Genomic DNA, 114,239 nt, shown 5'->3' on the forward strand with positions numbered 1-114,239 from the left:
GTTCTATTTTCTCCAACCTCTTGCAACTGGCACTCGTCGCCACCGAAGCACGCGGGATTGTCGCTAGCCCTCTCGTAAAACGCTTCGAGTTCTACAAGTTGAGGCGGAAAGGGCCAGTGAGACATGAGAGCTAACGTTTGGTATGAACGGTGGGACTGCCGTGGTAGGTCCGCTCGATGGATGCGTTAGGCATTTACGGCAAACCCAAGGCGGCTAGATTCACTTTCAAACCACGCAATGTACTGATTGATGGTAGCAAGAACTTCCTTTAAAGGGGCACAGGCAGCAATGCCACGTCCGGGCTGGAAAGAGCGATTCAAGACACATACGACGTCACCCGGTTTGCACACAATGAATGACTTCCCTCCAATGTCAAATTGTTCGCCCCAATTCGTCAAGAAGTTGTATCCGCCCCACTTCTCCGCATCCCTTTCGCATTGCTCAAGAGTTCGATCGTCCTGTAGTTCTACGTCCCCGTGATAGCCATACAGCAGGCCATCCAAGTGGTTCCACAACTGAATGTCGGTCAAGCCGTTTAACTCAGTGCACCACAAGTGCGAAAGCGAACTTGCGAGTTGCTTGAATCCGCAGTAGCTTGGATACAGTGCGCAGAACCCCTCGTCGTAGTCGCCGATTCTTTCTCCTTCGCACCAGATCCGCATTCGTCCCCAGACAGCGGACGGCGCCTGAAGTGCAGGCTCTGACATGGTTTCTATCGCGAAGGCCTCTTTCACTCCAAAGAACATGGCTTCTGATGCTTAATGTTATAGCCAACCGGCGTGCTTTAGCGCGCCTGAGTTGAGCACAGTGTTAGGGGATAAGCCTGCATTACGGTAAAAGCTGTCAACGAACTGCGCCAATGGATCGTCCTGTACCGTTTTTGACAAAAGCTTGTCTATGGCCAATTGATGTGTACGGCGAGAGCTGGTTTTCTCTTCTGGGAGCATCTTGAACGTGCGTTCTTTACCAATCACCAAGACCTTGGGGCGAATGTGGCCGGCGCTGTCACGCTTGGGATAGGGCCCGCGCGACTGCATTGGGTTCCTCATGTGACCTAAGGTGCTCGCTCAGCGGGTGGCGAACCCGCCTTCTGCGGCGAAGGTTTTCGGAGCATTGGAGTCGGTATTCCAGCCGTTGTTGAGTTGTACGAATTTCGCCGTTGCCGGCTGACGTCATGTACCCCGCAGACCCAGCGAGACAAGTTGGGTGTTGCGGATACTCTTGACACAGATTCCGCATGCAAGAGGCGTGCTCTCTGATCGCGAAATAGACACTTCACGGCAGCGGCGTTAGACATCAAACATTCAACTTCAAACTGCTGACTTCGACTTCATGCGTCGTGACTCATTGATTGCTAAATCTTTTGGTGGTCGAGATGGGATTTCCGTGAGAGGTCCAATTGTCGACGCGGCCAATTCAATGGCCCATATCCTGGATTGCTTTTTCCAGCCCGACTTATTGGGGTGAATTTCATTGGCCCAGTCCTCCCGGCTGCCTGAGGTTCCTGGTTTTGCGGGAGTCAGGATGCCGGTGGTTGGTACAGCATAGACCCCGATGCGGCCAATGCACCAGCCCTGGATCGTCCGTTGTATCTCTTTGAAGAGTCCTTCGGTCAGCGACGGCCACAGTCTCTCATGTATGTGGTTTTTTTGGTAAGCGGCATACAACCACGGGCCGGAGATGCCCCGGAGGGCGGGCGCGTTGCGTGCCGTCGGCGTGTCGTAGCTATTCAGAAAAATAGGTGTTGAGGCGTTGCGGGAACTACTGCGGACTGCCTTATAAATCGTGTCGAAGTTGGGGTTCAGGTACTCATCAATTAGTGCGGCAACGGCCTGGTGGTTCACACAGTCATAGCCATCGGTTGGGAGCGGCAGGCCTGACATGTTTCGCAGAACTCCTTGGCCCGGACCTGGGTCTAGCGCAGCATCGATGAAGTCATTGCCGCCTGCACTGAAGAGAATGCCGGTGTAGGCGAATTCCCGGAGCCACCATGCGAATTCTCCTTGCATCACGTCGGTGATGCGACGCAAGGTGTGTCCTGCGCGGGAAATATTGATAGTGAGAGTGGGTCGCTCTCGCCGCCCCATCTCCCGTGCCAGATACTCAGGCAGTGAGCCGGACACGGGTGTGCTTCTGTCCATCCACGAATCACCTTCGGCTAGGTATCTGTATGTGAACGGGCCTTGCCCTTCCACATCAGTGGGATTGCGAAGGTAGTCCCCTCCGGTCACGGTGATGGATGCCATTGCTAACCTCTGTGAGTTGCGGCGTTTTGCTAGTGTAAGGTTACATCGATTCTCCTCTCCAACTTACTCGTCGTAGCGTTGTTTCCGTTGGTTTGGGCGGACCGTTTGACCCGCCACTGGAACCGTGATCAGACCTGCGGCACCATCGCTTGTATCTCTGAGTCAATGAGTTGAACGGTGACAGCCAGATACTGAATAAGCACTTGCCGTGGGGAGGGAGGCCTTAGGGAGTAGCGGCAGATATCATCCTTGAAGCAACATTCGACCAGTTCCAGGACCGGGAATTGGCCCTGCCACTCCTCACGACAACGGTTATTTCGTCATCAGCATTCGCGGGCGTGGTTGGTCGATTGACGCCTACGGACGCTGTTTTGGGAAACTCTGCAAAACCCTCGTAACCCCGGCTACTTGAGTCTGGCCGGATAGTGGAGGATCGAGAGATGACTCAAACGCGGATACCGCTGGAGCCACTGCCCAAGAAACCACGCAAGGAAGTCTTTCTTGAAGAGATGGCCCAGGTTGTTCTGTGGGTTGCGCTGATTCTGCCGAGATAGCACGAAGGGCAAACAGGATCCTCGCTTATTTCCCCCTGATACCCAGCAGCTCCACCTCGAAGTTCAAGGTCGCATTGGGCGGAATCGTGCTGCCTGCGCCCCGTGCGCCATAGGCAATCGCGGGCGGGCAGGTCAGTTTGGCTTTGCCGCCGACCTTCATCATCTGCACACCCTCGGTCCAGCAGAGAATTACCCCTTGCAGTGGAAACTCAATCGGCTCACCACGCTTGTAGGAGCTGTCGAATTCCTTGCCGCTGTCAGGGAAGGTACCTTTGTAGTGCACCTTGACGGTGTCGCTGGCCTTGGGATTGGCACCGGTGCCTTCCTTGACGCTCTCATACACCAGGCCGCTCTTGGTGGTGACGGGCTTGCTTTGCGCCTGCGCGAAGCCGGCAGCCAAGGCGAGAGCCGCGCACACGGCGCTGGCGGTCAATGCTTTCATAGGAATTTCCACTTTCAGATAAAAACTACATTCTGCACTCGTTTGCGTACCGGGCCGGAGCTCGCCCCCCAGGGCGGCTGTTCGTACACGATGGCTGCCAGTCCGTCGTCCGCTTGGAATTGATTCCCAACCCCAGCAGCAAATTTGATGGCGGTCAGCCCTCGAGTTGACCAAAAACAATGGCATAATCCTCAGTTCCGGAGCGATGACCGAGTGGCCGAAGGTGCTCCCCTGCTAAGGGAGTATGGGGTGTAGAGCCTCATCGAGGGTTCGAATCCCTCTCACTCCGCCAAGATAAAGCCTAAGTGATTTTTAATCACTTAGGCTTTTTTCTTGCGCTTTCCGCCCCCCGCCTTCCGCCTTGATTAGCCAGGACACCGGGGCGCACAGGCGGTGGAGAAAATCGGGACATCTGAGATAGACGTCGGGAATGGCGCGACAAGAAAGGATTGGATCCGTTTGTATTCAACTCGTTTGTATGACGTGCGTGTTCTCCTCGCGTCCCCTGATGCTCCGGCCTTATGGGATTATTCGATCTGGAAACGTCTGGTGCCGAGCCTGACGCCGCTTCTTTCGTCTGAGCGCGGGCGGACATCGCTACGGATGACGCAAACCGACACGCAGCAATCCGGCTCTCCCAACCAGGCACGTGTACGGTTTGGCCCCATCGGTTGGAATGAGAAGGCCCATCGGAAATGGACGCACCGGTCGCCTGATACGGTGGACGAATCCGACCATTGGGATTTTTACAGCTTCTCGGCATGGTCGCCAGGGCCAGGTAAGTGCGCAGAGTGCCCACCAGACGGCTTCATGGCGGTGGTCAATGAGATCAGCGCCGATAGCGGGCTGAAACGCGGAGACTGCCAGTTCGCCTATAGCGTTCTAGTTGCACTGGCGTGTGACGTTCCGAATGCAGAATCCACCATGGACACGGCTTTTTCGACTCTCAGTGCAGAAATTTCGTCCGTGCTCAAGGCTCGGACGCGGCGCGCATGGAGTCCGACCTCACCTTGCGTGCGAACTGGACAGCATATCCAATCCCTTACCGATATGGATGCCTTCGGCGCTCCTTTTGTCCTCGGCCCCACGCAAAAGTCAGCACCATCCTTGAGTATGCTCTTGGGCGAATGGGAGGCTGTGTCGTAACTCATGGCATACGATCGAATAGATTGGCACTCTGGCGGAGATTTCCCCAAAGATGTGCCGGAGACGAACGGCGGAATTCATATCGGGATGTTCCTGGCCTGGATGATTAGCCAGAACCTGGTGAGCGACTTCCATCGCGAGGAATCAGCGGACGAAATTCGGCGTCTGAAAGGCCGAGAAATCACAGGCCTTCAGTTTCTGACAGCAGCTTGCGATGGCAAATTTTGGGAGGATGATCTTAACGATCAGGGTAATGCGTTTTCGGTCGATTACTACGACGCGAAATCAGCATTCGCCAAACAGCATGGCAGTTTCATTGAGGATTATTGCGACGTCTTCGACCGTTATGCAGAGGCGAATGGTTTCGAATACCCAAGTGCCTACCATGTCGAAAATACGTGGGAAAATTTCGACCGCTTGAAACCGACGCTTGATCAGCGTTTTAGCGAGTGGCTGGCTTGGTCAGCCGACCCGGCCAACCGGCAGCTTGATCCCAAAACCCAATTCCTGCACGCCTGCCAGGAGATCGGCAAATTCATCACGCCACATGGCTTCAAATCTAACAAGGCTGGAACTGTATGGAAGAAGACAGCGGCTGATAAAGACACTGTCTTCGAGATTTGCTTCGAGCCTGAGCGATACAACTCCCGCAGCGATGTGCGCCTAACGGTTGCCCTTTTCATCGCTAGCAAAACACTCAGAAAATGGCACGCGGAAACCATAAGCCTGCCACGCGACGATGGCTTGGTCTTATGCGGCAAACTCTGCCGACCGGACAAGTACTCCCGGCCCATCATCTGGCAGGTTGCCGGCTTAAATGCGCATGCCTCCATTGGCGAAATATGCCGATTACTCGACGAGCGCGCGCTGCCACTGTTTGCCCTATTTGCTGACCGCCCCCGGGCTCTGGAGCATCTGGCTGAGCACGGCAGTGGCTTCTCCGGTATCTGTGATCCAGAGGTGACTCCGCTAGCGTTCCTGTTGTGTTTTGGAACGCGAGATCAGGCACAACGGTTTTTTACAGGCTACGTCAACAGCCGCCCATCTCCATGGCGGCGTAACATCATCAAAACTTTTGAGAAGCTCTCGGCAGGTGAGGTCTGGGACTATTCGTCCTATTCTCACGAAAGCGATGTAAAGCTGGCCTATCAAAGTGGGCTGATATTGCCGCAATCATCCTAATTGCCGCTAAGCCACCTGGAGACGATTGATCTCAGTGTTCCGCGCACGCTCCTGGCCTTCGCTTTCAAGCACGAGCGTGTCTCGCCCGGTTTGCGACTACCAGTCCCGCCATTCCAACGTCACGTCGAACCCATCCTCAAACTGCAAGCCGGTGTCACGCAAAATCATCTGAAGGTACGGCACCAGTTCCTCACGCTCAGTCGTTTCGATGAAATGCCCGTTTCGGCGGTTGAGGCGGTTCAGATTTTTGACTGTCTTTTTGAGGGCGTTGATGATCTGCTTGGGAGACCGCTTTTCCACGGCCTGCCCAACAGACGCAAACAACGCATTGATCTCATCAGCTGTCAGTTGGAGATTCGCATCGCTGAAGGCACTATCGCCCTCTGCCATGCGTTGCCGCCAATGATGAAGAGGGCTAGCGCTTCGCCATTGTTCAATGCTGGCGTCCAAGACCGGAACGAGGTTGGCCTTCTGGGCATCCAGCCCATCATAAAAGCGTAGCCGGGCCATATCCGCGGGATCGACAGCTTCAATTTTTAGAAAAGAGAGATGGTTAGATGGCTCATCGAAAACTACCGTAACCGAGAGGTCATCATGGAAAAATGATCGCGAATGCGAAATGGCGCCATCATAGGTAAGCTTGCTCTTGTCGAGCAATCGCCCGATCTTGAAGCCTCTTATATCTGTGCCCATTTCCAAGCCATAAGGAAGTGGCCCCGGATATCCCGCTCGCACAATGATATGGGCCACGTACAGCGGGCCGCCACGCTGTCGAACCTTGGCGTGAAGATCGACGATCCATTTCACAGGGTCGAGTACGTAGAACACGCTGATCGGTCCGCCGAACAATTCGAGGTTCCGGGTATGGGCTTCCTCAAAAAATTCGCCAGGGCATTGAGCTTCCCAAGACCGTCTGGCCTCCTCAGTCTCTTCGTAATCGATCAGACTGTAGCGCCGGATGAATTCCTGAACCAATGGGTCATCAATGCAGCGGCCAACGAGGTCAGGCAGGTTGATATTTTCTTCCGTCAATCTGATCTGTCCTTGCTTGCAGGATTAGCCATTGGCTCCGATTTCACGAATGGCCTCTATAACTGCCTCTGGGAGCCCTTCATCGAACCTCTCAAGATCGTCAAAGACGACGGCTTCTCCATCGGTAGCTTGATACATGAGTTCGGAAACGGCTCGCTGCACGGGACCCAGTCTTTCATATTCGCCGGGCGGTACACAGCTGGTCCACGGATCGAATTTCAGCGTTGTCGCTTGATAGAAACCCTCTCTCACGCGCCGCTCGATTGTCCAGATCAAGGCATTAGAACCTCTCTGAAAGTCGCGAACTTCTTCTTCCGACACTCGAAGAAAATAATCCGCCCCCAGCATCCAAAATATCAGGACTGCCGTCGCCTGATCAGTTTTCGGATCGGCGACCAAAAATTCCAATGCGCGTCTATTGCCATCGTAATTAGACTGAGCTGCATAGATATGCCTTTGCGACGAGGTGGCTTCGGCAAGATACTGGCGCAGCACATCCCAAGCATGTTCTTCGCGCTCACTCTTCAGCCGGGCCATTGTTTCGCGCTGCTGGTTTGCCTCCGCCCTGTACTGATTCCTGAGTTGCTTACGCCGTGACCGGTCTCCATCCAATATTTTTTCCATAGGCGCCTCAATCATTGAGCGCTACTATTTTCGCAAAAATTCCCGACTTCTGAACCGGTCTTTTCGCCTTGCATTCCATAGCAAGCCGCCTGCCCCGATCCACATTAGCAGCTTGCCTATCGATTTATGCAGAGGGCCCCCAGGTCTTCTCGCTCAGCCGTGAAACCAACTGGCAGGTACTGTTACGAGTTGCGGGAACAGCACCATCAGGAACATGACTGCGAATTCGGCCAGCATGAAGGGCATGACGCCACGAGTGACGTCGTCCATCTTCATCTTGCCCACCCCAGCCACTACGTTTAGAACGACCCCTACGGGCGGGGTGATGAGCCCAATGGAATTGTTAATGATGAACATCACGCCGAAGTAAACGGGGTCTATCCCGGCGGCTTTGATCACTGGCATCAGCACCGGTGTCAGGATCAGAATCGTGGGTGTCATGTCCATGGCTGTACCCACGGCCATGACCAACAGCATGATCATGATCATCAGCAAGATCTTGTTGTCCAGGAACGGCTGGAGCAGGCCCACCACCTTGGAGGGAAGGTCAGCCACCGTAATAAGCCAGGCGCTGACCATGGCTGCAGCGATCAGGAACATCACCACCGCGCTGGTTTTCGCTGCGCCCACGAAAACCTTATACAGCTCCGCAAAGCTCAGTTCGCGGTAGACGAACGTGGCGACGCAGAAAGCATATACAGCGGCCACCACGGCTGCCTCGGTAGGCGTAAACACGCCCATGCGCAGACCTACGAGGATGATTATCGGAAGCATTAAGGCCCACGCTGCCTCGCGCGCGGCAGCCCAGATTTCACCGACTGATTTACGCGGAGGTGGTTCGATCTTTTCGCGCCGCACCAGCCAGGCCCAGGTAATCCAGAGCGCACCGCCGATCATCAGGCCTGGAACGATCGCCGCCATGAAGAGCTTGGAGATCGATACGTTGGCCGCCACACCAAAGATCACCAACCCAATGCTGGGCGGGATGACCGGTCCGATGACTCCCGTGGCTGCAATCAAACCTCCGGCGCGTGCTTTGTCGTGCCCGGCTCTGACCATCATAGGCAGCAGAAGGGCAGTGAGGGCTGCTGCATCCGCAACTGCCGAACCAGACAGAGCTGAAAGCAAACAGCCAGCCATGATGGTCACGTAGCCGAGGCCGCCGCGTACGTGCCCAACCAGCGCCAGCGCCAGATTGACAATGCGCTTGGACAAACCACCGGCATTCATGATCTCGCCGGCCAGCATGAAAAATGGCACCGCGAGCAGGGGGAAGCTGTCTGCGCCGCCGATCAGGTTTTGTGTGAGGATCTGGGCATCAAACAAATCAAGCTGCCACATGAGCGCTACGCCGCTGGCCAGCAAGGCGAAGGCAATGGGCATGCCGATGGCCATGGCCAAAAGCAGGGAGCCGATGAAGACGATGATGGTCATGGCTGGGGCCTCTTGTGCTGGCCATCAAGGCCGTCTGATGTGTTCTGAGGCGCGAGCACTTGTGCGAGCACACCCGCTTCTTCGGATTCCTGAATCGTCACGAGCTGATCTTCGGAAAGCTGGCCGGTCAGCAGGCGATACAGCTCCAGCAACAATAGAAACCCCCCGCATACCGCGAATACGATGCCTGATACATAGACCACGGCCATGGATAGGCCCGTGACCGGCGCTTGCACATCCCAATTGATGCGAGTCTGCGTGACGCTGCCTTGGTAGAGCAGCCACAGCATGTAGAGCATCAGAAGATGGCTGATCAAATAGCAAGCTTTCTTGCCCCAGGCGGGCAGGCGGTTCACCACCATGTCAACGCCAAGGTGAGCATGCTCCTTGAGCGCCACGATGGCGCCCAGGAAGGTGATCCAGATGAAGAGCCAGCGCGAGACTTCTTCGGACATCGTGATGCCCGAATTAAAGCCGTAGCGCAGGACCACATTGCCGAACACCAGCACTACCATCACTGCCAGCATCAGCGCGATTAACGCCTCCACTACGTGGCAGACGCCATCAATCCATCTATTCATCTTCGTGCTCCAAACGCCAACTGCGCTCACAGGCGAGCGCAGTCATGTCTTCAGTGGATCATTCAGCCCTTAAGCCGCCGCTCGGTTGATCTCCACCAGCGAGCGCAGTGCCGCCAGGTAAGACTGCGGACCCAGCCCCTGTATGGTTCCTCGCACTGCAGGCGAAATGATGGAATGGGTACGCCAAGCCTCACGTGCGGCGATGTTGGACATATGCACCTCAATCACCGGAAAAGGCATGGCCTTGATAGCGTCATGCAGCGATACGCCATGCTGAGTGAGCCCCGCAGGGTTCACCATCGCACCCTGTGCGTTGTCGATGTGCAGATGCAGAAAATCGACCAGTGAGCCTTCGTGGTTCGACTGGATGGTTTCTACCTCCACACCCAACTCCTCAGCCAGCGTGGCGATCCGAGCATCAATCTGCGCAAGCGTGGTGGTGCCGTAGATATGTGGCTCTCGGCGCCCAAACAGGTTCAGGTTGGGGCCGTGCAGTACAAGCAGTTTCATGAGTCTTTTTCCTGCGGCTTTACTTACGGATGCGGGCCAGTTCGCTGTTGTAGAGCTTGACCAAAGCTGGGTCATACTGCGCAGCGAATTTTTCTATGACGGGTTGGGCGATCTGGCGCATGCGTGTTTGTTCGGCCGGGCTCACCACGTTGAATTGCGCGCCCTTGGCTTGCAGCTCGCCGACGGATTTCTGAGCAGCGGCGCGGCTGACTTGGCGCTGGTAGGAGCGAGATTCGTTAGCAGCTTCCTGCATCCATTTCTGTTCAGCTGGTGTGAGCGTGTCCCAGAATTTCTTGCTGACAAGGATGATGTTGGCTGCATAGACGTGGTTGGTTGCACTCACGAACTTCTGAACTTCGTAGAACTTGTTTGACAAGATCACGGCGAAGGGATTTTCCTGGCCGTCTACGGCTTTGGATTCGAGCGCACCGTACAACTCAGCAAAGGGCATGGGCACGGGGTTGGCTTTGAATGCCTTGAAGGTGTCCAGGAAAACAGGATTGGGAATTACGCGGATCTTCAGGCCCGCCAAGTCTTCGGGTTTGTTGATGGGGTGCTTGCTATTGGTGACATTGCGAAAGCCCAGATCCCAGTAACCCAGAGAGACCAAACCCTTCTCAGGCAGTTTGTCGATCAGAGCCTTGCCCAGCGGACCATCCAACAAGGCATCTGCCTGATCAAAGGTACTCACGGCGAATGGGAAGTCGACCACACCGAATTCCTTGACGATGCCGGCCAGCGAAGTGGTGGCTGGCGAATACATCTGCTGCACGCCGCCTTGCAAGGCTGATTGCTGTTGTTGCTCGTTACCCAGCTGGTTGGCAGGGAACTCTTGCACTTTCATCTTGCCGCCGCTTTTGGTGGCAAGAAGCTCGGAAAAGCGCTTCACACCGAAGCTCACAGGATGGTCTGTGTTGTTGAGGTGGCCGAAGCGGATCACGCGCTCCTGCTGGGCCCATACGGGGAAGGCGACGGCCACGCATAGGCTGGCGGCGGCAAGGCGGCTAAAGAGTTTCAAGGTGGTCTCCAGTGGTGAAGGAACGAAGAGGCGCGGCTAAGCCGTTGAACTGGATGTGATCGTATTGAAAGTGGAAAACTTTTCCATAATGGAATACCCTGCTGTTTTTGCTACAGTCTCCGGTTAGTTTCTAAGCCTCTGTGGCTGTGTAAACACATACTTAGATTCCCAAGGAGACATGATGAGCAGCGTGCTCGAACGAAGCTTTAAGGTTCTGGATCACCTCAGTGCCCACCCTGAAGGGTGCGCCCTGTCCTCGATCGCGAGCGAGCAAGACATCCCGCTTTCCGCCTGCCATCGCTTGCTCACTGAGTTGGTAAAAGGCGGTTATGTGCGCCAGGACCCGTTGGACGGCCATTACGTGCTGACCATGAAATTGGTTTCCATGGGCTTGTCCTTCCTCAGCAACTCCGGCGTGGTTGATGTGGCGCAGCCCCTGCTGGACCAATTGGCCACAGCTTCGGGCGAGCTGATCCGTTTGGGTGTAGTGGATGGTGACGAGCTTACTTTTGTGGCCAAAGCGCAGGGCGCTACCCATGGGCTTCGTTACGACCCGGATATGGGTTTGTCGGTGCCCCTGTGGTGCAGCGCTGCTGGCCACGCTTGGCTTTCGACCATGCCCGAAGACGCGGCAATGGCTTTGGTGGCGCGCAAGGGCTTGGGGAGCCCCACGAACTACGGCCCACAAGCGCCCACCACTATCAAGGGTGTGATGGCTTTTGTTGATCGCGCGCGCGCAAGGGGTTTCAGCACCATTGAGGAGGTGTTTGCACCTGGCATGAGCGCCATGGCCGCGCCGGTGCGTGGCCGTAATGGTGCCGCCATTGGTGTGGTCACCATTGCCGGCCCGGTGGTGAGGCTGAATGCGGCGCGAATGGAAGAGCTGGCACCGGTGTTGGTCGATGCCGCGAATGACGTAGCACGCGCCAGCCGCGGCTCGGCGCTGTTTCGAGCACGCAGCTGAGTGCTTGGAGCGTTCAGGTTTCCAACCTAGGACTTTAGGCATCAACCATGTCCGCAGGCGTCGCCGAGTAGGCCAGGGCATAGGTGGCGCGCTCAACTCCGGTGCAGGCCCCCATGGCTTCCAAGGCTGAGTCGCTGAGTTCCGAATCAGACAGTTGTTGCAATACATCGGCGTCGTATGCGCAAGCCAACAGCACCCAGTCCGCCACGCGGTCTGAGGCTCCGCGTACACGCTGCTCCTCGGTCTGTGCAATGGCTGGCGCTTCATGCCTTAGCAGGTGCAGGCCGGCCATGCCAGGTGCAACTGCGACACGGGCGCCCAAGGTGCGCAGCGCTTCCTGCAGGGCCTGTGCGCTGCCAGCTTGAGGGGACAGGCGCAGTGTGAGAACCTTCCTGGCGGTGGTGCCACCAAAACTCTCCATCACGCGGCATTGGCTGCGCACCATGTGGCGGTGGTGCGGCATCATGCGCACGGACCACGGTGAGGGCGCATTCAGCCGCGCCAGATAGTCAGGTGAACCTAACACGGCGTGGTTTTCCAGCTCGTACAGAACGAATATGCCCTCGCCGCCATCAGCGCTGACCCAGCGGCTCGCACGCTGAAAGCCAGGGATCGCCAGTCTCTCAGGGAAGTGCTCGTGAGCATGCCAGTGCGCAAACTCCGGGAGCGCTTGGGCTGCCATGTCCCACCACATGGCCAAAGCGGCCTTTCCTCGCATTGCCATGCAAACTCCTGAATTACTTGGCGCTGCGGATGCGTGCCAGTTCGGTGTTCACCTGCTGAACTACGCTTTCACCAATTTCCTTGGTGAATTTGACGGTCACAGGCTGCACTTTCTGGCGCAGACGGGCCACCTCCTCCGCACTCACCTCATTGACCTGCATGAGTTTGCGCAGCGCGTCCACAGATTGACCTTCCTTCTGCAGAGTGAGCTTGCGCTCTTCCAGTTTGGCTTCATCTGCGGCAGCTCGAATGATGTTGCGTTCCGCGGCTGACATGCCATCCCAGGTTTTCTTGCTCATGAGAAACGGCATGCCTGTATAGACGTGCCGTGTGAGCGAAAGGAACTTCTGCACCTCTGCAAACTTGGCTGATTCAATGACCGCCACAGGATTGTCTTGGCCATCTATGGCGCGCGACTCCAGCGCTCCATAGACCTCACCAAAGGTCATGGGAACGGGGTTGGCCCCCAGTGTGTTGAACAGATCAATGAAGATGGGCGAAGCAATCACGCGGATTTTCAGGCCCTGCACATCTTCGAAGCGAGTGATGGGCCGGCGGCTGTTGGTCATATGGCGGAAGCCCAGATCCCAGATACCCAGACCTATGGCGTCATGCTTGGCCAGATCTGCCAGCATTTGCGTGCCTACAGGGCCATCTGCAATGGCGTAGGCCTCCTGCGCGTTGTTGAACAGGAAGGGAAGATCGAACACCATGAAGCGCTTGTCGATGGAGGCGATAAGGCCGGTGGCCATGGATGTGAAGTCCAGTGTGCCACCGCGCACCGAAGCCAGGTTCTGTGGGTCTCCGCCCAGCACCGCATTGGGGAACAACGTGACCTTCATCTTGCCGCCACTCTTGCTCGCCACAGCGTCGGCAAATTTTTGCGCACCCATGCCCAGTGGGTGATCCTTGGCCAAACTGAAGGCGAAGCGCAGGTTGCGTTCTTTGATGTCTTGCGCTTGCGCAGCCGTGGTGGCGCCGAGCAGGGCAGCGGCGCTGATCATGGTGAGCAAAGCGCGGCGCGCGTGACGAAATGGGCGGGAATTGATCATGTTGTCTCCTGGCTTTTTGAATGGAAATCGCGTTCTCGGTAAATCAATATGAAAACGCGGGATGGGGCGATCCTGACATTTTCTTGAAAGGCTTTCAACTTTTTGATATCTTTCAAATTTTGAAAGCTCTGAAAGGCAGACCATGAGCGGTGCATTGGAGAAGTCGCTGGCAGTGCTTGAATACCTCGTTGATTACCCAGATGGCGCTCAATTGGTCCAGATTGCCACTGATCTGAACCAGTTGCGCAGCGGATGCCACCGCACCTTGCAGGAGCTGATCCGCTTTGGCTACGTGCGCCAACTCCCTACGCGTGGCGACTACGCACTCACCACCAAAATGGCGTCGATGGGGATGAGCTTCATGAGCAAATCGGGCGTGGTTGATATTGCCCAGCCCGTCATCAACCGGCTGGCGCAAACCACTGAGGAGTTGGTGCGTCTGGCCATCGTCGATGGAGAAAGACTGACACTGATGGCCAAGGCGCAGGGCGCACGCTCGGGCCTGCGCTATGACCCAGATATGGGGATTGATCTGCGCCTGTCCTGCAGCGCTGCCGGGCAGGCTTGGCTGATGACCCTGCCAGAAGACCTGGCCATCGAATACGTTACGCGCCAGGGTCTGGGCCAGCCGCGCCACTACGGTCCAGCCGCTCCCACCTCATTGCGCGCATTGCTGAAGCTTCTGGATGAGCACCGCGAGCGTGGTTACAGCGTGATCGAAGAGTCTTATGCGCCGGGCATGAGTTCCATGGCAGCCCCTGTGCAGCGCAAGGGCGGCCCGGCCACCGGCGTGATCGTGATCGCCGGCCCTGCCATGCGGCTTACCGCTAAGCGGATGCAGCAGTTTGGTCCCGCACTGCTGGCTGCGACGGAGGAGTTGGGTATTACGGGCGATGCTTCCCCGTTGCTGAAGTCAGCTAACGCGGGGACTTGGGGTAATGCGCCGGCCAAGCCCAAGCAGAGTCCGCGCCGAGGTTCATAAGAACCCACCAGGCTGAACGCAGGCGCCCTAAAGCTCGTCAAAGCGGGCTACGAGCGCGCTAAGTGGATGTACGAGCGTGCTATGCCGTGCCTTCATATTGAACTGAGCCTCGATCGCGGAGCCACAGCCGAACGAGATGCCGCTTGTGGTCAGGATCTACGGCATCGTCCACGAAGTCCGTGCGCGCATGACCAATGCTGCGATTGTTCACGAACTGGATTTGTCCTGGCTCCATCATGAAGTTCGATTGCAGATCTGCTTGTGAGAACAGTTCAGCCAGCTTTGCCATGGCCAGCTCAAGGCGGTCATCCAGAGCTTCTTCGCGCAACTTGTATCCGCCGCGGATGTTGTAGGTGGAATAGCGCGCCAGGGGGCGCCCCTGCTCGTCATCTTCAAAGACCGGGTTGGCGACGTAGGGTAGTTCGTCAGGGCCGAATTCGCGGTGACGGTCCCACCAGATAGGTTCATAAAGCCGCTCCAAGAGATCGGGATTTTCTTGCGCGAGTAATTCATGCAAGGTGTGAAAGCTCACCGCTTTGGATAAGCCGCCGGTTCTCGCCGCACGCAGGCAAAGCAAGCCTACGTAATCCGGCATGACAGTATTGAAGCAGTTGTCGTTATGAAAATTGAGATCCAGATTGGTGATGGTGGCTCGGATACCTGAGCCTGGCTTCATTTGAGATCCCACTCCTTCGTCACGCACATGGAACAGCATGGTGCCGCCGTAGGTTTGCTGCACCGGGCGTGACACCAGACTGGCCAGGAGCCAGTACGCCCGCGTGAGTTCATCTTTGCTGAAGCGCTCGACCGGCAAGCGGTCGACGACTGCAAACTTCGGGCCCGCGTCCAGATATTGGCGGCGCAGGTTGGAAGCGAAGACGCGGCATTGCGTCAAAGAGAAGTGTTCCGCAGAGAGCTCATGAACGGGCGTTTGTCGGCCAGCGGTCTCGTGAACAGCCGTCTCCAACTCGTTCCAGCATTCGGCGGGCAGCGGCACCAGCCATTGGTTGCGCGACAGGGTGTCGCGCGTCCAGGCGCCGTTCTCGGTTCCAGCAATGGTACTCATCGTTGGCCAGCGTCAATCTTGGCTAGCAGTGTCTTGAAGGCGCTGCGCTCGCTTCTCACAAACTCGCGGAACTGCTCCGGGCTGTTGCCCACCGGGATGAATCCGAGCTTCTGAAGTGCGCCGCGTACTTCGCTCTCACCTAGTACGGCCAGGACCTCCTGGTTCAGAAAATGCTGAGTCTCTGCGGGGATGTTGGCAGGTGCCATCAGGCCCATCCAGGTGGATTGGTCGAACCCTTTGACGCCTGATTCTGCGAGCGTCGGTACGTCGGGGTACTGGTCTACGCGTGCGGCGGTAGTGACCGCAAGCACCTTTACTTTTCCTGACTGTATGAAAGCACGCGCGGAAGGAATGTTGTCCACGCTCACCACGATTTGATCGCCCGAGGCCAGTGCCGTCAGGGCCTGTGTGCTTCCAGCGTATGGCACATGAGTCAGCTGTAAACCGACCTGGTCGAAGAAGGCCGCTGCAATGAGTTGCTGAGAAGTGCCCACGCCATTGGAGGAGTAGGCGTACTTGCCGGGTGGGGCGGCCCTCAGGTAGGCCACAAGATCTTTAACGGAGTCTATGTTCAGGCTTTTCGGCACTAGCAGCACCGAGGGCATGCGGATGAGCTGTGTGATGGGGGTAAAGCCCGTGTCCAGGTTGAAGTCCTCTCGTTTGTTGAGTGTGGGGAGCACGGCGAAAGCAGCCTGGGTGCCCAGGACGAGTTTGTAGGGGTCGCCTTTGGCTTGACCTACGTACTCGGTTCCGATCTGGCCGGAAGCCCCGAGTTTGTTTTCAATGACCACGGCCTTTCCCCAGCGCTCAGCAAGCGCTTTCCCCACAGCTCTAGCCAGTAGGTCGGCGGCTCCACCGGGGGCATAGGGCACCACGAGAGTGACTGGGCGGACGGGGTAGGTTTCAGCGGCCAGGGAGGGGGAGAATGCTGTGACGCTTGGGAGCAAAGCGGCCAAGGAAAAGCGAAGAACATCGCGGCGAACGTAAGGCATGGCAGGTCTATCGATGACTTGAAAATAGGAAATTTTCAAGCGCCGATGGGCCAGTTCAAACGACTAAATCTGATTTTGCTTATGCCGTTTTGTAGGTTCCATTCTTGGATCGTGAGCTGGATCCAAGCAATTGAGCGAGGTACCCCACGGCATCGCGAGACAATCTTTCAGGGAAACTCGAACCCTGAAGTGAGCGCAACGAATATCCAGACCGCACCTGCTCCTAACCAAAGAATCACCCCATAAACCAAAACGCGTTTGGTCTTGCTGGCCTGGGTTCTTTTAAGCTTGACATCGTTGAATCCGGCGAGAAGAAAGCTAGCGGACCAGAGCATGCCGGCCCAGATAACGGAAGGCCAAAAAAGGTCCTTTCCCTTCCAGTCGTTGATGTCCCCAAAGAGTGGGTAGTGCAACGGATAGGTAAGGTAGTAGAGCCCGAAGCCCAAGGCACCCATGCTGAGCAATCCTAGCGCGCCAGCAACCAGGCAGGCAATGATGGAATATTTCATTAGATGTTTGCCACTGCTTGGGTAAAGGGTTTAGGGACCTGGACACATTTCGGTGTCAGCATCTCCAGTTTAATGTGCTGTTGCGTTAATGCTGGTCCATAAAACCGCGTCTTCGTGCTCATGCCAACGCAGCAAATTCTCTCGTTGTCAACCCGGTTTGCGCTTTTCCCAACGCTCTAAGATCATGAGTACTTTCTAACTGGTCAATTGCGTTCCGGGCTGGCAGAGTAGGGGCCAGGCTCTGACGAAACTCTGGAGATGTACTTGCCATGAAGTTGATCAAAACGACCAAAGCGCGCGAAGCATTGTCTGATCGATCCAGCTTATCCATGAGCCAACGGCGCGTGTTGATCCTGTGCGATGGGAAGCGCTCGCGCCAGCAGATAGTCAGCTGGCTGGGTACCGGTACCATGCTTGTGATGGACGGCTTGTTTGCTGATGGCTACCTTGCGCTCTCCAACTCTCCTGTTAGCAGTGTGTCTGCTGTCTCGTCAGTCATCAGTGATTCAGCACTGGCCGAGTTGGATGATCAGTTGGGCTCTGCATCTGACTCGCTTCAGAAAAACAATGGCTTTCGGGGGGCGCGATACGGGAGCTGACTTCCATTGCACCCTCCTCATGAAGACTCCATGAAAATCGCATTCGTTGGTGCGGGCCGACTCGCCCAGACGTTGGCCGCCGCGTTTCACCGCACCGAAATCGAAGTCGTGGCGGTCTTCAATCGTTCAAGGCCTGCTGCTGAATCGCTTGCGACTATGGCTGGTGCCTGCAAGGTTTGCGAGACGCCACAACAAGCGGCTGATATGGCGGATCTTGTCTTCATCACAGTGTCTGATGACGCCATCGGCACTGTGGTTCGCCAAGTGAATTGGCGCCAAGACCAGTGTGTGGTTCACTGCAGTGGGGCGAGTGAGGTTTCGGTGCTGGAACCCGCAGCCGTGCAGGGCGCTGCGGTAGGTGGGTTCCACCCGTTGCAGATTTTTTCCGATCCCACCATTGCATTGCCACGCGTTGCGGGCAGTAGCGTGGCAATAGAAGCTGAAGGCTCTTTGGAGCTCGAACTGAACAGGCTTGCAGCGGCGGTAGGTTACCGCGTGATCAAGCTACCGCCAGGCGCTCGGGGCCGCTATCACGCTGCGACGAACTACGCCGCAAGCTTCATGCTCTCTTTGCTTCGGGAGGCGTGTGACCTGTGGAATAGCTTTGGCGTGAGCGATCAAGAGGCGCTCGCGGCGCTGCTTCCTTTGACACGTGGCACCTTGGACGCCGCCACTGCCAAAGGTTTGGCAGGTGCGATGGCGGGGCCGATCTCCAGAGGCGATGCGTCAGTGGTTGCCCTGCATTTGCGTGAACTGGCCGAGCTGGGTGAAGACACTGTGGATTTCTATCGCAGCGTTTCCATGCGGCAGTTGAGGCTCGCTAGAGACAAAGGGCATCTGGATAACGCCGTGCTCGAACGACTGGACAAGACCTTGCGCGAATCCTGAAGCCTGTGAGAGCTTGATTCGGCACGCCGGACGCCGAGCGTTGTTTGCCAAAGGGGATTGTTATTTCATACAATGAAAGAAATTTCATTGAATAAAATAATGACAACGCTTGCTGAAGACTCGTTGGTCGCTCATCTGAAAGCTCAGTCCAACCGTACAGTTCCTGCCGATACCCGCCAGCGTGTGGCGCAGGCCCTGCTGGATTGGTTCACCGCCGGATGGTCTGGTAGCGCAATGGCTTTGGCCGCACCTTACCGCGCTGTGGCAACCGCCGCGTTTCCTGGCCTTGGGAATTCGCCGGTATTCGGCGCAGGCGCGCTCTCCCCACTTGGCGCGGGTTTTGCCAATGCAGCCATCGCCCACTTGCGGGAGATTGATGACGCGCACCGCGCCGCCATGCTTCACCCAGGGGTGGTTTCCATCTCTCCAGTGCTGGCGCTTGCGGCCGAAGGATCTCTCACGCGGCGCCAAGCCATTGCGGGGATGGTGGCGGGCTATGAAGTTTCGTTGCGCCTCGGTGAGGCGCTGGGCACGCGACACGCATCCTTATTTCATGCCACGGCCACTGCGGGGGCGGTGGGAGCGGCTGCGGCCACTGCAGTCACCCTCGGGCTTCCAACGGAGCAATTGCATCATGCCCTTGGCATTGCAGCTACTCAATCTGCCGGCTTATGGCAGTTGGTCGACGACGATGCGCATGAGTCCAAATCCTTGCACCCGGGCTTTGCTGTTCGAAACGGCATGATGGCCGCATGGGCTGCGCAAGCTGGGCTACCGGGCGCTCGAGCTTTCTTTACTGGTAAGCGAGGCATGTATGCCCTGCTGGCAGGGGAGGGGCCTCTTTCTGCCATCGATGTGGGCGATGGCCTTGGTCTGCATGAGGGTGACCGGCTCAACACGACCACTATCAAGGCGTGGCCCAGTTGCGCTCAAATCTTCACGCCGCTGGATGCGATGCGGGCGCTGATGGACGAACACCATTTCGTGGCCTCAGATGTTGAGGTGATTGATGTCACGATTTTCCCCCATGCGCTCAAGATCGCTGGGGTGGGCTGGCCTGTGAGAGCATCAGAGACACCATTCAGCCTGCGCTACGTTCTAAGCGCTTTGTTGTTGAAGGGGCGCTTGGGCATTGATGAGATGGAAGCCCCTGATTTGGCCAACCCGGCGTTGATAGCCCTCGGCGAGAAAATTCGAGTCACGACAAGCGAAGAGTTCCAGAAGAGTTTTCCGGAGCGGCGGCCCGCGGAGGTGAGTGTTGCGCTTAAAAACGGCCGGCGTCTGACTGCCAAGCGCGAGCTTCGCCGCGGTGATCCGGAAGACCCCTTTAGTTGGGATCAATTGCAGCAGCGCATGCGGGCTTTCGCGCCCGCGATGAGCGATGCCACGGCGGCCCGCGTCACAACCTGGTGTGAGGCGTTTGCCGATCCGGCGCGTGACGATGAACGCTGCAATCCTGACCCCTTGCTTTTCGTGAGCTAGGCTACTCCGGCTGTATCCCTGCGCCTCGAATAATCTCACCGTATTTTTTGGCTTCGCTGGCCTGGAATCGTGCCATTTCTTCGGGGCTGGAGGTGGACGACGCAGTCCCGCTGGGCTTGTAGAACGCCGCGTCGGCAGATGCACTCTTGGCGGCACGTGCGAATAGTTCATTGAGCCGTTGCTTGATATCTGCCGGTAGATTGGCAGGCCCCCATACCCCGAACCAGTGCGTGACGTTGTAGCCTGGGAACGTGTCCGCGATGGGGGGAACATCTGGCAGCAAAGGCGATCTTTGCGCGTTCGTGACGGCCAGCGCGCGTACTCTTGCGTCGTTGATGAACGGAATCGCTGTACCGGTGTCAACCACCATCATCTGCGTTTGGCCTGCCATCAAATCGGCAATGGCCAGCGGATTTCCCTTGTAGGGGATGTGAGTCATCTTCAGGTTCGCCTTCTGTAGAAAGGCTTCGCTGCCTACACGGCTTCCGGAGCTGCCGCTGGCGAAATTAAGTTTGCCCGGATTCTTGCCCGCATACTCGATCAACTCCGCGACGGTTTTAACAGGAAGGTCCTTGTTGACGATCAACACCTGCCAACCCTGCCCCAGGGTGGTGATGGGCGAAAAATCCTTGACGGGGTCGTAGGGCAGCTTTTTGTAGAGGAACTCATTCGCCGCATGTGTCGTGGTACCTCCGATCAACAGGGTGTATCCGTCGTTCGGTGAGGTCGCCACGCTCTGTACCGCCAACATTCCGGCAGCTCCGGCGCGGTTTTCCACCAGGACAGGTACCTTGATTTCCGCAGTGATCGCCTGTGCAATGGCGCGAGCCAATTGATCGGTGCCGCTTCCCGCAGAAAACGGGACCAACAGGCGGATGGGCTTTTCGGGGAAGTTTCGGGCGCTTGCCGGCTGAGCCTGCAGTGTTGTCGCGCTCAAGTACATGGCGGCCGTTGCCGGGAAAAAATGGCGTCTTTTCATTTTGTCTCCTGATAATCAAAATCAATGCAACCGAGTGCGGCAGGTACAGCCTATGGGGAGTCTTGGCCGCGCAGCAGTTCGATCTGATGGCCTGGAACCGTGATGCGCATGTCCAGCAGCAGGAACGACAGGCTCTTGCCATGCGAGTCCAGATTCATAGACCGGTTGACGCCGCCGTCCAGGACGTCATCAAGAACAAAATTCATGGCATGCAGGTTCGGCAGCAGGTAGCGCCGCACCGCGCTGGGCTTGCGGGCGGCGAACACATCGCGTACCCGCTCCGGCGTGACTTCGGCGACCAGTGTCTCGTAGAGCGCAGGGGCCCATGCGATGAGGCTGATGTTCGAGCGGTTTCCTTTGTCACCTGCCCGGCCATGCGCCACACGGTACAGCGGAACTTCGATGGTTGGGCTGGTCATTGCAGCATCTCGTAGGTGGAGGGAACAGCCGTGCGTGGCAAGAAGCAGGGGAGTGTGTCGAGCCGGCTACGCAAGGAGGTGCGCACACCGCCGCCTCCTGCTGGCCCGCAGGTATAAAGCGCCGTCACTTCACGCCCGATGCGATCAGCAATGGATTGGTCGTCATGCACGCCAGCAATGCGCAAGCGAACGTCGCAAGCATGCGTCGGTGGGAGGGCGGCCAAGCTGTGGCCTCGATCATCCGCCAGGATGCTCATGACGCCGATGAGGTCTATCCGCAAATCCAGCAAGTGCCCCATCCGTTGTCGAACGATGTCTGCCGCGAGCCGCGCCCGCGCTTCTGCTCGCGGCCCTGCATACGAGATTTCACCTTCTCCAAGCCAGCCGCCTTCCTGGCATACCAATACCTTCAATTGTTCCGGCCAGGGGCGGCCTCGTATGCCGCGCAGTTGGACTCGATCTGCGCCCAAGTCTTCCACCGAGCATTGAGTGAGATCAGCGATTCCATCCGGTGCGACATAGGCGCTCGGATCGTCGATTTCGTACAGAAGCTGTTCCTTGACGGTGGCCGGCGTCACGAACCCGCCCGTCTCATCCGCTTTGCCAATCACGCAATCGCCGTGCTCGTCGATTTCGAGGATCGGGTAGCCCAGTCGATCCAAGCCGGGGACATCCTTGAAACCAGGGTCGGCAAAATACCCTCCCGTGATCTGTGTCCCGCATTCCAGCAAATGGCCAGCCATGAGCCCGCGAGCTCGGCGAGTCCAGTCGTCTCGTCGCCAGCCATAGTGGGCAAGCAGAGGACCTAGCGTGAGGGAGGAGTCCGCGACTCGCCCTGTCACCACGATGTCCGCTCCATCCTGAATGGCATCCGCAATGCTGTCAGCCCCTAGGTAGGCGTTGGCCGCAACCATACGGCTTTCATTGAACGCCGAGCCCAACGCTTGGCGAAAAACAGGCCGATGTTCAATGCCGGAGACGTCGTCACCGATAACCACCGCGATTCGCGGTGGGGCCAAACCTGATTCTTTGGCCATCTCTCGAATCCGGAGCGCGGCAGCCCGGGGGTTGGCGGAGCCGAAGTTGCCGACAATACGGATTTTGTGCGCCAGGCAGCGCGCAAGCACGGGCTGCAGAATCTGCTCAAGCCATGGGTCGTATCCGGCATCCGGCTGTTTGCGCTTGGCGAGTTGTCCCAGCGCAAGCGTGCGTTCTGCCAGCGTTTCGTAAATCAGAAACGAAGGTCGTTGGCGTCGAATCAGGGTGTCGACGACGGGTGGTGCGGCATCCCAGCGATCACCAGAGAATGCGGATGCAGCGCCAATCAGCACGGGGTCTACGGGCTTCATTGCGAAGGCCCGAAAGGCAGGTCAGATAAGCAGGGTGGCGTCATTCCCTCACTTTAGGAGCGCCTCCTGAACCTGTCCAACTCAAGATTCAGATGAGCCGATTCGTTTTTCAGATTCGGATAGTGCGACTTCCCGGATGTGGGTCGCCAAGGACCTGGCCATGGGCGACGGCGGGTGGGTTCTATGAAAAACCAGCGCGATATCGCGCGATAGGGCGCCATTGGCAATGGGGCGCAATACCAGCGCAGAGCCGACAAAATGCTGTCGAAGGCTCACTGGAATGACACTGATGCCACCACCACTTTCGACCAGTGCACGAATCGTATGGATATGGTCGACCTCGTGCGCAAGCTGAAGTTGATCGGGGTAAAGCGCGGCGTCTATGAGTCGCCTTGTCATGCGCCCCTGGCCGTAGTGAACGAATGGATAAGCGGTGAGGTGGCGCAGTTCGATCTGATGCAAGCTCGCCAGGGGATGGTCAGACCGGCAGAGCAATTCGAAGGGTTCACGAAACAAATGCTCGGCGAATAAATGGCTTGGCAGTGAGTCAATGGCCGTCACGGCAAAATCAGCCTTTCTGGCATTGACCAGTTCAATGCACTCGAGTGGATGAGCGACTCGCAGGTCCAGCTGCGCTTTTGAGTTTTTGGATTGAAAATCCGCCAATATGGGAGGCAGGAATCCATAGCTGAGCGTCACCATCGCGGCGATCGTTACTATCTCCGTTGCCAGCGAACGAGCTTGGAATTCGCGAATGTGCCTGTCGAAATGCGCCAATGAAGTATTGGCGATCTCGGCGAAATGCTCGCCTGCAGATGTCAGTTGAAACTGTGGACTGGAGCGGTCTACCAGCTCAACACCGAGAGTGGTTTCCGTCGAGCGCACCATGGCGCTGAAGGCTGGTTGTGACAGACAGAAGGCCTTGGCTGCTTTCGTGAAATTGCGGTATTCCACCAAAGTCAGGAATGCCCGCATGTGTCGGGTTGAGATATCCATCTGGAGGTGAGGCGATATGCTTGAACAGGTATCCCATCAACGCTGGACTTCTGCGTGGGGCTCGGAACTCGACGCCTTGGTGCGAGGTGTGCGCCATGCAGGTACTCATCAAGGCCCGGGGCGTACATCCGTTGATGATTGTGTCAGAAAGCCATGCTGCGCCAGTTGCTCGCGCGCATAGGCCACGCCTGATAGCTGTGCAGCCTCGGGGTGCCGCGAGGCCAGGCCAATCACCACCAGTGCTCCCAGGAACTGGCCATCCCCTTCAAACACCGGCAATGCAATGGATGCCATTTCGGGCACGCGCTCGGCTCGGGTGAGCACAAAGCCTTGCTCCTGAATCTGCCTGATATGAGGTGTGGGCGAACCGGTGTAGTGCAGCAGGATATGGGCGGAAGCGCCGCCTGAAGCCAGGTCGCGGCGGGTGCCAGGCTCCACATGGTGGCGAACTTCGTTGTGCGTGATCTCTCGATAAAGACAGACGCGTTCATCGCCGCTGCGCACATAGAAGGCGGTGGTTTCTCCCGTGCGCTGCATCACAGCGTGGAGCACCGGCTGCAGGCGACTTCCCAGATCGAAGCTGTTTCGATAGAGCATGCCCATGTGCAGGAGGGCAGGGCCTGGCGAGTAGTGGCCGCTTTCAGAGCGTTGGACCATGCGCGCTTTCACCAGCACGCCAAGCAACCGCAAAAGCGTGGCTTTGTCCAGGCCTGTGCGATCAGCGAGCTCGCGCAATGACAGGCGCAAACGATCTTCGCTGAACGCTTCGAGAACGGAGATCCCGCGCTCCAGTACGCCAATGGGAGGGGTGGGGCGCGATGCCGTGTCGATGGGGGTGTCTGCGGACGAGGAAGCACGGCGAATCATGGTTTTGCCTTAGTTGACGGGTGGGGCTTCATCTTTTATAGTTCGTTTATTAAAACGCATTTTATTCAATGAAATGAAAATGGACCTGACTTTCTGCGTATGAGCATGAACACGCTCTGAAAGCCAAAGTTGGCTTTTTACGCGAATTGCAGCGCCTCATTTCTTGAATTCGGATTTTTAGCCTCCCTCCACGCATCTCTCCAGGTTCGTGGATTCATTTCCTTTCAATTCCTATCCACCATGCCCGTTTCAGTTTTTGACATGCAATCGCTCCAACATCTTTGGGGCACGGAAGAGCTGCGCAACATTTTTTCTGAGGGAAACCGCATTCAGAAGTGGCTGGATTTCGAGTCGGCACTGGCTGCCGCTCAGGCTGAAATGAAGATAATCCCGGAGGCCGCCGCGAAGGAAATAGCGGAGAAATCGCATGTGGCCAATATCGACATTGCAGCTATGTCCGCGGAGATCCGCCGCATCAAGCACTCACTGGTGCCCGCTCTTAAACAACTGCAGGCAGCTTGTTCCAAGGAAAACGGCGAGTGGGTGCACTATGGCGCGACCACGCAAGACGTGGTGGATACCGGTGTGGCCTTGCAACTCAAGGAATTCCACGCGGTGGTGATGCGTGACATGAAGGCCGTGGGGCTCGAGCTCTCCCGCCTGGCTGTGGCTAATCGAGACGTTCCCATGGCGGGCCGTACACACGGCGTGCAGGCATTGCCCATCACGTTCGGCCACAAATGCGCCCTCTGGCTGGATGAGCTCGGTCGCCACCATGAGCGCCTTGTTCAGGCTGAGCCGCGCGTGCTGGTGGGCATGCTGGCGGGCGCGGTGGGCAGCCAGGCTTCGCTCGGCCCCAAGGCTCAGGAATTGGAGGAGCGAGTGATGGCCAAGCTGGGCCTGGGCTCTCCGGCCATCAGCTGGGCGCCCGCGCGCGACCGCTTCACGGAATACACCACCGTGCTGGCGATGATCGGTGCCACGCTCTCCAAGATCGGCAATGAGCTCTTCAACATGCAGCGCAATGAGTTCGGCGAAGTCGAAGAAGGCTTCTCCGAAGGCAAGTTGGGTTCATCCACCATGCCGCACAAGCGCAACCCAACTTCGGCTGAGAACCTGGCAGGGCTTTCGCGCCCGCTGCGATACAACGCCGCGATGATGATGGAGGGCATGGTGCAAGAGGGCGAGCGCGATGGTATTGCCTGGAAGATGGAATGGAAGGCTGTACCCGAGTGCTGCATGATTGCCGGCGCCATGCTGTTCCAGGCAAAAAACCTCCTGGCTGGCTTGAAGGTCAAGCCCGATGTGATGGCCGCCAACCTTGACAAGATGCGCGGCTACCTGCTCTCCGAGCGCGTGATGCTGGAACTGAGCGAGCGGCTTGGGAAGCAGACCGCGCATGAATGGATCTACGAGGCCTCTATGCACGGGATAGAGAACAAACTGGCCTTCGCAGATGCCATGCGCCAGCACGAAGGTCTTGGCAAAGCGCTTTCGGATGCAGAGATCCTGGATTTCACAGATCCCACTGCTTACCTCGGCCAATGCGCCGCTTCCGTCGACCGCGTCGTGGCACAGCAGAGTGGCTGGCTGAACCGCTGAAGTTCTTCCTCTTCCGACTAATTACGCCTGGAGACAAAACACTATGAAAACTCTCGTTTCACGCCGCGGTCTTGTGGCTATGGCATTAAGCGTTTGCGGCGCCGTTTCGGCTCTTTCAGTGGCTGCACCGGCTGCTGCTGCCTATCCGGAGCAGCCCATCAAGCTGGTCGTCGGTTTTCCTCCGGGCGGCGGCGGCGATCTCTATGGACGCATGATCGCCCAGGCCCTCAGCAAGAGCGTAGGGCAGACCGTCGTGGTTGATAACAAGGCGGGCGCCGGCGGAAATATTGCGGCTGATATCGTGGCCAAGTCAAAACCCGATGGCTACACACTCCTGCTGGCGATGAGCGGTAATCTGGCGGTCGCGGCCGCTACCAAGCCGCAGAGCATCCCCTACAAGGTGCCGGATGATTTCGCACCCATAGGCCTCATTCTGGAGGCGCCGCACGGGCTGTTCGTGGCACACAATTCGCGATTCAAAACCGCCAAGGAATACCTTGCTGCAGCTAAAACACAGAAACTGAGTTTTGCTTCCACGGGCACCGGCGCAGCGGCGCACATTGGCATGGAGATGGTCAAGCAGGCTGCGGGCGTTGATATCCTGCACGTGCCCTATAAGGGTTCCGGCCCTGCCATCACAGATATGCTGGGTGGCCAGGTAGACGCCTTCTTTGCTACGGCTTCGCCGCTGGTCGGCCAAGTGCGTCAGGGCCAATTGCGCCTGCTCGCCATAACCGGTGAGAAGCGCAATGCCGCCATTCCCGATGTGCCTACCTTCAAAGAGCTGGGCCTGAACATTCCGGTCACTCAGTGGTATGGTCTGGTTGCGCCTGCTGGCACGCCCGAGCCTGTGGTCAAGTTCCTTGCTGAGCATCTCAGCAAGGCTCTGAGTACCGCAGAGGTGCGTGACGCTATCCGCAAGGATGCCGCCACGGAGCGCGACTTACCCCAAGACCGTTTTCAAAAATTCATTCTGGAAGACATCGCTCGCTATAAGAGCGCCCTGACTCCTGCACTGCTTAAGGAAATTACTCAATGAGCTATGAAACCCTGATCTCCGTTGACCAACTGATCAAACTGCGCGAAGGCGCTACGCCCGCCCTGGTGATCGATTGCAGCTTCGAATTGACGGATCTCACCGCAGGACGGCGCGCCTATGACGCTGGCCACGTGCCCGGGGCCGTGTTCGTGGATCTGGAGCACACCATGAGTGCGGAGAAAACCGGCAAGAATGGCCGGCACCCTCTGCCTTCCAAAGAGGCCTTCGTGCAATCGATGGCTGCATTGGGCTTGAACGACGATACCCAGGTGATCGCTTACGACAACGCAGGTGGCATGTACGCGGCCCGCTTGTGGTGGATGCTGCGTTGGGTAGGCCACTCGTCTGCCGCGTTGCTGGATGGCGGCGTCGCTGCCTGGAAAGCCGCCGGCCACTCGCTGGAAACTGCGGCGCCCGCACCCTTGGCCAAGGGAAACTTCAGCCTGCGTCCCACGCTGGTCAGCACCGTGGACTACGAAGCTGTGAAAGCCAATATCGACACCAAGCAACAGCTGGTGCTGGATGCCCGTGCTCCGGATCGTTTCCGTGGCGAGAACGAAACGCTGGATCCCATTGGAGGCCATATCCCAGGTGCCCGCAACCGCTTGTTCCGGGACAACCTGGCCGCCGATGGGCGCTTCAAACCGGCTGAGCAATTGCGCCAGGAGTTCGATGCAGTGACAGGCGGCAGGCCCGCTACTGAGTTGATCAGCCAATGCGGCTCGGGCGTGACAGCCAGCCACAACCTGCTGGCCATGGAAATCGCTGGCCTCAAGGGCGCAGCGCTCTACCCTGGTTCCTGGAGCGAGTGGAGTGCGCAGCCAGGTGCGCCCATCGCCACCGGATCGAACTAGGGCGTGTTCACACTAAATTCGCCCTTCAATGGTGTGGTGCTTTCAGCGCGTCACACCACGTAAGTTGCCGATGATTGGTATAAGAACGTGTTTGCAATATGTGGCAAACACGTTCCAGGATATGCAATGACCTCTTCAGCCGCGTTTCTTCCGCATAGCTCCCATTGGGGCGTGTTCACTGCTCGTGCGGAGGGTGACACCGTTGCAGTTCGTCCCTATCCTGGCGATCCAGATCCCAACCCCATCCTGGACAACTTCACCAACGCGCTCCGGCATCGCGCCCGAGTGACCACGCCCATGGTTCGGCGTGGTTGGTTGGAGCGCGGCCCCGGTCCGGATGCCACCCGCGGAAGCGATGATTTCGTCGCAATGCCTTGGGCGGAGGTGCTTGATCGCCTTGCGGCTGAGTTGCAACGAGTCAAGGACACCTATGGCAGCGGCGCCATCTTCGGTGGCTCTTATGGATGGTCAAGCGCTGGGCGCTTCCATCATGCTCAAAGCCAGGTGCACCGATTCCTTAATACCGCGATGGGCGGTTATGTCCGTTCGGTTAATAGCTATAGCGCGGGTGCCTCTGCGGTGATCTTGCCGCATGTGCTGGGCAGCATGGAGCAGGTTGCGCGTAACAACGTGACCTGGGAGCAGATCGTTGAGCATTCCGAGGTCGTGCTTGCGTTCGGTGGCATGGCGCTCAAGAACTCCCGCGTGGCTTCGGGCGGTATCAGCAAACACATTGAGCGCAGCTCCATGCGGGATGCGGCTCGGCGCGGTTGCCGATTCGTATCTTTCAGCCCGCTGAAAAGCGATATGCCTGACGAGGCTGGTTTTGAATGGTTCCCTGTCAGGCCGGCCACCGACACCGCGCTAATGCTGGCGCTCGTGCACTCGCTGGTACGTGATGGGCTGCACGATCGGGCTTTCATCGACCAGTATTGCGATGGCTGGTCGACTTTCGAGGATTACCTGATGGGCCGCACCGATGGGGTGGCCAAGTCTGCCGCATGGGCAGCGCCAATTTGCGATATCTCTGCCGAACAGATCGAGGCGCTGGCGAAGTCACTCCCCGGCAAGCGCTGCCTGGTGGTAGTGGCCCATTCATTGCAGCGCGCTGAGCACGGCGAGCAGCCGGTATGGATGGGGGCTGTACTTGCTGCTGCCCTAGGCCAATTGGGCCTGCCAGGTGGTGGGTACAACTATGCGCTGGGCACCCTGGCGCATTACGGCAAGAGAAACAACTCGGTTCCGGCAGGCGCGTTGCCCCAGGGCGGAAATGGGATCAGGGAATTCATCCCGGTGGCCCGAATTACCGACATGCTGTTGAACCCTGGCCAGCCTTTTGATTACGACGGCAAGCGGCGCAACTATCCACACATCAAGATGGCCTACTGGGCAGGGGGCAATCCGTTCCATCATCACCAGGATCTGGCTCGGCTGGCCGAAGGCTTTCGGACGCTTGATACCTTTGTCGTGCATGAGATCGCCTGGACGGCCACGGCGCGCCACGCGGACATCGTTCTGCCTTGCACCATGACCCTTGAGCGTGAGGACATCGGCGTTACACCGACCGATCCCGTGATGGTTGCCATGCATCGCATTGCCGAGCCCAACGGGCTGGCGCGCGATGACTACGATATCTTCACTGATTTGGCTGAGCGTCTTGGCAAGCGCGAAGCTTTCACGGAAGGCCGAGACACGCGCCAGTGGCTTGCTCATCTGTATGAACGCACTCGCCAGGGGTTGCAGGACCAGGGACTTGAAGCCCCCAGCTTTGATGAGTTTTGGGCGCGGGGAAACATGGATTTACCGATAGGGCCGGACGACGGCGGCATGCTCCGCGCGTTTCGCCAAGACCCCGTAGCCAACCCGCTGCCCACGCCCTCTGGCAAGGCGCAGATTAGCTCTCCTACAGTGGCGAGCTTTGGTTATGCGGACTGCCCGGGTCATCCCGCCTGGCTGCCTGCCAAGGAAGTGCCGAACAGCGACTACCCGTTGTGGCTCGTGGCCAATCAGCCGGCCAGCCGCTTGCACAGTCAGCTGGACTTTGGCGCCCATAGCCAGTCCACCAAACGCCAACAACGCGAAGTTTGCACGCTCCATCCTGACGCTGCGGCCGCGCGCGGCATCGCGGAAGGCGATGTGGTTCGTCTGTTCAATGCGAGGGGTGCGTGCTTGGCGTCTGCAGTTTTGTCCTCCGACATGCGTGCCGATGTGGTTCAGCTGCCCACAGGCGCCTGGTATGATCCGGTGATCCAGAAAGACGGCAAGCCTCTTTGTGTGCACGGAAATCCCAACGTGCTCACCCAGGACGTGGGCACTTCGTCCTTGGCGCAAGGATGTTCAGGTCAACTGGGCATCGTGCAGATCGAAAAATTCAACGGTACGCTGCCACCAGTTCGTGCGTTCGAGCCACCGGCTGCTCAGACTGTTTGAACCGGGTAGGGCGGGCTTGGTATCTTCAATGATGCCAGCGGCTTTGTTCCCTATTGATGGCTGCGTTCGGTGCTTCGTTGAGTACTCATACCGACATGCTTCCGAAAATACAAATCCGTTCGGGCTGAGCTTGTCGAAGCCTTGCGCAACGCTTAGACAGGCTCAGAAGGTGTGAACGAATCCCTCATGCCCGCCTTGGCCGCCAAAAACCACCCGCTCGGCGTTGCAAATGCTCGCCATAGCCCGAGCTATGCCTGCGCTTTGCGCCTTGATCGGGCGGCGTTTGACGACCCTCGCGGCCACGCCGGATTCATTCACACCTTCTCAGCCCGAACCGTGGTTTTGATTGAACCCCTCTCGCCGCTCGGCACAAACCATCGACCCTGGGCACAATTGGTATCCATCGATTGAACGCAATTCAGTGCTCAGGCGTGCCCGTCATTTCTGAGCATCCGCTGGCACCCAGCTAGGATGTGTTGCTCAGCGTCGCGTGCCGCGTCGGCTTTACTTCCCGCCGCGATGGCTTCGTAGATCCGGCGATGCTCACTCAATGATTTCCGCATATTTCCCGGATGGTCGAAGTTCTGCCTGCGGAACAGATGCAACTCCTTGACGAAGTCAGAGTAAACGCGAACGGCTCGTTTGCTGCCGCAAAGGGCCGTCACTGCGGAGTGGAAGTCAAGGTTCAGGTCGTAGTACCTCCCACTATCAGCTGCTTCGGTGGCCGCGTCCATCTCATCGATCAGACCTCGGAGTCGCTCCACGTCTTTAGTGGAACGTAGTTCGGCTGCGCTGCCGGCAATGAATCCGAATACAACAGCTCTGAGTTCCGAGATTTCGACCATCTCCCCCACGGTCAACTCGCGAACATAGACCCCCCGGTTGAGAACCGGTGTTACCAATCCGAAGCCCGTAAGAATTCGGATGGCTTCTCGAATCGGCCCGCGGCTAACCCCCATTCGTGCGGCCAGAGCGACTTCATTCAGGCGCTCCCCCGGTTTCACGTCTCCTCTGTAGATCAATTCTTTGATGCTCTCCGCTACCCGCAGCGGCAAGCTTGTGTCTGGCCGCTGGGAAGGTACCTCAGCATCACCGGCACTTGATCGAGCCTCGTCGGGAATAACTGCCATACAAGAACACCTTTTTTGGGATGAGAAAGCGTCACCTAGGGTTAACCCCGAAGATGATCCTCATGAAAAGTGACTACACTTTATTTAAAAGTGAAGTCACTTATTTTAAAACTGTGTTCAATCATAGCCCCATGACTCCTGAATCGAGCAGAACCAACCCAGCTTCCAAGGCCAATAAGCCGAGGATCGCTGTGATTGGCGCTGGCGGCACGATCAGTACCCTCAGTGAGCTCGGATCTCTCGATCTGGTGAACTACATGGCATTTGGCTCCATGCTGAGTGTTGAAGAGGTGTTGTCTGCCGTGCCGGAGGCTGGGCATTTTGCAGATGTCGTTCCAGTTCCGTTCAATACCGGTTCTTCCACTTCCTGGGGGTACCCCGAGTGGCACTCGTTGGTGCAATTGATCAACTGCCTGGAGCAAGATCACGGCCCTGTAGATGGCATCGTCATTCTTCATGGCACGGGAACTCTGGAAGAGACAGCATACTTTTTGAACCTCTGCCTCAAGAGCCCTAAGCCCGTGGTGTTCACTGGCTCTCAACGGCCCTTGAGTGCCATCTCCTCAGACGCACCCTTGAATCTGGTGAACGCGTTACGGGTCGCTGGAAGCCCCGATGCGCGTGGCATGGGAGTGCTTGTTTGCCTGAATGACGAGATCCATGCGGCGCGCGATGTCGTCAAGGGCGCGACTTCGCGGCTACATGCCTTTCGGACTCCAGACTTCGGACTTCTTGGTGAGGTCAATGGGGACGGTGTGAACTTCTACCGGCGTCCTGTTCGCAGGAATTACCCGGAAAGCGAATTCGACATCGGATCGCTGGACGCTCTGCCGCGAGTGGACATCGCCTATTCCTACGCAGGTGAAGATGGGCAGGTCGTGCGTGCTTTGGCCGCGGCTGGCGCGCAAGGGCTCGTCGTGGCAGGGTTCCCCGGGGGGCGCCTTTCTCCTGCTCAACGAGAGGCATGCTTACAGGCGATCGACGCGGGGGTGGCGATCGTCGTCTCTACTCGCGCGGGCTCTGGTCGCGCTCACCTTGCCCAGGATTTGACACAAGGCGGCATGGTCGCAGCCGACAACCTGAGTCCGCAGAAAGCTCGAATTCTGCTGGCACTCGCGCTCACCGTCTCTCGTGAAAAAACCGAGCTTGAACGAATCTTTGCCCGCTACTGATTTGAACCAACCCTTAGGAGAAAGCATGTTTGGATTTAAACGTCGCTCGCTCATGGTCGCCTTGACTGGCGTGCTCATGGCTGTTCCCGCGCTGGCCGCCTTCCCGGACAAGCCCATTAAACTGGTCGTACCCTATCCTGCAGGGGGATTGACGGACATTCTGGCTCGAACCATTGCCCATTCGATCACCCAAAGCAGTGGCCAACCCGTGGTGGTGGACAACCGCTCAGGAGCCAATGGCGCCATCGGCGCCGTGGCGGTCGCCAGGGCGGCGCCAGACGGTTACACCGTGCTGGTCTCGAACACTGATACGCACGCCATCAATCCCTTCATCTACAAGAAGCTGGCTTACGACCCAGTCAAGGACTTCGAGCCTGTCAGCCTCTTTGCGACGGTGCCTTTCGCGTTGGTCGTTGGCAAAGCAAACCCAGCGAGTGCTGATTTCAAGAGCTTCGTGGCCGCTGCCAAGGCAAAACCCCGGGCTTTGACCTTCGCTTCCTGGGGAGTTGGCAGCGCGTCGCATCTGGGGATGGAATTGGTGTCCACGGCGCTGGGCGTGACGCTTCATCACGTTCCATTTTCAGGACAAGCACCTGGCATTCAGGCTGTCCAGGCCGGACATGTGGATGCCATGATGCTGCAACCCGGAGGCGCTGATGCCGCAGCCCGATCAGGGACAGCGAAGGTATTGGCCGTGACCTCTGACAAAAGATTGCCGCTCCTGCCAGACGCACCCACATTACGTGAACTCGGCGTAGATGTGGTAACTGGAAACTGGTTCTCCATTCATGTGCCAAAGGGAACGAAGCTTGATGTCATCAGCCGCATCAATCAACTTGTGAAAGATGCATTGTCTGATCCCAAGGTTCAGGAAACCTTCCGGGCGCAGTCGGCCATGCCTGAATCTTCAACGCCTGATCAGCTTGGGAGCTATGTGCTCTCCGAGCAGCGTCGCTGGGGAGCCATTGCGCGGTCCGTGAGCGCCAGCCTCGATTAAGGAGCCCAGGGCTTTGCGCATAGGAAAAATGCCGGCCGATGGCTTTTGATACCTGACACACTCCCGGAAATTTCTAAGGATATGGAGCTGGTGCGATGACATTCGCCACAACCGACGATGGGGTCGAGCTGTACTACGAGTTAACGGGTACAGGTACGCCTATTCTTTTTATCCACGAGTTCGCCGCAACCCAACAAAGCTGGGAGGCACAGGTCAGGCATTTCAGTCGAGGGTACGCGTGTCTTACGTACAACGCTCGCGGCTATCCTCCGTCGCAAGTGCCGCCAGATGCCGCGTCCTATTCCCAATCGCGTGCCGTGCAGGATGCGATTGCGGTACTTGACCATGCCGGGATCGATAAGGCCCACATCGTGGGTCTGTCGATGGGTGGATTTGCCGCTTTGCATATGGGGCTCGACTATCCCTCCAGAGTTAGATCGCTGTGCGTCGCTGGAGCTGGGTACGGCGCGGAGCCGGATAAAGCGGAGAGCTTCCGGCGCGAAACCAGAAGCACGGCAGCCTTGCTTTTGGAGCAAGGTGTTCCTGTGTTCGCGAAGAAGTATTCAAGGGGACCCACGCGCCTGTCCTTTGAGCGCAACGATCCTCGTGGGCATGCTGAGTTCGAAGGCGCCCTTGCCAAACTCTCAGCGCTTGGTCTGGCCAATACACAGCTCGGAATTCAGCTGAAAAGGCCTTCGCTGTACGACCTGAGAGATCGGCTTGCAAAGTTAAACCTGCCCACTTTGATCTTGAATGGCGACGAAGACACACCTTGCCTGGGACCTGCGCTCATGCTCAAAGCCACGATGGCTTCGGCAGCTATGAGCGTCATACCCAACTGTGGGCACACCATCAATCTGGAAGCGCCTGATGAGTTCAATCGAATCCTCACCAGTTTCATGACTGCGGCTGATAGCGGGCGCTGGCCTGTTCGTACGTATTCCTTGGCCACTACTCACGCTACAGGCATGGCCTCCTGATAGTGGCTGCTGAACCTAGATGTTGTCCCCCCACGGCTGAGGCTCATCGTTGCGCATGGCTTGCTCCACGGTAGCGCGCGTCATGGTGGGGACGAACATTTCGATGAAGTCGTAGGCGTAACCTCTGAGCCACGCACCTCGCCGCAGACCCAGGCGGGTGGTGTTCAACTGAAACAGATGGCGCGCATCCAGCATCCGAAGCTGGCGATCACGTTCAGCATCGAACGCAATCATGGCAATGATGCCCACTCCCATGCCAAGTTCAACGTACGTTTTAATGACGTCAGCGTCCATGGCGGTCAGCACGATGTTGGGCTGAATGCCCGCGCGCTGAAAGGCATCGTCGAGGTGCGAGCGGCCGGTGAATCCCAGATCGTAAGTAACGATGGGGTGCTCAGCCAGGGCTTGCAAGGTCAGGGGAAGGCTCGTTTCCAGCAGCGGGTGGCCCACGGGTAACACCACGCTGTGAGACCACCGATAGCAAGACAGTGTGAGCAACCCTGCGTGGCTGGCAAGCGCTTCTGTGGCCACACCGATGTCTGCCTCGCCAGACATCAACATGTCTGCCACTTGACGGGGTGAGCCCTGATGCAGGTGCAGCGAAACGCCAGGGTAGCGTGCTCGGAAATCTCTCACCACAGGGGGCAGGGCGTAGCGTGCTTGCGAGTGAGTGGCCGCGATTGAAAGAGTCCCTTCCATGCTGGCACTGAAATCGTTGCCTACTCGCCGGAGATTCTCGGCTTCGAGCAGCAGACGCTCCACGACTGGCAGCAGAGCGTCTCCCGGTGGTGTGAGACCGGTCAGGCGTTTGCCCGCACGAACGAAAATCTCGATACCGAGTTCGTCTTCCAGTTCCCGGATCTGGCGGCTGACCCCCGGTTGCGAGGTGTGCAGAGCTTCTGCCACGTCGGTCAGATTGAAGCCGCAGCGCACTGCTTCGCGCACTGAGCGAAGTTGCTGAAAATTCATGGTGATGATGCTTGGCGCAGGCCGATATTGCGAATATCCGCATCATTGCCCGTGATGTGCCAAATACCAACGACTTTCTTATTGTTTGCTTATGGCCCCAAGCAGGGTAAGGCGCGCACGGGTCCAGGAAATGCGGGTGGCAGAAGGATCTCCTTCGGTCGCTCGCATTCGTGTGTGTTGGTGGTTGATTGTTCTACCGCCGCGTGTTGGGATCAAAGACTCTTACTGACTTTGGATATCTGAATTCCTTGATCGCTTGGCTCGGACACCTGTGTAAAACAGGCAGCGGCATGACCTTAGGTAGTCAGGTGGCTTTTGACCCAGGGGGAGGAAGGCCTTCGTGTCTTAGCTGAACAGAGTTTTGTCCTTGGATTTTCCCCTGCGCGCGCCATCCAGGTGGGATTTCATCAAGCTGGCTGCACGTACGGCATCCATGGCTTCGATGGCCTGCAAGATTTCCAGGTGTTCACTTGCCTGGTTTTGGCGAGGCGCGCGTTGGGAGGCTTGCCGGTATTCGACCAACCGGCGCAGTTGATTGACCCGGCGCACAGACTGCAAAATGAAGCGGTTGTGAGACCACTCCGCCAAGGTCTCATGAAACCGGCTATTGGCTTCAAACAACTCGATCGGCGTCATGCTGAGATAGCCGTCTTTTGCGATGCGCTCTTGCTCTCTACGCAGTTCCGCCAATGCGAGCGGCTCCACTCGGAAAGAAGGGCTGAGCAAACCAGTAGGTTCGATGGCTTGCCTGAAGAGATAGCTTTCTTCATAGGCATCTGGTGAGTCAATCATGGGCAGAAAGCACCACCCCTGGCCTACGCGTTGCTCGACCCAACCCTCTTCGGAAATGCGGGACAAGACCTTGCGCAAGGTGCTCCGCGCTACATTGAATTGGCGCATCAACTCTGCTTCGCTCACCTCGTCCTGGATAGCCTGTGCCTGCCGAGCCTCTGCGATTCTCAGATAGAGGGGATTGTCGGGGGTCGATGAAAAACGGGCTGCGACCTCGGTCCACTCCGACGCGTCGCGGGTGAGGAAAAAGCCGCGATTGGTGCTTCGCTCAAGGACGCCATGCTCGGCCAGGAGTCGCATGGCGGCCTGAACGGGAGAGCGTGAGATTCCAATCTGTTCGGCGAGATGGCTTTCTCCAAGATGATCGCCAGCCTTCAGACCTTCTCGTCTGACAATGCTGATGATTTCTCGCGCCACTCGGCCGCGCAATGGTGACGGCTCTGAATTTTCATGCATCGTGCGTAGTTTAGAGCGTGTGGTTAACTCAGAACGTCAAAACGCGCGCGCCAGCGCTACCAGCCAAGCCAGTCACCAAGTGCACGCGAAACCTCTTGCGGTTGTTCAAGTGGCGAGAGGTGGCCGCACTCTTCGATGATGCGAAGAGTGGCTCCTGGGATCAGGGCCGCCATTTCCTCATGCATCCAGACTGGATTGGGCGCATCTTGCCTGCCACACATCACCAGCGTAGGGCACCGAATAGAAGACAAGCTTGGCCGGGAGTCGACACGTGATAGCAAGGCCCGAAGCTGTTGTTGTCTTGATTGCTCGCCCACCGAGCGCACCATGCGCAGCACCGTGGCTCGCAGCTCAGGCATGGCGGCGCACCTGGCGCTCATCCATCGGTCTGGCAAAGTGCGGGCCAATGCTTCGAAGCCCTGATCTCGCACGATGGCATCGTCTTGGGCACGGACGGCCATGCGCTCTGGAGAGTCAATATCCGCCCGAGTGTCTAGGAGTGCGAGTCGCTCCACGCGTTCGGGCGCGCGTCGCATGATTTCCATGGCGACGTGCCCTCCCATGGATAGGCCAACCAGGCTGAACTGCGGGGATGCTTTCTCAAGCACCGTTTTCGCAAGCTCCTCCATGGAGCCACCACCTTCCAGAGCCAGCGGCAAACAATCTGCGACAGCGGCCAGCGCTGCGCACTGGTGCTCCCACAGTACAGGGGTGCAGAGATGGCCGCCTAGCAGAACGACTTGAGGGCGGGGCGTGGCGGCTGTCATGAGGTCAGTCTACCTTGGCACCGGTGTCGCGCACGACCTTGCCCCAGGCCTGGGTATCGCGGGCCAGTAACGCCCTGGCGTCGGCGGGGGGCTCGTATGCGGATTCCGCGCCTGATGCTGCTAGCGCTTCACGCATCTCGGCTGATGCTGCCGCTGCTTGAAGCGCCGCACCCAGCCGCTCAGCAATGGCAGGCGGGGTCTTCGCTGGAGCGTACAAGCCCATCCAGTAAACGGCTTCGTAGCCTTTGACGGTCTGGCCGATGGGAGGAACGCCAGGCAGCACTGGAACCGGGTTTTTGGTAGTGACTCCAAGCGCCTTGACCCGGCCGGCCTTTAGCATGGGCATGGCCTCAAGATTGGAGGCCCAGAACAATTGAATCTGGCCACCGATCAAGTCAGTGATGGCGGCCTGGCTTCCTTTGTAGGGAACGTGCTGAAGCTTGACGCCCGCCATGGTGGTGAACAACGCACCTGCGAGATGGTTGACGGCGCCATTGCCGGATGATCCGAACGACAAGGTGTCAGGCTTGGATTTGGCGAGAGCAATGAGTTGGGCCACATCGTTCGCGGGCAAGGAGTTGTTGGCGAGCAGTGTGTAGCCGGTGGTGGCAAAGGTGCCCAAAGGCAAAAGATCTTTTTCGGCGTCGTAACTCAGCTTGGAGTACAGAGTTCGGTTGATCGCCAGGCTGGAGGTGCCCATCAGGAGGGTATAGCCGTCTGGGGCGCTTTGGGCCACTGCGTCATTGCCAATATTGGTGCCAGCTCCGGGCCGGTTCTCGACCACGACGGGTTGGCCGAGCTCAGACGAGAGCTTGGTGGCCACTCGCCGAGTGACGACGTCGGTGAAGCCGCCCGGCGGGAAGGGGGCAATGATCTTGATGGGTTTGGATGGATACGCTTGTGCAAATGCCAGCGGTGCAACGCCCCCGGCGAGCAGAGCGAGGGTAGCCGTCACGGCTACCCGGCGGCGTAGAGCGATGGGTGATTTTTTCATCTTTGTCTCCTTCATTTGGATTGGGGTGGCTCTGGCCGACTGCCTCCAGCCTGCTCGCATTCTATTATGCATAAATGACTTTTATGAGCACATAATGCAATTAAGCAAAAGGGAGGGCGCCTTAGCTACCGGCGACTAGGGGTTCTCATGAGTAAAAAAACCGATGTCATAGCTTCGCCCGGTTGCTAAAGCGACGGTACTTTGATGTGAAAACGGCCTTCTCAGCCGTATCCAGCGGGGTACCGGTTTGGACCTCGTCGCGCCCGTCAAATGCTGGATGGCTTGGTCTACTTGCCTGGGTGAAGCAGACCCGCGGCCTGTCGCATACGGGTGTGCTGGGGCAGTGGCCGGTGAGAGGCCACTGCCAATTCAGGGGGCCTTAGATCGTGAACACGTTCTAAGCCGCAGGCGCGACCGAGGCGCCCTGAATGCCGTGTTTGGCGAGCGCATCTGCCACGAAGCCGCTGGCCTTGCTCTGCTCAACAAACTGGGATAAGGCCTGAGCCGCAGCTTCCCCGCGGCTGGTTGGCGTGCCCATGGCCTGCTGAATCACCATGAAGCGACCAGGTAACAGGCGCAGCCCACCCAATCTTTTCGCGTCGCCTTCCAATTGTTGCTTCACTCCCGCCGCCACGTGGGCTGCGTTGGCAAGGAAAGTATCCACCACGGTGGGTGAGGTGGGTGCGCGCTCAATCGTGGCCGCCTTGAGTTCGCGGGTCAGGTAGAGGTCGTAGGCGCTGCCATTTCCCACCATGACACGGGTGCCTTGCCGATCTACCTCGTCGTTGCTTTGCAGCGGAGAGTCTTGAAGGACCAGGTAAGCCCCTTCTATCAACACATAGGGCGCGGTGAACCGTATGCCTTGTCCACGCAGAGGATCGATAGCGAAGAAGCCTATGTCGGCTTGTTCTGCCTTGACAGCATCAACAGACTTTCCGGCGGCGTCGAAGACGACCAGCTCGAGCGGAACCCCTAGCTTTTGAGCGAACGCGTTGGCGAGGTCTACAGAAACCCCGCCCACTTCACCGCTCTTCGGATCCCGATTGGCGAGGATGGGATTTCCCAGGTTGATGGAGGCGCGGAGTGCGCCGGTGGGCGTGAAGGCTTTGACGATGTCTGAGCTGAGGGTCATGGTGTTTGAGAACTTTGAAGAGATAACTGATTGACCAGCGTTTCAATGAAAGTATGACTGACCGGTGGCAGCGTGCGTCCGATGCGTGTCACGATGCCTATGGAGCGATTGACTTGCGGGCGCACCAGCGGGATAGCAACCAATTTTTCCATACGTACGAGATCGAGCGCCATGCGGGGCAAAGCGGTGATCCCCAGCCCGGCGCTGATCAACGCCCCACAGGCCGAAACGCTCGGGTATTCCAGCGAAGGAGAAACTGACAGCCGCATCAACGCCGCATCCGTAATGGGGCGGATGCTGCTGCGTTTTTGAGAACCTATAAATGGGCGGGTGGTAAATACCGACCATGGAACGGAGTCTCTGCTGGCCAAGGGATCGTCGCGTGGGCATAGGAGGACGAAAGGGTCGTTCAACATATGACGGTAGCGCAGTTTCCTGTCTGGGGCAGGCCGCACGGTGAGGCCGAAGTCGGCGTGCCCTTCGTCGATGCTTGCAAGCAGCGCATCGGCAGGGGCTTCGATGAGCGAAAACTCGACTTGTGGCTGCTGGCTACGGAAGGCGGCTATCGCCTGGGGTATGAGCGCGGCGCCAATAGACGGGAGTGTTGCGATCGCCACTCGGCCACTGCGCCCTTGCAGGAATTGCCCAAGCTCGCCAAAGGAGTTGTCGAACTCGCGCAAGATCCGCTGGGCGATGGGAAGCAGTTCCTGGCCAATGGGAGTGATCTCCACATTGCGGGTGTCGCGGTCGAACAGCCTGGCTTGCAGTGTTTGCTCGGCTTGCCGGATCGTACGGCTGAGCGCAGGTTGTGACACGCCGATCTGCGCTGCCGCCCCGCGAAAACTGCCCGTGGCGACGATTTGCACGAACGCCTGCAGCTGCTGAAGAGTAAGATTTTCACGCATGGCTATTGATGCGTTTACGTTATCACAGATATAGCATGATGGCTATTCACAGATCAATGGCCTGCTCTTAGACTGTCACCTGAATACGTTCCAAGAACAATCAGGAGACAAACGAGTGAATTCACGTGGATCAGGCGTGCTGGAAGGCGTGCGCGTTCTGGAGCTCGGTCAGGTGCTGGCGGGGCCGTTTGCCTCCGCGATCCTGGCGGACCTCGGTGCCGATGTGGTGAAGCTGGAGCGAATAGAAGGCGGAGACGATGCCCGCCGAATGGGGCCGGACTTCAGGCATGGCGATGCCCTCAATTTTCAGGTCTTCAACCGGGGTAAGCAATCAGTTGCCATTGACCTCAAATCAGACGCAGGCAAGGTCGCGTTCGAGCGCCTGGTGGCTGAGGCCGACATCTTCATTCACAACCTTCGTCCGGGTGTCCCCCTGGCGCTGGGCATTGATGGCCCAAGCGTCTGCGCACGTCATCCACTTCTGATCTATTGCGAAATCTCCGCCTTCGGCCATCTGGGCCCCATGGCGTCCCGCCCGGGCTACGAACCCTTGGTGCAAGCGTTCAGTGGCCTTTCCAGCACCAATGGTGGCCCCAACGACCCTCCGATGCGCGCGGGCGCCTCCATCTGCGATCAGGGCTCGGGCATGTGGGTGGTTATTGGCGCGCTCTCAATGCTTCAGCGGCGTACGCACACGGGGCAGGGAGGTATTTTGCAAACGTCTTTGCTTGAGACCGCCCTGGTGTGGAACGGCCAGAAGGCGGATGCGTTCACCAATGAAGGCGCTCTTCCTCAGCGCCACCGCTCCGGGCACCCGGGTTTCGTTCCGTACGAAGCCTTTGATACGGCGGATGGCCCACTGCTGATTTGCTGCGGAAACGACAGGCTGTTCTCCAAGCTGGCGGTCGAGGTGGGCCATCCCGAGTGGCTGAACGATGAGCGCTTCAGCACCAACCGCGCCCGGCTCTCAAACAAGGCCGCGCTCTTTGAGCAATTGGAGCCACTGATGGCTGCAACGGCCCGCACGGAGTGGATCGCGCGCTTCGAATCTGCTGGCGTGCCGTGTGCCCCTGTTCACACCGTGCCCGAGGCCTTGGCACATCCCCAGGTCCGGGCGCTCGGCATGCTCTCGCCTGTGGGCGATGACGATTTTTCATTGACCACACTGCCGCTCACGATTGACGGTGAGCGCCCCAGGTTGAAAGCTGGAGCCCCACGGCTGGGCGCTCACAACGAAATACACGGATTACCTGCTTTCATTTCCCAAAACACATAGAGATAGGAGACACCATGAAACGTCGATTTACTTTGGCCCTTACCGCTGTTTTTGCTGCCAGCGTCACGTTCGGCGCGTTGCCGGTGGCCGCGCAGCAATTTCCCACCAAACCCATCACTCTGGTCGTTCCCTTCGGCCCTGGCAGTGGCACAGATCAGCAGGCGCGGCTGTTGGCACAGCTGCTCGGCGATGAGCTTAAAGTTCCGGTCGTGGTGGAGAACAAGGCGGGCGCTAGCGGATTCCTGGCTGCGCAGTACGTCGCCAAGGCCGCTCCTGACGGCTACACCTTGCTGATTACCACCAACACTACGCACGCGGCCAACGAGCACCTGTTCAAAAAGATCCCCTACGACCCGATCAAGGATTTCACACCAGTGAGCCTATTGGCGATCGGTCAGATGCTTTTGCTCGTGCGGCCTGACTCGCCCTACAAAACCTTGGATGACCTGCTTGCCGCAGCCAAAAAAGCGCCGGGCAAGCTTAACTTCGGTAGCGGTTCTTCTTCCAGCCGCGTGGCCAGCGAGCTGCTCAAGCAGATGGCCCACGTGGATGCTGTGAATGTGCCGTACAAAAGCAATCCGCTGTCTATCACGGATCTGATTGGTGGCCAGATCGATTTCATGTTCGCTGATTCGCCCACGGCGTTGCCACAGGTGCAAGGCGGCAAGCTGCGCGCGCTGGCCGCTAGCGGTTCCAAGCGCTTGGCAGCTGCTCCTGATGTGCCAACCGTGGCAGAAGCGGGCGTCAAAGGCTATGCAATGACCTACTGGACCGCGGTCTATATGCCTCCCGGTGCATCCCCTGCGATTGTGAGCACGCTGAACCAGGCATTCGGCAAGATCATGGTGACGCCGGCATCCAAGGCGTTCCAGGACAAGACTAGTGGGGAAGTCATGCTTTCCACTGCGGATGGTCTGGGCAAGTTCCAGGCAGAAGAATCCAAGAAATGGGGCCAGGTCATACGCGCTGCGGGCATCCAGCCCGAATGATGGGTTGCGGTGTGAATACAAGGAATCTGGATGACTAATCCGACTGCTTCCACGGCATCGTCCGGGCCACTGGACGGGGTTCGTGTCCTGGATCTCACTACGGTGTTCATGGGACCCTCATGCACTCAGCTCCTGGCGGATTTGGGCGCTGATGTCATCAAGATCGAATCGCCCGGCGGAGATTCCACGAGATCCATCGGGCCATCGGGTGAGCTTGGCTTGGGTCCTCTGTTCCTGGGGTTGAATCGCAACAAGCGCAGTGTCGTCATCGATCTGAAAAAGAGCGAAGGGGTCGCCGCGTTATTGCGCATGGCCAAGGACGCAGATGTTTTCACCACCAACGTCCGCCCCGCGGCCATGCGCCGCTTGGGCGTGGGGTATGAGCAGTTGTCCGCCGTTAACCCGCGCCTCATCTACGCGAGCATGGTCGGCTTTTCCCAGCGAGGGCCCTACGCGGGCAAGGCTGCGTTCGATGACATGATCCAGGCTGCCACAGGCTTGCCTGCGGTGGTGGCTGAAAGCTCTGGTGATGTTCCCCGCTATTTGCCCATCACTATCGCAGACCGTTCAGTAGGCCTATATGCCTTTGGCGTGATCTGTGCAGCGCTGCATGCGCGCAACAGCACAGGAGTCGGTCAGAGCGTGGATATTCCGATGTTCGAAACCATGATCCCCTATGTGCTGGGTGATCACCTTTATGGCCGCACCTTCGTTCCCGGCAAGGGAGATTTTGGCTATCCGCGGCTGATGTCTAAAAACCGAAGGCCCTACAAGACCAAAGACGGCTACGTGTGCTGCCTGATCTATACCGATCGCCACTGGTCTCTGTTTCTTGAAGCCGTGGGCAAGGGCGATCTCATCAAGACTGATCCGCGGTTTCGAGATATTGGCTCGCGCACCCGAGTGATCGATGAGCTGTACCAACTTGTCTCCGATGAGTTGGAAAAGCGCACCACTGCCGAGTGGAAGCAGCTATTGCCTGAAAACGAGATTCCGATTTTCCCCATGCACACCTTTGACACCCTGCTGGAAGATGAGCACTTGGCCAGCACAGGGTTCTTTCAGCAGACTGAACATCCGGTAGTTGGGAAGATTCTAGAAACCGCCGTACCCAGTGAGTGGTCCGGCACACCGCCTACGCGCCACTTGCCAGTGCCATCCCTTGGCGAGCACACGGTAGAAGTGCTCGATGAGCTGGGCTTTTCAAGCGGCGAGATCGAAACGCTTTTGGCAAGCGGCGCGGTCAGGGCCAACGCATTGACTTCCGCATCAAAAAAGGAGACAGACCCCTCATGATCACTGTGCAATACGAGCCGACCGATGAACTCGGCGTGCGCCAGGAAGATGGCGTTTTATGGCTCACGATACAAAGGGAAGCGCGGCGCAATTCCATCAGTCCGGGTGTACTGGCTGGCCTCAGCGAGGCGCTGACTCGCGCCAACTCAGACCGGAGCTTGAGAGCTATTGTGCTCACCGGCGCAGGGGACAAGGCTTTTTGCGCAGGCGCAGATCTGCAGACAGGCCAGTCCTTCAAGTTTGATTATTCCGAACCCACGCTCGGCTTCGCCAATCTGTTCCGGCTTTCTAGGCAGCTCATGGTGCCTATGGTGGCGCGTGTCAATGGCGCTTGCATGGCCGGCGGCATGGGCCTGATGGCCATGTGCGATCTCGTGGTGGCTGCGCCGCACGCGCAGTTCGGTTTGCCGGAAGTGAAGGTCGGCGTGTTCCCCGGGCAGGTGTTGACCTTGTTGAATGGCGTGATTGGCCCGCGTGCGCTCGCAGAGATGTGCATCACCGGGGAGCCCATCACGGCCCAGGAGGCATTGCAGCTGGGGATGATCAACCGTGTGAGCGAAGACCTTGATGCTGGTGTGCAGGCGTTGCTGGGTCGTTTCCTGGACAAATCTCCTACCGCTATCCGCCGAGGCTTGTATCTGATGAAACGCATTGGTGCCATGTCCTTCGAAGAGTCCATTGCATTTACCGAAAGCCAGATTGGCTTGTTGTCAATGACCGACGACGCCGCAGAAGGTCAAGCTGCTTTCCGCGAAAAACGCAAACCTAAATGGAGTGGAAAATGAGCGTCAAGAATGACAAGCTGGTGCGCATAGGCGGAGCTTCAGGTTTCTGGGGTGATTCGAGTGTGGGTGCGCCGCAGTTGGTGCAAAGCGGGCAGATCGACTATTTGGTGTTCGACTACCTGGCCGAACTGACGATGTCCATCCTGGCTGGCGCCCGCATGAAAAAGCCCGAGCTTGGCTACGCTACCGATTTCGTGAGTGTGGCCATGAAGAGCGTTCTCAAAGACGTTGTGGCGCGGGGCATCCGTGTCATCAGCAACGCGGGAGGTGTCAATCCACACGGATGCGCCGAGGCCCTGCGGGCGCTGGCGGCGGAGCAGGGCGTTGAGGTGAAGATCGCGGTCGTTGCCGGTGATGACGTGATGCCCATCCTGCCTGAACTTCGGTCGGCCACGCCGCCCGTGCGCGAGCTGCAGAGCGGAGCGCCCTTGCCAGCCAAGGTCATTACCGCCAACGCTTACCTGGGGGCCTTACCCATCAAGGCGGCTCTGGACAGCGGTGCCCAGATTGTGATTACCGGCCGCTGCGTAGATTCTGCTGTGACCCTGGGTACGCTGATGCATGCCTTTGGTTGGTCAGCCACGGATTACGACCGACTCTCAGGCGGTAGCCTGGCCGGGCACATCCTGGAATGCGGCTGCCAAGCCACTGGCGGCCTGCACACTGATTGGCAAGACGTTCCAGATTGGGCGCACATTGGTTACCCCATCGTGGAATGCGCTGAAGACGGCAGCTTCATGGTGACCAAACCCGCAGGCACCGGTGGGCTCATCGCGCCGCAGTGCGTGGCTGAACAGCTGCTCTATGAAATCCATGACCCCGCCAACTATCTTTTGCCGGATGTCACTTGCGACTGGCGCGGCGTTCGCATAGAGACCGCTGGCGAGCAGCGTGTTCGCGTGTCCGGCGCGCTTGGCCGTCCTGCCACAAGCACCTATAAGGTGAGCGCCACCTATATGGACGGCTTCAAGACATCAGCGCAATTGACCATTGTGGGCTTCGACGCTGTGGCGAAAGCGCGCCGCACCGGAGAGACCATTTTGGAGCGTGTAGGCGAGCTGTTGCAGGCGCGCGGATTACCGCCTCTTAGTGCGACCAACATCGAAATGCTGGGAGCCGAGAGCTGCTACGGTGCTCACGCCATGCCCGAGCTCAGTCAGGCGCGCGAAATCGTACTTCGCCTCACCGCTTGCCACCCAGAGAAGGCAGCGCTCGAGCTACTGGCGCGCGAGATCGCACCAGCCGGCACCTCATGGGCGCCTGGTACCACAGGCTCAGGCGGTGGGCGGTCTTCAGCATCGCCGTCGATCCGGCAGTACGCCTTCCTGCTGGATAAAGCACGACTCACGCCCACGGTCACCGTGGACGGAAACGCGGTGCCCATTTCTGAATCCGTGGAGGCTGCCAAGTCACCGGCCCAAGCCGCTCCAATGGTGAATATCGCTGCGGCGATAGCGGCGGATGCCCCAGAGGGCTGGGCCGAAGTTCCGCTGATCCGACTCGCCTGGGGCCGCTCAGGCGACAAAGGCAACACATCCAACATTGGCATCATTGCGCGTCGTCCGGAATGGTTGCCCTTTCTCCGCGCCGAGCTCACTGAAGCCCGTGTAGGCGAATACCTTCAGCACCTTGTGGACGGCACGGTGACGAGGTATGACCTGCCCGGCATCCATGCACTCAACTTTGTGTGCGAACAGGCTCTCGGCGGTGGCGGAATGGCCTCGCTGCGCAACGACCCGCTGGGTAAAGGTATGGGGCAGATCCTGCTCAGCATGCCGGTTCGTGCTCCAGCACATTGGTTTCAGTGAAAGGAATCACCCATGAAAAACGCATCTACCCTTCGTATGAGCCGTCGTGCTCTGGTGATGGCTTCGGCCATGCTGGCCTCTGGTGTTTACGCCCAAGGAAATCCCAAGGCCATTCGTATCATTGTTTCGTTTGCGCCCGGAAGTGCCAATGATCTGATTGCGCGCGATTTGGCGCGTTATATGGCCGAGCTATTGAATCAGCCTGTGATCGTGGAGAACAAGCCTGGTGCGGGTGGGATGATCGGCACAGACGCAGTCGCCAAAGCTGCACCTGATGGCTTGACCGTTGGTCTGGGTACCAGCTCTCAGTTGGTCATGAACGTGGGTCTTTACAAAACACTGCCCTTCGACATCGAAAAAGATCTGCACACCATTGGCTTGGTGGCTCGTACGAATCTGGTGTTGGTCGGCAAGGCGACAGGTCCCAAGACACTCAAGGCCTTGATTGCCGAAGCCAAGGCGCGGCCAGGCCAGATCAGCTATGGCTCAGGTGGTACAGGCTCCATCAGCCACATCGTTGGCGAAGCCTTCGCCAAAGCGGCAGATATCAAGCTCAATCATGTGCCTTACAAGGGCAATGGTCCCGCCATGGCCGATCTGGCGGGTGGCCACGTGGATCTGGTGTTTGATGGTTTGGTCACGGCGCAACCTATGGCCAAAAATGGCCGCGCACATCTCATTGCCATCTCAGGTACGAAGCGCGACCGCGTGGCACCTGATGTGCCCACCTTTGCGGAGCAAGGGCTGCCAGACTACGAAGCCTATACCTGGAACTGCCTGATCGCGCCGGCCCAGACACCTGCAGATGCCATGGCGCGGATTAATGGCGCGCTCAACAAGGCGCTGGAGCTGCCTGCTCTGCGTGATCGGTTGATTGATCAGTTCGGCTCACAGATCCTGGGGCCCAGCACCACCGCACAGGCGGAGGACTTCGGCCGTAAGGAGCGGGAGCGTTGGGTACCGTTCATCCGCAGTCTCAAGCTGAACGTGGGGTAAGCATGACTCAAGTTTTTCCCGCTGGTAAGCGCGTGGTTGTGACCGAGTACGCGGAGAGTCCGCAAGAGGCGATTGAAAAGTTTGTTCATCTGGTGGAGCAACCCGCGCCTGACCCAGCCTCGCTGAAACCACATGAGGTGATCGTGGCCATTCGCAGCGTGGCTGTCGCTTGGGTGGATCTTTTGATGACCAGTGGACAGTACCAGCACATGGCACCGCTGCCGTATACGCCGGGCATGGAGTACGCTGGTGACGTCCTGGCTGTAGGCTCGGAGGTTGATCCCGCACGATGCGCGGTGGGTGATCGTGTCCTGGCCGACCCCATGAAAATCGGCCCCCGTTCCTATGGCGACTATCAAGGCGCAGGCGGCTTCGCAAGCTATGCGGTTTTGCCGGTTGATGGTGTGATGAAGATTCCGGCTGAGTTGAGCTATGACGACGCCACGGGAATGCTGCAGGCCTACGAAACGGCCTACCACTGCCTGGTGGCCCGCGGTCAATTGCAAAGCGGCGAGACTGTTCTTATCAATGGCGCCACCGGCCTCACCGGGTTGGCAGCTGTTCAGGTGGCGAAGCTGCTCGGGGCAACCGTTATAGCTACAGGGCGGTCCGATGCAAAACTGGCCACGGTGAAAGAGCAGGGCGCGGATCACGTGGTCAACATCCTTGGCCCCGATAAAGAAGTGCGGGAGTTCCGCAAAGATGTGAAGGAGCTCACTGGCGGCCAGGGTGTCGAAGTGGTTTATGACGCCGTGGGTGGTGAGGTTTCCAACGAGAGCCTGCGGTGCATGGCCTTCGGCGGTCGCTTCCTGATCGTCGGTTGGACCTCTACTCCCAACGTGGCGAGAGGCAAAGGCTTACGGGGCGCGCCCAATGTCAATACCTTGCCTACCAACATCATCCAGATGAAAAGCCTGAGCGTCATGGGGTGCCCTGCGGTGATTGCGATTGCCAAGGACCCATCCATCCGGGTTCCTCGGCTCGAGGCGATCTTCAAATGGGTCAAGGAAGGAAAAATCCGCCCTCACGTATCACATACCTACCCACTGGCGGACTACAAAAAGGCGATGCTGGCGCGCTGGAATGGTGAAGTGACGGGGGGATGTGTGCTTCATCCTTGATCGCAGACCTGCTGGCTTGATGGGTGGCGAGTAACGTTCAATCAGGGAAACGTGTCGCCCACCTCCCAACGCCCCTGAGCCTTCCCCGCAGGAGACTGGCCTGCCACAGGAGGCTAAGGAATGCTTGCCTCAGCGTAAGAACACGTTCTAAGGAGTGTTGCTAAGCACGCGCTCAGATGCAGGGTTCGTCAGATCAGTGCTCCCAAATTGGCCTTTCAAGATGAGCTCCGCCATACCTCGACCGGTAGCTGGGGCATGCATCATCCCGTACCCGGAAATCCCGCAGAGGTCTAAAGGTAGGCTAGGATCCGATGATTGAGTTGCCGTCTGGTTCATTCACCTCGTACCGTTCCCGACCAAGTAATTTCCAATCTTTCCATATTCATCGCTGTGAAGATAATTCATAAAGCACTTGGTTCTCTGTCTGGGATATTCCCTAAGCCTGACCGTGCGGCAGTATCAGGTGCGGATACTGCAAAGGCCGTCGCAGCGGGCCATATAAATGCAAGACAGCACTATGAGGGAATGCAATTATTAGCTATTGATGGTGCAACAGGAATGCTTCCTCATCTTAAAGAGGAGTTTGGGGCTACGGTAATTCCGCCGGCGGTGTGGGTTGATGCTTCGGGTACGCATGACCTTACATCAGGCCGTCCGCGCCTCACTGGGGGTGTTCGTGTGGGTGGGCGCAATGTACGAAGTTCTGCGCACTATGAGACCGCAGTTGAATTGATGAGCGTAGAGCTTGCTGAGGATGTCAGCCCCGAAGAAAATTTGGCGGGCCGATGGCTATATTTCGGATTAGCCGTGCAGCATTTTGGCCATTTTCTTATGGAGTCTCTTGGTCGCACGTGGGCGCTGGATGAGCCTGCACTGGGGAAAATTGACGGGATTATATTTCTGATGCACCCAGATATTCAGGGTGGATTACCAGAGATTAATAAAAATCTTCTCGATCTGGTAACAGGTCTGCCTGTTAAGATAATTACGGTTCCCACATTGGTTGAATGTATTGTCATTCCCCGGCAGGAGTCTCTGTCAGGCATTGGAATGCTTTCAACTCCCCGCCATATTGCGGCACTACGCAGGCGGTTTCACCACGGGGTGTCAGATGCTCATGAGGTGATTTACCTATCAAGAGCCGGCATTAAAGATTGCGCATCAACAGGCAAGATACTTGGCGGTGAAGAGCTTGAGGCGCGTATGCAAAGCTGCGGCGTAAAGGTGGTACGGCCCGAAACCCTGTCGATAGACCAGCAGTTAGAAATTTACCGGGGTGCGCGGGTGGTCATAGCAGAGGAAGGATCTGCGCTACACCTTCTTGCAATGTCTGCTCAACCTGATGTTACGGTCATTGTCATCGCAAGAAGGCCTTGGATGACACTTCTAATCGAAGCTCATTTGACATTATTCCTGGGCGACCGTGCAAGAATTTGCTTAATCGATCCGCCGGGCGTGCGGCTAGGATTGCCGGGTGATCCTTACAGAGCATGGTTAAGCGTAGATGCCCCTTCCCTGCAAAGCTGCTTAGCTGCTATTGATCCTGTTTTTGCGAAACCCAATTGGGAACCAGTTAGTAAACAAATCACAGCACAAGAAGAAAATGAGGTAAGCGAGCTTTTCAGTGGGGGGATCAACCGGCTTCAAACACTTTTTACTTGAAAAAAGATATCTGACCTACCCAAATCACCCTGAAGAAAAGCCTGAGCGTTATGGGGTGCCCTGCGGTGATTCCGATTGCCAAGAATCCGCCTATCCAGGTTCCTCGGCTCGAAGCGATGTTCCATTGGGTTAAGGATGGCAACACCTGCCCTCACGCATCACTGCGTAGCCACTGGCAGACCAAAAGATGGCGATGCTGGTGCGCTGGAACGGTGTGGTCACGGAGATGCGTCATCCTTGAAAAATTGGCCGACCCTCGTCCGGGTTCTCGTACCGCTTAGGTACAAGGAGGTCCGGCACGACGGAGCCTCGAAAGGTCCAACCAAGTTCCGGGCGGTACGCAATAAGAGGGTAACCGGTACCCTCCTTTACTCTTGATGTTGCCTAATTCACTGAGATTCTGAATCGACGCTGTGCTAGGCCATTCTTAAAGAATGCCTGCCTCGGCATACGGGGTGTTGCTCCGCACGCGGTCATATCCCAAGTTGCTGAGGTCGATGCTCTCGAACCTCCCTCTCACCAGAAGTTCAGCTATTGCGCGGCCTGCCGCAGGCGCGTGCATCATGCCGTGGCCGGAAAATCCTGCGACGGTATAGAGGTTAGGAAGCCCGCCCGACCAGCCGCCTATTATTGGGTTGCCATCGAGTTCATGGACTTCATACAAGCCGGACCAAGTCCTATGGCATTTAGCTGCTTCAAATGCGGGAAAGCGATGGGCTACGGCTGGCCACACCACTCGCTCGAAGTAGTCATGGTCCACTTCAAAGTTGAACCCCCTTCGCTCGTTGCCATCTACCAGTCCTCCGGAGAAGCCTGCTCCTTCCGATCGGAAAGCCATTCGAGCCACATCCTTCACATAGGGGAGGCGTTCCACTGGAGAACCGGCAGTGAAGTAGTGCTCAAACCGCCGCATAGGGGACACCGGTAGATGCATCCCGAACATGTCCGCGACCATGCCAGACCATGCCCCGCATGCATTCACGAAAGCATCCGCTTCCAGTTTTTCATCGCTGCCTAACGTGATCGACTTCACTTTGACGGTGTCCACCTCGGCGCCTTTGACTCGGTCCTGGATGTACTCAGCGCCCAGCTCGGCAGCCTTGCGACGAAAGCCCCATAGAAGTCCGTTTGGATCGCACCATCCATCGTGCGGTGTGTGGGCGCCGTAAGCTAAGTCATCAACGTACATCGAAGGAAAACGCTCCTTCAATTCCGATGGTGTCAAGAGGTTGACTACGCAACCATGCGCCTGTTGAATCGCGACGTTGCGCTTGATGCTCTCTGCGTTTTCAGGGGGAACGATAAACAGGTACCCGCCTTCGACCCAGTCCACGGGGGCAGGCCTACCGTTGCTGGCCATCGTTGCTTCGAAGTTCCTGATGAAGTCAATGCTGAACTTTGACATCTCGATGTTCTCCGGGCAGGTGAACTGCACCCGGCATCCCCCCGATGCGCGAACGGCGGAAGCGAATTCGTAAGTCGGGTCTGGTTCAACCACACAGACCGAGAGGCCGGGGGACTCCTTCAGAAGGAAGTAGGCGATGGCGGATCCAACGATGCCGCCGCCCATTACAACGACGTCGTACTTGGCACGGGAAAGAGTAGTCATAAAAATCACTGAGTAGGGGATCGATGTGTTGACAATGTATCCTAAATTGGATCCAATAGTCAATCAACAACCCGCCTTTGGAGATCCATATGAAGCTCAAGATTGCGCTTTTTGTTTCCGCGCTACTTGCCAATTCCCTGGCGTTTGCTCAGCTCAACGATACGCTTGAGAAGATCAGGTCTAGTGGCGCGATAACGGTCGGCCATCGCGATTCTTCCATTCCCTTCTCATACATCACCAAGTCAGGTGGCGAACCCATCGGTTTTGCCATTGACATCTGCAAGGAAATCATCGGTGCTATCAAAACAGAGCTGAAGTTGCCTAACCTGATCGTCAAGTATCAGATGGTCACCTCTCAGAATCGAGTGCCTTTGGTCCAGAACGGTACGGTTGATATTGAGTGTGGCTCGACCACCAACTCCGTCGCACGTCAACAGCTCGTGGCGTTCGGTCCGAACTACATCATGGTGGGTGTCAGTGCTGCAGTGAAAAAGAGCTCGGGCATCAACAGCTTCGCCGATCTCAATGGCAAGACGATCGCCACGACGACCGGAACCACATCGATCCCGCTGCTAAGGGCGTACAAGCGGACGGAGAACATCCAGGTCAATGAGGTCCTGGGGAAAGATCACTCGGATGCCTTCCTGTTGCTTGCATCGGACCGAGTGAGTGCGTTCATCATGGACGATATCCTGCTCGCGGGGCAAATAGCGGCGTCTCAAACGCCAGGTGACTACAGAATCTTGCCCGAAGCACTGCGCCAGGAACCCTACGGAATCATGCTCCGCAAGGATGATCCCAAGTTCAAGGCTTTGGTGGACACGACAGTTTCCGGATTGATGAAAAGCAATGCGATCAACCAGCTGTATGGCAAGTGGTTCACCTCGCCTATCCTCCCGCGCAACGTCAGTTTGAATTTTCCGATGTCGGAAGCCACCCAGGACCTCTACCGGAACCCGAGTGACAAAGGCGTCTGATTTCAAACTGAATACCCACCATGACCAAAAGAATACTGATAGCTGGTGCGCGGCTTCTGGATCCACGCCAAGACCGTTTGGGGGCACCCACCGACATTCTGATCTCGGGAGCGGACATCCAGGCCGTCGGCCAACACATCACTAACGCCGAGGATGCCGAGCGTATCGATGCTGAAGGGCTTACGGTCATGCCAGGGCTTATTGACGCCCACGTTCATATCTACATGAACGAACGCAACATCGCTGCTGGCGCCGAAGTTCCACAGACCTACGCAGCGGCGAAGTCGACTTTCGTGTTGAGAGATATGCTTCACCGAGGTTGGACTACGGTGCGCGACGTTGCTGGAGGAGACTACGGAATGCGCGATGCCGTCGAGGCCGGCTACGTTCAAAGTCCTCGTCTTTTCGTTGGCGGAAAGGCGATTACTCAGACGGGTGGCCATGGAGATTTTCGTGGTCGTGCGGAGTCCGAGTACGACTGCGCCTGTTGCACCGGGCGTGCGCTCTTCAGCACTCTTGCCGATGGCGTACCCGAGGTCATAAAAGCCACGCGCGAGCAATTGCGATTGGGTGCAGACCACATCAAGATCATGCTTAGCGGGGGCGTTGCTTCGCCTAACGATCCTCTGGACAGCATTCAGTACCGCGTGGACGAAATCGCTGCGTGTGTAGAAGAGGCCCAGCGCTGGGGAACCTATGTTTGTGCACATGCCTATTCCGACATCGCGATCCGAAGGGCTGTGGAAAACGGCATTCGCACGATCGAACACGGGAACTTTGTGGGCGCCGAAACAGCAGCCATCATGGCCGAGCGGGGTGCCTTCGTGGTGCCGACTCTGATAGTTCATGAGGCGAACTTGCGACTAGGCGCCGCGTCTGGAAAATCTCCCAGTTCCATGGAAAAGAATGAACGTGTTCGTCAAGGAGGACTTCAGGCTCTCAAGACTTACAAGCAAGCAGGTGTGCAAATCGGCTACGGCAGCGATTTGTCCATGCATACGCAGCACTTTCAGAACGAAGGTTTGGCTTTCCACGCTTCGTCGCTCTCGAATGCGGACGTCATCCGCTCAGCCACGATCGTGAATGCCAAAGTGATCCGGCGTGAGGCCAAGCTAGGCGAGCTTGTCACAGGCGCTATGGCAGATGTGCTTTTAGTGAAAGGGGATCCCTACCAGGACCTTATGGTGCTGGCAAATCCCGCTGAGAACATTGTCGGAATTTTGCAGTCGGGCAACGTGATCAAGAACATCATCAAGACGCGCAATCCCTAGCGGTATAGCGAGCATGGGTGCCCGTTGTGCAGGGATTTTCTTCCCGGATCGAGAAGGCATGAGTGGGAGTCGAATTCGATGGTTCTGATTGATGCAAGTGATCCCACCACATGCGGCGACTCCCATACGTTTTTCTGAAATTCAAACCCGGAAAGCCGTTGTTTACGCGAACGCTCCCATGAGCGAGCCAGCAAGGGCGGCCCTTCACCACTGGAGATATTCATGAAAGTACTTCGCGCATGCGCTGTTGCCTTTTTTGCCGTGACTGCCGCGGCATCCGTTACAGCGCAGAACTATCCCATCAAACCTATCAAACTGATTGTGCCTTTCGCGCCGGGCAGCGCGACCGATATGCTCGGGCGCCTTGTTGCTCAAGGGCTTTCTGAGAGGTTAGGCCAGCCTGTCATCGTTGAACCCAAGCCCGGCGCAGGAACATCTATCGGAGCTCAAGCCGTTGAAAATAGCGCACCTGACGGCTATACGGTTTTGCTTGGCACGAACGCCACCTTCGCGGTCAACAGCATTCTGTACAAGAAGCTCCCTTACGATCCGTTGGGCTTCAGCTTCGTGGCGACCGCAGGCGGTATGCCCAGTTTCCTGATAGTGTCTGGACAGTCCAAACATAAGTCGTTGGCTGACTTCATCAAAGATGCCAAAGCGAATCCAGGTAAAGTCAGCTACGCTTCTTCCGGAGTGGGATCTACTGGTCACTTGGTAGGAAAGGTGCTCGAAAATGCTGCCGGCATCGACCTGCTGCACGTACCGTACAAGGACGGGCCTCAGGGCTTGAGCGCCACGATGACGGGAGAGGTCAACGGAATCTTCTATACATCCATTGCCGCTATGCCAATGATCACAGCGGGCAGAGTCCGCCCCCTGGCTGTCAGTACTCAAAAGCGTACCCCTGAACTTCCTAATGTGCCGACGATATCGGAATCGGGTTATGGCGGCTTCGATTTCTCTGGCTGGGGCATACTGGCTGTGCCGAAAAAGACGCCTCAGGCTGTGACAGACAAATTGCGCGAAGCTGCGTACAGTCTCTACAGCAACGCGGATTTCCAAGCCAAACTGGAGAAGATCGGCATGCAGCAGATGCCGCAGCTATCGGGTCGGGAGCTAGAGGCCTTCGTTGCTAAAGAGCGAGATCGCATGGTTGATGTTGCAACCAGGTCTAACATCCAGCCAGAGTGATACTAGGAACGTGGAGGGACCTCTCGCGGCTCCTCCACGTTGGACTTTCTGAGAAACCCTCTGCCTGCCTGCCTGGCTAGGAGGAAGGCGTGGACAGTTCCTGCGATAGTTCACTCGCTCTCGCATGCGCTGCATACACAGCGTCCCGTAAAGCCTGGGGTGTTGCTCGTTCATCGAGTACGGCTAACGCTGCTTCCGTGGTGCCGCGCTTGGACGTCACGCGCGCACGCAAGGTTCCGTATGGCTCACCCAGCTTAGCCTGCTCCACGGCGCCGGCTGTCGTGCGCAAGACTAGATCACGCGCCAGTTCGGTCGTGAAGCCGAGAGCTTCGGCTGCCAACTGGAAGGACTCAAGGAAGTGAAATACATATGCCGGCCCGCTTCCGCTCACGGCCGTGACGGCATCCAGGCGTTCGTCACTCTCTACCCAAAAGCAATGGCCTGTGGCTGCGAGCACTTGGGCGGCGCATGATCTGTCTACCTCAGATACTCCCTCGGCTGCCACCATCCCTGTCACACCCGCTCCGACAAGGGCCGCCATGTTGGGCATGGCACGAATCACCCGGTCGGTCTTTAGCCAGCCACTCAGTACGGTGAGTGGCAACCCGGCAGCAATGCTGATATGAAGCGCCGCGCCGAGGTGACCTCGTGCCTCGTGCAGCGCTTGCTGGAATATCTGAGGCTTGACTGCCCAGACGATAAGGTCTGCGCGCGTGAAGCGCGTATCAGCACGCTCTGCCGCCATGACTCCAAATGTCTGCTCCAGGTGCTCGCGTTGCGCTGCCGTCGGTTCAATGACGAGAATTGAGGCTGGCGAGCGGCCACCTTTCAGCAAGCCAGCAATCATTGCCGAAGCCATCTGACCTCCGCCAACGAAGGCAAGGGTGGACCTCAAGGCGGGATCATTTTGGAGTTTCATATAGATGCTTCCTGGTTCGTTAACTCCAGAGCATTTTCATTTCACTCGATCAGAATTTTTGTTCGTTCTTCTATGCCGAAGGTGAATGTTTCACTATCAAGAACGATGTAAATATTAGCCAGATCATGTTCCTGCTTGCCGCTCTGCCAGCCGGGTTCTCTAAGTCTGCCGCGCCGATAGCTGCAAACGGGGTTTGGATCCTTCATTGGATTCTTTATAGAATCAGATCTATACGATGAATCGTGAGGAAGTATCAATGGGTTCAGTCACACTTGAGCGTGAGGCGGTTCTCTCAACAGATGCCGTCACCGATGCGCTGCGAGAACTAATATTAAGTGGCGAGCTGGGGATAGGAGTTCAACTGAAGCAACAGGCGTTGGCTGAACGTTTTGGCGTGAGCAGAATACCGGTGCGGGAGGCACTCAAGCGATTGCAGTCAGAGGGGTTGATCGAGCATAAACCCCACCAAGGCTCTACGGTAGCTGCTCAATCCATTCAGGAGTTGATCGAAGCATTGGACATTCGCATTGCTCTCGAAACACGCGCCTTGAAGCTAGCCATACCGCAGATGAAGGCAGCTGATCATCGCGCTGCAAGAGAAATCATGGCACGCTACGACGGTAGTGAGTCACCGCAGGAGTGGGCTGAGCTTAACCTTGAGTTTCACATGGTGCTTTATCGCCCATGCGCGCGAACGAAATTACTCAAAATGATTGAGGAGAGTGTTCGGGGCATCGCTCGTCACATGCGCGCGATGCAGTCGTACAAAGTCGGTCGAAAGACTCCGCAAGCCGAGCACGATTTGATCCTGAAGGCCTGCATAGCCAAGGACATCCCGCGGGCAGTAGAACTGCTGGAACAGCACATTGAGCATACGCAGTTGGCGCTTGAGAGCTAGGGAGGCTCTGCGAAGAAGAAGTGGCGCATCTGGCGTCGGCATCTCTGCAACTTAGTTGCCAGGCAGCTCAGGCAACAAATAGCAACTTGGTATTAGATCGAAGCAAGACGCTAAACCAGAATTTGCGTAAAAATGCAGGTGCAGAGTGGTGATGTCTATACACTTTCGGCCTAAGTCCATTGAGTTGTGAAGGCAGAGCAGCTACGGGGTGGTATTCACGCGCATTGATTTTTCGATCGGCGCTTCAGGTCTGACACCCTCCCAGGCAATATTGAGGAGAGAGCCGATGCAGAACTTGCACTCCGCCCGTATCAGCCGCCGAGCTGTATTGGCGGCTTCGACCATCGTCGCACCAGGTCTGCGCGCGCAGGGAAATTCCAAGACGATCCGCATCATCGTTTCCTTTGCGGCTGGTAGCGGTAACGACCTGACGGCTCGCGAACTGGCAGGCTATATGTCTGAGCGGCTGAGGCAAACTGTGGTTGTCGAAAACAAGCCCGGGGGAGGCGGCTCTCTTGGAACCGAAGCAGTTGCAAGGGCCGTTCCAGATGGCTTGACGCTCGGTCTTGGGACCAGTTCGCAACTGGTCATGAACGTGGGCCTCTACAGGTCGCTTCCGTTCGACGTGGAGAAAGATTTGCGCACGATCGGCTTAGTGAGTCGATCCAACGTGGTGCTCGCGGGAAGGTCGACCGGGCCCAGGACGCTGAAGGCGCTGATCGCTGAAGCCAAGGCACGTCCGAACCAGCTCAGCTATGGTTCAGGGGGAATCGGTTCCACCAGCCATATCGTCGGTGAGGCGTTTGCCAAGGCAACTGACATCAAGATCAATCACGTGCCCTACAAGGGCAATGGGCCGGCCATGGCCGATCTTGCTGGAGATCACGTGGATTTCGTCTTCGACGGTCTTTCCACATCGCTTCCCATGTCCCTGTTAGGGCGGGTGAATTTGCTCGCTATATCGGGCGTGGAGCGCAACCAGGCAGCGCCTGGATTGGCCACATTTGCGGAACAGGGTTTGCGAGCCTACGAAGCCTACACCTGGAACTGTTTGATAGCGCCAGCTCAAACGCCAGCGGCGATGATGACGCGCCTCAACGCGGCATTGGCTGAGGCGCTTGCCGTGCCGGCTCTACACGCACGTCTGGTTCAACAATCCGGCTCAGAGATTCTGACTCCCACTACGCCTTACCAGGCAGATGCATTTGTTCGCAGGGAGCGTGAGCGCTGGGTGCCGTTCATTCGGAGCCTGAAGCTGGATGTGGCCTGAGAGCCAACGCACAAGCGAATACTGAACATTTGCCGAGCGAGTAGGGGGGAGATGATTCGGTTGGGCTCTTCATGCTTGTCTTCACGATCGCGGAAGCGGGCGTTGCGCTGATGTCTCAGGGAGCGCGCCTCGTGCTCTCGGAGCCGGAAAGCAGATTGGTGATTTCTTCGTAGAGTGCGCGAGGCACTTGAACTCCATGCTCCAGGCTCCTCTTGCGTGCCGCGAACCTGCGCTGTGATGGCAACCTGGCACCCTGACCCAGGAATGCGTCAAAAAGCCTCTCTGCTCGGGCGGTGTCATTGGCGTATTGGCCTTGTCCGAGTAGCAGTGGGTCCATGGCAATGACAAGCTCGCCGTGACAAGGCGAGGCCCCTTGGCCATCGTCGTATTCCAATGAGTCCAAGCTCGTCAGATCACCGATCAATGGCCCTGCCAGCAACTCGATCATGGTGGAAAGCGCCGAACCCTTGTGGCCTCCGAATGCAAGCATTGCGCCACCGTTCAGGATGGAGTTGGCATTGCTTGTAGGCTGACCGAGTGCATCTATTCCCCAGCCAAAGGGTACGGCCTTTCCAGAACGGTTGTGCAACTCTATTTCTCCGCGCGCTACAGCGCTGGTTGCGAAATCAAACACGTACGGGTCTTTGCCGGGTCTGGGCCACCCGAAGGCGATAGGGTTGGTTCCAAGGACTGCCTGGGTCCCGCCGGCGGGCGCCACGCCTGCGTGGCTCGGATTCATTGCGATGGCGGCAAGGCCGGCCGCTGTCAGGACTTCGATCTCAGGCCAAAGTGCTGAGAAGTGATAACAGTTGTTGATCACCATGGCCGCAATCCCCGTCTTCCTGGCCTTTTCGATCAGCACCTCGCTCCCCATTTCGAATGACAGGGGAGAGTATGCAAACTGAGCGTCCACACCCACCAGCGCCGGTGTGCGATCTCGCATCACGGGAAGCGCGTCACGAGAGATGCTGCTGTTGCTGAGTGTGTGGGTGGTGATCAGGAGCCTATAGATACCGTGCGAATAGCACTCGTCTCTCTCGCCTGCTGTGATGACGCGAGCTACCGCTTCTGCGTGCGCAAGCGACATCCCGTGCTCTCTCAATACCCGTACGGAAAGGCCGAATACGTCATCAAGAGCGAGGCAAACGGTATCGGCCATGTACAAGTTCCTCCTGGAATGATCCGCGCGTGGAGATGCAGTCCGGTTACCCACCAGGCTTTATGGCCGCAGGCATCCGGCTTGAGATGTGGGCATGTTCTGATTGGCGTCTCACAGGGGTGGCTACCACCCGGTTGTTGATTAACGCCCTACTGTTTCATTTCCATTTTTGGAACAATCTTCTTGAACGCCTCGTTTTGCCGCGCGATATCTTTTGTGAATTCAGGCGTGTCAGCCCAAGAGAGCGTGAGGCCTTGCTTCGTGATCGTGGTCTGGAAAGCCGGGTCCTGGAAGACTGCCTTCGCTACTTCCCGCCACTTGTCCAGCGCCTCCTTGGGACTGCCTTTGGGAAGGCCAATGCCGCGCCAGACGCTGTAGTGAAGGTCATAGCCGCGCTCTTTGAATGTCGGCACGCTCTCTAGTCCAGGAATGCGCTTTTCTGCCATGACAGCCAGGGTACGGAGCTTGCCAGCTTCGACGTGTTGTTTCAGGTCCGCATAGGGAATGGAGGTTGCTTGTACATCGCCCGAGAGAAGGCCGAGGGTGGCAGGCGCCGCGCCTTGGTACGGTACGTGGTTGAACTTGGCGCCGGTTCGTTCTGCGAGCGCCACAGCTGCTGTATGGGGAATCGTTCCAAGACCAGCATTGCTCAAAGCGACTTTATCTGGATTAGCCCTTGCAAACGCGATGAACTCATCAATCGTCTTCCACGGGGCGTCGCTGCGGACGGTAATGGAAGTCGCATCATCAGTAAAGCGTGCGATCGGTTGAAAATGATCGACCGTCGATTTGCCGATTCCCAGAAGGGGAACGACGAGCATCTCTGGGTTCATGAGAGATAACTTGTAGCCGTCCGGAGTGCCTGTTGTGACATAGGCCCAGCCGATCGAGCCGCTCGCGCCAGGTTTGTTTGTCACGAAGACCGGCTGAGGCAGGTGCTTTTTGGCGGCCTCGGCAATGGCCCGGGCAGCCGCGTCGCTTCCTCCACCTGCCGCGTACGCCACAACAAGCTCCATCGACTTGGATGGGTACGGGTCGGCTGCGTGAACGAGTGCCATGGCACTGCTTAAAGCGGCGAACGTCAGAGTGCGTAGGATCTTCATGATTTGAGGAGTGGTGATAGCGCCGATGAACTCTGCTCACCATCGGGGCGCGGATACCGATGGACCTCCAACGCCTCTTGCGCGGAGGGGCAGGTGCTTGACTAGGTGAGAGGTGGTTAAAGCAAATTAATAGCCAAGGGTCTTCAGGTCCGCAAGGGTTGTCTTCGCGATGGCGATGGTTCGCTCGCGCTCAGCACCTTCCAGGTTCAATCTTGGCGGCTTGACTGTTTCTGCACTCCCGACGGCGATGTTTTCCGTCAGCTTGATGTGCTGAACGAGCTTCACCACGGTATCCAGGTAAAACAGCGAATCCAAAGCAGCGTAAAGCTTGCGGGCTTCGTCAAACTTACCCGCAACACATAGATTGAGGAGATCTACGGATGCTTTGGGCACGGCGTTCGCCATCCCGGATACCCAGCACTTGACTCCAAGGGCTGCGCTCTCGACGATCAGGTTATCTACGCCGCACACCACGTTCAGCCGCCCAGCAAAGCGCGTCATCAGTTCCGTGATGCGATGCGTTTCATAAGACTCTTCCTTCATGGCGACGATGGTCGGCTCGCTCATGAGTTCAGTCAGGATGTCCGCCGTGAGATCGACCCCGTAACCGCGAGGGTTGTTGTAGAGAAGGATGGGCAGATTGCTTGCCCGGGCGACTGTCTTGTAGAAATGAATCGTCTCCCTGGCGTCTGATTTATAGGTCAAGCCAGGAAAGACCATGAGGCCGTCTATACCCAGTTTCTCCGCCTCTTTCGCGAAAGCTTCGGCTTTAGCGGTGCTGGTCTCAGCCAAGCCTGAGACCACCGGGACACGACCTTTCACCACCGCCTTTGCAGTTTTTAGAACCACAAGCTTTTCTTCAGGGGATAACTGAGCGTTCTCCCCCACCATGCCCATCATCACCACGCCACCCACACCTGCGTCGATCAGTCTTTCCAACCCGCGTTCGATGGCAGGGATGTCCAGCGTGAAGTCGGGGTTGAGTTTGGTTGTGACGGCAGGGAAGACGCCGGACCAGTTGATTGCTTTCATTGCGGATCACCTTTCGTTTAACAATAGCCTTATCTTCGAATTGGAGTCAATATATTGGATCCAAATTGAAGGATTGTCAAAAATCGATGCACGGGGCTCATTTGGCTGCGTCCGATGCGTTGATTTCAGTGGATTGGATACAATATATTTGTACCAAGGGAAATTTTTATAGAGGGTTTACCCTTATCAATCTTCTATCGTCTGCCATAGCGGCCTCCAGGATCGCGAACACGTTCCAGGAGCGCGGCTGGTGAGTGGCATACTCGTGAGACCTCATGGCATATCCAGCGAACATCCATCCGTCGAACGACGTTGAGCGTCTACCGTCGTCGACCGGTCGGCTAGTTCGAAAGACAACGGTTGAACTCGTACTGGACGACCTTCGAGCACGCATTCTTTCCGGGGCGTTGCCTCCAGGGGTGCCGCTCCGGCAGGAAGCTCTCGCTGATGAGTTGGGTGTCAGCCGGATTCCTGTGCGCGAAGCTATTCGAATCTTGAGCGCTGAAGGCCTCATAGACGTTCTGCCCCACAAAGGGGCATTCGTCTCCATGCTGTCCAAAGAAGAGGTGCGGGAGTTTTTTGATATTCGCCAGCGCCTTGAGCCATGGTTGTTGCACGAAGCCGTGGCCCATATTAGTGACGCTGATCTCCACCGCGCGCAAGCTCAAGTTGAGGCGATGGACCATGCCACTGCAGACGATTGGGGCGCGCTGAACTGGGCGTTCCACGAGCTGCTTTACGCACCTGCAGGCCGGCCTGCAGCGCTATCAATCGTACGTGCCCTTCATGAGAAATCAGAGAGATATTTCCGATTTCAAGCGGTGAATACGCCTGTCCGGGAGCAAGCTCATCGGGAGCACCAACAACTGATCGATCTGTGCAGGCATCGTCAGGCAGATAAAGCGCAGCAGGTGCTTGAAGAGCACATTGCCACCGCTGGAGATGAGATATTGGGAATCGTCACGAGAATTCTTGACGACAAGCCCGCGCGGCTGACTTCCTGACACAGCGAAGTTAAAGTCGGCAGGGCGGCAGGGATCTGCTAGCGCTTATCACTAAGCACTACGATCACAGTCCCCAATTTCTGGTGTACGAGAGTGTTGAAATGTTTTGTCACATTCCGTGGCAATCGTTTTAGCGCTTGCTTGACTTGAGGCAAGGTTGTTATGGGCACTGGGGCTTAGCCTTTCCCCAGTTCTTTGCTCAGGCTTTGCTCTCCATGAAATTACCTCTTGCTGACCGTGCGGGGTCGCGCGGCGCTTTATCGACCTATTCCTCCACCATTTCTTCGGTTTCCGAAGCGATAGACGGTTTGTGGTCGTTATGCGGTCAGTCGGCACTCACCCCGCTTCAGCTCAAAGGCCGTACTCTTTTACCGGTAGTGCAGGGGGGAATGGGGGTTGGAGTTTCGGCAGGTGGCTTGGCAGGCGCCGTGGCGCGTCTGGATAGCGTGGGCACCATTTCTTCAGTCGATCTGAGGCGTTTGCACCCGGATCTCATGGAGCAGACGGGCCATCTTTTGAAGGAATCCGATGCTGCGGAGCGCATCAATGCAGCCAACATCGAAGCGCTCAAACGCGAGATACGGCGAGCGAGAGTCCTGTCGGAAGGGCGGGGTGCGCTTGCAGTAAACGTGATGAAGGCGCTTAGCCAATATGAAGCTTACGTGCGCTGCGCGTTGGAGGAGGGTGTTGATGCTGTGGTCGTGGGGGCGGGATTGCCGCTGGATTTGCCCGAACTGGCCAAGGACCACCCGCATACCGCTCTGATCCCTATTCTTTCGGACGCGCGTGGTGTTCAACTGCTGGTGCGTAAATGGGAAAAGAAAGGGCGCCTGCCTGACGCCATCGTTATTGAGCACCCACGCTTGGCGGGGGGGCATTTGGGTGCAGCCAAGGTGGCTGACCTTCAAGATCCCCGTTTCAATTTCGAGAACGTCATTCCCGCCGCGCGTGAATTTTTCAAGAATGCGGGCATAGAGGGTGAAATTCCCCTTATTGCTGCCGGGGGCATCAGTTGCCTGGCGGATATTCAGCGCTTGCAGGCACTGGGTGCTGCGGGTGTGCAGCTCGGCACTGCGTTTGCCGTGACGCAGGAATGCGACGCCGCGCCCGAATTCAAGCGTGTGCTGGCAGAGGCTCGCCCAGAGGACGTGGTGGAGTTCATCAGCGTGGCTGGTTTACCGGCGCGCGGCGTGCGAACTCCCTGGTTGGAAAAATATATTCGTATCGAATCGAAACTAAAAGCGGTTGCACATGTGAAGAAACAGTGCAACATGGCTTTCGATTGTTTGGCACACTGTGGCCTGCGCGATGGCGTTTCCAGCATGGGGCAGTTCTGCATTGACCAGCAACTTGGTCACGCTTATGCCGGACAGACTGAAAAAGGCCTGTTCTTTAGAGGGGCAGGGATGTTGCCTTTCGGATCGCGAATTGCATCAGTGCAAGAATTGATGGTTTGGTTGCTGGGATCGATCATGCCAGCAGCCCTCACACCGGAGTGCATTACATGAAAAGAGACCCCCTGCCAAAAGCGCAGGCTCGTCTGGCAGTTCAACCCATCTGTCGCGATGTGTTGGCTGAAAAATACTTTAAATCTGGCGAAACGAGCCTTGATCAGCTCTACGGCCGCGTCGCAAGGGCGTTGGCATCTGTTGAAGAACCCAAACTGCGCGGTGAGTGGGAGCAAAAATTCCTGGCCAACCTGCACGCCGGTGCCATAGGTGCTGGCCGCATCATGAGCGCGGCGGGTACGGATATTCAGGCCACCCTGATCAATTGCTTCGTGCAGCCGGTGGGTGATGCCATCCAGGGTGCAGATGACGAGGGCTACCCTGGCATCTACGAAGCCTTGCGAGAGGCCGCAGAAACTATGCGCCGTGGCGGCGGCGTGGGCTATGACTTCAGCCGCATTCGCCCCAAGGGTGCTTATGTCAAGGGCACGGCCAGCATGGCCAGCGGGCCTTGTAGCTACATGAATGTGTTCGACCAGTCTTGCTCCACGGTCGAAAGCGCTGGCGCACGGCGTGGCGCGCAGATGGGGGTGCTGCGCATCGACCATCCTGATGTGCTGGAGTTCATTACCGCCAAGCGTACGCCGGGCCGCTGGAACAATTTCAACGTGTCAGTGGGCGTGACAGATGCCTTCATGCGTGCCGTGGAAGGGGGCGCTGTGTGGGAGCTGGTCCACAAAGCTCTACCCGGTACCAAGCTGATCGAGGAAGGCGCAACCCAGCGCGCTGATGGCTCGTGGGTGTATCGGACAATGCCCGCGCGTGAGCTGTGGGACACGATCATGAAGTCCACCTATGACTTCGCCGAGCCGGGCATCTTGTTCCTCGATCAGATCACTCGCGACAACAATCTGAACTATTGCGAACGGATCGAGGCGACCAACCCCTGCGGCGAACAACCGCTTCCGCCTTACGGTTGCTGCGATCTCGGGCCCATCATCCTCACCAATTTTGTGCGCCATCCGTTTGGAGATGGTGGCGATCCGCTGTTCGATTTCGAAGAATTTGAGAAGGTAGTTGCCGTTCAGACGCGCGCACTCGACAACGTGCTTGATGTCACGTTCTGGCCGTTGGAGCAGCAACGTGCCGAAAGCGCCGCTAAGCGGCGCATCGGCGTGGGCTTTACCGGCTTGGGCAATGCGCTGGTCATGCTCAAGCTGCGCTACGACGAGCCAGGTGGCCGCGACATGGCCGCGATGATTGCGCGCCGTATGCGCGATGCCGCTTACCGCGCTTCGGTGGAGCTGGCTCAGGAAAAGGGCGCGTTTCCTAAGTTCAACGTCGAAGGCTATCTCGCTCCCGGTACGTTTGCCAGCCGTCTTCCAGAAGATATCAAGGCCAGCATTCGCAAGCACGGTATTCGTAACAGCCACCTGCTTTCGATCGCACCTACGGGCACCGTGAGCCTGGCTTTCGCAGACAACGCCAGCAATGGTATTGAGCCGGCTTTCAGCTGGACCTACACGCGAAACAAGCGCGAAGCTGATGGCAGCCGTAGCCAATACATTGTTGAAGACCACGCCTATCGCCTTTATCGTTCCATGCAGAAGACGGGCGATTCGTCTGATTCAAGCACGGTCAAGTTGCCCGATTATTTCGTCAGCGCCCTGGAGATGAGTGCGGCGGGTCATGTGGACATGATGCAAGCGGTGCAGCCATTTGTTGACACCAGCATCAGCAAGACCGTGAATATCCCGGAAGACTACCCTTACGAGGATTTCAAGGGTCTGTACCGTCAAGCTTGGGAGGCTGGGCTCAAGGGCTTGGCTACCTACCGGCCCAACAGCATTCTGGGTGCCGTACTAGAAGCTACTCCTGTGGCCAAGGAAGCCAGCAAGCCTGAAGCGCCAATGGCCTCCGCACCGGTTCAAGCGCCGGTCGACCCCATGCGCTCGGTGATCGAGAAGCGTCCCGCAGGAGGCTTGCCTGCGGTGACCGAGAAAATTGAGTACTGGACCAGCGAAGGCCAGCAGCGCCTCTACCTGATCGTCTCGTTTTTGCCCATTGCACTGCCTGAGGGGCGGAGCGTGGACCGTGCCATTGAGTTTTTCATGCCCGTGGGACAAAGCGGTGAATCGCAGCAATGGATCACTGCCACCATGCGCATGCTCAGCTTGGCTGCACGGGGCGGTTTCCTGGATCGCGCGCTGTCTGACATGCGCAAGGTCAGCTGGGATCGCGGCCCGGTGCGATTGGGTACCTATGAGAAGCCTGACGGCACGCATGTGCCGCTCTGGCATGACAGCGAAGTGGCGGCCATTGGTTATGCCATCGAGAACCTGATCGCCAAGCGTGCTCTAGCGGCACAAGGTTCCTTGTTCGATAGCGAAGAGCTGCCTGCCGCTGAGCCCAAACTGGAAGCCGCAACCTTGGTTTCTCCCACCGCCATGGCGGGCAAGAAGTGCACTGAGTGCGGCGCCCACGCCATGATCCGCAAGGATGGGTGTGACTACTGCACGCAGTGCGGATTCCTGGGAAGCTGCGGTTAAAGCCTGAGTTCATGCGAAGGGATGGCGAATGCAGTGCATTCGCCAAACTCTGCGCAAACAAGCGCAAGGCGAATTTTCAACTTCTCCGCGAGAGGTTGAAGGTTCGCCACTTTTTTTGCTCGGACCGAATGAAGTCTTCGTAAAACGGCCCACTTCGCATGTCTGGTTTCACGCCTAGCTGATCGAACTGCTCCGCAATTTCAGTGGACCGAAGTACATCCGCGACGGCGCCAGAAAGATGTGTGAGCGCTTGGGTGGGCAATGAGGCGGGTGCAATAAGGCCATAGCCACCGTCAGTGGCCAAGCCCTCCAGACTGAGCTCGCTGGCGGACGGAACATCAGGCAGAAGGGGGCATCGTTCAGAGCCCGCAATCAGGATAGCGCGGCCTTTCTGGCTTTGAATGAGTGGGAGCACTCCAATGGGCTCGCCAAACACCAGATCCACTTTTCCGCGTGCGATGTCGCGAACCGCGGGTGTCAGCCCATCGTAGAGCTCTATGTGTAAGGAGACGTCTGTTAACTCCTGGAGCAACTCTGCCAGTACGCGGCTGCTTCCGTGCCCCGCCGCAGCGATACGAAGGCCGCGGGGATGAAGCCGGGCTTGTGCCAGCATTTCGCTGAGGTTAGAGATGGGCAGATGTTTGCCAGCAACGAGCACGGAGGGAACGCGGACCAGGCCGCTCAAGAATGTGAGGTCTTTGAAGACGTCTACGAACCCCTGCATCTCACCACCTCCGGTGAAAACGGTCGCTCCATTGCCGGCAATTCCAATGGTGTAGCCATCCGCCTCAGACCGGGTCAACTCATGCACGCCTTGGGCGCCCCCCAAGCCGACGGCATTTTTCACGACAACCCTCTGATGAAGGTGCCTGGAAAGGATCTCGCCGAAAACCCTCCCATACCGATCAACGGGACCTCCTTCCGGGAATGGGATCAATAGTGTGAGCGGTCGCTCCCATTCCAGATCGTCGGCTCCAGAGGCTCGCTTGAGAATTAAATCATGCAGCTTTTGGGCGGCATCCGAGATGGGGATGCCTTTGCGTCGTATCAACACTATGTCTCTCACGGGAGACGGCTCCAGCCCGATCGCCCTGAGGGATGGTTGGTCAGGCATGGGCAAGCGACTAGCTGGCAGTATGGCAATGCCCAAACCTTCTGCCGCCATCTCCATGGCAGTGGCGGCCAGCGTGACCTCTTGCGCAGCCTCTACCGCCACGCCATGCCCTCGGAGAAGGCTATTCAAACCCGAGCGTCCGCCCAGCGCCGTGGCCAGCAGGATCAGTCGTTCGAGCTGCAGTTGAGCCAGTTCGACCACCTTCCTGCGCGCGAACGGATGATCGTTACGGCAGATCAGCATGAATTGATCCCGGAGCACGCGGGTTTGAATCAAATCTGTGATCCGCTCATCTCCTACTGCGAGGCCAAACTCCACGGCACCTCTGCGGACACTCTCTATGGCCGCAGGCTGTGGCTGTTCGCGTAGCTGAACCTGGAGGTCCGGGTATCGCCTGGCTGCATCAGCCAGACACTGGGACAGCAGGCGCCCAGACAGATGAGGGGTGGCGGCAATCTGAATGACCTTTTGCTGAACCGCGCCTGCTGATCGCGCTTCCACAAGAACCGATTCAAGTCTATCGAGAGCATCTCTCAAAGGGGCGATCAAGGCTTCACCTGCAGGCGTCAGGCGGACGTGCCGCGTGGAGCGTTCGATCAGTTGCGTTCCGAGCGATTCCTCCACAGCTCTCACCCCCTGGCTCACGGCGGACTGTGACAGCCCGATGGCGTGAGCGGCGCTGCTAAAGCTGCCGTGATCAGCGACCGCTAAGAGTACGCGAAGCTGACGCAGTGATATGTGCATTGGACGTGAATGAGGTTTGCGTGAGGTTCAGTTATTAGGCTAACTGATAAGTCTATCTCTATTTCGCGTTTTTCAAGCCGGGTGCGCGAGGCTCTAATTTCCTTTTCGCCCTGCCTTGAAAATTAGAAAAACCACGATGAATGAGAAGAAAACCCGCGTCTGCGTCATAGGCGCCGGCGCCATTGGTGGCTACCTCGGCATACCGCTTGCCAAGGCAGGCGCACAGGTGAGCGTGCTCGCCCGAGGCGCTACCTTGGCTGCTTTGCGTCAATCAGGCTGGACGCTGAAAAGCGGTGGCGACACCTCCACGGTGTCCGTGAACGCGGTGGATTCGAACGCGCTCGTTGGCCTGGGCCCGCAGAATGTTGTGATCATCGCGGTGAAAGCTCAAGCCCTGGCGGACATCGCCCATCTTGTACCGCCCCTGATTGGTCCGGAAACCATCATCGTGCCAGCACTGAACGGGGTTCCCTGGTGGTTCACACATGGGCTGAAGGAGCCTGCCCTCGCGCAGCCGCTCTCGTCTCTTGATCCGCAAGGTCACATCTCCGCGATGATCCCTGCGAGCCAAGTGCTGGGAGCGGTTATCTACCCCGCGTGCTCTACGCCGGAGCCGGGCGTGGTGCGACATGCCTCCGGTTCTCGGCTGGTTTTCGGAGAAATATCCGGCGCTTCCTCGACGTCTCGGCTCGACGGCTTGATCGATCTCCTGCAGCAGTCAGGGCTTGATGCCTCGGCCTCCCCAAATATTCGGGCCGAGGTCTGGACAAAGCTCCTGGGCAATGCCTGCTTCAACCCTGTGAGCGTGCTGGCCGGGTGCTCCACCGATCAACTCATCGACGACCCCGGCATCTTCGAGCTGTTTTGCTCGCTGATGGAGGAAACCTTGGCGGTGGGCCGGGCGCTGGATATTTCACTGGATGTGACTCCTGCCGCACGCATTGCGCTAACCCGCAAACTGGGCCGTGTGAAGACTTCGATGTTGCAAGACATGGAAGCCGGCAAGTCCCTGGAGGTTGAGGCCTTGATTGGCGCTGTCGTTGAAATCGCCAGACGTTTGCAATTGCCCATTCCCCGCAGTGAATCTCTTTATGCACTCACCAAGATGCGCGCGAATGTGCTTGCGCAAAAACCCCACTGAAAACCTATGGCCATCTCACCTGAACTTATCAAGTCCGTTACGGCAGAGCTCTACGACCGTTCGCTGCGGGGCGTACCAGAGGACACTCGGCAAGCACTTGAAGTAGCGGCGCGCGTGGATACCAGTGAAACAGCACGCCATACCTTGCGCATCATGCTGCAGAGTGCGGAAACTGCGGAACGGACTGGCCACTTCGTCTGCTCCGATGCAGGCGTTCCCGTGTACTTTGCACGTGTGGGAACCCAGGCACGGTTCAGCGGCGATGTGCGTCAGGCGATCCAGGACGGCTTCGCGGAGTTGGTGGAGCGCATTCAGCCGCCGCTTCTTCCCCATGTCACCAATCCGTTGACCTTGGAGCGTGGCTACGCTGGCAAAGGGATGCCTATCACCACGTTCGATATGGTGGATGGCAGTGATTGCCTGGACATCACGTGCAGCCCAAAAGCGCTAGGTTCTGGTCGATGGGCTGCGCTCGAGATTTTCAGTTTTCCTGATCTGGCCACGATCGAGCGGTTTGTCATGGATACCGTCATGAAGGCGGGCTCTCAGCATTGTCCGCCAGTGGTCATTGGCGTGGGCATTGGAGGCAGCTTTGACTATGCGGCCAAGATGGCCAAGGAGGCGACGCTTCGCCCTATCTCCGAGCCGCACCCGGAGCCTATGGTGGCTGCCATGGAGCAGCGGCTTAATGCTGCAGTCAACAAGACTGGGTTTGGCCCTATGGGAACGGGTGGAAGCACCACGGCGATGGCGGTCCATGTTGAGTATGCGGCAGGCCATGGATTCACACCGGTGGCCGTGGCCTTCAATTGCTGGATCAACCGGCGCACACGGGCGCGCATCTACAACGACGGAAGAGTGGAGATCGTCGAATGAGTATCACAACCCATCGCATGCAGTTTCCCCTCTCGCGCGAGGACGCACTCCGATTGCGCGCAGGCGATCTCGTCATCCTCGACGGCGAGATTGTGATCACTGCCGGTCTGCCCACTCATCAGCGCTTGATTGCAGCATTAGGCGGCGCGGAGCCTCTTCCAATGGACCTGCGAGGCCAAAGCATGTTTCATCTGGGCAGCTACAGCAGGGAAGTGGGGGATAAGTTCAAGGTCGAATACATCAACCCCACCACCAGCACCCGCTTCAATCCTTATATGCCCACCTTGATACGGGAGCTGCAGCTCCACGCGGTGGGAGGAAAAGGAGGGCTGGACAGTGCCTGCGCGCAGGCGCTGCGTGAAGTCGGCGGCGTTTACCTGTCTTTCCTTGGCGGCGGTTGTGCGCTCTTGTCTGCTGCAGTCAAAGAGGTGATACACGTGGGTTGGCCAGACATGCTGATTCACTACCGCCTCGTTCGTCTTCGCGTGGAGGGTTTAGGTCCAGTGACCGTGGGGATTGATGCCCACGGCAATAGTTGCTTCGATATGGTTCGTGAGCAAGCTGCAGACCGCCTCGAAGGCATCATGAATGAACTTGCAGTGGACCGCGCAAAGGCAGCGCTCCCCTCTTAGATTGTCACGCTCTCACCCCCAATTTCTGAAAGACAGTTTTGAAAAAGAAAGTCATCTACAGCGCCCGCGTTCCAAAATCTTCATCGCCACATTGCCATGGCGTGGTGGCTGGGGGCTTGCTCTTTGTCTCTGGAATTCCTGGGTTTGAGGGAGGAGAGCCCAAGGTCAAAGCAGGCGACTTCGGGGCGCAAATGCGAGCTTGCCTGACCAACGTGGGCTACATCCTGGAAGAAGCTGGATGCACTTTCGACGATGTAGCCAAAGTCAATGTCTTTCTTGACAGCAGGGCTGACTTCCAGATCATGAACGACATCTATCGTGAGTTTTTTGGAACGGAGCCCGCAAACTGGCCTGCCAGGACCACGGTAGAGGCGCGTCTGCCCCGGCCAGACTTTCTTCTTGAGATTGAGTGCGTCGCGGTCGTCTAAAAGTAGGGGTGCCTCGCTGACGTGGTGCGCGTAATCTGACAATCGTCAGGATTTTTTGTTGGGGTTTCTACTGGTTGGCATATCAACTAGTTGAATTAGCATCTACTTGCTTCGCACTCACGAGCGAGCCCAATAAAGGAGATAAAATGCGCATTCAATGGAAGCTTCTCAGTGCGGCAGCAATGCTGGTCGCCCTCAGCAATGCATCTGCTCAGCCAGTCAAGGTTGGCATCATTGCTCCGTTCTCTGGCCCGTTTGCGCACTACGGGGCGTTATTCAAGGCGGGGGCTGAGGCTTACGTCGCGCAGCAGGGCGGGAAGCTTGCGGGCAAGGAAGTTCAATTCATCTATCGCGATGAAGGCGGACCGAATCCTGCGAATGCCCGCACCCTGGCCCAAGAACTGGTGGTCAAAGACAAGGTGGACTACCTTGGTGGGGTCGTCTTCTCGCCGAACGCGTTTGCAGTGGCGCCCGTCATTCAGGAGTCCAAGACTCCGTTCATCGTTTTCAACGCGGCAACGTCTGACATCACCACCAAGAGTGACTACTACGTGCGCACCAGCTACACCTTGTGGCAAGTCACGGTTCCTTTGGCGCAACATGCCGCCAAGAAGGGTGTGAAGAAAGTGGTCACCGCCGTGACCGACTACGCGCCCGGTGTGGACGCAGAAAATGCGTTCAAGGCCGAGTTCGCCAAGCAAGGCGGGGAAGTAGTGGAGAGCATTCGCATGCCCATTCGCACGACTGACTTTGCACCGTTCGCACAGCGAATCAAAGCCAGTGGCGCGCAAGCTGTCTATGTGTTTTTGCCGGGTGGTCCACCTAACCTGGGGTTTGTGAAGGCCTACAACGAAAATGGGCTGCGCCAGGCGGGCATTGAGTTTCTCGGCACCGCAGAGACCGACGAGTTTGATTTGCAAAAATTTGGCGACTCAGCGCTCGGACTGACCACCGCCTTCCATTACAGCGCTGCCCACGATTCACCTGCCAACAAGGTCTTCGCCGCAGCCGTCGCCAAGGTGAATAAAGACGCCGTACTCAATTACGCCACAGTAGGTGCGTGGGACGGTATGGCTGTTATTCATAAGATGGTGGAAGCCACTGGTGGCAAGCGTGACGGCGAGAAAGCCATGGCCGCCATCAAAGGGCATAAATGGGAAAGCCCGCGTGGCCCCGTGAGCATTGATGCCAATACCCGTCACATCACGCAGAACGTCTACTTGCGCACGGTAGAGAAAGCTGGTGGCCAGCTTGTGAACAAGGAAGTCCAGAACTTTGGCCCGCAGGTGGACCACGGTCTGACCAAGTAAGCGCAGCTCGACCGGACAGTAAGGACTCGGCGTGACCCTGTTCGCCAACATTCTCATAGATGGCATTGCCTACGGCATGGTGCTCTTCATCATTGCCGTGGGGCTTTCGGTCACGCTGGGCCTGATGCGCTTTGTTAACCTGGCACATGGCGCCTTTGCCATGACGGGTGGCTACTTCGCGTCATGGATGGTGCGGGAGCAGGGCCTGCCCTACATGGTGGGCGTCCCCTTGGCCATACTCGCTACCGGACTGCTCGGGGCATTGCTAGAGGTGTTGGTGCTTCGCCGGCTATATCGCCGTAGCGAGCTCCAGCAAGTGCTGTTTACCATTGGACTGAGCTTTCTCTTCGTAGCCTCCGCGAACCTCTTTGCAGGGCCTGAGGTGCAGTTGATTCCTCTACCTGATTGGCTGCGCGTATCAGTTGACTTAGGGTTCAGAACGCTACCGGCGCAACGCCTTCTCGTCATCGCGGTGGGCTTGCTGGTTGTTCTGGTCGCTTGGTGGGTGCTCAAGAAATCGCGTTTTGGCGTCTGGCTGCGCGCGACTGTAGACAACACAAGTGCGGCCTCCGCTTTGGGTATTCCGGTGCAATTCGTCTACGTGATGACCTTCGCGGTGGGCGCCGCTCTGGCTGGTCTGGGAGGAATCCTGGGGGCAGAGCTTATGCCGCTGGAGCCTTACTATCCCATCAAATATTTGGTGCTGGTACTGGTGGTCGTGGCAGTGGGCGGCATGGGAAGTATTGCAGGTTCACTCGCTGCCGCCCTGGCTCTTGGCACCATCGAAACGGCTAGCAAATACCTTGCCTCTGACTGGGGCAGTCTCTTCTTCTTCCTTGCCATGGCCCTGCTGCTGGCGTGGCGTCCGCACGGTCTCTTGTCATCACGCAAGGTTTGATCGCATGAAACGCTGCATCCCATATCTTGTGTTGATAGCCATCTCGGTACTCGTGTACTTCGTGTGGCCTGACCAGCTGTCTCTGGCTGCCCGCATTGCGACCATGGCGATTTTTGTGATGTCCCTGGACCTTGTGGTGGGATATGGCGGTCTCGCTACGCTCGGGCATTCGGCCCTGTTCGGCATAGGAGCCTACGCCAGTGGTTTGCTGGCGATGCATCTCACTGGGAACCCGTTGATCGGTCTTCTAAGTGGAGCCGCCGCTGGTGCTTTGCTCGCCGCTTTGTCAGGCGTTTTCCTTCTGCGCTACGAGGGGTTGACGTTCCTCATGCTCACGGTCGCTGTAGGGCAGATTGCACAGAGTGCTGCGAGCAAAATGCGCGATGTGACAGGCGGAGAGGATGGGCTCTCAGGCTTTACGGTTCACAAGCTCTTTGGGATTTGGGGCTTTGACCTCTACGGACGCGTGGCATTCGTCTATTGCGTGATCGTGATGCTGGTGTGTTTCTGGGCGATGCGCCGTCTTATGGGTTCACCGTTCGGGCTGTCAGTGGTCGGCATCCATCAAAACAGAGTACGCGCAGGCGCTATTGGCGGGTCAGTGCGGGGGCAACTGCTCAAGCTCTATACGTTCGCCGGAGCATTCGCCGGGATTGCTGGCGCGCTGAATGCCCAGGTCAACCAGATTGTCGGATTGGATACCTTGGGCTTTGAACTCTCCGCTGAAGCGCTGGTCATGCTCGTTCTTGGCGGAGCCGGCAATCTGCTTGGTGCTATCGCCGGGACAGCGGTTTTCATGACCATCCATCATTGGGCCGCGTCTGTGAATCCCTATCACTGGCTGTTCATCATCGGAGGCATGTTGGTTGTGGTGGTTCTCATCCCTCGCGAGCGGTGGGAGCGACATCTGCGGCAGCGCCTCTCTACGTTTGAGGTCATGCGTCCTGCTCGGGAGGCGACATGAGCGACAGCCTCCTCGACATCCGGCACCTGAACAAGGCATTCGGGGGCCTGAAGGTGACCCGCGACGTTTCTCTAAAGCTGAGCTCGGGAAACCGTGTTGGCTTGATCGGACCCAATGGTGCAGGAAAGACGACGCTCATCAATCTGGTGACCGGGGCTCTTCAACCCAGTTCTGGCGAGGTCTGGCTCCTTGGTGAGAACGTGACCACGGTGTCAGCTCCCCGGCGTGTGAAACGCGGGCTGACCAGGACGTTCCAGATCACGCAATTGGCTCCGAACTTGCCCATAGGTCGGCAGGTCGAGCTTGCCATTCACGAACGGGATGGCAGTGTCAACAAGCTTTGGCGCTCGGTGGATTCATTCCAGAAGGTTCGCGACGAAGCTGAGAGCATCCTGCACACTTTGAGGCTGGGTGCATTGATAGAGCGCTCTCCCATAGAGCTCGCGTATGGGGAGCAGCGCCTGGTGGAGATTGCACTCGCGATGGCGCTGAGGCCGCGCGTTCTCCTGCTCGATGAGCCGATGGCAGGCGTGCCTAGCGGAGAGCGTCAAGTGGTGTTGGATGCGCTGGAAACGCTGCCGCCGGAACTCGCCATTCTGATGATTGAGCATGATATGGACTTGGTATTCGGATTCGCCGACCGCATTCTCGTGCTTGCCGAGGGCGCCGTTCTCGCAGAAGGGACGCCTCAAGAGATCCGCAGTCATTCTGCCGTCCGAACGGCATACCTTGGCGGGGAGGCATAGACATGGGCGCGCTGCTGTCCGTTGAAGGCCTTGATGCCGGCTACGGTGCCATTCAGATCATTAACGACCTCACGCTTGCGCTTGATGCAGGTGCGCGCCTTGCGCTCGTGGGGAGAAATGGCGTGGGCAAGACAACCCTGCTGAAAACCATTATTGGCCTGGCAGACGTCCGTGCCGGTCGCGTGCTGTATGACGGGAAAGATATATCGCGTTGGTCGCCACGTCAGCGTGCACTCGCGGGAATTGGCTATGTCTCGCAAACCCGTGACATCTTCCCATCGCTCACCGTGGAAGAGAATTTGCTCACAGGCTTGAAGGGCCGGCCGCGTGGCGCTATCGATGAGGCCTATGAGTTGTTCCCCCGATTGGCCGAGCGTCGCAACAACGGTGGCCAACAGCTCTCCGGTGGCGAGCAACAGATGCTGACTGTCGCACGAACCCTTTTAGGCCAGCCTAGAGTTTTGTTGCTCGATGAACCGCTCGAAGGCCTGGCACCCATTATTTGCCTGGAGCTCATGCGCGCGTTTGAGCGCCTGGCTAAGGACACCGGGGTAGCAGTCCTTCTGGTGGAGCAAAAAGTGGATGACGCACTTCGATTTGCGCCCAACGTAGTGGTGCTCGAACGTGGTCAAGTCGTACATCGTGGACCGAGCGAGGAGCTACGCGCTCGCGCAGACCTGCTCGCACGTTTTGTCGGCGTTGCAGGTGCCCACTGACCCTACCGATTCCTCTCATCTCTTCTGGAGACCTCTCTATGACGACCGCCACCGTTGAAGCTCCTGCAGGCGTTCCTGTGGTCGATATCGATCCGTTCGATTCGAATTTCCTGACCAGCCCCTACGAGGACCACAAGCGTCTGCGCGATGCGGGTCCGGTGGTGTGGATGCCCGCTTATGGGATTTACGGCGCCGCGCAGCATGTTTCAGTGCACGCGGTTCTCAACGACCATGCAACCTTTATTTCAGGCGCAGGTGTAGGTCTCGCGAATTTCAATAAAGAGGAGCCGTTCCGGCCCAAAAGCCTGATTCTTGAAGCTGACCCTCCCTCGCACACCAAGGCCAGGGCTATCCTCGCCAGAATTCTCTCGCCCAAGACGGTCATGCAGATTCGTGCCAGGTTCACCGCTGAAGCGGAGAGCTTGGTAGAGCAGCTTCTCGAACGTCAGGCGGCCGGTGAAACCATTGATGCAGTCAAGCACATCGGTGAGGCATATCCTCTGAAGGTGTTTCCTGACGCGGTTGGAGTGGGTAACGAAGGGCGCGAGAATCTGCTCTTGTACGGAGACATGATTTTTAATGCGTTCGGTCCGCGCAATGAGCGTCTGCGCAAAGCGGCTGAGCGTGTTGAACCGGTCACCGCTTGGATCATGGCGCATTGTGCGCGGGAGAATCTTTCCAAGGATGGCTTTGGGGAGCAGATCTGGCGAGCTGCGGATGCAGGCGAGATCTCTCCCGCTGAAGCGCCGATGCTGGTGCGCTCGTTCCTCTCTGCAGGCGTTGACACCACGGTCAACGGCATTGGGAATGCTCTGCTGTGTCTGGCACGCCATCCTGATCAGTACGACCAGCTCCACGCTGACCACAGCCTCGCTCGCCCCGCTTTTGAAGAGTCCTTGCGCTTCGAGTCGACCGTGCAGACATTCTTCCGCACGGCTTCCCGAGACACCGAACTGATGGGTGTGTTGATTCCGCAAGACAGCAAGATCGTCACGTTCCTGGCGGCGGCGAACCGAGACGAACGGCAGTGGCCGAACGCAGATAAATATGACATCCAACGCCGCCCAGCGGGGCACATGGCCTTCGGTTCCGGAATTCATGGCTGCGTGGGTCAAGTGGTCGCGCGGTTGGAGGGGGAGGTTGTGCTGACCGCCTTGGCAAAACGAGTCAAGCGCATTGAGCTTCTTGAAGAGCCCAAGCGCCGTCTGAACAACACCCTGAGAGCATTGGCATCCATGCCTGTGCGACTCGTTCCAGTTTGAGATTCCGGTGAAGAGATAGACCATGCCCCAAGTGACTCTCATTTCATCCGATGGGAAAGACATCCAGTTGGAAGTTCCCATCGGTCAAAGCCTGATGCAAGCGGCGGTCTCGGCCGGTGTACCGGGGATCGTTGGCGAATGCGGTGGCTCGGCCATGTGTGCCACTTGCCATGTCTATGTCGATGAAGCCTTTGCTGAAAAGCTACCTGCGCCCCTGGAAACCGAGCTTGAGATGCTGGAATGCACTGCAAGCGAGCGGAGGGAGAACAGCCGGCTGGGCTGCCAGATCAAAATCCTTGCAGATTTGGATGGACTCGTGATTCGGTTGCCGGAGCGGCAACAATAGGCGGTTTCAACCGCGCAAGCCTTCCTGCCATGTCCAAGCTTTCGACTTCCAGTGCAGCCAAGCTCAAGTCCATCGAAGCCGCCCCCAACGCGTCAGTGGTTGACCTTGACAGCTATGTGCCGGCTTTTTTCACCTGGATTGCCAACAAGCTCTCCGGGGGAGCTTCAAGTGCTTATTTGAGGGCATTCGACGTCGGCATTGAGATGTGGCGTCTTCTGGTTCTGCTGGCGATAGAAAAGGGCCTGACTGCACAGTCAATTTCCCGCACCATCGGTATGGACAAGGCTTCGGTCAGCAGAGCCTTGAAGGCCATGCAAGCGCGCGGCCTGATTATCATCAGCCTGGATGACAGCGATGGCCGCCTTCGGGTTGCTAGTATTACGCCCAAGGGAAGGGCCGTGCACGACAAAATTCTTGAGCTTGCTCTGGAACGCGAACGTGCACTGCTTAGCGTTTTAGATGCCCAAGAGCGCGAAACCTTGATTCACCTGTTGCATAGGCTGCATGACAACCTACCTGCGGTTGAGCAGGCGACCAATGATTTTCTTGACCTCCATTATCCGAAGGCGCGCTCGCGAAGACCTCGCGGCGCAAGCACTGAATGACTGAAGACACCATAGTGATTGTTGGCGGTGGCCATGCCGCTGCTGCCCTGTGTTCCGCTTTGGCTACGGCCGGATGTGGCCAAAGAGTCCATGTGATATCTGCCGAAGCCCATCTGCCTTATCACCGACCACCCTTGTCCAAGAGCTTCATCAAGGACCTTGCTGAAGTACCCCAGTTACATCGTGATGCCGCTTGGTATGCAAGCCAGGGCATCACGGTTCATGCCTCAGACGCGGTGGTGAGCATCGACCGGGCTGCAAAACGCCTGAAACTCAGTTCAGAAAAGGACTTGTCTTACGGGACTCTGGTCTTGGCAACTGGCACTCGCGCCAGGACGCTTCCCAACTTGGCGCTGCCTTCAGGAAATGTTGCAACGCTTAGAACGGCTACAGATGCCGAGCGCTTTCGTGGCTGGATCCACGAAACGGCCTCGGGGAACCTCGTGGTTCTGGGTGGTGGGTTCATCGGCCTGGAGGTAGCCGGTACCGCAAGGCAACTCGGGTGGAGCGTTCGTGTTCTGGAGGCTGCGCCGCGCTTGCTCGCGCGGTCCACTTCGCCGCAACTGTCCGAATACATCCTTCAGCATCACAGAAATCTTGGTACAGAAGTGACCTTGGGTGCCAAGGTGGGAGAGTTTGCTTTTGAAGCGGGAAACCTGAAGTCATTGCACGTGAACGATGATGAATGGCTGGTCCAGCATTTGCTGCTCAGCGTGGGCGCCGTGCCGGAGGTCGATCTCGCACACGGTGCAGGACTGGAGGTTGAAAACGGCATTCGCGTAGATGGCGCCATGCGCACTTCAGACCCGGACATCCTGGCCATTGGCGACTGCACCTGTTTCGAATACCGGGGTCGATTGACTCGTTTGGAGTCAGTGCAGAACGCTAACGACCAAGCCAAGGTCGCAGCAGCCACCCTGACGGGGCAGGTCGCGAGCTATCAGCCAACTCCATTCTTCTGGTCGGACCAAGGGGGCCTGCGGTTGCAAATGGTGGGTTTGTGGCGCGACGGCCTTCATACGGTAACCCGCCCAGGTTCTGCGCCGTCGAGCTTTAGCCTCTTCCATTTCGAGGGTGATGCGCTTGTAGCGGTCGAGTCAGCGAACGCGCCAATGGACCACATGTGGTCGAGAAAGCTTCTTGAAGCGGGTCGCTCGCCGTCACCTGCCCAGGTTCAAGACCCTCAGCTTGCGCTAAAAACCTTGCTATAGCGCTGTTTCAAGGGACGATGGTCTCGGGCGAACGTTGCTGTTCTGTTCGCTCGCCCAAAAACTTCTTGACCTCGGTCAATGTCAGGAGATCGGGGCAGGAGTACAAAGGGCGCTCATGACTGAACCTTCTGATCAACAGCGTCCTCAGGTCAAGCGCACGATCTCATTGAGTTCGGCTTCACCCGCATCTGCATCTGCCCCGGCGCGCCCGGCCAAGCCGGCGCCTGTCGTAGGGCCGTGGCGCTTGTCCCGCCTCATGGAGGCGCCGCATCGCCTGAGTTTCACATTGGCGATGCTGGTGCTGGTCGCTGCCAGCCTGTGGTGGCTCGCAGTTCAGATTGATCGAGTAACCGGGCTGCTTGGCCTGTCTGTGGCAGTGCCGCCGACGCTGACACATGGTGCAGTGATGGTGTTGGGCTTCATGCCTCTTTATTTTTCAGGGTTTTTGTTTACCGCCGGGCCTAATTGGCTGCGCGTGACCCCCTTGCCTGCTCGCCAGCTGTCAGGGCCGCTTGGTTTGCAAACGGCCGGGTGGTTGATTTGGCTGGCTGGGGCTCATATGGCGCCAGGGTTGGCGTTGGCGGGGCTCGCACTGGCCGCCGCAGGGCTGACATGGATGTTCGCTCTGTATTGGGGGCTGGTACGGAAAAGTACGGTGGAGGACCGCGTCCATGCGAAAGCGGTGGGGTGGGGCGGCGCGGTGGGCGTGCTGTGCCTGGCTGGCATGGTGTGGGCGCAAGCGACCGGAATGACGGACTGGGCGCTGGTGTTGGTGCGTACCGCGCTTTGGGGGTTTATTGTGGTGGTGTTCGTTGCGGTGGCGCATCGAATGATCCCGTTTTTCACTTCCAGTGTGTTGCCCCTCATCGAGATCTGGCGGCCGTTCTGGGTGTTGTGGTTGATGCTGGGTGTGGCAGCCTGGGAAGTGTTGGCAGTGTGGGTGGATTTTGCGGCCCCTTCAGCGCATGCGTGGCCGGCTTGGACGATGCTGTGCATAGCCGTCGAAGCCGTTGCGGGCGCAGTCTTGCTATGGTTGGCTGTGGTGTGGGGTTTGGTGCAAAGCCTGAAAATTCGCTTGTTGGCCATGTTGCACGTGGGTTTTGTCTGGTTTGGTTTGGCGCTTCTCTACAGCGCGCTGTCTCAGGCCCTGTGGCTCATGACCGAGCGCCCCGTGTTGGGCCTGGGTTCGCTCCACGCGCTTTCTATGGGGTTTCTGGGCTCGCTCATGATTGCCATGGTTACTAGGGTGTCGTGCGGCCATAGCGGTCGCGCGCTGGTGGCTGATGATTTGGTCTGGGCCTTGTTCTGGGTTTTGCAGGCGGTGGTCGGTGTCCGGCTGTTGGCTGCGATAGAAGGAATGCCGCCTGAGATGACGACGCTGGCCGCCCTGGGGTGGGCGCTCGTGGTCACGGTTTGGGGCTTGCGTTACGCTAACTGGTATGGACGACCGCGCACTGATGGCAAACCAGGCTGATCTGACTCAAGTACCCCACGCCGGGTTGGCTTACCCGCGCTCGCCAGAGGTATTTGAATTGGCCGGGGCGCTTATTCATACCCGTCAGACCGTTCTGCCCAAACGCCTGGGGGAACCAGGGCCGCAAGCGTCTCAACTGCAAACCATTCTGCAGGCGGCTGCCGCAGCGCCAGACCACCACCGAATCACGCCCTGGCGTTTTGTGGTGGTGCCAGCCGCCGCGCGTAGTCGTCTGGGCGAGGCGTTTGCCGCCGCGCTGCATGAGCGCGACCCCTTGGCAAGTGCGGAACAATTGGCGCAGGCATCTGAGAAGGCGCAGCGAGCACCGGTGCTCATGCTGGCGATCGCCCGCCTGCGAGATGAAGATGACGAAATTCCACCTGCGGAGCGTCTGGTCTCAGCCGGATGTGCCATACAGAATATGCTGCTGATGGCACATGCGCTGGGTTTCGGCACCGCGCTGACCAGTGGAAAGGCCATGAATTCCCGGCCATTGCGCACGCTGTTCAGCTTGGGTGAGCACGAGCAGGCGCTTTGCTTCATTAGTATTGGTACTACTATCAAGACCAAACCCATCCCTTTGCGGCCCGAAGTGGGCAGCTATGCGAGCGAGTTAGCTCTCTAGATCCTCCATGCACACCAGCGCTCTCGTATTGTTTTCCGGCGGACAAGACTCCGCGACCTGTCTGGCCTATGCGCTTTCACGCTACTCGCGCGTGGAGACCATTGGGTTTGACTACGGACAGCGCCATCGCGTTGAACTCGAGGCACGTCTGGTCGTGATGCGCGAGTTGCGGGAGCGATTTCCCGCCTGGAGCGAACGCCTGGGCGCTGATCACATGATTGACGTAGGCGTTCTGGGTCAGATCAGCGAAACCTCGCTTACCCGGGATACGGCTATCCAAATGGATGCGTCAGGCTTGCCCAATACCTTCGTCCCCGGCCGCAATCTGGTTTTTTTGACTCTGGCAGGGGCACTGGCTTACAGGCGCGACCTGCAGGTGATCGTGACTGGCGTCTGCGAAACTGACTATTCAGGCTATCCGGACTGCCGGGACGACACCATGAAAGCCATGCAGCTTGCGCTTTCCCTGGGAATGGACAAACGCCTCGTGATCGACACGCCCTTGATGTGGATAGACAAGGCGGCTACCTGGCAACTCGCACACGATCTTGGCCTGAAGGCTGATCCAGCAGGCGGAGGCGAAGCACTTGTGGAGTTGATTACCGAACACACCCACACCTGCTATCTCGGCGATAGGCAAGTCCGGCACGCATGGGGTTACGGCTGTAATCAGTGTCCTGCGTGCGAGCTGCGCTCGGCCGGGTGGCGCCAGTGGCACAATCAATCAAGCCAACGCTGAATCTGTTCCCATGGTGCACTTGCCCTGGGAGCCGGTTAGTGTTGCATTCATCCATAGTTGAAAGCAAAAAGCAATGTCGCAAGCCGGGATACTCAACGCCTCTCAAAAACCATCTTCTTTGTCCACATTCAGCTCCTGGGGCGGGGCGCTCCTGCTTGCGGGCGCTCTACTGGGTGCACATTCCGGTGTTTCTGCTCAGACGCCAGCCCAAGCTGCTCCGCAGGGGCTGGATTGGCAGCTGAACTATGGCACCAGCAGCTCAGCCAGCGTAAAGAAAGTGGGCGTGATCGCGGGTTGGCAACGCGGCGCGCCACTGTGGCAGGGCGAGCAGTGGCGTCTGACCTTGCGACATGAGCTGGAGGTGGCTTTCTGGCGCGTACCCAAGGCGCAGGACATTGTCGAAGCCGGTTATTCACCATTCCTGCGCCTGGAGCGTCCGCTGCAAGGCTCAGGCGTGGTATTTGGCGAATTCTCTATCGGCGTGCGCCTGCTCTCGCATACCCGCATATCGCCTGATCACCCGCTGTCCAGTGCCTTCCAGTTTTCAGACCAGATTGGCGCGGGCTACCAATGGGGGCCACAAGGGCGCTCCACTTTAGGCGTGCGATACACACACCTCTCCAATGCAGGTATCAAGAAGCCGAACCCCGGTATCAATTTCACGCAGGTCTATTACCGTCATCGGTTCTAAGAGTTGAGGTAACTTTGCACCGGCCTTGTCCCGAACAAGGCGGCGCAGTGAGCATACGAATTGAAGGCCGAAGAACGTCTGTTCTTCGGCCTTCTGTTGTTTTCCTCGAATCTCCTCGGAGAGTTGAGGCTTGTGCTGGGACCGCCGAGCTCCCGCTCGGAATTTAAGGCCTCTATGGCGCGGTCTGTCGAATTAAAGCTAACCGAACCAGGGACAAGGGTCTATCACCACCCACCCTTCGTCCAATGGCCGGTTCCAGGCTCATTCCCGTTTCATTTGCCAGAAGTTGTTATGAAATGGGGTTACCGTGGGCCGGTGAGCGATGGAGATCAGCGCGCCGCCCGCCTGCTCGGTCATGGCGCGCAGACGTTCGTACAAGGCCGCCTCGGTCGGTACGTCCAGCGCACTGGTGGCTTCGTCGGCCAACACCCAGGCCGGGTTTTTGAGAAATACCCGGGCAATAGCCAGCCGCTGCTGTTCCCCGCCGCTCAGTTTCTGTGACCAGTTGTCGAATTCATCCAGCCGCTCCAGAAGCCCAGGTAACTGCGCTTGCTTCAAGGCATCCTTCAATGCGTCGTCTGTGTATTGCGATGCTGGCTCTGGGTAGGCCAGGGCCGCACGCAGAGAGCCATCAGGGAAATAGGGCCGCTGCGGGATGAACATGGCGTCGTGCGGCAAAGCTACTTTTCCGCGTGCCCACGGCCATATACCTGCCAAAGTTCGGAACAGTGTCGATTTTCCGCTGCCCGAGGGCCCCTGGAGCAACGTATGCTGGCCGGGGGCGGCCATCAAGTTCGCGCTCTGCAGCAGGGTGACCCCGGTGGGCAGTTGAATGGTGAGATCGCGTGCTTCCACGGCGCTGGGTCCGTCAGCGGGTGCGATGGTTTCAATGCCGGCTTGAACCCGGTTCTGGCGAGAGAGCGCCGCTTCGAAACTGGTCAGACGTTCCGTAGTGGCGCGCCAACTGGCCAGACCGTCGTAGTTATCCACGAACCAGGAGAGCGAACTCTGCACACGGTCAAAGGCATTGGCAATCTGCATCAGTTGGCCTAGCTGGATCGCGCCGCTGAAAAAGCGCGGCGCGGCCACGATGAGGGGAAATACCGTCGCGGCCTGCCCGAAGAGGTTGGTGAAACCAACGAGTTGCTTTTGCTTGGCGATGAGCTTGAGATAGTTGGCCAGAGCGGCAGAGAAGCGCGTGTCCAGGTTGCGGTTTTCCAGCGACTCGCTTTTATCCAGCGCAATCGACTCGCTGTATTCCCGTACCCGCATGAGGTGATGGCGAAAATCAGCTTCCCTTTTTTGCTGCTCGAAGTTCAAGCCAATCAAGGGTCTGCCAATGTAGTGCGTCAGCAGGGTGCCTACGCCGCAGTAGAGCAAGGCCATCCAGACCATGAACCCGGGGATGTTAAAGCTCTGGCCACCAAGGCTGAACTCGAAGCCACCTGAGAGCACCCACAAGATCCCCACAAAGCTCACCAGGGTGACCACCGCGTTCAGCAAACCCATCGACAAACTCACTGTCTGGGCGGTGAACAAGTTGACGTCTTCCTGCAAGCGCTGATCCGGGTTGTCGGGAACGTGCTGGCCAGGGGCGGGAAGCCCGGTGCTTGTGCGAATCTGCGTTTCAGTTTCGGTGTAGCGCGCCAGTTCCATGCGGTAGAACGCCTTGCCTTGAAGCCAGCGCCCCATCATGTGGCGCGTCATCCAGGCTCGCCAGCGCACCTGCAGCAACTGAGTGAGGTAGAACCTGTAAACCGCGATCAGGATGAAAATCATGGCCAGGTAAGTGAAGCGCCCGAGCTGACTCCAGAACACTTCCTGATTCTTGTTTTGCAAAGCGTCGTAGAAAACGCGATTCCAATCGTTCAGCAGCACCAACATATAGACGGCGCCGAGGTTGAGCATCACCACCGCTGCAAGCATGCCCCTTGCGCGCCACCTTTCCTCGGATCGGAAGTAGGGCAGTGAGAGATGCCAGACTTGGCTCAGGAAACCCCTGAAACGCGAGAGTTTTTCCGACCAGTTCATCGAGGATGCCGCTTGCGCGGCCAGAATTGAAGTGTTGCCATGCTAACGGTTGCGGCCCACTCGCGCAGCAACGGCTTATACTGATTTTTTATGTCATTTTCATGACATAAAAATGACGTTCAATGTGCCGTGGGAGGTAGGCTGCATGTCGAATGCAATGACAAATTTGCCGCAGGCTGAGTGGCCGTATGCTCAGATTCTGGTTCGCTTGGCGTTGGGCTTGGCTTTAGGCCTGTTGATCGGGCTGGAGCGCGAGCGGCGCGGCAAGGAGGCGGGCTTACGCACCTTTGGGTTCATTGGCCTGCTGGGCACGATGGGGGGAGCCCTTGGTCCCTCGTTTGCACTGGGCACCCTGGCGCTCACCGCGTTGCTGGTCGCCATACTGAATGTTTCATCGCTGCGCAGCGGCCTGGGCTCGGAGTTGACCACTTCCGCCGCCATGATGGTGACCTGCGTGGCAGGCATCATGTGCGGCATGGGCCACACCATCTCACCCGCCGCGGTGATGGTGATAGCCACCGCGCTGCTGGCATGGAAAGAGCGCCTGGCTGATTTTTCAATGGGTATTTCGGAAGGCGAAGTGCGTTCAGCGTTGCTGCTGGCCATTCTCGCGATCGTGATCTACCCGGCACTTCCCGCGGGTTCCATGGGGCCATGGGACCTGATCGAGCCTCGCGCCGCATGGGTGACTGTGATTCTTATTGCCGGGATCGGATTTTTCAACTATGTGCTGTGGAAACTCTACGGAACCCGTGGAACTGAGCTGTCAGGTTTTTTTGGTGGTTTGATCAACAGCAACTTCACAGTGATTGAGCTTTCCAACCGCGTGCGGGAAGTGGGGCCGGCGTTTGTAGGAACGGCCTATCGCGGCATATTGCTTGCCACCACAGCCATGGTGGCGCGCAATGCCACCCTGTTGCTGATTCTTGCTCCATCTGCGCTGATTGGTGCCATGAGTGCATTTGCGCTCATGCTGGGCGTCAGTGCAGCGCTGGTGCTCTTCAGCTTGCGTCAACGCCATCAACAGGCGAAGGGGAGTGCACCAGACATCCATCTGGACATGCCGTTTTCACTCCCACAGGCGCTTAAGTACGGCCTCATTTTTCTGCTCCTGCACGTGCTTGGGGCGCTCACGCAGAGGCAGTTCGGAGACTCTGGTTTTTACGTGGTCAGCGTGCTGGGTGGTCTGCTGTCAAGCGCCAGCGCTGTGGCCGCTGCTGCAGCTTTGGCTTCGCAGGGCAGCGTGTCTCCCCTGACGGCGGGTGTCGGCGCTGTGTTGGCATCGTTCACCAGCATCGCGTTCAGCCTGTCTTTCGTGCTGCGCACGCGCAATCCGGCGCTGGTCAGGAAACTGGCGGTATCCATGGTCCTGATCACCATTGCCGGGGTGGTGGGTTTGTTGCTGGGCCATCTGTTTCAGCCCTGGGTTGCCCAGATGATTGCGTATCTAGGGCGCTGAATAAACGCGCCCACCGCCGCTCAGCGCCTTAGCTCGCGCTAAGACCGTTTTTACTTGTAGCGTTCGAGCAAGTACAGAAGTTGCGCTTTCGCTTCAGGCCATTCGCTGGCCATCATGCTGTACATGACGGTATCACGCACGGTGCCATCGCGGCGCACGGCATGGTGGCGGATCACGCCGTCTTTGCGAGCGCCCAGGCGTTCTATGGCGCGCTGGCTGGCAAAGTTGAAGTTGTCGGTGCGCCAGCCCACGACGGCGCAGCCCAGGGTGTCGAAGGCGTGACCCATCATGAGCAGCTTGCAACTGGTATTCACATGGGTGCGCTGCACACTTTTTCTATACCAGGTCCAACCGATCTCCGCCCGCTTGAGGGCGGGCACGATATCGTGGTAGCTGGTGCAGCCCAGAACCGTGCCGGTGGCTTCTTCTATCACGGCAAAAGCAAGGCGATTGCCAGCCTCGCGCATGGCGAGAGCCGTTTCGATATAGGCACGTGTGTCGTCAGGTTCGGGGACCGAGGTAACCCGCACTTGCCAAAGCATTCCATCGGCCGCGGCCTCACGCAGACCTTCTTCGTGGGTGAGCGCCAGAGGCTCCAGAACAAGGCCATTGAGGCGCAATGGCACGGGCTTTACGAAAGCATCTGCGGTCATGGTCGAGCCGCCTCTTAGATCTTTGAAACGCCGTAGCGGCGGTTATACCAGCGCCGCGCCAACTGCAAGCCCGCACCGCCGCCCAGACCTATGAGCACGATGCCCAGCATGGCCGGCCAAGTGTAGCCATCAGGACCGAAGGCGTCCCACCCCAGCAGAGTGCCAATCCATCGACCCAGTAGCGCACCGACAACAAATCCAGCGGCCTGACTGACACCCTGTATTAAGAGTTGGCTGGCGGAAGGCGTTTCGTTTCTTTGCATAGACCTCAGCGGTTACGCTGGTTCATAAACACCAGCTTTTCGAACAAGCTGACATCCTGCTCGTTTTTCAGCAACGCGCCTACTAGGGGTGGCACTGAGACCTTGCTGTCGGTGCTCTGCAGCGCGGCAAGCGGGATATCTTCCGCCACCAGCAATTTGAGCCAATCGAGCAATTCACTCGTGGAGGGCTTTTTCTTCAGCCCTGGCAAGCCGCGCACGTCGTAGAAGACTTTCATCGCGGCACCGAGCAATTCCTGCTTGAGGTTGGGAAAGTGCACGTCAACAATTTGACGCATCGTTTCGGCTTCAGGAAACTTGATGTAGTGGAAGAAGCAGCGGCGCAAGAAAGCGTCAGGCAGCTCTTTCTCATTGTTGGAGGTGATGAACACCAGCGGTCGATTTTTGGCTTTGATCAGCTCGCGGGTCTCATAGCAGTGAAATTCCATGCGATCGAGTTCGCGCAGCAGATCGTTCGGGAATTCGATGTCGGCCTTGTCGATTTCATCGATCAGGAGCGCCACAGGTTCTTCCGCTGTAAAAGCTTGCCACAGCACGCCTTTGACGATGTAGTTGTGAATATCCTTCACACGCTCGTCTCCCAGCTGCGAATCACGCAGGCGGCTGACGGCATCGTATTCATAGAGCCCCTGCTGCGCTTTGGTGGTGCTCTTGATGTGCCACTGCAGCAGTGGCAAGCCAAGCGATTGGGCGACCTCCTCGGCCAGCATGGTCTTGCCGGTGCCGGGCTCTCCCTTGACAAGCAAAGGGCGCCTTAGCGTGATGGATGCGTTGACCGCCAGCTTTAGGTCTTGCGTGGCGACGTAGTTTTCTGAGCCTTGAAATTTCATGTCGGATATAAGGACGAAAAGTAGGAGGGTGCGGTGGTTGTCGAATCACTGGATTATGTGGCTCACTTTCATGCCTTGTGAAGGGCTGTGACCGTGCTCAACAAGCTCCAGGAAGCGTCGATTACAATCGTCCGCTGATCCGGATCAAACCAACGTGAATTGTGCGCGCAAAATGAAAAAAGCTTTGTCCCCGATGTTCGCAGCACTGACACTCGCCATGGCGGCGGTGTTTCCGGCCCAGGCACAAGGCACCGCAGGTGATGCCAAGGCCGGCGCCGGCAAGGTTGCTATGTGTATTGGATGCCATGGCATCCAGGGCTATCAGTCCAGCTTTCCAGAAGTGTATAAAGTGCCCAAAATCTCGGGCCAAAATGCTAAATACATTGGTGCTGTGCTCGAAGGCTATAAAAAGGGTGACCGTAAACACCCCAGCATGCGCGGCATTGCCAGCACGCTGACCGAGCAAGATATTGCCGATGTGGCGGCTTATTACGAGCAAAGCGGCCGCGTCGAAGGCGCAAGCCCTCTGCCTGCACCTCGCGCTCCTAGCGCTCAGGTGGCCCAGTTGCTGCAAAAAGGCGCTTGTATCTCTTGCCATGGAGATAATTTCTCCAAGCCAATCGATCCAAGCTATCCCAAGATCGCTGGCCAGTACTCAGACTACCTGTTCGTAGCCCTGAAGGCCTATCGCGACAATTCTCACCACACCTGGGGTCGTGCCAATCCAGTGATGGCTGGCATGGTCAAGCAGTTCTCCAATGCTGAATTGAAGGCCATGTCCAATTACATCAGCTCGCTCGATGGCGAACTGAAGACCGTGCCTCAATCGCGCTTCCGCTAGGAATCTACGGCAATTGTTCAGCCTCCAGTGACTGCGCAGGCAGTTTCATCTGGAGCCTGAACGAAAAAATGCCCCGCATAGCGGGGCATTTTTCTTGGGGCGGGCTTTATTTCAACGTTACTTCAACTCGCCTTGCCTGAGCGCCGGTGCCGGCATTGATGCTGCCGGGCTTCGACAATTCAATCTGGCCTTCCGGCACGCCTAGCGTCTTGAGCAGATCGCTCACGGCAACCGCACGCTGCTTGGCGACTTCCTCATTGGCGGCAGCGCTGCCTGAAGAATCGACATAGCCACTGATGGCTGCCGTACGCCCCGCTTTCACGCCATCAGCGATCACGGCCAGGGCGTTTGCGCCATCCGGATGGGGTACGGTTTTGCCGGTAGCGAAGTAAAAGCGCACGGTAGAGCCTTCCACCCGTACGGCGTCGCCTTCTATCGCTTCCACCGCTACTACGGCCACCACGGGCGCCACGGGCGCCACGGGCACTTGTTGCGCGGCCGCCACGTCACCGCCATGGATTTTGACCACCAGCGGCACGATCAGCAGCGCCACGATGTTGATAATCTTGATCAGCGGGTTGATCGCGGGGCCAGCCGTGTCCTTGTAGGGGTCGCCTACGGTGTCGCCCGTGACGGCGGCCTTGTGTGCTTCAGATCCCTTGCCGCCGAAATTACCGTCTTCAATGTACTTCTTGGCGTTATCCCAGGCGCCGCCCCCAGTACACATGGAAATGGCCACGAACAGGCCGGTGACAATGGTTCCCATCAACAGCCCGCCCAGTGCTTTCGGCCCGAGGATCAGGCCCACCAGGATGGGCACCACAACAGGCAGCAGGCTGGGGATCACCATTTCTTTGATGGCCGCAGTGGTTAGCATGTCTACCGCTTTGCCGTATTCAGGCTTTGCGGTGCCTTCCATGATGCCCTTGATAGTGCTGAACTGCCGCCTCACTTCCACCACCACGCTTCCCGCGGCGCGACCCACGGCTTCCATGGCCATAGCACCGAAGAGATAAGGGATCATCCCGCCAATGAACAGGCCGACGATCACCATCGGATCGCTCAAGTTGAAATTGACGGACATTCCCAACCCGTCGAGCTTGTGAGTGTAATCCGCGAAAAGCACCAGTGCTGCCAAGCCTGCTGAACCAATGGCATAGCCTTTTGTGACGGCCTTTGTGGTGTTGCCAACGGCATCCAGCGGGTCTGTGATGTCCCGCACGCTGGCCGGCATTTCGCTCATTTCGGCAATGCCGCCCGCGTTATCGGTGATGGGGCCATAGGCATCCAATGCCACCACGATGCCAGCCATGCTCAGCATGGAGGTGGCCGCCACAGCGATGCCGTAGAGACCTGCCAGGGCGTAAGAAGCCAGGATGGCCAGGCACACCAGCAGCACGGGCCAAGCCGTGGAACGCATCGAAACACCCAGGCCAGCGATGATGTTGGTGCCGTGCCCGGTTGTGCTGGCTTGTGCAATGTGGCGCACAGGCGCGTACTGCGTACCGGTGTAGAACTCGGTGATCCAGACCAGCCCGCCGGTCAGTATGAGACCAACCGCACAGGCACCGAACAGGCGCATTTGTGTACCAGTCGCAGTGATGGCGTTGTCAGGCATCAGCCATAAAGTGACGCCGTAGAAGGCGATCAGCGACAGCACCCCGGCAATCGCAAGCCCTTTGTAGAGAGCCGGCATCACATTCCTCATGCCAGGGGAAGCCTTCACGAAGAAGCACCCGATGATGGAGGCGATGATGGAAACTGCGCCCAACCCCAATGGATACAGGACGGCGTTGACGGGGGCGTTGACCACCATCAACGCGCCCAGCACCATGGTGGCGATCAGCGTCACGGCGTAGGTTTCGAACAAATCGGCGGCCATACCGGCGCAATCGCCCACGTTGTCGCCCACGTTATCGGCGATCACAGCGGGATTGCGAGGGTCGTCTTCCGGAATGCCGGCCTCCACCTTACCCACCAGATCGGCGCCGACGTCAGCACCCTTGGTGAAAATGCCACCACCCAGCCGGGCAAAAATGGAGATCAGGGAGGAGCCGAAGGCAAAGCCGATCAGGGGGTTCAGGTCATGAGCCCCGGCCGTCGTGCCTCCCAGGAACCAGTAGAAACCGGTCACGCCCAGCAGTCCCAGGCCTACGACCAGCATCCCAGTGATGGCGCCGCCCCTGAATGCGACGTCAAGTGCCGGGCCAATCCCTTTAGTGGCCGCTTGCGCGGTGCGTACATTGGCACGCACAGATACGTTCATGCCTATGAAACCACAGGCGCCCGAGAGCACAGCGCCCACAACGAAGCCTATGGCGGTAGTCAAGTCCAGGAATAGGCCAATCAAGATCGCCAGCACCACGCCAACGATAGCGATGGTCTTGTACTGCCGCGCCAGGTAGGCGGCAGCACCATCTTGAATCGCCTTGGCGATTTCCTGCATGCGGGCGTTACCCGCGTCTTGCGAAAGAATCCAGCCGCGAGCCCAAAAGCCGTAGGCCACGGCAATCAGACCGCAGATAAGCGCTAGGATCAGCGCCGCGTTCCCGTTCATAGTTGTCTCCTCAAAAGCTGTTTCGCTCAGGAGACACCACTGGCCAAACCACAGCGCAAGTGGCATCTCCCACTGCGTTGCTTCCTCGCTCCCCCCGATTTTTCGGGCTACGATTGGCCAACACCCCGAATTTAGCGCGAAAACGGGATGAGTGCCTGAGAACGTACTCATAATCTTTTCGGCCCCGGAAGGATTATGAGCACCTTCTACTCATTCATAAGTTGCAAGCCGCACGAAAGTAAAATCGGCGATAGTTTTTCAATTCCTATCAACGCGAAACCAAAATGTCCCTCGACAATGTGACCCCCGGCAGCAAGGCTCCTGATGAATTTAACGTCGTCATCGAAATTCCGATGAATGCCGATCCGATCAAGTACGAGGTAGACAAAGAAACTGGCGCCATATTCGTCGACCGCTTCATGAGCACGGCGATGCACTACCCCACCAACTACGGTTACGTGCCCAAAACGCTCTCCGGCGACGGCGATCCGGTGGATGTATTGGTCATTACCCCTGTGCCTCTGATCCCTGGTGTGGTCGTCACTTGCCGTCCCATCGGTATCCTGATGATGGAAGACGAAGCTGGCCAAGACGGCAAAGTACTGGCCGTACCTACCGACAAGATCCTCTCCATTTACACACAATGGCAAAAACCTGAAGATCTGAACCCCATGCGGCTGAAGACGATTGCCCACTTTTTTGAGCACTACAAAGATTTGGAACCGGGCAAGTGGGTCAAGGTGCTGGGCTGGGAAGGTACTGATTCCGCACGCAAGGAAATCCTGGACGGCATGGAAAATTACCGCAAAGCGCAAGGGTGAGACTGATGGCAGGTTGCCGCTCGGCATAATCGCGCGGTGCCTGCTCACGATTTAGTCATTAGCCCTAACCGTCCCTCGCTGCCTGCGGCGGTCATCGCAGGCACAGTGGCGCTCGTCGAATTGACTGGGCCGCTGGAAGATCAGGCTGAGCTAAGGCGGGCGCACCGTACTCAGAAGACACGCTCCGCCCAATTTATGGAACGTGCATGGCTTCTGGGGGAGCGTTTAGGCTTGCCAGAAGATTTGGCGCGCTGGCGCCACGCTGGCCTGATCGTCGTGTTGGTACTGGCGATGCTGGTCGCCCTGTCGGCTTTGGGTATGGCCCGAGCCGTGGTGGGAGAGGCGCGCAGTATCAATGCCATCGCCGCCCTGGTAACTCTTCTTGGGGTGCATTTTTTTACGCTTGGCCTGTGGCTGCTTGGCGTGGTTTGGCCTGGCGCTCTGGCCGGGCTGTCACTGGGTCGGCTGGCCTTGTGGCTTAGCGTGCGCCTGCCCTTGGAGCGCGGCTCGCACTCTCTTACGGTTTTACGCGCCACCAATCGGTTGCTGCAAGAAAAACGGCTCTTGCCTTGGGCCTTCGGCGTGATTAGCCACACCATCTGGGCGCTGGCATTCGTGCTGATCCTGGTCGTGCTTGCCTTCGGATTCTCTTTCCATGCCTACCAGTTGAGCTGGGAGACCACCATTCTCAGCAGCGAATTCTTCCAACGTTTTGTCCACGCCTCGGGATGGTTGCCTTCGCTGCTAGGCTTTCCCGTACCAGACCCGGCCGCCGTCCAGCGTGCGGGCGTCGATGGTTTGGGCACGTTGGCAGGAGCAGGCGCCAACGCTCAGCGCGAGTGGGCGTGGTGGCTCATGGGTTGCGTGTTGACCTACGGTTTGCTCCCGCGCATATTTTTTTCTGTGCTTAGCTATATGCGCTGGCGTGTCGGTGTTGCGCGTATGGGCAAGTTGGACACTGCAGATCCTTACGTGCGAGGCGTATTTGCTCGCCTGGATGCGCTCGATCCTCCGCTGGTCACAGATGCTGAGCAGCGACCGTCCGATGCGGCTTTATCTCCCTCGTCATATGGCCCAGCCATACCCGGCACATTGGCCGTAATCGGTTTTGAGCTGCCACCAGAAGTAGTGTGGCCGCTCCAGAGGTTGCCTGGTGAAATCGAGGGAAAACCTGTGCTGGAGCAGCGCATAGCTGGCTCTGCGGCTGAGCGAGAGGCCACAAGCCATGCGCTGGCGCTGGCAAGGCCCTGGACATTGCTTCTGGTTTGCCATGGAGCCTCCAGCCCCGATCGCGGCACCGCTCGTTTCCTGCGGGAAACCATGCCGCTCGCGGGGCAGAGCCGTTTGCTTCTTGTCGCAGGTGAAGAGGGCGCCTCTACCGCGGCGAGCGCCGAGGGGATTCGCAGATGGTCCGACTGGCTGAAAGCCGAGCGCCTGGATGCCATAGAGTTGGTGGGAATTTCTGAGCCTGACCAAGAAAATGTCTGAACCGATCCGTATCGCCGTCGTCGGCCACACCAACGCTGGCAAAACGTCGCTGTTGCGCACGCTGACCCGACAGGTTGATTTTGGCGAGGTGTCGGACCGGCCAGGTACCACCCGGCATGCCGAAGCCATAGATCTCAAGGTAGAAGGTGTTCCAGCGGTGCGATTCACTGACACGCCCGGCCTGGAAGATTCGATTGCCCTCCAGGAGTATTTGAATCGCTTGCCGGGCGAATCACGCCCTGAGCGTGTGAGAGCCTTTTTGCAAGGCCCGGAATCTCGAGAGGCATTCGAGCAGGAAGCCAAAGTACTGCGCGCCTTGCTGGAGCACTCCGATGCCGCCATGCTGGTGATCGATACGCGCGAACCGGTATTGCCAAAGTACCGTGCCGAGATCGAAATACTGACTTGGTGCGCCAAACCCGTGATGCCGGTGCTGAACTTCGTGCGAGCCCCCAATAGCCGCCGCGATCAATGGCGCCAGGTGCTTCTGGAGAGCAATCTACACGCGCAAGCCGAGTTTGACGCGGTGGCCCCTTTCGTGGGCGCGGAGCGGCAGCTATATGGAGATCTGGGCACGCTATTGCAGGCCAAACGCCAGCAACTGGGCGAGATTGTGGACTATCTGGCGCGGGAGTCTGCTGATCGCCGGCGGGCAGCCTGTCGCGTCGCGGCGAGCGGCTTGGTCGACGTGGCGGCGCTGAGAAGACAGATCAGCGCTGAGGATTTTGCGATCGAGCTCAGGCGTACTGAATTTGTGCGGGCCTTGCATGAAGACGTGGGGGCTCACGCTCGCCGAACAGTGGATGAGTTGCTGCAGGTGTTCGCCTTTCGCAGGGGGGATGCAGAAGTTGCGCGCCTGCCTCAAATCGCGGCGCGTTGGGAAGATGATCTCTTCAACACCGAGACCTTGCGCGAAGCAGGCAAGAAATTGGGCCTGGGCGCCATGATTGGCGCTGGCTTTGGCGCAGTGGCTGACGTAGCCATGGCTGGTTTGTCCCTGGGCGCGGCCACCACGCTCGGAGCCACCATAGGGGGCGCACTGAGCGGTGGCTGGAAGCCCCTGTGGCGCAAGCTGGAAAACCGCCTGAATGGTGTGCAGGAACTTACGGTGGAAGATGCCGTGCTGCTGCTGATGGGCGATCATTTGCTGCACCTCATCGGTGCACTGGAGCACCGCGGCCACGCAGCCATGGACAAGCTGCGGCTGTCCTCAGGGCCGCGAGACGGCGTGGGTGACGGGTTGCGTGAACTGGTGGAGGCCTTGCAGCCAGCGCGTGGCCATCCGGAGTGGGAGCGCGGCGCCAAAGGCAGGCGTGGAACCGACAACGACCGCCAGGAAACCCTGGAAGACGCAGCCCGTTACCTTGAAATGCTCATATCAAAGTACCCGTTACAGGAAAAATTACCGGATTTGCGGTCCGGGCCTATTTGAAAAGCTCTCTGCATGGCGTACAACGACGCCATGAAGAAAGAAGCCGTCATACTTATTGCAGCTGGCCTGTTCAGCGCGGGGTCGTGGGCTTCGTGCTACAAGGTCCTGGGCCCAAAGGGCGAGGTGCTCTCGGAGTCCACCAATCCGCCAGTCAATATGGCGTACCCGCTCCATCTGAGCGTGCCGGAGCGGTTCGGGCCAGGTGCAGTGCTGGTGTTTGGTATCGCCGACGGCAATTGCGGCGCGCGAATAGACCCAAGCCAAGAATTGCACCCCGTTAAGATGGAGTTTCCTGCCGAGTCGAGCGCCGGGCAACAGGGCAAGAAAGCGCCTCGACGAGACCGTCATTAGGTCTTTTCAGTGCGCTACAGGCTATCGCCAGCCAATGACCTGAGCTACCGGATCGGTACGTTTCAGAGCTTGATACGAGCTACGCTTTCCTTGGCACCCTTCGGGTCCTTTTCTCCATTCTTGATGGTCACATACAGCACGTTGCGTCGGGCATCAAGTGCCAGACTGTTGGGGTGTGTGGGGACGGGAATAGTTTGCAGCAAGGCATGGCTACGGCTGTTGAACACGCTCAAGGTACCGGCAACCCGGTTGGTGACATAAAGGCGGTCACGTGGTTCATCAAGCAGTAGCGCTACCGGGCCTGCGCCGGTAGGCATGCTGGCGAGTAACTTTCCATTGGCTGGATCCAACACCACGACCCTATTGCCCTTGCTGCGCTGGCTGTAGTTTTCCAGCTTGCCCAGCTTGGTGCGCATGCCATCGATGTTCTCAAGACCCTGGTCGGTCGCCAGGACACGGCGCGCACCCTGGTCAAACTCCAGGTTCAGTAACTGATCACCGCCAGCCTCAGCCTTGGTCACAGCTAGCGTGGAGGTATCTACAGTGAAAAACTGGCCCTGCAGGTTGGATACGAATAGCTTGCCGGCTTTCGCATCCAGCGTCACTCCTGTGGCCACGAAACCAAAGCCGGGCAACACCTTCTCTGTCTTGAGGGTACGCGTGTCGACTATATACAGCGCACTTTCCTGGAACCACAACCCCGGTGCGTAAAGACGGTGATTGGCCGAATCAACCGCCATCTCGCGGAAGGAGTGGGGGTAGCGCTCCGCCTCTTTTCCATCCGGCCCCGGAGCCTTGATCTTCTCCGCCAGTTGCACGATGCCGATGACTTTGTTGGTTGTGGTGTCCACCACCGTGATGGAGGCGTCGTTGGTATTGCCTATGTACAGGCGATTGGCCGCATCGTCTAGCTTCAAGCCATAGCCTTTGCGATCCAGAAGTATCTCGGCTTGCACAGCCAGGCTTTCCGGATGCAGTCGTTGGATCTTGGCTGGAGCTGCGTCTTCGCCGCGTCCACCGGCGGAGGCGACAAATACAGCATCTTGCTTGGTGCTGTAGGCGATTTCGTAGAGACCTTCCGCGGGTGCTTGTCTCGTCACGGAAGCTGCCGCGATTTGGGCCGCGCCCGCGGCGTTCACCGTACCAGGTGCCGCAGCTTGTTGGGCGCAACCGGCGAGTGCGGCGGCCAATGCCAGGGGAAGCAATGAAGTGATCTTGAAGGGATTCATTTTGGTCCTGATTCAAAGGTTGGAAAATGGTGAAAATTAGGCGTCATGCCGCGAAAGAGGTGGCCGATGGGGCAAGCAATGGCATGGGCACTCTGCTTGATCTCATCGCGCCCGGCGCCGGTTGCGCAGAAGAAGGATGATGAACACGGCTGCTGCGGCTGCGCTGGTGTGACCGCTGTAGGCCACTAACCCCAAGGCCCAGCCCATCGTTGCCACCGCAGCCCAGAGCGCCGCAACTAGAAGTGCCCACCCCACGATGCGGAGATTGCGAGTGATTGCAGCTGGCAAAGCATGCCCCAGCACATCGTCCTGCGCCCGGTCTGTAGCCATTGCCAATGCCGCAAAAGCTGGCAGGCACAGCATGAATATGAGCAGGTGGGTCATGCAGCCTCTCCTACCAACACGGTACTTTTACGAACTGGCTTGGTCTTGGGTTTGTGCCTTGCGGTGCGCACAGCGAGCACCGCATGCACGGCGGCCAGTGCCAGCAGAGTCATCTCCAATCCGGCGAATACCCAATCGCCCTCGGCTACGCTTCGCCATATTGGTCGGTCTGTCGTCAATAGATTGACTATTGGCAAGAGTGCCAGTGTTGCAGTGCCGGCCCACAGCAGTTCAATCCAAGCCCGTTTGGCCGGTCGTGCCAATGCCCAAATCAGCGTCAAGCCCCAGATGATGAAGAAGCCGTGGATTTCCCAGTCGCCGCGCTGCCTTATTTCAAGCGGCATGAGCCGATTGACCCACAACATGCCTGCCATAGCGATTGAAAGACCGGCGATCGCGCAAATGTTCAACCGCTCCACGAGCCAGAAACCGAAATACGGTCTATCCGGATTGGGCAGTTTTACGCGGCGCTTGACGGTCCACAGAACCAAGCCCGTACCGACCATGGCAGTGCCGGCCAGGCTGACCAGAAAATACAGCCAGCGCATGACCGGATCAGCAAACCGCGCCAGATGCAAACCGTAGAGCACGCCCTGAGTGCTGGCCGCTGCCCCGGAAGAATCTTTGGCGGTCAGCAACTTGCCGGATACGCCGTCGAACAGCAGATAGTGGGGTGTGGTCGAAACACGCTGAGCCTGTTGGCGCACCACCACGATCCGTGCCTGGGCATCACCCGCGTTGCTCACCTGTACCGCACCGACACCCCCGGCGCCCCAGCGTTGCTCTCCCTGCCGGACAAAAGCTGCCAGTGGTTTCAGGGCGGCCTCTTGACCGGCAGGTTTGCCCGGAGGCAGGAAAAATCGCATTTCGCTTGTCACGGCCTGCCGCTCAGGCGTTTTTAGCGTTTGCAGGCCCCAGGGCATGTACAGAACCATGAGCGTAATCAACCCACTCCAGGTGATCATGAAATGAAAAGGCAAGCCGAAGACTGAAAGTGCTGTGTGCGCGTCCAACCAGCTACGCTGGCCCTTGCCACCACGGAAGGTAAAGAAGTCTATGAAAATCTTCTTGTGCGTGATGACCCCGGAAACGATGGCCACCAGCATGAACATGGCGCAAAAACCGGCAATCCAACGACCCCATAGAGGGGACATGTAGTGAAGGTTGAAGTGGAAGGTGTAGAAGAAGTCGCCGCCCCGGGTGTCGCGCGCGTCGAGTTTCTCGCCAGTCGCGGGATCGAACACGCCATTGCCAAAGCCCCGGCGTCCGGATTTCCCATCTCGCCAAAGAGCTGTTGCTGCCGGGTTGCGATCCGTTGGAAGGTTGACGCTGAATTGCGTGGTGCCCGGTGAGCGCGCCAGGATGGCATCGGCGATGCGCTGTGCCGTCTCGCCTGGATCGACGTTTGCTGCCGCAGCCGGAAGTTCCGGACGCATGTAGTGTGAGATCTCGTCTTTGAAGTAACTCACCGTGCCAGTGAGGAACATGGCATACAGAATCCACCCTGCGAGCAGGCCAGTCCAGATATGCAAGTCCGACATGGTCTGACGAATCCCGCGTGGGTCGGGCTCGGTACCTGGGTTCAAGCGTAATTGGCTCATGCGGCGACTCCTCGCCACACTCCCAGGTACGCGCCCACCAGTAAGGGCAATGCGGCGATCAGCAGTCCGATCCAGGCACGCCGCGCCGAGCGCACCGCGAATACCCAGATTACCGCGCCTGTATAGACGAGAAAGCTAGCCATCATTCCGGTAAAAACGGTCTCGGGCGCTGGCATCGGTAGTACCCTGGCAGCTACCGAAGCCAGCGCCGCCAATGAATAGCCTCCGATTACAGCCGCTAGGACTCGTGAAACCAGCGGCGCCACAGTCTTTAACATCATGGTTGCCATGATTGAAAAGTCATCGCCTGACGTCTTTCTGATGACCAGGTTTAGAAATCCACCGTGGCGGACAGGGCGAAAGTGCGCGGCGCACCTAAGCCGCCCGAAAGGCCTGAGTCGCCAGAGCCGCCCCACGAACCGCCCCAATAAGCCTTGTTGGTGAGGTTGTCTATGCCGGCGCGCAGCACCACTGCATGGCCTGCTACCTTGGTGGCATAGCGCGTGCCGATGTTCACCGTGGTGTAGGGCGAGAGCGCCAGGCGGTTGTCCGCCGTTGCATAGCGTTTGCTGGCGTAGTTGATAAGGCCGGTTAGAGTCAGGCCCGGCGCGCCAGGCACATCGTATTCAGCAGCCAGGCGAGCGACGATCTTAGGCACACCGGTCACTTGGTTGCCGTTGTTTCTGCCGAGCAATTGCTTTTGCAAGGTTGCATCCAGGTAGGTCAACCCACCCATCAGGCGCAAGCCGCGCTGCGCTTCGCCGAACACATTGAGCTCCAGGCCGCGGTTTTGTTGCTCACCATTGGCCGCGAAGATGTTGGTGACAGGGTCGGTGTAAGTGCTGGGTCGGGAAATTTGAAATAGCGCCGCCGTGGCTGCGAAACGGCCGAAGTCGTACTTGGCCCCGATCTCGTACTGCTTTGTCTTGGTAGGGGCCAGTACTTCATTGGCATTGGCTGCCGTGGCTGGCGCAGTGCTGCCCTGGGTCAGACCCTGGATGTAGCTTCCGTAGACGGAAAATTGTGGCGAAACTTTGAAGAGCAGTGCAGCCGAAGGCGAGAGCGCTGATTTATCGTAGCTAACTGTACTCACACCCGTGGTGCTGATGCTGGTGTTCTTGACGGATTGGTGACGTACTCCAAGAGTCAACTGCACGGTGTCATTCAGAAAGGACATGCGATCAGCCAACGCGACACTGCTCATTTCATTCTTCGAGGAGATTGGAATGTCACTGGTAGAAAACGCGCTCACATTCGGTATGTTGCCAAACTGAAGGTTGTAGAGGTTGAGGCGTCTCAGGAAGTCCGGATCGGTTGAGTTCCGAATATTGCGAACCCCGCCCTTGTTCTCGTAAGTCGTGGCCGCCACTGACCAGGCGTGGCCCACCGGGCCGGTAGTGGTTTGGCCTTGCACTCCAATCTCTCCCGAATTCAACTTGGCCAGGCTGTATTGGCGAATCAGTGACGTGGAGATGTCCCCTGCATCGTTCAGCAAGCTCGACTGGGCGATCAGCGCGTCGTAGTTGGCGTCCCTGTGGCCATAAGCGGCGTAGGCTGTGATCTTGTCTGTGATGTCCCACTCGGCACGTGCTATGGCCGCAGTGGTGGTATTGATGTTGAAGAGCCAGGGGGCGGCCAGATTGGTGTCCCCCCTGAAGGGGACGGGTAAGCGTGTGACCGCGGTGGCGATGGAGTTAAGACCGAAATAATCAATCCCATCGAGTCGCTCGCGTTGGCGGTAGATATCGGCCGACAGGCGCACGCGGTCACCGCGCCAGTCCAAGCCTAGCGACCCCAGTGTCATCTTGTGCTTTTGATCATCCACCGCGGTGTTTCCATCCCGGTACACCCCGTTGAATCGCAAGCCAAACTGCTTGTTCTCTCCAAAACGCCGTCCCACATCAGCATGTACGCCGAACTGGCTATCGGAAGCGTAGCTCGTGGTCAGTCGTGTGAGTGGTTCTTCACCAGCACGTTTGGGGACGATGTTGACGCCACCGCCCACTGTGCCGTTGGGGGGCATGCCCTTGAGCATGGCGGAAGGGCCTTTGAATACTTCTACGCGCTCGGCCATTTCGGTGGAACTGCGCATGTACGGTGCCATGCCGGCCAGTCCGTTGAAGGTCATATCAAACGCGGTCACGTTGAAGCCGCGCATCAGGAAGGATTCCTGGATGCCACGGGTTTGTGCCACGTAAACCGAGGCATCGGTAGCACTGATCACGCTCCCGATGTCCTTGGCTTGGGTGTCCTCAATACGCTGCTCGGTATAGGACGCTACGGAGAACGGAGTGTCCATGAAGTCCATATTGCCCAGCATGCCGATCCGGCTGCCACGTGCTACCTGACCTCCCGCGTACGCCTCCGGCAGATCGCTGGGGCGCACCGCTGACGCCGTGATCGTCACTTCCCGCAAACCCCGTTCCTGGGTAGCCGCCGCTGGAACGGTCGCACTTGCTACCCTTGAGTTTCTCCGCAATGAGTAGCCACCGCCCGACTGCGCAAGCGCCTCGATGCCGCTACCTTCCAGCAGCTTTACCAATCCGTCTCTGATGCCGAAGTTGCCGTTAACTCCTCGGGTTGTGAGGCCTGCAATGAGCGAAGCATCGTAGGAGAGGTTCACACCTGCAGCACGCGCGAAGCGGTCCAGTGCTATATCAAGCGGACCTTCAGAGATGGCAAAGCTCTTGACGGTATCACTTTGGGGCAGGGCAGTGGCGTTGGCAGAATTGGCGCCTGATGCCTGGGCATGGGCTTGCTCCGGCACGGCGGCGGCGCTAACAGCCAGGCTGCCTGCCAACAGGCCTTGAAGCGCCACAGCGAGTACGGTCGGCCGTGTACGGATGTCCTCGATCTCAGGATTAGTCGTGGCGTGTGCCGGCACGGCGCGGCGGCCCAGGCTTCGGGTGGTGCTCATTTCGTTCGCTTCCTCAGGTAGATTCAAAACGCTCCTACTTGGTAGGCCGCATCAGAATCAAAATCCCCTCAGTTACTTACGAAATTGATAGTTCCTGCCCGGAGAAACCGTCCAATCCACATGGTTTGGTGGATCACTGAAGCCGGGGCGTGCAGCCCTTGCTGATCCAAAGTTGGACCGTGAGCGTCGATGTGGCCAGGATATGGGTACGCCCATACTCTTTATTTGTATTGTTCTAGATACATTGGTGCAAACACGAATACCAAAAACAATGCGCTCGGGTGATGATGGCCGCTGCTGGGATGCAAGGGCGTATTCCGTTTGTGTGGTGGGGGATGTATTGGATATATCCCCCGTAGCACTAGGCGGCGCTTCAAAACATCTAAGGACGTACACCAAAGGAGAAGATCATGGCAAAGAAAGCACCCACACTAGACCTGAAATTCGCATTTGATGCGAGCGTGATGACGCGTCGTCGTGTCGTGCTTGGGGCTACGGCCATTGCATTGGCCGGTGGCGCGCGTGGGCAAGGCAACAATGCACCGATACGGATACTTGTGGGTGCGCCAGCAGGTGGCTCGACCGACAAACTGGCCCGATCGCTCGCGCTCAGCATGGGGCCGGCGCTGGGTCGTACTGTCATCGTTGAGAACAGGCCGGGAGCAGGTGGCAACATTGCTGCGGATGCGGTGGCCAAGGCCGCACCCGATGGCAACACGCTGCTGTTGAGCTTTACCAGCCACGCAATCAATGCCACGCTCTATCCTTCGCTGCCCTTTGATCCAGTGAAAGATTTCACTGCGCTCACTTGTGTGGCGACTTCACCTTCGATTCTTGTTGCACATCCATCGTTGCCTGTGAAGGACTTACAAGAGCTCATCGCGCTTGCCAAGGCGAAGCCAGGCCAGCTCAACTTCGCCATCGGCTCGCTGGGATCATCGCTACACATGGCTGGCGAAGCCTTCAAGATGCAATCCGGCGTGGATATTGTGAATATCCCCTACAAGGGTACTGCGCCTGCAGTGCAAGACGTACTCGGTGGGCAGGTGCAGCTTATGTTTGCGGCGGTGGGCAATGTCAATACGCAGCTCCAGGCTGGAAAGCTCAAGGCGCTGGGGGTGACCAGTACGAAGCGCCTGCCTGCGTTTCCCGATGTGCCAGCTATTGCGGAAACTCTGGCAGGGTATGAGTCCAGTGCGTGGTTTGGTCTTTTTGGTCCGGCTAATATGCCTGCAGCCAGGGCCAAACAGATATCCGATGCGGCCCGCCAAGCGCTGCAGCAGCCTGATATGCGCCAACGTCTTGAGACCGAGGGCGCGTTGCCTGTGGGAAATACGCCCGAGCAGTTCTCCGCCTTTGTGCAAAGTGAAATCACTCGCTGGGCCAAGGTGGTCAAATTCTCGGGAGCGAAGCCGGAGTGACGGGGCACGACACCAAATCTTCCCCTAATCTGGCTCCACCTGCACCCACCAGCGCGTGCGGTAGGTAACGTGAATGGGCTGAGTCTGCATGAGGAACTGCAAGGCTTGGTCGGTGTCCTTGATGTGGAACAGGCCCGAGACACGCAGCTCAGCCACGCGTGGGTCGCAGACGATGCGGCCGTGCCGGTAGCGCTCCATCTCGGCCAACAGAGCTTGTAGACGGATGTTCTTGCCAGCAATAACGCCCTCAGCCCAGTCGTCGTCCCCAAATCCTTGGGACTCGGCTATCCGAGTGCCATCCTGGCTGAGAAAGCGGATTTCACCCACGGACACAACCGCAGGCATGTCGCCGCTTGATGTGTGTTGCGCTGGGTGCAAGGCCACGGCGCCTTCCTGTACGCCAACGCGAGCCCTTTTTTCCTCAAGCCGCACGGTGAATCGAGTTCCCAGCGCTTGCATGCCACCGAAGGGTGTGTGAACCCAGAACGGACGCCTTTCACCCAAGTGGCTCGCTGCGTCGGAGTCGGGGCCGGTCACGACAAGCATCTCGCCGCGTCGCAGGGTAATGCGGCGGCTGGTTCCAGACAAATCAATGCTGATGGCGCTGTCAGTGTTGAGCACAACGACCGTACCGTCCTCAAGGCGCATTCTCTTCTGCTCCCCCACTCCGGTGCTGGCGTCAGCCAGCACACGTTGCCAGGGGGCGTGCTCTCGAGTCAGCCAGCCAGCAGCCGCAGTGATGCCAGCTCCCGCAAGCAGTTTTACGGTCTTGCGGCGGTTGCTGGAGCGTCTGTCTCGTAAGCTCTGCACCGCCTGAAGAGCATCACGTGCCAATTTGGTTGGCAATGCTGATGGACTGTCCAAGCCCCCCACAGCGAACTGAAAGCCTTTGAGCCCAGTGACGCGCTGCCAGGCCGTTCCGTGCCGGGAATCAGCCCGAAGCCAATCCTCGAATGCGTGACGTTCCTTATCGTCAGGCTGGCCATAGTTCAGCCTGACGGCCCAGCCAATGGCCGCCTGGATGAGGCGCTCGGGCAACCGCTCCGCTTCCGGCACCTCGGCGTCAGGGATATCTCTCGCGCTTGTGCCGAAACTGGCCTTCATTTCACGATTCGAAGCAGATGGCATAGCAGGAGCGCAGGGCCTTGGCGATGTACCGCTCTACGGTGGCCAGAGATACCTCCAAGCGTTGCGCGATTTCCGGACAGGTCAAACCGTCTAGTTGAGCAAGCAAGAATGCCGTCCGAACGGGTGGTTTGAGCGCGTCAAGCATACGGTCGATTTCGATCAGTGCCTCCAGAAAAATCATGCGCACTTCGGCAGAGGGCACTTCGGGTTCAGGTAAGCCGGCAAGTGTTTCCAGCCAGGCCTGCTCTAGCTCCCGACGTCGCCAGTGATCTATCACCAAGCCCCGCGCGATGGTGGAAAGGTATGTACGCGGCTCATTCAGCGCCGGAAGATGAGGCCGTGCCAACATGCGTACGAAGGTATCCTGCGCTATGTCTGCGGCGTCGAAGGAATTGCCCAGTTTGCGCCGTAGCCAACCCTGAAGCCAACCATGGTGGTGGGCGTACAAAAACTCGATATCCTGCTGGTAAAGCGCGACTTCTGCGGTGCCCACGATAACCTCTCGTCAACCATTGGCCGTTAGTCAGTGATAACTGACTTTAAAGTAAATGAGAATTATTACTATTTGAAGAGATTGTAGGTCTAGTGCGCTACTGTTGTCTTTTTGAGTACTATCCGCCAATTCCGCTGAGGGAGCTGGGAACAGTTAGGCTGGGGGCCTTCTCACACTATGGCGGTGTGCGTGTCTCCAGGCCTCATGTCCAGTTGCTGAACTGGAAACCATGGGTTTGGGGGGCGATGCCTCCCAAGAGCTCTTCGCCGCCTTTCCGTGAAGAGGGAAGGCGGCGTTTCGAGAGCGTGGAGGTTCAGGCCGGAGCCTGAGTCAGTTTGGCGATCAGGGCGCTATCCGCTGGCCCAGTCACGGGAATCAACACCCGAGTCGGGTTGCCTGCAGCCACCTCTATGGAGGCGCCGTCGAGGCTTTTCATGGTTTCCAGCTTCATGGTTCGATTGCCGCTGGGGTGAATGATTTCAATCCAATCGCCCACTGCAAAGCGGTTCTTGGTTTCAACCTCTGCCCAACCTTCTGAAACGTTCTTGACTTCACCCACGTACTGGCTGCGCTGCGTGACGGAATGGCCGGTTTCGTAGTTCTGATAGTCGTTAGCTGGGCGACGCTCCAGGAAACCGCTGGTGTAGCCGCGATTGGCAAGGCCTTCCAGTTCCGTAATCAATGCTGGATTGAATGGGCGCCCGGCGACCGCGTCATCAATGGCTCGCCGGTACACCTGCGCGGTGCGCGCCACATAGTAGAGACTTTTGGTGCGGCCTTCGATCTTGAGCGAGTCCACGCCGATTTTGGTCAATTTCTCCACCAATTCAACAGCACGCAGGTCCTTGCTGTTCATGATGTACGTGCCGTGCTCATCTTCCATGATCGGCATCAGTTGGCCGGCACGGCCTTGTTCTTCGATCAGGTAAACCTTGTCGGCAGACGGGTGGCGCTCCCCATTGCCACAGCCGGAGAATGCACTTTCTTCGGCTTCTTGCTGTGCGGTGGCGAAGTTGAACCCGCTCAGACCCTCAGCTTGGGCCATGGCTTCCCCGGTGTTGGGGTCTACCTCGGCATCATGGGTTTTGTAATTCCAGCGGCAGGCATTGGTACAGGTGCCCTGGTTCGGATCGCGTCGGTTGAAGTAACCAGAGAGCAGGCAGCGGCCGGAGTAGGCGATACAGAGCGCGCCATGCACAAACACTTCCAGCTCCATGTCTGGACATTCCTGGCGGATGTGGGCTACTTCATCCAGACTTAGCTCGCGCGAGAGGATGATGCGTGCTACGCCCATCTTCTGCCAGAACTTCACTGCTGCCCAATTAGTGGTGTTGGCCTGCACAGAAAGGTGAATAGGTATGTGCGGCCATTTTTCCCGCACCATCATGATCAGCCCGGCGTCGGCCATGATCAGGGCGTCTGGGCCCAACTGCACCACGGGCTCCAGATCGCGCAGGTAAGTGCGGACCTTGTCGTTGTGCGCCAGCAGGTTGCTGGTAACAAAAAACTTCTTGCCGCGTGCGTGCGCATGCGCAATGCCGGTGGAAATCTGTTCCAGACGGAATTCATTATTTCGGGCGCGCAGGCTGTAACGAGGTTGGCCGGCGTATACCGCATCCGCGCCAAAATCATAAGCGGCGGACATTTTGTCCAGGCTGCCAGCAGGCAGTAGTAATTCGGGGGCTCTTAGCGTCATGGGTGCGTATTGTCCCCGTTCCGGAGCATTCTCGCCTGCCAATATTGTTATTGCATAGCTATAGAGTGGCTTAACATTCCCGTTTCATTGCTTATTTCGGAGGGATTGCCATGGGAATCGCGCGAATTGTTGTCTTACCCGCTCTGTCGATGCTGATAGCCGCCAGCGGCGCAGCCCACGCGCAATCGGTCAAGCCGGGCCTGTGGGACACGCGCGTTCTAAAGATGACGGTCGATGGCAAGGACATGCTCTCTCAGATGAATGCCGCCCAGGAGCAGATGCGCCAAGCTATGGCCAAGATGCCTGCGGATCAGCGCAAGAAAATGGAATCCATGCTTGGTGGGCAAGGCGGAGACGCCATGAGCTCTCGGATATGCATCTCGCCCGAGATGGCCGCCAAAGACAACGCCATGTTCCAGCAGCCACCAAATTCCGATTGCGATGCGCCCAAGTTCAACAAAAGCGGTAATCGCATGAACTTCGAGATGTCCTGCAAGCACGAGGGCGGGCGGACGGTTGCGAAAGGCGAAACCGTCTTTGGCGGAGACGAAATGAGCTCAAAGGTTGAAGCCGTGATGACCGGAGCGGGCGGCGCCAAACGCACCTCTGTGACTGAGACGCAAATGAAATTTGTGAGTGCGAACTGCGGAACGGTGAAACCCGTTGATCAACTCGTGAAAGACCTTCAGTCTCAGACTGGCCGGGCGACTGGCCCGGCTCCCGCGAAGAAGTAAGCCAGGGCGAGTTCACGGCCCATGCCGAAAAAATCACCCCCCCCGGGGCGGTGAGGCTCGTGCAGCGGGGAGCCTGAAGGCTTATTTGCATTTAAAGTCAAAACAGTTAGCCACTGCAAGACCTCTCTGGTGGCAGACTCATCCTAGGCCTGACAGAATGAGACTCTGGGCGTTGCGCGCCCCTGCCGTTTGTAGAAGGAAAACGCCATGGCTACCAAAAAATCCCACGCATTCTCTGCCACCCGTAAATCATTCAAGACCGCCTCGGGCAAGTCGGGAGAGCTTTACTCGCTGCCCGCTTTAGCGCGGAAATACCCCAACATCCATCGATTGCCGGTGTCCCTGCGCATCGTGCTGGAATCGGTGCTGCGCCATTGTGATGGCTTGAAAGTCACCACGGAGCACGTAGAGCAACTGGCCAATTGGAAGCCCAATGCGCCGCGCACTGATGAAATCCCTTTCACCGTAGCGCGTGTCGTGCTGCAGGATTTCACGGGTGTACCGCTGCTGGCTGATCTGGCTGCCATGCGCTCCACCGCACGCAGTCTGGGCAAGGACCCCAAGAAAATCGAACCACTGGTGCCTGTGGACCTGGTGGTCGACCATTCGGTAATGGTCGATTACTACGGCAAGAAAAACGCGCTTGATCTCAACATGAAGCTCGAATTCCTGCGCAACCGTGAGCGCTACGAGTTCATGAAGTGGGGCATGCAGGCCTTCGACACCTTTGGCGTGGTGCCACCGGGCTTTGGCATCGTGCACCAAGTGAATCTGGAGTACCTTGCGCGCGGCGTGCACAAGACCAAAGATGGGGTGTACTACCCCGACACTCTGGTGGGCACCGACAGCCACACCACCATGATCAACGGCATTGGCGTCGTGGGCTGGGGGGTAGGGGGTATTGAGGCAGAAGCGGCCATGCTCGGCCAACCGGTCTATTTTCTGACGCCTGATGTCGTGGGCTTCGAACTCAAAGGTCGCCTGCGAGAAGGCTGTACCGCCACCGACTTGGTGCTAACTGTCACTGAAATGCTGCGCAAAGAGAAGGTGGTTGGCAAGTTCGTGGAGTTTTTTGGAGAAGGCACACGAACGCTTTCTTTGCCTGATCGTGCCACCATTGGCAATATGGCGCCGGAGTACGGTGCGACTATGGGATTTTTCCCGGTTGATGAACGCACGATAGAGTATTTTGAAGGCACGGGCCGCACTAAAGCTGAAATCGACAATTTCCAGGCCTGGTTCAAAGCGCAGGGCCTTTTCGGAGTTCCGAAGGCGGGCGACATCGATTTTTCCCAAGTCGTCACGCTGGATCTGGGCGATGTCACGCCAAGTCTGGCGGGTCCAAAGCGGCCCCAGGACCGCATAGAAATTGGTAACGTCGCTAGTCAGTTTGGCGAGCTATTCAGCCTGCCCATGAGCGAGAACGGATTCAATCGCCCGGCGGGGGAGCTGCATAGGCGGGTGGAAGTGCGTCGCGACAATGAGCCAGACCATTTTGAACGTGCTCCGGCTACCAAACCCACACCGGCTGGTGCGCCGCGCCAAGTAGTGGAGATGGTGGCCAACAGGCCCACGCTCGAATCTGCCCTCGCTGAGGCTGATGTGATCGAGCCGGCTTCTCCCTACAGCTACAACCTGGGCAATGGTGATGTGCTGATTGCCGCCATTACCAGCTGTACCAACACCAGCAACCCCAGCGTGTTGCTCGCTGCAGGTCTGTTGGCGAAGAAAGCGGTGGAAGCGGGTCTGAAGGTTAAGCGCCACATCAAGACCTCTCTCGCCCCCGGCTCGCGCATCGTGACCGAATACCTCACGGAAACCGGCCTGCTGCCGTATCTTGAAAAGCTGGGTTTTGCGGTGGCTGGTTACGGTTGTACCACCTGTATTGGCAACGCTGGTGACTTGGCGCCTGAGCTCAACGAAACCATTTCCCGCAACGATCTTGTCTGCGCTGCCGTGCTTTCGGGTAACCGCAACTTCGAAGCCCGCATTCACCCTAACCTGAAGGCGAACTTCCTTGCCAGCCCGCCGCTGGTGGTGGCCTACGCGATTGCCGGTAACGTCATGGTCGATCTCATGACGCAGCCCGTGGGGCAAGGCAAAGGCGGAAAAGACGTGTATCTGGGCGATATCTGGCCGACAAGCGACGAGATCCAGAAGCTGCTCAAGTTCGCCATGAAAGGCAAAGCCTTCCGTGCCAATTACGCCAAGATCGCTACTGAACCAGGCAAACTATGGGAAAAAATTGAGGGCGTGACCGGCAACCTCTACAACTGGCCTGCCAGCACCTATATCGCAGAGCCACCGTTTTTCAACGGCTTCGCGCTTGAGCAGGCAGTCACTGACCAACCGGTATCTAACGCCGTGCAAGGCGCCCGAATCATGGCGCTTTTTGGAGATTCGATCACCACCGATCACATTTCTCCAGCGGGCTCCATTCGTGACACTTCCCCCGCGGGCCAATGGCTCCTGCAAAACGGCGTGCAGAAGGCCGATTTCAACAGCTATGGAGCACGCCGGGGCAATCATGAGGTGATGATGCGAGGCACTTTTGCCAATGTCCGTATCAAGAACCTGATGCTGCCAATACTGGAAGGGGGTAGCCGCGAGGAGGGCGGCTTGACCTTGCTGCAACTGCCGGGAGAGCTGCAGGGCAGCAAGCAGTTCATCTACGACGCGGCGATGCGCTACATCTCCGCCAAGGTGCCTACGGTGATTTTCGCCGGCGAAGAGTACGGTACGGGTTCCAGCCGTGATTGGGCGGCCAAAGGCACGCAACTGCTGGGTATCAAAGCCGTGGTGGCCAAGAGCTTCGAGCGCATCCATCGCAGCAATCTTGTGGGTATGGGGGTGCTTCCGCTGCAGTTCAAGGCTGGTGAGTCCTGGGAGAGCTTGGGCCTGAAAGGCGACGAGCAGATCGACATCACCCCTGCCGATGACCTTGCGCCTCAAAGCGATGCCCGTCTGGTCATTACCCGGGCCGATGGCTCCAAGCATGAAACCACGCTCACCTTGCGCATAGATACGCCCATCGAGGTTGAGTATTTCCTGAGCGGAGGCATCTTGCCGTACGTGCTCAGGCAATTGCTGGCTTAACTCAGCCTGCTCTTGAGCACGGGGGTCGGTTTCTTTGGTGCCCCTGTGTTTCGCTCCCTCTCACGCTTGCGGGAGAGACTGATGCAGGCGCGCCTACCGACTTGAGCCCCAGAACCCGCGGCCGTGAGCTGGTTTGACCCCCTCTCCCGCCTGCGGGAGAGGGTTGGGCGGGGCCGGCCAACCGGTGAGGGCTGCGGCATCCGACTGGTGCGCGGTTGGTCGAATGTTCAGACGCGTTACTTTCCCTAGCCAACCCTCATAGACTCAGTGCAGACATGTTGAAGCCCCGCCAGCACTTCTTCTAGTACAAGCCCTCAAGCAAGGCCGTGTACTCCCTTGTCACGGTTGCATTGCCCACCAGATAGCGTTGGATCTTGTGGCGCTGCTCTTCCCGGTAGCGCGAAATTTCCGCATCGTGGTTGCGCAGGACCTCCAACAAGCGCGCCGCTCCCGCTGTGACGTCGTTGTCAGGGTAGAAGTACCCCAGATCCGGGCAGAGGCTGGCGTTGTGTACCAAGGGGAAGCCCTGCCAGCACACCTCCAGGTAAAAGTAATTGAGAGGGTTCTCCCACTGGTGAGAGACCACTACATCGGTGTGCTCCGCCAGGAATTGTGGCGTGTCGTAGCGGCCCAGAAACACCGCTTTGTGCTCACGAACAATGTCCAGTTGGTTCATAAGCGCGATGAAATCCATGTTTTCACGCGCCATACGTTCGGCATTCGTGACCTGCAGGCGTTCGATGGCGTTTGGCTCTGATCTGTAGGCTTCTTCGGCTATCAAGATGGGATAAAGGCAGAATTTCACCACATCTATGTTCGGCTCAATCACTGAAATTCGCCTTGGAAGCGGGCTCCGTGGCTGGTAAACCCCAGCTTCCGGCAAGCCCTGACTCCTCTGCTCTAAAAACACAGGGCTCCAGACAAAGGGCACCACGTGGGCCGGTCTGCGGCGCAGGGTCTCAAAGAACCCTTGGCTGCTGTGCGCGACCTGCGGCACCATCCAGATGGCGTCATATGCTTGGTTCACGAACAGTTGTGAACCCCAGAGAGGCCGGTCAAATAGCACTGCCTGCATCGCATTGACATACTCAACGCCACAGCAGTAGGAAATAAGTTTGCAGCCGCGCTGATGCAAGTAATCGGTTTGCTCGGCACTAATTTGGCCGCCGAGTTCGATCACCACGTCTAACTCGTCTTTGGCTTGCTCGAACGCTCGCGTGGGCCAGCGCTGCAAATCCCAGGGGAGGGCAGGAGTAATGGGCACCGCAGTGGTATTGACCAATGTCGTGCTGGACACGTTAGGACATAGGCGCAGCGCCTCAGCCAAAAACACCGCGTTCTGCTTGATGCCGTTGTTCCACAGGGTTTCCGCCTCACTGCGCAGGCCGATGGTGATGCCCACACGCAAGCTATTTGGCGAGGTCATTGCTGCGGACGTGGCCGATAGCCGGTTAATTCCCAAAATCCTTGTTCATTGAACTTAAAACTAATCATTTCGAACGCAGTTTTTCCGTCTTTTTGATCGCTCGCAAAGTCAATATTGGCATACAGCCCGGCGGGAGGGGTTGTACTGCCGGCTGGATAAATCAAACGTACTACAGATGCCCAACGCCGCCCGGTGACATCGCCCAGTGTGGCGCGCGCCTCGCGTGTCTGTGCTTGAAATTCGCTCTGGGTGATCAGGGCTTTCATGAAGGGCGCGGCTGCCTCCCAAAGCGAGGCTTCCTGCCGGGCATCAATGCGGGCGAGTACAGCCTGAGCGGCCGTGATCAATTCGTCCGCGGATTGACTGGAGGCGGGTGCTCCAGCGGCCATGGCCGGGGATTGGAGGCACAGGGAAAACGCCAGGGCGGCGATGCCAGCCGAACGGCGGGCCATGAGCGAAGTGAATTTCATAAAAAAAGCGATGACGCTGGTGAGAAAACTACCTGAATTGTCTGGCAAACTTCGCAACTTTAAAAAAATGAGTTTTCGTGAATTTCGTCACGAATTCTCTCGCGAGTTGGCGTAAACCCTAGCCAACAAATTCGATAATAAAGAAGTAACAGAACGTGCGCGCGTCGGGCATTGCTTGTACCGCTTAAATAGGCATTTTGATGAATAAAGCATTTAGAACCCTCTGGAACGAGGCGCTGGGCGCCTGGGTAGCCGTTTCGGAAGTCGTGGTATCGCGTGGCAAGCGGTCCGGGGGAGGGCTCGTTCTCAATAGTGCAAGCGGTGCTGCCAACGAGCGTGCGCGCACGAGCGGGGGCGCGAAGCTGACGGGTACTGCGTTGGCGGTTCTTGTGCTTCTGAGTGGGCTGGGGTCCACGGGTGTGCATGCGGGTTACGTTGCGGGGAATGGCACGGCTGGTAGCACTGAAAATGGATCAACCAATATCACGATTGGTTCGCGCGGATCTGGTTCCAGTTCTGGCACTAATGCGGTCACAACAGGTGGCTCCAATGCGGTGGCCATTGGTAGCGGCGCCCAGTCGACCAGCGCCAGTACCGTTGCCATAGGCGAAGGTTCGCGGGCTACAAACACCTCTGCCGCTGCTATTGGCGATGCAGCTATTGCGAGCAACACTTATACCCTAGCCATCGGTCATGATGTCCAGGCAACGGCCAATAGCGCTGTGGCCATTGGCTCTGGAGCGCGATCGACCGGGAACGGCTCATATGCCTTGGGTAATGACGCCAACGCTGGCGGTTCATCGGCCATTGCCATTGGCGGTGGCGATGGCACTGGCGGAGGGGGTTCGAATGCAGCCGGTGGGCAGTCCATCGCCATCGGTCGAAGCTCCGCAGCTTCAGGCGCGGCGACCAATGGCATCGCGCTGGGCACCAGCGCCACTGTAAGCTTGGCAAACTCCATCGCGTTGGGCTCAGGCTCTACTGCATCGGCAGTGAGCGCGACCACTAACTGGACCGGCTCGGGCACTGTGGTTGCCGGCACGACCTTCACGGTCAACCAGGCACCAACCAACGGCGTCCTGGCGATTGGGAATCGGCAGATCCAGGGCGTGGCTGATGGCGAGGTTTCCGCCACATCGACGAATGCGATCAATGGCAGC

Annotated in this window: 106 protein-coding genes and 1 tRNA gene (1 of these 107 cut by a window edge); 58 read left to right on the top strand and 49 right to left on the bottom strand. The window is 57.8% G+C overall.

Features of this window, described 5'->3' with window-relative positions; genetic code table 11:
- Positions 1–185: 185 nt before the first annotated feature.
- From G518_RS0131085 to G518_RS0131105, 4 genes are all read right to left on the bottom strand, one after another.
- Positions 186–746 (bottom strand): hypothetical protein, encoded by a 561-nt coding sequence (locus tag G518_RS0131085; protein WP_028605802.1) that lies wholly within the window; start codon positions 744–746, stop codon positions 186–188.
- An 18-nt stretch (positions 747–764) separates the two neighbouring features.
- Positions 765–1,037, bottom strand: coding sequence for a hypothetical protein (locus tag G518_RS0131090; RefSeq protein WP_028605803.1), 273 nt, complete (start codon positions 1,035–1,037; stop codon positions 765–767).
- 273 nt (positions 1,038–1,310) lie between these two features.
- Positions 1,311–2,030 carry a hypothetical protein gene (locus G518_RS0131095; RefSeq protein ID WP_169458031.1) on the bottom strand — a complete coding sequence of 240 codons (720 nt, stop codon included), beginning with the start codon at positions 2,028–2,030 and terminating at the stop codon, positions 1,311–1,313.
- 795 nt (positions 2,031–2,825) lie between these two features.
- Positions 2,826–3,242, bottom strand: coding sequence for an FKBP-type peptidyl-prolyl cis-trans isomerase (locus tag G518_RS0131105; RefSeq protein WP_028605805.1), 417 nt, complete (start codon positions 3,240–3,242; stop codon positions 2,826–2,828).
- A gap of 199 nt (positions 3,243–3,441) precedes the next feature.
- Here G518_RS0131105 and G518_RS0131110 point away from each other — a divergent pair.
- From G518_RS0131110 to G518_RS0131120, 3 genes are all read left to right on the top strand, one after another.
- Positions 3,442–3,534 (top strand) — tRNA-Ser (locus tag G518_RS0131110).
- Positions 3,535–3,701: 167 nt separating this feature from the next.
- Positions 3,702–4,388: a hypothetical protein gene (locus tag G518_RS0131115; RefSeq protein ID WP_156909613.1), complete on the top strand. Its 687-nt coding sequence runs from the start codon at positions 3,702–3,704 to the stop codon at positions 4,386–4,388.
- 3 nt (positions 4,389–4,391) lie between these two features.
- Positions 4,392–5,570, top strand: a complete 1,179-nt coding sequence (locus tag G518_RS0131120; protein ID WP_028605807.1) for a DUF7832 domain-containing protein — start codon at positions 4,392–4,394, stop codon at positions 5,568–5,570.
- Between the two features lie 96 nt (positions 5,571–5,666).
- On the opposite strand, the gene G518_RS0131125 is transcribed toward G518_RS0131120, so the two are convergent.
- The 6 genes from G518_RS0131125 to G518_RS0131150 all read right to left on the bottom strand — a co-directional run bounded on the left by G518_RS0131125 (position 5,667) and on the right by G518_RS0131150 (position 10,769).
- On the bottom strand, positions 5,667–6,545 hold the full coding sequence (locus tag G518_RS0131125; protein WP_156909614.1) for a hypothetical protein: 879 nt from the start codon (positions 6,543–6,545) through the stop codon (positions 5,667–5,669).
- Between the two features lie 81 nt (positions 6,546–6,626).
- Positions 6,627–7,226 (bottom strand): DUF4274 domain-containing protein, encoded by a 600-nt coding sequence (locus G518_RS0131130; RefSeq protein ID WP_169458032.1) that lies wholly within the window; start codon positions 7,224–7,226, stop codon positions 6,627–6,629.
- 153 nt (positions 7,227–7,379) lie between these two features.
- Positions 7,380–8,660 (bottom strand): TRAP transporter large permease subunit, encoded by a 1,281-nt coding sequence (locus tag G518_RS0131135; RefSeq protein ID WP_028605810.1) that lies wholly within the window; start codon positions 8,658–8,660, stop codon positions 7,380–7,382.
- Positions 8,657–9,241 carry a TRAP transporter small permease gene (locus G518_RS0131140; protein WP_028605811.1) on the bottom strand — a complete coding sequence of 195 codons (585 nt, stop codon included), beginning with the start codon at positions 9,239–9,241 and terminating at the stop codon, positions 8,657–8,659. The genes G518_RS0131135 and G518_RS0131140 overlap by 4 nt, the downstream gene beginning before the upstream one ends.
- 69 nt (positions 9,242–9,310) lie before the next feature.
- The gene (locus tag G518_RS0131145; protein WP_028605812.1) at positions 9,311–9,751 is read right to left on the bottom strand and encodes a type II 3-dehydroquinate dehydratase; all 441 of its coding nucleotides are present in this window, start codon (positions 9,749–9,751) and stop codon (positions 9,311–9,313) included.
- 19 nt (positions 9,752–9,770) lie between these two features.
- Positions 9,771–10,769 (bottom strand): TRAP transporter substrate-binding protein, encoded by a 999-nt coding sequence (locus G518_RS0131150; protein WP_028605813.1) that lies wholly within the window; start codon positions 10,767–10,769, stop codon positions 9,771–9,773.
- Positions 10,770–10,950: 181 nt separating this feature from the next.
- On the opposite strand from G518_RS0131150, the gene G518_RS0131155 reads away from it, so the two are divergent.
- On the top strand, positions 10,951–11,733 hold the full coding sequence (locus G518_RS0131155; RefSeq protein WP_028605814.1) for an IclR family transcriptional regulator: 783 nt from the start codon (positions 10,951–10,953) through the stop codon (positions 11,731–11,733).
- A 34-nt stretch (positions 11,734–11,767) separates the two neighbouring features.
- Here the strand turns inward: G518_RS0131155 and G518_RS0131160 are convergent, their stop codons facing one another.
- The gene (locus G518_RS0131160) at positions 11,768–12,457 is read right to left on the bottom strand and encodes a hypothetical protein (RefSeq protein ID WP_028605815.1); all 690 of its coding nucleotides are present in this window, start codon (positions 12,455–12,457) and stop codon (positions 11,768–11,770) included.
- A 13-nt stretch (positions 12,458–12,470) separates the two neighbouring features.
- Positions 12,471–13,508, bottom strand: coding sequence for a TRAP transporter substrate-binding protein (locus tag G518_RS0131165; protein WP_084652415.1), 1,038 nt, complete (start codon positions 13,506–13,508; stop codon positions 12,471–12,473).
- A 142-nt stretch (positions 13,509–13,650) separates the two neighbouring features.
- On the opposite strand from G518_RS0131165, the gene G518_RS37820 reads away from it, so the two are divergent.
- Positions 13,651–14,490, top strand: a complete 840-nt coding sequence (locus G518_RS37820) for an IclR family transcriptional regulator (RefSeq protein ID WP_036596648.1) — start codon at positions 13,651–13,653, stop codon at positions 14,488–14,490.
- 79 nt (positions 14,491–14,569) lie between these two features.
- Here G518_RS37820 and G518_RS0131180 read toward each other — a convergent pair whose 3' ends face one another.
- From G518_RS0131180 to G518_RS38965, 3 genes are all read right to left on the bottom strand, one after another.
- Positions 14,570–15,556, bottom strand: coding sequence for a TauD/TfdA family dioxygenase (locus G518_RS0131180; RefSeq protein ID WP_028605817.1), 987 nt, complete (start codon positions 15,554–15,556; stop codon positions 14,570–14,572).
- Positions 15,553–16,548, bottom strand: a complete 996-nt coding sequence (locus G518_RS37825) for a Bug family tripartite tricarboxylate transporter substrate binding protein (protein ID WP_036596651.1) — start codon at positions 16,546–16,548, stop codon at positions 15,553–15,555. The genes G518_RS0131180 and G518_RS37825 overlap by 4 nt, the downstream gene beginning before the upstream one ends.
- A 167-nt stretch (positions 16,549–16,715) precedes the next feature.
- Positions 16,716–17,057: a hypothetical protein gene (locus G518_RS38965; protein ID WP_051237601.1), complete on the bottom strand. Its 342-nt coding sequence runs from the start codon at positions 17,055–17,057 to the stop codon at positions 16,716–16,718.
- 269 nt (positions 17,058–17,326) lie between these two features.
- Here G518_RS38965 and G518_RS0131195 point away from each other — a divergent pair, with 269 nt between their 5' ends.
- The 3 genes from G518_RS0131195 to G518_RS0131205 all read left to right on the top strand — a co-directional run bounded on the left by G518_RS0131195 (position 17,327) and on the right by G518_RS0131205 (position 20,026).
- Positions 17,327–17,656, top strand: a complete 330-nt coding sequence (locus G518_RS0131195; protein ID WP_028605818.1) for a hypothetical protein — start codon at positions 17,327–17,329, stop codon at positions 17,654–17,656.
- A 30-nt stretch (positions 17,657–17,686) separates the two neighbouring features.
- Positions 17,687–18,544, top strand: coding sequence for a Rossmann-like and DUF2520 domain-containing protein (locus tag G518_RS37835; protein ID WP_036596653.1), 858 nt, complete (start codon positions 17,687–17,689; stop codon positions 18,542–18,544).
- Positions 18,545–18,643: 99 nt separating this feature from the next.
- On the top strand, positions 18,644–20,026 hold the full coding sequence (locus tag G518_RS0131205; protein ID WP_028605819.1) for an MmgE/PrpD family protein: 1,383 nt from the start codon (positions 18,644–18,646) through the stop codon (positions 20,024–20,026).
- Position 20,027: 1 nt separating this feature from the next.
- Here G518_RS0131205 and G518_RS0131210 read toward each other — a convergent pair whose 3' ends face one another.
- The 5 genes from G518_RS0131210 to G518_RS0131230 form a co-directional block, all read right to left on the bottom strand.
- A complete protein-coding gene (locus G518_RS0131210) occupies positions 20,028–21,005 on the bottom strand; it encodes a Bug family tripartite tricarboxylate transporter substrate binding protein (protein WP_028605820.1) in 978 nt (325 codons plus the stop codon).
- 50 nt (positions 21,006–21,055) lie between these two features.
- Positions 21,056–21,424, bottom strand: a complete 369-nt coding sequence (locus tag G518_RS0131215; protein ID WP_028605821.1) for an AtuA-related protein — start codon at positions 21,422–21,424, stop codon at positions 21,056–21,058.
- Complete coding sequence (locus tag G518_RS0131220) at positions 21,421–22,773, bottom strand: acyclic terpene utilization AtuA family protein (RefSeq protein WP_028605822.1); 1,353 nt, start codon at positions 22,771–22,773, stop codon at positions 21,421–21,423. The genes G518_RS0131215 and G518_RS0131220 overlap by 4 nt, the downstream gene beginning before the upstream one ends.
- An 81-nt stretch (positions 22,774–22,854) precedes the next feature.
- On the bottom strand, positions 22,855–23,769 hold the full coding sequence (locus G518_RS0131225; protein WP_084652417.1) for a LysR family transcriptional regulator: 915 nt from the start codon (positions 23,767–23,769) through the stop codon (positions 22,855–22,857).
- 108 nt (positions 23,770–23,877) lie between these two features.
- Positions 23,878–24,636, bottom strand: coding sequence for an IclR family transcriptional regulator (locus G518_RS0131230; protein ID WP_084652419.1), 759 nt, complete (start codon positions 24,634–24,636; stop codon positions 23,878–23,880).
- Positions 24,637–24,876: 240 nt separating this feature from the next.
- On the opposite strand from G518_RS0131230, the gene purB reads away from it, so the two are divergent.
- The 4 genes from purB to G518_RS0131250 all read left to right on the top strand — a co-directional run bounded on the left by purB (position 24,877) and on the right by G518_RS0131250 (position 30,561).
- Positions 24,877–26,238: an adenylosuccinate lyase gene (purB, locus tag G518_RS0131235; protein ID WP_028605825.1), complete on the top strand. Its 1,362-nt coding sequence runs from the start codon at positions 24,877–24,879 to the stop codon at positions 26,236–26,238.
- A gap of 43 nt (positions 26,239–26,281) precedes the next feature.
- Entirely contained in the window at positions 26,282–27,277 is a 996-nt protein-coding gene (locus G518_RS0131240; RefSeq protein WP_028605826.1) for a Bug family tripartite tricarboxylate transporter substrate binding protein, read from the top strand.
- The gene (locus tag G518_RS0131245) at positions 27,274–28,131 is read left to right on the top strand and encodes a sulfurtransferase (RefSeq protein WP_028605827.1); all 858 of its coding nucleotides are present in this window, start codon (positions 27,274–27,276) and stop codon (positions 28,129–28,131) included. Before G518_RS0131240 ends, G518_RS0131245 begins: the two co-directional genes overlap by 4 nt.
- A gap of 126 nt (positions 28,132–28,257) precedes the next feature.
- Positions 28,258–30,561, top strand: a complete 2,304-nt coding sequence (locus G518_RS0131250; protein ID WP_028605828.1) for a molybdopterin guanine dinucleotide-containing S/N-oxide reductase — start codon at positions 28,258–28,260, stop codon at positions 30,559–30,561.
- A 425-nt stretch (positions 30,562–30,986) separates the two neighbouring features.
- Here the strand turns inward: G518_RS0131250 and G518_RS0131260 are convergent, their stop codons facing one another.
- On the bottom strand, positions 30,987–31,691 hold the full coding sequence (locus G518_RS0131260; protein ID WP_051237602.1) for a GntR family transcriptional regulator: 705 nt from the start codon (positions 31,689–31,691) through the stop codon (positions 30,987–30,989).
- Between the two features lie 131 nt (positions 31,692–31,822).
- On the opposite strand from G518_RS0131260, the gene G518_RS0131265 reads away from it, so the two are divergent.
- The 3 genes from G518_RS0131265 to G518_RS0131275 all read left to right on the top strand — a co-directional run bounded on the left by G518_RS0131265 (position 31,823) and on the right by G518_RS0131275 (position 34,840).
- Complete coding sequence (locus tag G518_RS0131265; RefSeq protein ID WP_051237630.1) at positions 31,823–32,863, top strand: asparaginase; 1,041 nt, start codon at positions 31,823–31,825, stop codon at positions 32,861–32,863.
- A 25-nt stretch (positions 32,864–32,888) separates the two neighbouring features.
- On the top strand, positions 32,889–33,860 hold the full coding sequence (locus G518_RS0131270) for a Bug family tripartite tricarboxylate transporter substrate binding protein (protein ID WP_051237603.1): 972 nt from the start codon (positions 32,889–32,891) through the stop codon (positions 33,858–33,860).
- A 95-nt stretch (positions 33,861–33,955) separates the two neighbouring features.
- A complete protein-coding gene (locus G518_RS0131275) occupies positions 33,956–34,840 on the top strand; it encodes an alpha/beta fold hydrolase (protein WP_028605833.1) in 885 nt (294 codons plus the stop codon).
- 15 nt (positions 34,841–34,855) lie between these two features.
- Here G518_RS0131275 and G518_RS0131280 read toward each other — a convergent pair whose 3' ends face one another.
- The 6 genes from G518_RS0131280 to G518_RS37840 form a co-directional block, all read right to left on the bottom strand.
- Complete coding sequence (locus G518_RS0131280; RefSeq protein WP_028605834.1) at positions 34,856–35,809, bottom strand: CysB family HTH-type transcriptional regulator; 954 nt, start codon at positions 35,807–35,809, stop codon at positions 34,856–34,858.
- 345 nt (positions 35,810–36,154) lie between these two features.
- Positions 36,155–37,057, bottom strand: a complete 903-nt coding sequence (locus G518_RS0131285) for a GntR family transcriptional regulator (RefSeq protein WP_028605835.1) — start codon at positions 37,055–37,057, stop codon at positions 36,155–36,157.
- 56 nt (positions 37,058–37,113) lie between these two features.
- Entirely contained in the window at positions 37,114–37,824 is a 711-nt protein-coding gene (locus G518_RS0131290) for an alpha/beta fold hydrolase (protein WP_028605836.1), read from the bottom strand.
- A gap of 4 nt (positions 37,825–37,828) precedes the next feature.
- Complete coding sequence (locus tag G518_RS0131295; RefSeq protein WP_028605837.1) at positions 37,829–38,818, bottom strand: Bug family tripartite tricarboxylate transporter substrate binding protein; 990 nt, start codon at positions 38,816–38,818, stop codon at positions 37,829–37,831.
- Positions 38,819–39,215: 397 nt separating this feature from the next.
- Complete coding sequence (locus G518_RS0131300; RefSeq protein ID WP_028605838.1) at positions 39,216–39,950, bottom strand: ABC transporter substrate-binding protein; 735 nt, start codon at positions 39,948–39,950, stop codon at positions 39,216–39,218.
- The gene (locus tag G518_RS37840; RefSeq protein ID WP_051237604.1) at positions 39,947–40,855 is read right to left on the bottom strand and encodes a LysR family transcriptional regulator; all 909 of its coding nucleotides are present in this window, start codon (positions 40,853–40,855) and stop codon (positions 39,947–39,949) included. The genes G518_RS0131300 and G518_RS37840 overlap by 4 nt, the downstream gene beginning before the upstream one ends.
- 115 nt (positions 40,856–40,970) lie before the next feature.
- On the opposite strand from G518_RS37840, the gene G518_RS0131310 reads away from it, so the two are divergent.
- The 8 genes from G518_RS0131310 to G518_RS0131345 all read left to right on the top strand — a co-directional run bounded on the left by G518_RS0131310 (position 40,971) and on the right by G518_RS0131345 (position 50,788).
- Complete coding sequence (locus tag G518_RS0131310; RefSeq protein WP_028605839.1) at positions 40,971–42,131, top strand: CaiB/BaiF CoA transferase family protein; 1,161 nt, start codon at positions 40,971–40,973, stop codon at positions 42,129–42,131.
- 14 nt (positions 42,132–42,145) lie between these two features.
- Positions 42,146–43,120 carry a Bug family tripartite tricarboxylate transporter substrate binding protein gene (locus G518_RS0131315; protein ID WP_028605840.1) on the top strand — a complete coding sequence of 325 codons (975 nt, stop codon included), beginning with the start codon at positions 42,146–42,148 and terminating at the stop codon, positions 43,118–43,120.
- Positions 43,121–43,150: 30 nt separating this feature from the next.
- Positions 43,151–44,416, top strand: coding sequence for a CaiB/BaiF CoA transferase family protein (locus G518_RS0131320; RefSeq protein ID WP_028605841.1), 1,266 nt, complete (start codon positions 43,151–43,153; stop codon positions 44,414–44,416).
- Positions 44,413–45,201: an enoyl-CoA hydratase/isomerase family protein gene (locus G518_RS0131325; protein WP_051237605.1), complete on the top strand. Its 789-nt coding sequence runs from the start codon at positions 44,413–44,415 to the stop codon at positions 45,199–45,201. Before G518_RS0131320 ends, G518_RS0131325 begins: the two co-directional genes overlap by 4 nt.
- A complete protein-coding gene (locus G518_RS0131330; protein WP_036596661.1) occupies positions 45,198–47,009 on the top strand; it encodes an acyclic terpene utilization AtuA family protein in 1,812 nt (603 codons plus the stop codon). Before G518_RS0131325 ends, G518_RS0131330 begins: the two co-directional genes overlap by 4 nt.
- A 12-nt stretch (positions 47,010–47,021) precedes the next feature.
- The gene (locus G518_RS0131335) at positions 47,022–48,005 is read left to right on the top strand and encodes a Bug family tripartite tricarboxylate transporter substrate binding protein (protein ID WP_028605844.1); all 984 of its coding nucleotides are present in this window, start codon (positions 47,022–47,024) and stop codon (positions 48,003–48,005) included.
- A 2-nt stretch (positions 48,006–48,007) separates the two neighbouring features.
- Complete coding sequence (locus tag G518_RS0131340) at positions 48,008–49,126, top strand: NADPH:quinone oxidoreductase family protein (RefSeq protein ID WP_051237607.1); 1,119 nt, start codon at positions 48,008–48,010, stop codon at positions 49,124–49,126.
- A 315-nt stretch (positions 49,127–49,441) separates the two neighbouring features.
- Positions 49,442–50,788: a glycosyltransferase family 61 protein gene (locus G518_RS0131345; protein WP_156909615.1), complete on the top strand. Its 1,347-nt coding sequence runs from the start codon at positions 49,442–49,444 to the stop codon at positions 50,786–50,788.
- Between the two features lie 427 nt (positions 50,789–51,215).
- Here the strand turns inward: G518_RS0131345 and G518_RS0131350 are convergent, their stop codons facing one another.
- Entirely contained in the window at positions 51,216–52,397 is a 1,182-nt protein-coding gene (locus G518_RS0131350; protein WP_028605847.1) for an NAD(P)/FAD-dependent oxidoreductase, read from the bottom strand.
- An 89-nt stretch (positions 52,398–52,486) separates the two neighbouring features.
- Here G518_RS0131350 and G518_RS0131355 point away from each other — a divergent pair, with 89 nt between their 5' ends.
- The 3 genes from G518_RS0131355 (at position 52,487) to G518_RS0131365 (ending at position 55,836) form a co-directional block, all read left to right on the top strand.
- A complete protein-coding gene (locus tag G518_RS0131355) occupies positions 52,487–53,374 on the top strand; it encodes an amino acid ABC transporter substrate-binding protein (RefSeq protein WP_028605848.1) in 888 nt (295 codons plus the stop codon).
- A 20-nt stretch (positions 53,375–53,394) separates the two neighbouring features.
- Entirely contained in the window at positions 53,395–54,645 is a 1,251-nt protein-coding gene (locus tag G518_RS0131360) for a metal-dependent hydrolase family protein (protein ID WP_036596663.1), read from the top strand.
- Between the two features lie 222 nt (positions 54,646–54,867).
- Positions 54,868–55,836 (top strand): Bug family tripartite tricarboxylate transporter substrate binding protein, encoded by a 969-nt coding sequence (locus G518_RS0131365; protein WP_036596665.1) that lies wholly within the window; start codon positions 54,868–54,870, stop codon positions 55,834–55,836.
- A gap of 76 nt (positions 55,837–55,912) precedes the next feature.
- Here the strand turns inward: G518_RS0131365 and proC are convergent, their stop codons facing one another.
- Together proC and G518_RS40275 are read right to left on the bottom strand one after the other, a co-directional pair.
- On the bottom strand, positions 55,913–56,755 hold the full coding sequence (gene proC / locus G518_RS0131370; RefSeq protein ID WP_051237608.1) for a pyrroline-5-carboxylate reductase: 843 nt from the start codon (positions 56,753–56,755) through the stop codon (positions 55,913–55,915).
- Positions 56,756–56,796: 41 nt separating this feature from the next.
- A complete protein-coding gene (locus tag G518_RS40275) occupies positions 56,797–56,961 on the bottom strand; it encodes a hypothetical protein (protein ID WP_156909616.1) in 165 nt (54 codons plus the stop codon).
- A 50-nt stretch (positions 56,962–57,011) separates the two neighbouring features.
- Here G518_RS40275 and G518_RS0131375 point away from each other — a divergent pair, with 50 nt between their 5' ends.
- A complete protein-coding gene (locus G518_RS0131375; protein WP_028605852.1) occupies positions 57,012–57,653 on the top strand; it encodes a GntR family transcriptional regulator in 642 nt (213 codons plus the stop codon).
- A gap of 286 nt (positions 57,654–57,939) precedes the next feature.
- Positions 57,940–58,923, top strand: coding sequence for a Bug family tripartite tricarboxylate transporter substrate binding protein (locus G518_RS37845; protein WP_051237609.1), 984 nt, complete (start codon positions 57,940–57,942; stop codon positions 58,921–58,923).
- A gap of 115 nt (positions 58,924–59,038) precedes the next feature.
- Here the strand turns inward: G518_RS37845 and G518_RS0131385 are convergent, their stop codons facing one another.
- The 3 genes from G518_RS0131385 to G518_RS0131395 all read right to left on the bottom strand — a co-directional run bounded on the left by G518_RS0131385 (position 59,039) and on the right by G518_RS0131395 (position 62,217).
- Positions 59,039–60,082, bottom strand: coding sequence for an Ldh family oxidoreductase (locus G518_RS0131385; protein WP_028605853.1), 1,044 nt, complete (start codon positions 60,080–60,082; stop codon positions 59,039–59,041).
- A 149-nt stretch (positions 60,083–60,231) separates the two neighbouring features.
- Positions 60,232–61,185 carry a tripartite tricarboxylate transporter substrate binding protein gene (locus tag G518_RS0131390; RefSeq protein ID WP_028605854.1) on the bottom strand — a complete coding sequence of 318 codons (954 nt, stop codon included), beginning with the start codon at positions 61,183–61,185 and terminating at the stop codon, positions 60,232–60,234.
- 126 nt (positions 61,186–61,311) lie between these two features.
- The gene (locus G518_RS0131395) at positions 61,312–62,217 is read right to left on the bottom strand and encodes a dihydrodipicolinate synthase family protein (protein WP_028605855.1); all 906 of its coding nucleotides are present in this window, start codon (positions 62,215–62,217) and stop codon (positions 61,312–61,314) included.
- A 275-nt stretch (positions 62,218–62,492) separates the two neighbouring features.
- Between G518_RS0131395 and G518_RS0131400 the strand changes: the two genes are divergently transcribed.
- The 3 genes from G518_RS0131400 to G518_RS0131410 all read left to right on the top strand — a co-directional run bounded on the left by G518_RS0131400 (position 62,493) and on the right by G518_RS0131410 (position 67,218).
- Positions 62,493–63,221, top strand: a complete 729-nt coding sequence (locus G518_RS0131400; protein WP_051237610.1) for a GntR family transcriptional regulator — start codon at positions 62,493–62,495, stop codon at positions 63,219–63,221.
- 389 nt (positions 63,222–63,610) lie between these two features.
- Entirely contained in the window at positions 63,611–64,729 is a 1,119-nt protein-coding gene (locus G518_RS37850) for an NAD(P)H-dependent flavin oxidoreductase (protein WP_245598226.1), read from the top strand.
- Complete coding sequence (locus G518_RS0131410; RefSeq protein WP_028605857.1) at positions 64,726–67,218, top strand: adenosylcobalamin-dependent ribonucleoside-diphosphate reductase; 2,493 nt, start codon at positions 64,726–64,728, stop codon at positions 67,216–67,218. Before G518_RS37850 ends, G518_RS0131410 begins: the two co-directional genes overlap by 4 nt.
- A 76-nt stretch (positions 67,219–67,294) precedes the next feature.
- On the opposite strand, the gene G518_RS38970 is transcribed toward G518_RS0131410, so the two are convergent.
- Positions 67,295–69,076 (bottom strand): tripartite tricarboxylate transporter substrate-binding protein, encoded by a 1,782-nt coding sequence (locus G518_RS38970; protein WP_051237611.1) that lies wholly within the window; start codon positions 69,074–69,076, stop codon positions 67,295–67,297.
- A gap of 136 nt (positions 69,077–69,212) precedes the next feature.
- Here G518_RS38970 and G518_RS0131420 point away from each other — a divergent pair, with 136 nt between their 5' ends.
- From G518_RS0131420 to G518_RS0131500, 17 genes are all read left to right on the top strand, one after another.
- Positions 69,213–70,217 carry a ketopantoate reductase family protein gene (locus G518_RS0131420; RefSeq protein ID WP_036596668.1) on the top strand — a complete coding sequence of 335 codons (1,005 nt, stop codon included), beginning with the start codon at positions 69,213–69,215 and terminating at the stop codon, positions 70,215–70,217.
- A gap of 6 nt (positions 70,218–70,223) precedes the next feature.
- Positions 70,224–71,093 carry a fumarate hydratase gene (locus G518_RS0131425; protein WP_028605859.1) on the top strand — a complete coding sequence of 290 codons (870 nt, stop codon included), beginning with the start codon at positions 70,224–70,226 and terminating at the stop codon, positions 71,091–71,093.
- A complete protein-coding gene (locus G518_RS0131430; protein WP_028605860.1) occupies positions 71,090–71,725 on the top strand; it encodes a fumarate hydratase C-terminal domain-containing protein in 636 nt (211 codons plus the stop codon). The genes G518_RS0131425 and G518_RS0131430 overlap by 4 nt, the downstream gene beginning before the upstream one ends.
- Before the next feature lie 38 nt (positions 71,726–71,763).
- Positions 71,764–72,153, top strand: coding sequence for a RidA family protein (locus tag G518_RS0131435; protein WP_028605861.1), 390 nt, complete (start codon positions 71,764–71,766; stop codon positions 72,151–72,153).
- A 146-nt stretch (positions 72,154–72,299) separates the two neighbouring features.
- Positions 72,300–73,463 carry an ABC transporter substrate-binding protein gene (locus G518_RS0131440; protein WP_036596671.1) on the top strand — a complete coding sequence of 388 codons (1,164 nt, stop codon included), beginning with the start codon at positions 72,300–72,302 and terminating at the stop codon, positions 73,461–73,463.
- 31 nt (positions 73,464–73,494) lie between these two features.
- Positions 73,495–74,361, top strand: a complete 867-nt coding sequence (locus G518_RS0131445; RefSeq protein ID WP_028605863.1) for a branched-chain amino acid ABC transporter permease — start codon at positions 73,495–73,497, stop codon at positions 74,359–74,361.
- A 4-nt stretch (positions 74,362–74,365) separates the two neighbouring features.
- Positions 74,366–75,325: a branched-chain amino acid ABC transporter permease gene (locus G518_RS37860; protein WP_051237612.1), complete on the top strand. Its 960-nt coding sequence runs from the start codon at positions 74,366–74,368 to the stop codon at positions 75,323–75,325.
- Positions 75,322–76,071, top strand: a complete 750-nt coding sequence (locus tag G518_RS0131455) for an ABC transporter ATP-binding protein (protein WP_028605864.1) — start codon at positions 75,322–75,324, stop codon at positions 76,069–76,071. The genes G518_RS37860 and G518_RS0131455 overlap by 4 nt, the downstream gene beginning before the upstream one ends.
- 2 nt (positions 76,072–76,073) lie before the next feature.
- Positions 76,074–76,787, top strand: a complete 714-nt coding sequence (locus G518_RS0131460) for an ABC transporter ATP-binding protein (protein WP_028605865.1) — start codon at positions 76,074–76,076, stop codon at positions 76,785–76,787.
- Between the two features lie 38 nt (positions 76,788–76,825).
- A complete protein-coding gene (locus G518_RS0131465; protein WP_028605866.1) occupies positions 76,826–78,049 on the top strand; it encodes a cytochrome P450 in 1,224 nt (407 codons plus the stop codon).
- A 22-nt stretch (positions 78,050–78,071) separates the two neighbouring features.
- Positions 78,072–78,395, top strand: coding sequence for a 2Fe-2S iron-sulfur cluster-binding protein (locus tag G518_RS0131470; RefSeq protein WP_028605867.1), 324 nt, complete (start codon positions 78,072–78,074; stop codon positions 78,393–78,395).
- Positions 78,396–78,424: 29 nt separating this feature from the next.
- Positions 78,425–79,000, top strand: coding sequence for a MarR family winged helix-turn-helix transcriptional regulator (locus G518_RS37865; RefSeq protein ID WP_084652425.1), 576 nt, complete (start codon positions 78,425–78,427; stop codon positions 78,998–79,000).
- Positions 78,997–80,211, top strand: coding sequence for an NAD(P)/FAD-dependent oxidoreductase (locus G518_RS0131480; protein WP_028605868.1), 1,215 nt, complete (start codon positions 78,997–78,999; stop codon positions 80,209–80,211). Before G518_RS37865 ends, G518_RS0131480 begins: the two co-directional genes overlap by 4 nt.
- Before the next feature lie 115 nt (positions 80,212–80,326).
- Entirely contained in the window at positions 80,327–81,685 is a 1,359-nt protein-coding gene (locus G518_RS0131485) for an NnrS family protein (protein ID WP_051237613.1), read from the top strand.
- Positions 81,651–82,310, top strand: coding sequence for a nitroreductase family protein (locus G518_RS37870; RefSeq protein ID WP_245598218.1), 660 nt, complete (start codon positions 81,651–81,653; stop codon positions 82,308–82,310). The genes G518_RS0131485 and G518_RS37870 overlap by 35 nt, the downstream gene beginning before the upstream one ends.
- Positions 82,311–82,317: 7 nt before the next feature.
- Complete coding sequence (gene queC, locus G518_RS0131495) at positions 82,318–83,049, top strand: 7-cyano-7-deazaguanine synthase QueC (RefSeq protein WP_028605870.1); 732 nt, start codon at positions 82,318–82,320, stop codon at positions 83,047–83,049.
- 118 nt (positions 83,050–83,167) lie between these two features.
- Positions 83,168–83,740, top strand: a complete 573-nt coding sequence (locus tag G518_RS0131500; protein WP_028605871.1) for an acyloxyacyl hydrolase — start codon at positions 83,168–83,170, stop codon at positions 83,738–83,740.
- Between the two features lie 261 nt (positions 83,741–84,001).
- Here the strand turns inward: G518_RS0131500 and G518_RS37875 are convergent, their stop codons facing one another.
- Complete coding sequence (locus G518_RS37875; RefSeq protein ID WP_051237615.1) at positions 84,002–85,771, bottom strand: ABC transporter ATP-binding protein/permease; 1,770 nt, start codon at positions 85,769–85,771, stop codon at positions 84,002–84,004.
- A 145-nt stretch (positions 85,772–85,916) separates the two neighbouring features.
- Here G518_RS37875 and G518_RS37880 point away from each other — a divergent pair, with 145 nt between their 5' ends.
- The gene (locus tag G518_RS37880) at positions 85,917–87,230 is read left to right on the top strand and encodes an MgtC/SapB family protein (protein WP_051237633.1); all 1,314 of its coding nucleotides are present in this window, start codon (positions 85,917–85,919) and stop codon (positions 87,228–87,230) included.
- A 50-nt stretch (positions 87,231–87,280) separates the two neighbouring features.
- Here the strand turns inward: G518_RS37880 and G518_RS0131515 are convergent, their stop codons facing one another.
- From G518_RS0131515 to G518_RS0131525, 3 genes are read right to left on the bottom strand one after another with little or no spacing between them, the layout of a single operon-like run.
- Positions 87,281–87,883: a GNAT family N-acetyltransferase gene (locus G518_RS0131515; protein WP_028605872.1), complete on the bottom strand. Its 603-nt coding sequence runs from the start codon at positions 87,881–87,883 to the stop codon at positions 87,281–87,283.
- A gap of 14 nt (positions 87,884–87,897) precedes the next feature.
- Positions 87,898–88,146, bottom strand: coding sequence for a hypothetical protein (locus G518_RS0131520; protein ID WP_028605873.1), 249 nt, complete (start codon positions 88,144–88,146; stop codon positions 87,898–87,900).
- Between the two features lie 5 nt (positions 88,147–88,151).
- Entirely contained in the window at positions 88,152–88,994 is an 843-nt protein-coding gene (locus G518_RS0131525; RefSeq protein WP_028605874.1) for an AAA family ATPase, read from the bottom strand.
- Positions 88,995–89,166: 172 nt separating this feature from the next.
- Here G518_RS0131525 and G518_RS0131530 point away from each other — a divergent pair, with 172 nt between their 5' ends.
- Positions 89,167–89,835, top strand: coding sequence for a c-type cytochrome (locus G518_RS0131530; RefSeq protein WP_028605875.1), 669 nt, complete (start codon positions 89,167–89,169; stop codon positions 89,833–89,835).
- 106 nt (positions 89,836–89,941) lie between these two features.
- Here the strand turns inward: G518_RS0131530 and G518_RS0131535 are convergent, their stop codons facing one another.
- Positions 89,942–92,392 (bottom strand): sodium-translocating pyrophosphatase, encoded by a 2,451-nt coding sequence (locus G518_RS0131535; protein WP_028605876.1) that lies wholly within the window; start codon positions 92,390–92,392, stop codon positions 89,942–89,944.
- A 284-nt stretch (positions 92,393–92,676) separates the two neighbouring features.
- On the opposite strand from G518_RS0131535, the gene ppa reads away from it, so the two are divergent.
- From ppa to G518_RS38975, 4 genes are read left to right on the top strand one after another with little or no spacing between them, the layout of a single operon-like run.
- Positions 92,677–93,213 carry an inorganic diphosphatase gene (ppa, locus tag G518_RS0131540; protein ID WP_028605877.1) on the top strand — a complete coding sequence of 179 codons (537 nt, stop codon included), beginning with the start codon at positions 92,677–92,679 and terminating at the stop codon, positions 93,211–93,213.
- A gap of 36 nt (positions 93,214–93,249) precedes the next feature.
- Positions 93,250–94,701 (top strand): DUF2868 domain-containing protein, encoded by a 1,452-nt coding sequence (locus tag G518_RS0131545; RefSeq protein WP_156909617.1) that lies wholly within the window; start codon positions 93,250–93,252, stop codon positions 94,699–94,701.
- Positions 94,694–96,133 (top strand): GTPase/DUF3482 domain-containing protein, encoded by a 1,440-nt coding sequence (locus G518_RS37885; RefSeq protein ID WP_156909618.1) that lies wholly within the window; start codon positions 94,694–94,696, stop codon positions 96,131–96,133. The genes G518_RS0131545 and G518_RS37885 overlap by 8 nt, the downstream gene beginning before the upstream one ends.
- Before the next feature lie 12 nt (positions 96,134–96,145).
- Positions 96,146–96,484: a hypothetical protein gene (locus G518_RS38975; RefSeq protein WP_051237617.1), complete on the top strand. Its 339-nt coding sequence runs from the start codon at positions 96,146–96,148 to the stop codon at positions 96,482–96,484.
- Between the two features lie 62 nt (positions 96,485–96,546).
- Here the strand turns inward: G518_RS38975 and G518_RS0131560 are convergent, their stop codons facing one another.
- The 5 genes from G518_RS0131560 to G518_RS37895 all read right to left on the bottom strand — a co-directional run bounded on the left by G518_RS0131560 (position 96,547) and on the right by G518_RS37895 (position 102,615).
- Positions 96,547–97,713: a YncE family protein gene (locus tag G518_RS0131560; RefSeq protein WP_028605879.1), complete on the bottom strand. Its 1,167-nt coding sequence runs from the start codon at positions 97,711–97,713 to the stop codon at positions 96,547–96,549.
- Between the two features lie 102 nt (positions 97,714–97,815).
- Positions 97,816–98,097: a DUF3325 family protein gene (locus G518_RS0131565; protein ID WP_028605880.1), complete on the bottom strand. Its 282-nt coding sequence runs from the start codon at positions 98,095–98,097 to the stop codon at positions 97,816–97,818.
- Positions 98,094–99,698: a PepSY-associated TM helix domain-containing protein gene (locus G518_RS0131570; protein ID WP_028605881.1), complete on the bottom strand. Its 1,605-nt coding sequence runs from the start codon at positions 99,696–99,698 to the stop codon at positions 98,094–98,096. The genes G518_RS0131565 and G518_RS0131570 overlap by 4 nt, the downstream gene beginning before the upstream one ends.
- Positions 99,695–99,979, bottom strand: a complete 285-nt coding sequence (locus tag G518_RS0131575; protein ID WP_425414321.1) for a DUF3649 domain-containing protein — start codon at positions 99,977–99,979, stop codon at positions 99,695–99,697. The genes G518_RS0131570 and G518_RS0131575 overlap by 4 nt, the downstream gene beginning before the upstream one ends.
- 50 nt (positions 99,980–100,029) lie before the next feature.
- The gene (locus G518_RS37895) at positions 100,030–102,615 is read right to left on the bottom strand and encodes a TonB-dependent receptor (RefSeq protein WP_051237618.1); all 2,586 of its coding nucleotides are present in this window, start codon (positions 102,613–102,615) and stop codon (positions 100,030–100,032) included.
- Between the two features lie 464 nt (positions 102,616–103,079).
- Here G518_RS37895 and G518_RS0131585 point away from each other — a divergent pair, with 464 nt between their 5' ends.
- Positions 103,080–104,036, top strand: coding sequence for a tripartite tricarboxylate transporter substrate binding protein (locus tag G518_RS0131585; protein WP_028605883.1), 957 nt, complete (start codon positions 103,080–103,082; stop codon positions 104,034–104,036).
- Positions 104,037–104,060: 24 nt separating this feature from the next.
- Here G518_RS0131585 and G518_RS0131590 read toward each other — a convergent pair whose 3' ends face one another.
- The 3 genes from G518_RS0131590 to trhP all read right to left on the bottom strand — a co-directional run bounded on the left by G518_RS0131590 (position 104,061) and on the right by trhP (position 107,353).
- Positions 104,061–105,140, bottom strand: a complete 1,080-nt coding sequence (locus tag G518_RS0131590; protein WP_051237619.1) for a FecR domain-containing protein — start codon at positions 105,138–105,140, stop codon at positions 104,061–104,063.
- A gap of 1 nt (position 105,141) precedes the next feature.
- The gene (locus tag G518_RS0131595) at positions 105,142–105,657 is read right to left on the bottom strand and encodes a sigma-70 family RNA polymerase sigma factor (protein ID WP_028605885.1); all 516 of its coding nucleotides are present in this window, start codon (positions 105,655–105,657) and stop codon (positions 105,142–105,144) included.
- Positions 105,658–105,970: 313 nt separating this feature from the next.
- Entirely contained in the window at positions 105,971–107,353 is a 1,383-nt protein-coding gene (trhP, locus tag G518_RS0131600; RefSeq protein WP_028605886.1) for a prephenate-dependent tRNA uridine(34) hydroxylase TrhP, read from the bottom strand.
- Between the two features lie 110 nt (positions 107,354–107,463).
- Here trhP and G518_RS38980 point away from each other — a divergent pair, with 110 nt between their 5' ends.
- Together G518_RS38980 and G518_RS0131610 are read left to right on the top strand one after the other, a co-directional pair.
- Positions 107,464–108,087: a DUF3617 domain-containing protein gene (locus G518_RS38980; protein ID WP_051237620.1), complete on the top strand. Its 624-nt coding sequence runs from the start codon at positions 107,464–107,466 to the stop codon at positions 108,085–108,087.
- Between the two features lie 207 nt (positions 108,088–108,294).
- On the top strand, positions 108,295–111,183 hold the full coding sequence (locus G518_RS0131610; protein ID WP_028605887.1) for an aconitate hydratase: 2,889 nt from the start codon (positions 108,295–108,297) through the stop codon (positions 111,181–111,183).
- Positions 111,184–111,484: 301 nt separating this feature from the next.
- Here the strand turns inward: G518_RS0131610 and G518_RS0131615 are convergent, their stop codons facing one another.
- Together G518_RS0131615 and G518_RS0131620 are read right to left on the bottom strand one after the other, a co-directional pair.
- Positions 111,485–112,609, bottom strand: coding sequence for a DUF2827 domain-containing protein (locus tag G518_RS0131615; protein ID WP_028605888.1), 1,125 nt, complete (start codon positions 112,607–112,609; stop codon positions 111,485–111,487).
- Complete coding sequence (locus tag G518_RS0131620; RefSeq protein ID WP_156909619.1) at positions 112,606–113,079, bottom strand: DUF4019 domain-containing protein; 474 nt, start codon at positions 113,077–113,079, stop codon at positions 112,606–112,608. Before G518_RS0131620 ends, G518_RS0131615 begins: the two co-directional genes overlap by 4 nt.
- A 200-nt stretch (positions 113,080–113,279) precedes the next feature.
- Between G518_RS0131620 and G518_RS40280 the strand changes: the two genes are divergently transcribed.
- Positions 113,280–114,239 carry part of the coding region annotated (locus tag G518_RS40280; RefSeq protein ID WP_281170579.1) for a beta strand repeat-containing protein on the top strand (this coding region is incomplete at its 3' end). Its footprint extends 1,118 nt past the window's final position, so 960 of the 2,078 annotated nt are shown.

The organism is Ottowia thiooxydans DSM 14619 (assembly GCF_000422885.1).
In the GTDB taxonomy this organism is placed as follows: domain Bacteria; phylum Pseudomonadota; class Gammaproteobacteria; order Burkholderiales; family Burkholderiaceae_C; genus Ottowia; species Ottowia thiooxydans.

Excerpts from the sequence above, each read along its gene's own strand:
- G518_RS0131525 (WP_028605874.1), bottom strand. The coding sequence starts at position 88,994 with ATGAAATTTCAAGGCTCAGAAAACTACGTCGCCACGCAAGACCTAAAG.
- G518_RS0131180 (WP_028605817.1), bottom strand. The coding sequence starts at position 15,556 with ATGAGTACCATTGCTGGAACCGAGAACGGCGCCTGGACGCGCGACACC.
- G518_RS0131560 (WP_028605879.1), bottom strand. The coding sequence starts at position 97,713 with ATGAATCCCTTCAAGATCACTTCATTGCTTCCCCTGGCATTGGCCGCC.
- G518_RS0131335 (WP_028605844.1), top strand. The coding sequence starts at position 47,022 with ATGAAAAACGCATCTACCCTTCGTATGAGCCGTCGTGCTCTGGTGATG.
- G518_RS38980 (WP_051237620.1), top strand. The coding sequence starts at position 107,464 with ATGGGAATCGCGCGAATTGTTGTCTTACCCGCTCTGTCGATGCTGATA.
- G518_RS0131535 (WP_028605876.1), bottom strand. The coding sequence starts at position 92,392 with ATGAACGGGAACGCGGCGCTGATCCTAGCGCTTATCTGCGGTCTGATT.
- G518_RS0131570 (WP_028605881.1), bottom strand. The coding sequence starts at position 99,698 with ATGAGCCAATTACGCTTGAACCCAGGTACCGAGCCCGACCCACGCGGG.
- G518_RS0131360 (WP_036596663.1), top strand. The coding sequence starts at position 53,395 with ATGACCAAAAGAATACTGATAGCTGGTGCGCGGCTTCTGGATCCACGC.
- G518_RS0131225 (WP_084652417.1), bottom strand. The coding sequence starts at position 23,769 with ATGGATATCTCAACCCGACACATGCGGGCATTCCTGACTTTGGTGGAA.
- G518_RS37895 (WP_051237618.1), bottom strand. The coding sequence starts at position 102,615 with ATGAGCACCACCCGAAGCCTGGGCCGCCGCGCCGTGCCGGCACACGCC.
- G518_RS0131140 (WP_028605811.1), bottom strand. The coding sequence starts at position 9,241 with ATGAATAGATGGATTGATGGCGTCTGCCACGTAGTGGAGGCGTTAATC.
- G518_RS0131610 (WP_028605887.1), top strand. The coding sequence starts at position 108,295 with ATGGCTACCAAAAAATCCCACGCATTCTCTGCCACCCGTAAATCATTC.
- G518_RS0131270 (WP_051237603.1), top strand. The coding sequence starts at position 32,889 with ATGTTTGGATTTAAACGTCGCTCGCTCATGGTCGCCTTGACTGGCGTG.
- G518_RS0131250 (WP_028605828.1), top strand. The coding sequence starts at position 28,258 with ATGACCTCTTCAGCCGCGTTTCTTCCGCATAGCTCCCATTGGGGCGTG.
- G518_RS38970 (WP_051237611.1), bottom strand. The coding sequence starts at position 69,076 with ATGCACATATCACTGCGTCAGCTTCGCGTACTCTTAGCGGTCGCTGAT.
- G518_RS0131105 (WP_028605805.1), bottom strand. The coding sequence starts at position 3,242 with ATGAAAGCATTGACCGCCAGCGCCGTGTGCGCGGCTCTCGCCTTGGCT.
- G518_RS0131315 (WP_028605840.1), top strand. The coding sequence starts at position 42,146 with ATGAAACGTCGATTTACTTTGGCCCTTACCGCTGTTTTTGCTGCCAGC.
- G518_RS38975 (WP_051237617.1), top strand. The coding sequence starts at position 96,146 with ATGGCGTACAACGACGCCATGAAGAAAGAAGCCGTCATACTTATTGCA.
- G518_RS0131195 (WP_028605818.1), top strand. The coding sequence starts at position 17,327 with ATGAAGTTGATCAAAACGACCAAAGCGCGCGAAGCATTGTCTGATCGA.
- G518_RS0131130 (WP_169458032.1), bottom strand. The coding sequence starts at position 7,226 with ATGGAAAAAATATTGGATGGAGACCGGTCACGGCGTAAGCAACTCAGG.
- G518_RS0131565 (WP_028605880.1), bottom strand. The coding sequence starts at position 98,097 with ATGACCCACCTGCTCATATTCATGCTGTGCCTGCCAGCTTTTGCGGCA.
- G518_RS0131355 (WP_028605848.1), top strand. The coding sequence starts at position 52,487 with ATGAAGCTCAAGATTGCGCTTTTTGTTTCCGCGCTACTTGCCAATTCC.
- G518_RS0131340 (WP_051237607.1), top strand. The coding sequence starts at position 48,008 with ATGACTCAAGTTTTTCCCGCTGGTAAGCGCGTGGTTGTGACCGAGTAC.
- G518_RS0131275 (WP_028605833.1), top strand. The coding sequence starts at position 33,956 with ATGACATTCGCCACAACCGACGATGGGGTCGAGCTGTACTACGAGTTA.
- G518_RS0131325 (WP_051237605.1), top strand. The coding sequence starts at position 44,413 with ATGATCACTGTGCAATACGAGCCGACCGATGAACTCGGCGTGCGCCAG.
- purB (WP_028605825.1), top strand. The coding sequence starts at position 24,877 with ATGCCCGTTTCAGTTTTTGACATGCAATCGCTCCAACATCTTTGGGGC.
- G518_RS0131515 (WP_028605872.1), bottom strand. The coding sequence starts at position 87,883 with ATGACCGCAGATGCTTTCGTAAAGCCCGTGCCATTGCGCCTCAATGGC.
- G518_RS37850 (WP_245598226.1), top strand. The coding sequence starts at position 63,611 with ATGGGGGTTGGAGTTTCGGCAGGTGGCTTGGCAGGCGCCGTGGCGCGT.
- G518_RS37875 (WP_051237615.1), bottom strand. The coding sequence starts at position 85,771 with ATGAACTGGTCGGAAAAACTCTCGCGTTTCAGGGGTTTCCTGAGCCAA.
- G518_RS0131290 (WP_028605836.1), bottom strand. The coding sequence starts at position 37,824 with ATGACAGCCGCCACGCCCCGCCCTCAAGTCGTTCTGCTAGGCGGCCAT.
- G518_RS0131230 (WP_084652419.1), bottom strand. The coding sequence starts at position 24,636 with ATGATTCGCCGTGCTTCCTCGTCCGCAGACACCCCCATCGACACGGCA.
- G518_RS0131295 (WP_028605837.1), bottom strand. The coding sequence starts at position 38,818 with ATGAAAAAATCACCCATCGCTCTACGCCGCCGGGTAGCCGTGACGGCT.
- G518_RS0131390 (WP_028605854.1), bottom strand. The coding sequence starts at position 61,185 with ATGAAGATCCTACGCACTCTGACGTTCGCCGCTTTAAGCAGTGCCATG.
- G518_RS0131620 (WP_156909619.1), bottom strand. The coding sequence starts at position 113,079 with ATGAAATTCACTTCGCTCATGGCCCGCCGTTCGGCTGGCATCGCCGCC.
- G518_RS0131260 (WP_051237602.1), bottom strand. The coding sequence starts at position 31,691 with ATGGCAGTTATTCCCGACGAGGCTCGATCAAGTGCCGGTGATGCTGAG.
- G518_RS37840 (WP_051237604.1), bottom strand. The coding sequence starts at position 40,855 with ATGCGTGAAAATCTTACTCTTCAGCAGCTGCAGGCGTTCGTGCAAATC.
- ppa (WP_028605877.1), top strand. The coding sequence starts at position 92,677 with ATGTCCCTCGACAATGTGACCCCCGGCAGCAAGGCTCCTGATGAATTT.
- G518_RS0131470 (WP_028605867.1), top strand. The coding sequence starts at position 78,072 with ATGCCCCAAGTGACTCTCATTTCATCCGATGGGAAAGACATCCAGTTG.
- queC (WP_028605870.1), top strand. The coding sequence starts at position 82,318 with ATGCACACCAGCGCTCTCGTATTGTTTTCCGGCGGACAAGACTCCGCG.
- G518_RS38965 (WP_051237601.1), bottom strand. The coding sequence starts at position 17,057 with ATGAAATATTCCATCATTGCCTGCCTGGTTGCTGGCGCGCTAGGATTG.
- G518_RS0131385 (WP_028605853.1), bottom strand. The coding sequence starts at position 60,082 with ATGGCCGATACCGTTTGCCTCGCTCTTGATGACGTATTCGGCCTTTCC.
- G518_RS0131590 (WP_051237619.1), bottom strand. The coding sequence starts at position 105,140 with ATGAAGGCCAGTTTCGGCACAAGCGCGAGAGATATCCCTGACGCCGAG.
- G518_RS0131375 (WP_028605852.1), top strand. The coding sequence starts at position 57,012 with ATGGGTTCAGTCACACTTGAGCGTGAGGCGGTTCTCTCAACAGATGCC.
- G518_RS0131165 (WP_084652415.1), bottom strand. The coding sequence starts at position 13,508 with ATGATCAATTCCCGCCCATTTCGTCACGCGCGCCGCGCTTTGCTCACC.
- G518_RS37870 (WP_245598218.1), top strand. The coding sequence starts at position 81,651 with ATGGACGACCGCGCACTGATGGCAAACCAGGCTGATCTGACTCAAGTA.
- G518_RS0131300 (WP_028605838.1), bottom strand. The coding sequence starts at position 39,950 with ATGACCCTCAGCTCAGACATCGTCAAAGCCTTCACGCCCACCGGCGCA.
- G518_RS0131240 (WP_028605826.1), top strand. The coding sequence starts at position 26,282 with ATGAAAACTCTCGTTTCACGCCGCGGTCTTGTGGCTATGGCATTAAGC.
- G518_RS0131285 (WP_028605835.1), bottom strand. The coding sequence starts at position 37,057 with ATGCATGAAAATTCAGAGCCGTCACCATTGCGCGGCCGAGTGGCGCGA.
- trhP (WP_028605886.1), bottom strand. The coding sequence starts at position 107,353 with ATGACGCTAAGAGCCCCCGAATTACTACTGCCTGCTGGCAGCCTGGAC.
- G518_RS37860 (WP_051237612.1), top strand. The coding sequence starts at position 74,366 with ATGAAACGCTGCATCCCATATCTTGTGTTGATAGCCATCTCGGTACTC.
- G518_RS0131320 (WP_028605841.1), top strand. The coding sequence starts at position 43,151 with ATGACTAATCCGACTGCTTCCACGGCATCGTCCGGGCCACTGGACGGG.
- G518_RS37880 (WP_051237633.1), top strand. The coding sequence starts at position 85,917 with ATGTCGAATGCAATGACAAATTTGCCGCAGGCTGAGTGGCCGTATGCT.
- G518_RS0131440 (WP_036596671.1), top strand. The coding sequence starts at position 72,300 with ATGCGCATTCAATGGAAGCTTCTCAGTGCGGCAGCAATGCTGGTCGCC.
- G518_RS0131085 (WP_028605802.1), bottom strand. The coding sequence starts at position 746 with ATGTTCTTTGGAGTGAAAGAGGCCTTCGCGATAGAAACCATGTCAGAG.
- G518_RS0131365 (WP_036596665.1), top strand. The coding sequence starts at position 54,868 with ATGAAAGTACTTCGCGCATGCGCTGTTGCCTTTTTTGCCGTGACTGCC.
- G518_RS0131160 (WP_028605815.1), bottom strand. The coding sequence starts at position 12,457 with ATGGCAATGCGAGGAAAGGCCGCTTTGGCCATGTGGTGGGACATGGCA.
- G518_RS0131530 (WP_028605875.1), top strand. The coding sequence starts at position 89,167 with ATGAAAAAAGCTTTGTCCCCGATGTTCGCAGCACTGACACTCGCCATG.
- G518_RS0131420 (WP_036596668.1), top strand. The coding sequence starts at position 69,213 with ATGAATGAGAAGAAAACCCGCGTCTGCGTCATAGGCGCCGGCGCCATT.
- G518_RS37885 (WP_156909618.1), top strand. The coding sequence starts at position 94,694 with ATGTCTGAACCGATCCGTATCGCCGTCGTCGGCCACACCAACGCTGGC.
- G518_RS37865 (WP_084652425.1), top strand. The coding sequence starts at position 78,425 with ATGTCCAAGCTTTCGACTTCCAGTGCAGCCAAGCTCAAGTCCATCGAA.
- G518_RS0131395 (WP_028605855.1), bottom strand. The coding sequence starts at position 62,217 with ATGAAAGCAATCAACTGGTCCGGCGTCTTCCCTGCCGTCACAACCAAA.
- G518_RS0131210 (WP_028605820.1), bottom strand. The coding sequence starts at position 21,005 with ATGAAAAGACGCCATTTTTTCCCGGCAACGGCCGCCATGTACTTGAGC.
- G518_RS0131350 (WP_028605847.1), bottom strand. The coding sequence starts at position 52,397 with ATGACTACTCTTTCCCGTGCCAAGTACGACGTCGTTGTAATGGGCGGC.
- G518_RS37845 (WP_051237609.1), top strand. The coding sequence starts at position 57,940 with ATGCAGAACTTGCACTCCGCCCGTATCAGCCGCCGAGCTGTATTGGCG.
- G518_RS0131120 (WP_028605807.1), top strand. The coding sequence starts at position 4,392 with ATGGCATACGATCGAATAGATTGGCACTCTGGCGGAGATTTCCCCAAA.
- G518_RS0131430 (WP_028605860.1), top strand. The coding sequence starts at position 71,090 with ATGAGTATCACAACCCATCGCATGCAGTTTCCCCTCTCGCGCGAGGAC.
- G518_RS0131455 (WP_028605864.1), top strand. The coding sequence starts at position 75,322 with ATGAGCGACAGCCTCCTCGACATCCGGCACCTGAACAAGGCATTCGGG.
- G518_RS0131220 (WP_028605822.1), bottom strand. The coding sequence starts at position 22,773 with ATGAAGCCCGTAGACCCCGTGCTGATTGGCGCTGCATCCGCATTCTCT.
- G518_RS0131265 (WP_051237630.1), top strand. The coding sequence starts at position 31,823 with ATGACTCCTGAATCGAGCAGAACCAACCCAGCTTCCAAGGCCAATAAG.
- G518_RS0131155 (WP_028605814.1), top strand. The coding sequence starts at position 10,951 with ATGAGCAGCGTGCTCGAACGAAGCTTTAAGGTTCTGGATCACCTCAGT.
- G518_RS0131145 (WP_028605812.1), bottom strand. The coding sequence starts at position 9,751 with ATGAAACTGCTTGTACTGCACGGCCCCAACCTGAACCTGTTTGGGCGC.
- G518_RS37835 (WP_036596653.1), top strand. The coding sequence starts at position 17,687 with ATGAAAATCGCATTCGTTGGTGCGGGCCGACTCGCCCAGACGTTGGCC.
- G518_RS37825 (WP_036596651.1), bottom strand. The coding sequence starts at position 16,548 with ATGCCTTACGTTCGCCGCGATGTTCTTCGCTTTTCCTTGGCCGCTTTG.
- G518_RS0131425 (WP_028605859.1), top strand. The coding sequence starts at position 70,224 with ATGGCCATCTCACCTGAACTTATCAAGTCCGTTACGGCAGAGCTCTAC.
- G518_RS0131410 (WP_028605857.1), top strand. The coding sequence starts at position 64,726 with ATGAAAAGAGACCCCCTGCCAAAAGCGCAGGCTCGTCTGGCAGTTCAA.
- G518_RS0131460 (WP_028605865.1), top strand. The coding sequence starts at position 76,074 with ATGGGCGCGCTGCTGTCCGTTGAAGGCCTTGATGCCGGCTACGGTGCC.
- G518_RS0131520 (WP_028605873.1), bottom strand. The coding sequence starts at position 88,146 with ATGCAAAGAAACGAAACGCCTTCCGCCAGCCAACTCTTAATACAGGGT.
- G518_RS0131205 (WP_028605819.1), top strand. The coding sequence starts at position 18,644 with ATGACAACGCTTGCTGAAGACTCGTTGGTCGCTCATCTGAAAGCTCAG.
- G518_RS0131135 (WP_028605810.1), bottom strand. The coding sequence starts at position 8,660 with ATGACCATCATCGTCTTCATCGGCTCCCTGCTTTTGGCCATGGCCATC.
- G518_RS0131090 (WP_028605803.1), bottom strand. The coding sequence starts at position 1,037 with ATGCAGTCGCGCGGGCCCTATCCCAAGCGTGACAGCGCCGGCCACATT.
- G518_RS37820 (WP_036596648.1), top strand. The coding sequence starts at position 13,651 with ATGAGCGGTGCATTGGAGAAGTCGCTGGCAGTGCTTGAATACCTCGTT.
- G518_RS0131280 (WP_028605834.1), bottom strand. The coding sequence starts at position 35,809 with ATGAATTTTCAGCAACTTCGCTCAGTGCGCGAAGCAGTGCGCTGCGGC.
- proC (WP_051237608.1), bottom strand. The coding sequence starts at position 56,755 with ATGAAACTCCAAAATGATCCCGCCTTGAGGTCCACCCTTGCCTTCGTT.
- G518_RS0131615 (WP_028605888.1), bottom strand. The coding sequence starts at position 112,609 with ATGACCTCGCCAAATAGCTTGCGTGTGGGCATCACCATCGGCCTGCGC.
- G518_RS0131585 (WP_028605883.1), top strand. The coding sequence starts at position 103,080 with ATGACGCGTCGTCGTGTCGTGCTTGGGGCTACGGCCATTGCATTGGCC.
- G518_RS0131330 (WP_036596661.1), top strand. The coding sequence starts at position 45,198 with ATGAGCGTCAAGAATGACAAGCTGGTGCGCATAGGCGGAGCTTCAGGT.
- G518_RS0131485 (WP_051237613.1), top strand. The coding sequence starts at position 80,327 with ATGACTGAACCTTCTGATCAACAGCGTCCTCAGGTCAAGCGCACGATC.
- G518_RS0131575 (WP_425414321.1), bottom strand. The coding sequence starts at position 99,979 with ATGATGTTAAAGACTGTGGCGCCGCTGGTTTCACGAGTCCTAGCGGCT.
- G518_RS0131215 (WP_028605821.1), bottom strand. The coding sequence starts at position 21,424 with ATGACCAGCCCAACCATCGAAGTTCCGCTGTACCGTGTGGCGCATGGC.
- G518_RS0131245 (WP_028605827.1), top strand. The coding sequence starts at position 27,274 with ATGAGCTATGAAACCCTGATCTCCGTTGACCAACTGATCAAACTGCGC.
- G518_RS0131400 (WP_051237610.1), top strand. The coding sequence starts at position 62,493 with ATGGCATATCCAGCGAACATCCATCCGTCGAACGACGTTGAGCGTCTA.
- G518_RS0131465 (WP_028605866.1), top strand. The coding sequence starts at position 76,826 with ATGACGACCGCCACCGTTGAAGCTCCTGCAGGCGTTCCTGTGGTCGAT.
- G518_RS40275 (WP_156909616.1), bottom strand. The coding sequence starts at position 56,961 with ATGAAGGATCCAAACCCCGTTTGCAGCTATCGGCGCGGCAGACTTAGA.
- G518_RS0131480 (WP_028605868.1), top strand. The coding sequence starts at position 78,997 with ATGACTGAAGACACCATAGTGATTGTTGGCGGTGGCCATGCCGCTGCT.